Raw genomic sequence first — 113743 nt, forward strand, 5'->3', positions numbered from 1 at the left:
CGGCTTTCCATCTGGCAGGGCCCGGCGATCAGCGATAGCCTGGCCGTGTTGGAAAAGGTCACGGCGCCCTCGCCGCTTCCGGCAACGACGGTGGTATTGGCGGAAAGACTCATGAACTCACTCCTCGAATGCGAAGACAACGCCCTGTCCCGGAGCGGGCCGGACGAGAATGCGGTGATGACGATGTTCGTAGATGATGTCGTTGCGGCGAAACAGCGCTTCGACGGCCTCCAGCTTCTGCGTGCGGAAAACGACCGCCGCGCCGCGCAGGCCGCGCTCCGCCCCGGCCTGAAGGCCGAACCAGGCATCGAGGCCTGCCGGCGTCAGCACCGAGATGACGCTGTTTCCGGTGTCGATATCGACCCCGAACGAATGCGCCGTCGCCTCGCGCTGCTCGATGACGTCCTGAAGGAAGATCTGGAAGTCGGACGGATTGTCCTCGACCAGCACGACGCGGGCGATGCCGGTAACGCCGTTCGCGTGGCTGAGAAGATCCGGCGCGATGGCCGGGCGCTCGCTGGTGCGCTCGCAGCAGAACAGGAAGAAATCCGGCGCGCGCATGTCGGCGGCGAAGGCCAGCCGGAAGCTCGCCTCGGCGCTGGAACCGTCGGGGAGCCTGAAGGGCCGGGAAAACTCCAGCGGATCGCCGCCCGAACAGCCGGCCTTGCGGAAACGGGCATGGTCGGCGCCGGCATCGTTCGTGCCCAGCACGATGGCCGACAGCCCGTCCTCGCCGCGGCGGAAGCGAAAGGCGCGGTCGCGTGCCACGAACACGTTTCCGGCGGCCACGCTCGCCTCGAAGGCTTCGCGGGAGGCGACGCCGAGCGGCTCCAGATAGGTCCCGTCCGAAAAAAAGACGCAGGCATTTTCCGTACCGAACGGATGGCGCGCATCCGAGGCGACCGTGAAGCCGAGCGAACCCAGGCGGGCACGGGCGGCGGCCAGAGACCCCACGGGAAGAACGAGGTGGTCGAGAGCCCGGGGCGACGAAAGCGATTTCTGTTTGGACATGTCCCGCTCCTCTTGACGGATGAAGCCGGTTTGCCCGTTTTCCGCCTTTGATGCAAGCGCCAGCATAAGCCGGGCCTCTCCGGGTTGCGCGCACTTTCGATCAAACAATGCGGAACCGGGGCCTTTTGCCGCAAAACGCCTTCATTTCCGCGCCGGATTGTTCTAAGGAGCGATTTCGATCCCGGGAACGGAACCGCCCGTTACGGGTCCACCGTTCAGCCAAGAGGTTTGCGTACCGATGCTCGACACACTGCGAAAGGCCTCCAAGACCTTTGTCGCCAAGCTGCTGCTCATTCTCCTCGTCGCCTCGTTCGGCATCTGGGGCGTGTCCAGCTCGATCGTCAACGACAACAGCAGCGCCGTGGTGACGGTCGGCGATCAGGAAGTGAGCGCCCAGGAATTCCAGCTCGCCTACCAGCGCCAGATTTCCGATCTGAGCCGCCAGTTCGGCATGCGGATTTCCGCGGAACAGGCCCGCGCCTTCGGAATCGACCAGCAGATCTACGCGCAGCTTGCCGCGGGCGCCGCGCTCGACCAGCTTGCGGACGACATGAAGCTCGGTCTTTCCAAGGACCGGCTCGCCTCGCTGATCGCGGAAGACCCGGCCTTCCGCGCCGTGAACGGCCAGTTCGACCGCCAGCTCTTCACCCAGCGCCTGCGCAATGCGGGCCTGCGCGAGGACGACTATATTCTCGAACGCTCCAAGGTCGCCGTCCGCAGCCAGATCGTCGACGCCATTTCGGACGGCTTCACGCCGCCGCAGGTCCTGACCGACGCGCTGAAGCACTATCGCGACGAGGCGCGCAGCGTCGATTATCTGCTGCTGACCTATGCCAATATCGATCCGGTCAAGGCCCCGACGGACGACGTGCTGGCCGAATGGTTCGAGGGGCGCAAGAACCGCTACCGCGCGCCCGAATACCGCACCTTCTCCTATGTCAAGCTCGAACCCTCCGACATCGCCGATGCGTCCGGCATTTCCGAAGACGACATGCGGGCCGAATTCGAACGCCGCAAGGACAGCTATCGCAAGGCGGAAACCCGCACCATCGAGCAGCTCACCTTCCCCAACAAGGAAATGGCAGATGCGGCCGCGCTCGAACTGCGCAAGGGCGACGTGACCTTCGACCGGCTGGTCAGCGACCAGGGCAAGACCTCCGCCGACGTGCTGCTCGGCGACTTCACCCGCGACGGCATGCCCGACCCGACCATCGCCGAAGCGGCCTTTGCCGTATCGACCGACGGCGGCACCACCCCGGTCGTCGAGGGCATATTCGGCCCCGCCATCATCCGCGTGACGAATATCCGCCCGGAAAGCGCGCGCAGCTTCGAGGAAGCGCAGGAGGAAATCCGCAAGGATCTCGCCGAAACCGCGGCGGTCGAGGAAGTCCACAGCATTCACGACCGCTATGAAGACCTGCGCGGTGGCGGCTCCACGCTGGAGGAAGCGGCCCAGCAGCTTAACCTGACGGCCGTGACGGTCAACGGCATCGACGCCGCCGGCAAGGACGAAGAGGGCGAGGAGGTGAAATCCCTGCCCGCCGCCCAGGCGCTCGTCGCGGAAGTGTTCAAGACCGAGGTCGGCCAGGAAGCCCTGCCCGTGAACGTCGGACAGGCCGGCTATGTCTGGTTCGACGTCAAGGATGTGACGCCGGAGCGCGATCGCACGCTCGATGAAGCCCGCGAAGCCGTCCTCGCCGACTGGACCGCCGAACAGCAACGCGAGACGCTGGCGGCACTGGCCGCCACGCTGGAGGATCGCATCCAGAAGGGCGCAACGATTGCCGATATCGCCGGGGAACTCGGCATTGCCGTCGAAACCAAGGCGGGCGTTCGCCGTCTGGCCGACGACCCCGTTCTGGGGCCGAATGGCGTTGCCGCCGCCTTCTCCGGTCCGCTCGGAACCGTGGCCGAGGCCGAGGGCGCCGACCGCCAGAGCCGCATCCTGCTCGTCGTGACCGATGTCAGCGACCAGCCCACCTTCGACGCGCTGGAGGACCAGAACCAGCAGATCGCGGCGATCGCCGCCGCTGCCGGAGACGATATCCTCGACCAGATGGTCGGACGCCTCCAGGCCGAATACGGCGTGACGATCAATCGCACGCTCGCCGAGCAGGCAATGGTTCTGCAATAAGGGAGAAAACCGTCATGGCTGACCTCAAGCCGTTCATCGCCAGGATCGCCAACCGCGAACCGCTGACGCGGGACGATGCGCGCGCGGCATTCGACATCCTGATGTCCGGCGAAGCGACGCCCTCGCAGATCGGCGGCTTCCTGATGGCGTTGCGCGTGCGCGGCGAGACCGTGCCGGAAATCGTCGGCGCCGTCGAAACCATGCGCGCCAAGATGCTGCGCATCGAAGCCCCGGCCAATGCCGTCGATATCGTCGGCACGGGCGGCGACGGCATGAACACCTACAATATTTCCACGCTGGCGGCGCTGATCACCGCCGGTGCGGGTGTGCCGGTCGCCAAGCACGGCAACAGGGCGCAAAGCTCCAAATCGGGCGTGGCGGACACGCTCTCGGTGCTCGGCGTCAATCTGGACGCCTCCCCGGACGTCATTTCCCGCTGCATTTCGGAAGCGGGCATCGGCTTCATGTTCGCGCAGGTCCACCACTCGGCCATGCGCCATGTGGGGCCCACCCGCGTCGAACTGGGCACCCGCACCATCTTCAACATTCTCGGGCCACTGTCCAATCCGGCAGGCGCGAAACGCCAGCTTCTCGGCGTCTATTCCCCGGTCTGGTGCCAGCCGATAGCCGAAGTGCTGCGCGACCTCGGCTCCGAATGCGTCTGGGTCGTGCATGGGCAGGGCATGGACGAGATCGCCACCACCGGCACCACGGAAGTAACCGCGCTCGAAGACGGCAGGATCCGCTCGTTCCAGCTCTCGCCCGCCGATTTCGGCCTGCCGACCGTGACGCCGGACGATCTCCGGGGCGGCGACGGCCAGGCCAATGCGGCCGCGCTGCGCGCCGTTCTCGGCGGCGCCCGCAACGCCTATCGCGACGTTTCGCTGGCCAACGCCGCAGCGGCGCTGGTGATTGCCGGCAAGGCCGAGACCATCGCCGACGGCATGAGGCGCGCCACCCAATCGCTGGAAGACGGCAGCGCCGCCGTCGCTCTGGAACAGCTGGTCGCCGTTTCCAACGCCGTTCAGGAAAAAGCCCGATGACCGACATCCTGAAGAAGATCGGGGCCTACAAGCGCGAGGAGATCGCCGCCGCCAAAAGCGCGGTCCCGCTGGCCGACCTCAAGGCCCGCATCGCCGGCCAGAGCGCGCCGCGCGGCTTTCTGAAGGCGTTGCAGGCCAAGAAGGCCGAAGGCCGCTTCGGCCTGATCGCCGAGATCAAGAAGGCGAGCCCGTCGAAGGGCCTCATCCGCCCGGATTTCGACCCGCCGGCGCTGGCCGAAGCCTATGAGCGCGGCGGCGCGGCCTGCCTGTCCGTGCTGACCGACAGGCCGAGCTTCCAGGGCGCGCCGGAATTCCTGACGGCGGCCCGCACGGCCTGCGCCCTTCCCGCGCTGCGCAAGGATTTCCTGTTCGACACCTATCAGGTCAGCGAGGCGCGCGCCTGGGGTGCGGATTGCATCCTCGTCATCATGGCCTCGCTGTCCGACGACGATGCGAGGCGGCTCGAGGACGAGGCCTTCGCGCTCGGCATGGACGTTCTGGTCGAGGTGCATGACGAGGCCGAAATGGAACGGGCGTTGACGCTGTCCTCCCCGCTCATCGGCATCAACAACCGCAATCTGCGCACCTTCGACGTGGATCTGGCCACGAGCGAACGCCTCGCCTCTATGGTGCCCTCCGACCGGATTCTCGTGGGCGAAAGCGGCATCTTCACCCATGCGGACTGCGAGCGGCTGGCGAAAGCCGGCATCTCCACCTTCCTCGTCGGCGAAAGCCTGATGCGCAAGGACGACGTGACGGCGGCGACCCGGTTGCTGCTCGACGGCACGGTCGCAGCCTGATGGGCGGGCCCGGCGACCTGACGCATCTCAACGCCACCGGCGAGGCGAACATGGTCGATGTCGGCGGCAAGGCCGAAACGATCCGCGAGGCGACCGCCGAGGGGCACGTCCGCATGAAGCCGCAAACGCTGGGGGTCATCCTCGCCGGCGACGCCAAAAAGGGTGACGTCATCGGCACGGCGCGGCTGGCCGGGATCATGGCCGCCAAGAAGACCTCCGATCTCATTCCGCTCTGTCACCCGTTGCCGGTCAGCAAGGTGTCCGTCGAAATCGTGGAGGATGCCGCATTGCCCGGCCTGCGCGTTTCCGCCACGGTGAAGCTCACCGGCCGCACCGGCGTCGAGATGGAAGCCCTGACCGCCGTTTCCGTCGCCTGCCTCACCGTCTACGACATGGCCAAGGCCATCGAAAAGGACATGGAGATCGGCGGCATCCGCCTTCTGGCCAAAAGCGGCGGCAAGTCCGGCGAATACCGCCGCCCGGAGAACTGACGTGGCACCGCTGATCCCCGTCGACGAGGCGCTGGCGCGCATCCTCGGACACGCCCGTCCCGTAACGCAAGACGAAACGGTTCCCCTTACGGAAGCCGACGGACGCGTCCTTGCCCGCGACCTCGCCGCCCGGCTGACCCAACCGCCGTTCGACGCATCGGCTATGGACGGCTATGCCGTGCGCGCCGCCGACGCCCCGGATGGCGCGGAGCTGGCGGTCGTCGGCGTTTCCGCCGCCGGCGCATCGTGGCCGCGCACGCTCGAAGCCGGCCAGGCCGTACGCATTTTCACCGGGGCGCCCGTGCCCGCAGGCGCCGACAGCGTCGTCATTCAGGAAAACACCGCAACGCTCCGGAACGGCCTCATCCGCGTGACCGCGGCAGCCGCACCGGGCGCCAATATCCGCAGGCGCGGTCAGGATTTCGCCGAGGGCGAGGTGCTGTTCACGGCCGGCACCGTCATGGATTTCACCCGCCTGACGCTGGCGGCGGCAATGGACCACGGCGTGCTTGCCGTGCGGCGCAGGCCGCTGGTTGCCGTCCTGGCAACCGGCGACGAACTCGTCCGGCCCGGCGAGCCGCGCAGCCCGGACCAGATCGTCGCCTCCAGCATCTACGGCATGGCCGCCTTCGTAAAGGCGGCGGGCGCCGATGTCCTCGATCTTGGCATCGCGCGCGACACGGAGGCCGATATCGCCGCCGCCGCCCGCCGCGCCGCCGACGCCGGCGCGGATGTCCTCGTGACGATGGGCGGCGCCTCGGTGGGCGACCATGACCTCGTTCAGCCGGTTCTGAAAAAGATAGGCATGGAACTGGATTTCTGGCGGATCGCCATGCGGCCCGGCAAACCGCTGATGGTCGGCAGGCTGGGCGGCATGCAGGTGCTTGGCCTGCCCGGCAATCCGGTCTCGACGCTCGTCTGCTCGCTGCTGTTTCTGGAGCCGCTGATCCGCAAGCTCGCCGGTCTGCCCCCCGTCCCCCGCCTTGCGACGGCCGTCGCCGGCGCGGATCTCCCCGCCAACGACCATCGTCAGGATTACATGCGCGCCCGGCTTGAAACCGGCAGCGGCGGCGAGCGGGTCGTCTTCGCCGCACCGCGGCAGGATTCGTCGCAGATGAAGGTTCTCGCCCGTTCGGACTGCCTCGTCATCCGGCCTCCGCACGCGCCGGCCCTTGCCGCCGGCAGTCCCTGCCCGGTCCTGCTGATACGGCCTTGAACCCGCCGGCGCGTGTGCCTGGAGCATTTCCGCTTTTCTCCGAATCGTGAAAACGCTCCAGCTCTTCGTTTTCACGCATTTCCGGGCGCAAAACCGCTTCACACTTTTGCTGGAAATGCTCTAAGGGAAAACGGACTTCCCGAGAGACACTGCCATGATCGTCCATCCCCGCCCGACCCTTCTCAAGCTTTTCTTCATCCGGCGCGGAACGATGCTGCGAAAGATCTGGCCGCAACTTCTGGCGGTCGCGCTCATGTCCGCCGCCATCGTCTATGTGCATGACATAGAACCGAATTACCTGCCCTTCTATAACAATTCGGGGCCGTTCACGCTTCTCGGCATCGCGCTTTCGATCTTTCTCAGCTTTCGAAACAATGCCTGCTACGACCGCTGGTGGGAGGCGCGCAAGCAATGGGGCGACATGATCCATGTCAGCCGGGCAGTCATCCGCCAGACCATGCTGCTCAGTGGAACGGCGGAAGGCGAGCGGATTCGCGAACGCGTCCTGAAGCTGATCATGGCCCATATCCAGGCGATGGTGCCGCATCTGCGTCCGAGCGCGGAGAACAAGGCTCTGCCGATGCTGGAGGGCAACGTGCTGGAGCGCTACCGCACCAGCCGCAATCCGCCCGCGGTCATCCTCGAAGCGGCCTCGGCGGACCTGGCGGAAGCCGTGCGCAAGGGGCTGATCAGCGACATCTCGTTCCAGACGATCGACAACACGATCACCCAGCTCGCCCACACGCAGGTGGCCTGCGAACGCATCCTGCTGACGCCCGTTCCGTTCGGCTATTCGCTGCTGTTGCACCGCACGGCCTATATCTTCTGCTTCCTGCTGCCGTTCGGCTTCGCCGACCTGCTGTCCTGGTCGACGCCGATCGCGTCGGCCCTCATCGCCTACACCTTCTTCGGCCTCGATGCCCTGGGCGACGAGCTGGAGGAGCCCTTCGGCACGGAGGAGAACGACCTGCCGCTCGCCGCGATGGCCGACACCGCCGGCCTGTCGATCCGCGAGGCGCTCGGCGAGAAGGACCTGCCACCCTTGCCCCAGCCGAAAGACTTCCTGCTGCTTTAGAAGCAATTCCAGCAAAAGTGGAAACCGGTTTTGCGTCCGGAATTGCGTGAAAACAAAGACGTAGAGCATTGAAGGTGATCCCGTTTTCAACGGCAATGCTCTGGGTGTAGTCTCGGGCCGTTCAACACGGGAGAACGCGCCATGCTGGAACCGATGCCGCTTTCCGAGGTCTACCGGCACATCGAGCCGGGCCCGGTCGTTCTGATGACGACGCGCTACCGGGGCAGGCCCAACGTCATGACCATGTCCTGGCACATGATGATGGAATTCACCCCGCCGACCATCGCCTGCCTCGTCTCGTCGGGCGATTACAGTTTCAAGGGGCTGAAGCGCAGCCGCGAATGCGTGATCGCCATTCCGGGCGCCGAAATGGCGCGCACAACGGTCGGCATCGGCAATTGCACCGGCGCGGATGAGGACAAGTTCGACCGTTTCGGGCTGACGGCCATCGCCGCATCGGCGGTCTCCCCGCCGCTGATCGGGGAATGCTTCGTCAACATCGAATGCAAGGTGGTCGATACGACGCTGGTCAACCGCTATAATCTGTTCGTGCTGGAGGCGGTCGCGGCATGGCGGACGGAGGACGCCGACGACCGCAAGACCATCCACCATCGCGGCTACGGGCGCTTCGCCGTCGATGGCGAGATCGTCAAGCTGCCCTCCGCCATGCCCTGACGGGAACGGAAACGCGGCCTTCGCCGTTTCCCCCGAAAGCACGGAGGACAGACCGATGCCCGCAAAATCCAAAGCCCAGCAGAAAGCCGCCGGCATGGCGCTCGCGGCCAAGCGCGGAGAAATTCCGAAATCGGAACTGAAAGGCGCGGCTCTCGACATGCTGGAAAGCATGACGGAAAAGGAGCTGGAAGACTTCGCCTCCACGTCCCACGACGATCTGCCCGAACACGTCGAGGACAAGGATTAAAGCGTCTCCGAAAAACGCGTGAAGCGGTTTTGCGATACGCGGCAACGCTCCCCGCGCGCTGGGGAAAATCGCGGCTTCGCACTTTGCCTCTTGCCAAGCCACCCTCAGGCCGGATAATGGCGGCGAAGTCTGTTGGGAGAAACCGGTTCTTTCCGGTGCCGAAGGAGCAACCGCCCCGGAAACTCTCAGGCAAAAGGACCAGCAGGCGGTCAGACGACTCTGGAGAGTAGCCTCGTCTTCACCGACGGGCTCGCCGAAGGGATAACAATCTCAGGCGACAAGGACAGAGGGGGCTCGAAATCCGGATGCACCCTGCGTGCATGCGACTGTTGCGAGCCGGCGCGGAATTTCGCGCAACCCTGGAGGCGTTCTTGACCGAGACGGCAGACCTTAAGAAGACCCCGCTTCATTCCCTTCACGTTGCGCTCGGCGCGCGCATGGTGCCGTTCGCCGGCTACGACATGCCGGTGCAATATCCCGCAGGCGTGCTGAAGGAACATCTGCACACCCGTGCCGCCGCCGGCCTCTTCGACGTCTCCCACATGGGACAGGTGATCGTGCGCGCGAAATCCGGCGACAATGCCGATGCGGCGCTGGCGCTCGAAAGCCTCGTGCCCGTGGACGTTCTCGGCCTCAAGGAAGGCCGCCAGCGCTACGCGCTGTTCACCGATGACAATGGCGGCATTCTCGATGACCTGATGATCGTCAACCTCGGCAATCATTTCTACATCGTCGTCAACGCCGCCTGCAAGGAGGCCGACCTCGCCCATATGCAGGACAGGCTCGGCCCGTCCTGCGAGGTGACGGCCCGTTTCGACCGAGGCCTGCTGGCGCTCCAGGGACCGAAGGCCGAAACGGCGCTTGCCCGCCTCGCACCCGAGGTCGCCGAAATGAAGTTCATGGATGCCCGCGCCGTTTCCCTTCTCGGCGCCGAATGCGTGGTCTCGCGCACCGGTTATTCCGGCGAGGACGGCTACGAGATTTCCGTGCCGGCCGAAAAGGCGGTGGAACTGGCCGAAGCGCTGCTGGCGATGGAGGAAGTCCAGCCCATCGGGCTTGGCGCGCGCGACTCGCTGCGCCTCGAAGCCGGCCTTTGCCTCTACGGCAGCGATATCGACACCACGACCACGCCGGTCGAGGCGGCGCTGGAATGGGCCATGCAGAAGGCCCGCCGCAAGGGCGGCGCCCGCGAAGGCGGCTTTCCCGGTGCGGCAATCATCCTTTCCCAGCTTGAAACCGGCGCGCAACGCCGCCGCGTCGGACTGAAGCCCGAGGGCAAGGCCCCGGTGCGCGGCCATTCGAAGCTCTTTGCCGATGCCGAAGGCAAGACGGAAATCGGTGAAGTCACCTCCGGCGGCTTTGGCCCGTCCGTGGAAGGCCCCGTAGCGATGGGCTATGTGCCCGCCGCCCTCGCAGCGCCCGGAACCACCCTTTTCGCCGAGGTGCGCGGCAAGTATCTGCCCGTTACCGTCACCGCCCTTCCCTTCGTCACGCCCACCTACAAACGCTGAAAACACGTAAAATCTTCCGGAGAGAGAACATGCTGAAATTCACCGAAGAACATGAATGGCTGAAGCTCGAGGGCGACGTCGCGACCGTCGGCATCACCGCCCACGCGACGGAGCAGCTCGGCGATCTCGTCTTCGTGGAACTGCCCGAGGTCGGCGCGACGTTCGAGAAGAACGGCGAGGCCGCGACCGTGGAGAGCGTCAAGGCCGCCTCGGACGTCTACTGCCCGCTGGCCGGCGAAATCGTCGAGATCAACCAGGCCATCGTCGACGATCCTTCGGTGGTCAATTCCGATCCGCAGGGGGCCGGCTGGTTTTTCAAGCTGAAGCTGGCCGACGTCGCCGACATCGAGGGCCTTCTCGACGAGGCCGCCTACAAGGACCTGATCGCCTGATGACGACACCGACCGAATTCCATTTCACCGATTATCAGCCCTACGATTTCGCCAACCGGCGCCACATCGGCCCGTCGCCGGCGGAAATGGAGGAGATGCTGAAAATCATCGGCTATCCGTCCCTCGATGCAATGATCGACGACACGGTGCCCGCCTCGATCCGCCAGCAGGTGCCGCTTGCCTTCGGCGAACCGATGACGGAGCGCGAGGCGCTCGACAAGCTGCGCGAGACGGCCAACCGGAACAAGGTCCTGACCTCGCTGATCGGTCAGGGCTATTATGGCACGATCACCCCGCCGGTCATCCAGCGCAACATTCTGGAAAACCCCGCCTGGTACACGGCCTATACGCCCTATCAGCCGGAAATCTCGCAGGGGCGCCTCGAAGCGCTTCTGAATTTCCAGACGATGATCACCGATCTCACCGGCCTCGACGTCGCCAATGCGTCGCTGCTCGACGAGGCAACCGCCGCGGCGGAAGCGATGGCCATGTGCCAGCGCGTCGCCAAGTCGAAGGCAACAGCCTTCTTCGTGGACGCCGATTGCCATCCGCAGGTGATCGCGCTGATCTGCACCCGCGCCGAACCGCTGGGCTGGAAGGTCGTCGTCGGCAATCCCTTCACGGATCTCGATCCGGTCGACGTCTTCGGCGCGCTGTTCCAGTATCCGGGCACCCACGGCCACGTCCACGACTTCTCCGGTCTCATCGCCCGCCTGCACCAGACCGGCGCGATCGCCGCCGTCTCCGCCGATCCGCTGGCGCTGACGCTGCTGAAATCCCCGGGCGAAATGGGCGCGGATATCGCCATCGGCTCCACCCAGCGCTTCGGCGTGCCGGTCGGCTACGGCGGCCCGCATGCGGCCTACATGGCCGTAAAGGACGCCTACAAGCGCTCCATGCCGGGCCGGCTCGTCGGCGTCTCTGTCGATGCGCGCGGCAATCGCGCCTACCGCCTGTCGCTCCAGACCCGCGAGCAGCATATCCGTCGCGAGAAGGCGACCTCGAACATCTGCACGGCGCAGGTTCTGCTCGCCGTCATGGCGTCGATGTATGCCGTGTTCCACGGGCCGAACGGCCTGAAGGCGATCGCCCAGCAGGTCCACCAGAAGGCCGTGCTGACGGCCAAGGGGCTGGAAAAGCTCGGCTACGCCATCGAGCCGGCGACCTTCTTCGACACGATCACGGTGGAAGCCGGCCACATGCAGGGCCTCATCCTGCGCGCCGCCGTCGCCGAAGGTGTGAACCTGCGCAAGGTCGGCACGACGAAGATTGGCATCAGCCTCGACGAACGCACCCGGCCCGCGACGGTCGAAGCGGTATGGCGGGCCTTCGGCGGCAATTTCGAGGTGGGGGAATTCGAAGCGGAATACCGTCTCCCGAAGGATCTGCTGCGCACCAGCGATTACCTGACGCACCCGATCTTCCACATGAACCGCGCCGAAAGCGAAATGACGCGCTATATCCGCCGCCTGTCCGACCGCGACCTGGCGCTCGACCGGTCGATGATCCCGCTCGGCTCCTGCACCATGAAGTTGAACGCCACGGCGGAAATGCTGCCGATCACCTGGCCGGAATTTTCCGACATCCATCCCTTCGTGCCCGCCGACCAGGCGCTCGGCTACCGCGAGATGATCACGGACCTGACGGAAAAGCTCTGCGCCATCACCGGCTACGACGCCTTCTCCATGCAGCCGAACTCCGGCGCGCAGGGCGAGTATGCGGGTCTTCTGACGATCCGCAACTATCACATCGCCCGCGGCGACGGCCACCGCGACGTCTGCCTCATCCCCACCTCCGCCCACGGCACCAATCCCGCCTCGGCGCAGATGGCCGGCATGAAGGTCGTGCCGGTGAAGGTTCTGGAAAACGGCGATATCGACATTGCCGATTTTCGCGCCAAGGCGGACGCCCACGCGGCCAGCCTCTCCTGCTGCATGATCACCTATCCCTCGACGCACGGCGTGTTCGAGGAGACGGTGCGCGAGATCTGCGAGATCACCCACGCGCATGGCGGCCAGGTCTATCTCGACGGCGCCAACATGAACGCGATGGTCGGCCTTGCCCGCCCGGGCGACATCGGCTCCGACGTCTCGCATCTCAACCTGCACAAGACCTTCTGCATTCCGCATGGCGGCGGCGGCCCCGGCATGGGCCCGATCGGCGTCAAGGCGCATCTCGCGCCGCACCTGCCCGGCCATCCGGTCACGGACGGCAAGCCGGGCGCGGTGTCGGCGGCTCCCTTCGGTTCGCCGTCGATCCTGCCGATCTCGTGGTCCTACGTGCTGATGATGGGCGGCGCGGGGCTGACGCAGGCGACCAAGGTCGCCATCCTCAACGCCAACTATATCGCCGCGCGGCTGAAGGGCGCCTACGACGTGCTCTACAAGTCGAAGACGGGCCGGGTGGCGCATGAGTGCATCCTCGACACCCGCCCGCTGGCCGAAAGCGCCCATGTGACCGTCGACGACATCGCCAAGCGCCTGATCGACTGCGGTTTCCACGCGCCGACCATGAGCTGGCCGGTGGCCGGCACGCTGATGATCGAGCCGACCGAGTCGGAAACCAAGGCCGAACTCGACCGCTTCTGCGACGCCATGCTGGCGATCCGCGAGGAAGCCCGCGATATCGAGGAAGGCCGCGCCGACAAGGACAACAACCCGCTGAAGAACGCCCCGCACACGGTGGAGGACCTCGTCGGCGAATGGGACCGTCCCTATTCGCGCGAACAGGCCTGCTTCCCGCCCGGCGCCTTCCGCATCGACAAGTACTGGGCGCCGGTCAACCGCATCGACAACGTCTATGGCGATCGCAACCTGATCTGCACCTGCCCGCCGGTGGACGCCTACGGCGAGGCCGCGGAGTAAGGATAGGGGGCGGCCCAGGCCGCCCCTCCTCTCCGTCACCTTGACCTTGAGCCGAGAGTTCTGCCGCACCCGTGCATGACGAAACGCGGCTGAGGCCGTTCCTTCCGTTTCATTCCGGCACATCAGGGCACGAAATGGCGCGCCTTGCGTTCAGCGTTCCCTAAAACGTTGTGCGTAGGATGATGGTCGAAAAGAACGGGAATTTGCCATGACCATTTCGTCGATGACCGCGATCGCCATTACCGGCATGCAGGCCGCCGCGACGCAGTTCACAGCCTCCGCCAGCAACATCGCGCATGTCGATACCGTCGAATACCAGAAGAAGGCGGCGAGCTTCGCCACGTTGCAGCCGGGCGGTGTCGAGGCGAAGGTTACGGCGACGGATGCCGGCGTCAGTCTCGACCGGGAACTCTACGACATGATCGGCGCAAAGATCGCCTACGAGGCCAATGCCACGGTTTTCGAAACCGGCGCCGATCTCTGGCAGGTTCTTTCCACGATCAAGCGCGACTGAGCGGCGCCTTTCACGCCATGAGTCATGACCTCCACCAGAGGTGGAGGTTTGAAACGCTGTGCTTGAACCGCTAGAAGCGGTCTTGCTATAGGTTAGTAGCTACGATTAAACAGGTCGGCAAAGTCGGAAGCTTTGTCGACCTTCTCCTGATTACGGATATAACGTCTGACGACCTGCTCATTGTAGCCCGTCGTCGATACGAAGTACCCTCGCGCCCAAAAGTGATACCCCTTGTAGCGCCTCTTGCCGGCATATTTGTTGGCAACGTAAAGCGCCGTCTTGCCCTTCAGAAAGCCGACAATGTGCGACACCGAATATTTCGGCGGGATCGATATCAGCATATGCACATGGTCCGGCATCAGGTGACCTTCCTCAATCTTGCAGCCCTTCTGGCTGGCAAGACGATGGAATAGCTCACCCAACTCCCTACGAACGTCACCGTAAAGACGCTTCGTTCGGTACTTGCTGCCAAATACAACGTGGTACTTACAATCCCACGTCGCGTGTGATTGTGATTGCTCATCCATAAAACCTCCGTTTCACGTCCCGTAAACCTAACGGTCCAAGCGCGGAGGTCTCTCAAACACAATGTAGAACTCGTCCAGTCCTCCACCGTAGGTGGAGGTTTACAGATGGTATAAAAAGCCGCCCGGAGGGCGGCCTTGCAGGCGACGGTCGGGAAAAGGGTTCAGTGCGCTTCGCCGGCCAATTCCCGCTGGCGGGCAAGCTCGGCAAGATCGGCGGCCTTCAGCTCCACCGATTCGCCGCAGCCGCAGGCGGACGTCTGGTTGGGGTTGTTGAATGTGAAGCCGGAGCGCAGTTTCGTCGTTTCGAAATCCATCTGCGTGCCGAGCAGGTAAAGCACCGCCGCCGGGTCGATCCACACATGCGCGCCGTCCCGCTCGATATGATCGTCTTTGGCGTTCGGCTCCGTCACCAGGTCGATCGTATATTCCATTCCCGCGCAGCCGCCCTTCTTGATGCCAACGCGAACGCCTTTGGCATCCGGGCCGGAATTCTCGACGATTGCCTTGACGCGGGCCGAAGCGGCGTCTGTCATGGTCATGACGGTGAAAGCCATAGGGTTTCTCCTTGCCTGCCGGATCGCGCCGGCCTTCGGCATAAGGTAAGTCGCGCCGCCGGCCGGATCAATACCAGCCGACAGCCACTTTCGCTTCCTCGGACATGCGATCCGGCGTCCACGGCGGATCGAAGGTCATCGACACATCGACGCCGGAAACGCCCTCGACCGCGCCAACGGCATTTTCCACCCAGCCCGGCATTTCGCCGGCCACCGGGCAGCCGGGCGCCGTCAGAGTCATGGCGATCTTGACCATGCGGTCGTCCTCGATGTCGATCTTGTAGATCAGGCCGAGTTCGAAGATATCCGCCGGAATCTCCGGATCGTAGACGGTTTTCAACGCGGAAATGATATCGTCGGACAGGCGTGCGATCTCTTCTGCCGGAATGGCGGAGTTCACGATCCCGTCGCGAGCGTCGAACGTTCCATCAGGCTGTTCTGCCTCAGCACTCATCGGTCTTTCCTCGGACAATCGGGGCGATGCGAACCATGCGCCCCGCCTGATGTAGTAAACTTGACACTCATCATCAAGCGAAGAACGTGCGCGCGTAGTCCAGCGCCTCTACCAGCGCATCCACCTCGGCGTGCGTATTGTAGAGGCCGAACGAGGCGCGGCAGGTGGACGTGACGCCGAAACGGTTCAGAAGGGGCTGGGCGCAATGGGTGCCGGCCCGCACCGCGATCCCGCGCCGGTCTATGACCATCGAGACGTCATGCGCGTGGATTCCGGCCAGTTCGAAGGAGAAGATGCCGCCCTTGCCGGGCGCATTGCCGATGATGCGCAGCGAATTCACCTCACGCAGCCTTTCGGCGGCATAGGCCGCAAGCCCGGCCTCATGTTCGGCAATCGCCGCGCGGCCGATCTTTTCCATGTAGTCCAGCGCCACGCCGAGACCGATGGCCTGCACGATGGGCGGCGTGCCGGCCTCGAACCGGTGCGGCGGCTCCGCATAGGTCACGCCCTCCTCGGTCACGTCGGCGATCATCTCGCCGCCGCCCATGAAGGGACGCATGTCGCGCAGCCGGTCCATGCGCCCGTAAAGAACGCCGATGCCCGAGGGGCCGTAAAGCTTGTGGCCGGTCATGGCATACCAGTCGCAGCCGATATCCTGCACGTCGACCGGCATGTGGACCGCGCCCTGCGATCCGTCGACCAGAACCGGAATGCCGCGCTCATGGGCGATGCGCGTGACCTCCTTCACCGGCACCACCGTGCCCAGCGCATTCGACATCTGCGTGATGGCGACGAGCTTCGTGCGTTCCGTCAGGCACTTCTCGAAATCCTCGATATGAAAAGCGCCCTCATCGTCCACCGGCGCCCAGACCAGCTTCACACCCTTGCGCTCGCGCAGGAAATGCCAGGGCACGATGTTGGAATGGTGCTCCATGATCGAGATGACGATTTCGTCGCCCTCGCCGAGATTCTCCATCGCCCAGCCATAGGCGACCGTATTGATCGCCTCGGTGGAGGATTTGGTGAAGACGATTTCGTCGGCCGAACCGGCATTCAGGAAGCGCCGCACGCTCTCCCGCGCCGCCTCGAAGGCCTCCGTCGCCTTGTTGGAGAGATAGTGCAGGCCGCGATGCACATTGGCGTATTCGTGCGCATAGGTATTGGCAACGGCGTCGATCACCACCTGCGGCTTCTGCGCCGAGGCGCCGTTGTCGAGATAGACCAGCGGCTTGCCGTAGACCTCGCGGGACAGAATGGGGAAGTCGCGGCGGATCGCTTCAACATCATAGGCCATGTCAGGCCGTCCTTTCAAAAGACCGGAACCAGCGATTTGCGCGATTCGATCCGGTTTATCCACGAGCATCACCCCGCCGGCACCCGTCACCCTCGGGCTTGACCCGAGGGTCCACGCAACGGGCGCCGCTGGATGCTCGGGTCAAGCCCGAGCATGACGATCAAAACGTTTGAGGAGCGGCACGCAAGAGCGCGATAGCCCCCCACAACCGCATTTCATCAGGCGTGCTTTTCAAGCCAGGCAGAAATGATCTGCTCCAGCGCCTCGACGAGCGGCTCCTCCTCCAGCTCCTCGACCACTTCGGCGACGAAGGCATTGACGAGCATGGCCCGCGCCTTGTTTTCCGGAATGCCGCGCGCCTTGAGGTAGTAGAGGTGATTGTCGTCGATGTCGGCAACCGTCGCGCCGTGACCGCAGACCACGTCGTCGGCGAAGATTTCCAGCTCCGGCTTAGCGGCGAAATCCGCGTCGTCGGACAGAAGAAGCGTGTTGCACGACATCTTCGCATCGGTTTTCTGCGCGTCCTGGGCCACCTTGATCATGCCCTGGAACACGCCGCGTCCGCGGTCGAACACGACGTTGCGGAAAATATCCGTCGAGGAGGTATTCGGCACGTTGTGACCGAGAACCAGCGTCACGTCGTTGTGCTGCTCGCCGCCGATGAGGTTCACGCCGCGCAGCGTCAGCTCCGCGCCCTCGCCCGTGGTGTCGATGCGCAGTTCCTGGCGCACGAGCTTGCCGCCGGCATTGATGTCGAACAGCTTCAGCTTTGCATCCGCGCCGAGATCGACACGTATCTGGCCGAAGAACGTGTCGGCCGCGCCCTGTTGCTGGAGCACGACCCACGTCACCTCGGCCCCCTCGCCAATCGTCACGTCGCTGACGGACGAAACGAAAGCCGCATCCTCCTCGCCGGCGGCGATATGGCGCTCGATGACCGTCACCTTCGCGCCGGCGCCGATCGTGACGGGAATGCGCGTATGCACCTGTCCGCCGGCATGGACGGACTGGATTTCGATCGGCGTCTCGATTTCGGCTTCCGCCGGAATATCCAGCACGAAACCGTCGCGGACGAAGGAGGCGTTGATACGGCCGATGGCGTCGTCGAAGGAGGCGGCATTCAGCCGCTCCGCGGCGGAGCCGTCCGTCAGGCTTTCGGCGTAGCTCGTCACGGCGAAGTCGTCGGCCTTCACGGCGGCAGCCTTGCCCTGAAGCAGCGGCAGAACCGTCGAACCGCCGACCAGCGGCAGAAGGGTCTTGGCGCTCTTCGTCGCCTCGAAGGCCGGAATGCCCTTCAAGAGCGCCTTCAGGTCCGTGTAGTGCCAGCTTTCGATGCGCCGCGTCGGCAGGCCGCCGGTCTTCAGGTCGTCCAGAAGACGGTCGCGCACGCCGAGAACGTCCGGATCGCCCGGAAGGTCGCTCAACTGGGTCGTATAGGCCTCGACCAGCGCCGTTTCGGCAGCGGTGAGGCGTGTGTTGCTCTGGATGGTCATGGGATGATCCCTCGCCTTATTCGGCAGCTTCGCCGATGACATCGGCGTAACCGTTGGCTTCCAGCTCGAGCGCCAGTTCCTTGCCGCCGGTGCGGATGATCTGTCCCTTGTAGAGAACATGGACCGTATCCGGCACGATGTGCTCCAGAAGGCGTTGGTAGTGGGTGATGACCACGAAGGCGCGGTCGGGCGAACGCAGCGCGTTGACGCCATCGGAGACGATCTTCAGGGCGTCGATATCGAGGCCCGAATCGGTTTCATCGAGCACGCACAGCTTCGGTTCCAGAAGGGCCATCTGAAGGATTTCCGCACGCTTCTTCTCGCCGCCGGAAAAGCCGACGTTGAGCGGGCGCTTCAGCATATCCGGATCGATCTTGAGCTTCGCCGCCGCTTCCTTGACGAGACGGATGAAATCCGGCGTCGTCAGTTCGGCCTCGCCGCGCGCCTTGCGCTGCTCGTTCATCGCCACCTTGAGGAACTGCATGGTGGCGACGCCGGGAATTTCCACCGGATACTGGAAGGCGAGGAAGATGCCCTTGGCCGCGCGCTCGGAAGCGTCGAGTTCCAGGATGCTTTCGCCGTTGTAGCGGATGTCGCCGGAGGTGACTTCGTAGTCCTCGCGGCCCGACAGGATGTAGGAGAGGGTCGACTTGCCCGAACCGTTCGGGCCCATGATGGCGGCGACTTCGCCGGCCTTCACGGTGAGGTTCAGGCCACGGATGATTTCCGTGTCGGTATCGGCGATCTTGGCGTGCAGGTCGATGATTTCAAGCATGGGACAATCTTTCTCGGATGTAACAGGGGTCAGGCGCGCGAAAGCCGCGCGCACCGGTTCGATCGGGTAACGGCCTCAGCCCACGGAGCCTTCGAGCGAGATGCCGATGAGCTTCTGCGCCTCCACGGCGAACTCCATCGGCAGTTCCTGAATGACTTCCTTGACGAAGCCGTTCACGATGAGCGCGATGGCCGCCTCTTCCGGAATGCCGCGCTGGAGGCAGTAGAAAAGCTGGTCCTCGGAAATCTTCGAGGTGGTCGCCTCATGCTCGAACTGGCAGGTGGAGTTCTTGGCCTCGATGTAGGGCACGGTGTGCGCGCCACACCGGTCGCCGATCAGAAGCGAGTCGCACTGGGTGAAGTTGCGGGCGTTCGCCGCCTTGCGGTGGGCGGAGACCAGGCCACGATAGGTGTTGTTCGACTGGCCGGCCGAAATGCCCTTGGAGATGATGCGGCTCGACGTGTTCTTGCCCAGATGGATCATCTTGGTGCCGGAATCGATCTGCTGGTGGCCGTTCGACACGGCGATCGAGTAGAACTCGCCACGCGAATTGTCGCCGCGCAGGATGCAGGACGGATATTTCCAGGTGATCGCCGAGCCGGTCTCGACCTGCGTCCACGAGATCTTCGAACTATTGCCGCGGCAATCGCCGCGCTTGGTCACGAAGTTGTAGATGCCGCCCTTGCCTTCCACGTCGCCCGGATACCAGTTCTGCACCGTCGAATACTTGATCTCGGCATCGTCGAGCGCGACGAGTTCGACCACGGCGGCGTGAAGCTGGTTCTCGTCGCGCTGCGGGGCCGTGCAGCCTTCCAGATAGGAGACGTAGGCCCCCTCCTCGGCGATGATCAGCGTGCGCTCGAACTGGCCGGTGTTCTTTTCGTTGATGCGGAAGTAGGTCGAAAGCTCCATCGGGCAGCGCACGCCCTTCGGCACGTAGACGAACGAGCCGTCAGTAAAGACCGCGCAGTTGAGCGTCGCGTAGAAATTGTCGGTCGGCGGAACGACCGAGCCGAGATATTTCTTCACGAGATCGGGATGCTCGCGGATGGCTTCCGAGATCGACATGAAGATCACGCCGGCCTTCTTCAGCTCTTCCTTGAAGGTGGTGACGACCGAGACCGAATCGAACACGGCGTCGACCGCGACCCTCGACTGCTGCACGCCGGCGAGGATTTCCTGCTCGCGCAGCGGAATGCCGAGCTTTTCATAGGTTCTCAGAAGTTCCGGGTCGACGTCGTCGATGGTCTGAGGGCCGGTCACGTTCTTCGGCGCGGCGTAGTAATAGAGGTCGTTGAAGTCGATCTTCGGATAATCGACGCGCGCCCAGGTGGGCTCCTCCATCGTCAGCCAGCGGCGGTAGGCGTCGAGACGCCATTCCAGCATCCAGTCCGGCTCCTGCTTCTTGGCGGAAATGAAACGGATGATGTCTTCGTTCAGGCCCTTGGGAGCCTTGTCGACTTCGATCTGCGTCTCGAATCCGTATTTGTACTGGTCGATATCGATCTGTTTGACCTGATCGATCGTCTCCTGAACGGCAACCATTTCACGTCTCCAATCTCGCCGGGGCAAAGGCCCGGTGGCTTGTCGATTTCCCGAACGGACGGTTCGGGAGCATTTCTTTATTTTGAAGCGGGGTTCCGCTTCTATTTAGTGTGGAACCCGGCCGATTGCACCGGGCTCCTTGCTGAAAACCGCCGGAATTCCCGCGGTTTTCAGGATTATGCCGCCTCCGTGCCCTTGCGGCGGGAGGCAATCTTTCCAAACGCGGCCAGAGCGCGGTCGATATCGGCCTCGTTCGTGGTGGCGCCGAGCGAAATCCGGAGCGCGCCGAGCTTCGGATCGCAGCCCATCGCCGCAAGGACATGGCTTTCGCCGACCTTCCCGGACGAGCAGGCGGACCCCGCCGAAAGCGCCACGCCTTCGAGATCGAAGGCGATCTGTCCCGTTTCCGATTTCAGCCCGGGCAGGCTGAAGAAGCTGGTATTGGCCACCCGCGGCGCACTCGCCCCGTGTATGATGACGTCCGGCGCGGCAGCGCGCATGCCCTGCTCCAGACGGTCACGCAGCGCGCCGATCCGGGCCATGCGCTCATCGAGACCCGCGCAGGCAGCCTCGGCGGCAGTGCCGAACCCCATGATGGCGGCCAGATTTTCGGTACCGGAGCGGTGCCCCTTCTCCTGGCCGCCGCCGCGGATGAGCGGCGCCGGCATCAGGATCTCGCCGCGCGAGATCAACGCGCCGACACCCTTCGGACCGCCGATCTTGTGCGACGACACGATCATGAAATCCGCGCCGGGCGCGGCAATGTCGAGCGGCACGCGGCCGGCGGCCTGAACGGCGTCGACCATCAGAAGCCCGCCCCGGGCATGGACCAGCGCCGCAATCTCAGCGATCGGCTGGATCACGCCGGTTTCGTTGTTCACGGCCATGACGGCTATCATCGGCAGGCCCGAGGCATCGTCATGGGCCTCGAGCAACGCCTTCAGCACTACCGGATCGGTAAGGCCCTCGCGCGTCGCCGGAATTTCCGTGATCCGCTCCGCCGGAAAACGTCCGCCTTCACGCACGGCCGGATGTTCTATGGCCGACACATACAGGTGGCCGACGGCGATCGGGCGGCGTCCCATCCGGAAATCCGGCGAAAGCACCATATTGGCCGCCTCGGTCGCGCCAGATGTGAAGACCACATGCGCCGGTTCCGGCGTGCCCGCCAGCGCCGCGACCTGCCGGCGGGCCTTTTCCAGCGCCGCGCGCGCCGCCCGGCCCTCCGCGTGAACGGAAGAGGGATTCATCATGTCCAGACCGGCCAGAACCGCCGCCCGCGCCTCGTCCAGAAGCGGCGCAGTCGCGTTCCAGTCCAGATAAACACGCGGGCCCTTGACCATGCGTTTGGAAACCCTCAAAAACAAACCCGGCACCCAACGGTGCATTTTTGTTGAAATTTCCGGGCGGCTTATCATATGAACACGTCAAATCCCACGGCTGACTGCCCCAAGATTTTTGAACGGTTCTAAACTGCGTTCTAGAAAAGATGATATCGGGAGTCAAGTCACTTGAAAGCCTGACCCCTGCCTTTTCAAGAACGAAACCGACACCGGAGTAACAATGCCCGAAGTCATTTTCAACGGCCCTGCCGGCCGTCTCGAAGGCCGCTACCAGCCGTCGAAGGAAAAAAGCGCCCCGATCGCCATCATTCTGCACCCGCACCCGCAGTTCGGCGGCACGATGAACAACCAGATCGTCTATCAGCTATTCTACATGTTCCAGAAGCGCGGCTTCACGACGCTCCGCTTCAATTTCCGTGGCATCGGCCGCAGCCAGGGCGAATTCGACCACGGCGCCGGCGAGCTTTCGGATGCCGCTTCGGCGCTCGACTGGGTGCAGTCGCTGCATCCCGATTCGAAGAGCTGCTGGGTCGCCGGCTATTCCTTCGGGGCGTGGATCGGCATGCAGCTTCTCATGCGCCGGCCGGAAATCGAGGGCTTCCTGTCGATTGCGCCGCAGCCGAACATCTACGACTTCTCCTTCCTCGCCCCCTGTCCCTCGTCCGGCCTGATCATCCACGGCGACGCCGACAAGGTGGCGCCGGAAAAGGACGTCCAGGGTCTGGTCGACAAGCTCCAGACGCAGAAGGGCATTCTCATCACCCACCGCACCGTGCCGGGCGCCAACCACTTCTTCAACGGCCAGGTGGAAACGCTGATGAGCGAATGCGAGGACTATCTCGACCGCCGCCTGAACGGCGAACTGGTGCCGGAACCCGCTGCGAAGCGGATTCGCTGACGAGCACACCCGGCTCTTTCGACCTTGCGAAAAAAACGCCCGTCCGGTTTGACTTTATGCCGGGCGGGCGCCATTTTTTTGCCTCACGACATGGAGAGGAGGTCGATAATGATCGGACGTTCGGTAATCGCTGTTCTGGCATCCACGATGGCTCTCTCGGGCTGCATGACCGAAACGCGCTACAATCAGGCGCAGGAACTGGTGCGCGGCAGCCCGGCGCTGAAGCGGGACGCAATCGAAAGATGCTATGCGGGGTCCAACAGGAGCACGCCGGCCCGCAAGGCCGAGATGGCCAGGATCATGAATGTCAGCCCGCGAAGCGACGTGGCGCGCATCTACTGCACCCGGGCATTCAACGCCATCGCCAGCGGCCGGATTTCCTATCAGGATTTCCGCGACCGCAGCCCCCGGTTCATCCGCGCCATTCAGGGCCGGTAAGTACGGCAGGCGGATAACAGTCGCCAGGGCGTTTCCGGCCCGGACCCGGTTGCGGAAACGCCCTATCGACTCGCTGCCGCCAACACCCCGCCCGTCACCGGTTCCCGCACCCCGGTCGTGCCGGGAAAGGTGAGCGGCAGGCCTTCCAGCGAGCGCACCGCGAGATAGGCCCAGGCTTCCGCTTCCATCGCGCCACCGTCGAAGCCGGCGGCTTCCGCCGCGATCACCTTCGCGCCGGCCTGTTCCGCCAGAGCCGCAAATTCGGCCATGATGACAGGGTTGAGCCGGCCGCCGCCGCAGACGATCCATGTCTTTGCCTTTTCCGGCAGGTAGCCGCCGCTTTTCAGGATCGCCGCCGCCGTGACATGGGCGAGCGTCCGCGCACCGTCCTCCAGCGAGACCGCGCCCTTTTTCGGGGGCAAGAAATCGCCACGATCCAGAGAACGGCGGATATTGCCGGAAAAGAACGGGCTTTCGAGATAGCGCGCTACCAGCGCCGGCACCACCCGGCCCCGCGCTGCCGTCTTTCCGCCCTTGTCGAAGGCCTTTCCCGTATGCGCCTCGATCCACTGGTCGATCAGCATGTTGCCGGGGCCGCTGTCGAAGGCGGACAGTTCTTCCGCCCGGCCGGCCTGCCCGGTATAGGTGAGGTTCGAAATGCCGCCGATATTGACGAAGACGGCGGGCCGTTCCAGCCCCTCCGGCAGATTGGCGGCAAGGGCCGCGTGATAGACGGGAATGAGCGGCGCGCCCTGCCCGCCATGCGCCATGTCGTTGGCGCGCATGTCGTAGACCACGTCGATGCCGGTTTCCTCCGCCAGCAGCGGCCCGTCGCCGATCTGCACGGTCAGCGCCTCGTCCGGGCGGTGCAACACCGTCTGACCGTGGAAGCCGATGACGTCGACCGCCTCCGGGCCGAGCCCGAGACGATACAGGAAGGACTTGACCGCCGCGGCATGGGCCAGCGTCAGGATGCGTTCGGATTCGGCAAGGTCTCCGGGCCGCTGCCGGCGTTCGGTGATCTTCCGCGCCGTCGCCAGCGCGCGCTTCCAGCGGGCGCGCAGGCCTTCGTCATAGGGCACGTAATGGCTCGGGCCGCGCTCCACCCGGTCCCTGCCGTCCGTTCTCACAAAAGCGAGGTCGATGCCGTCCATCGACGTGCCGCTCATCAGGCCGATTGCCGTTCTCATTCCTGTCATGCCGTCGATCCAGACTCACTTTTGGGGTGATTATGCGCCGGAACAATGCTAGATGCGCGGCCGTACACCCCCTTTTCACAGAGAAACAGGTCATGTCCAGGTTCAAGTCCGATTTCCTCCGCACGCTCGACGAACGCGGCTTCATTCACCAGATCTCCGACGAGACTGGTCTCGATGAACTCTTCGCCCGGGAAACCGTGACGGCCTATATCGGCTTCGACCCGACGGCGCCTTCGCTGCACGCCGGCGGCCTGATCCAGATCATGATGCTGCACTGGATGCAGAAGACGGGCCACCGGCCCATTTCGCTGATGGGCGGCGGCACCGGCATGGTCGGCGATCCCTCGTTCAAGGAGGAAGCCCGCAAGCTGATGACGGTCGACATGATCGAGGAAAACATCTCCTCGATCAAGCGGGTCTTCTCGAACTACCTCGACTACGACCGGACGGAAAATCCGGCGCTGATGATCAACAATGCCGAGTGGCTGCGCCCGCTGAACTACCTCGAATTCCTGCGCGACGTCGGCCGCCACTTCTCGGTCAACCGCATGCTGTCCTTCGACAGCGTGAAGACGCGCCTCGACCGCGAGCAGTCGCTGTCCTTCCTCGAATTCAACTACATGATCCTCCAGGCCTACGATTTCGTGGAACTGGCGAAGCGTTACGATTGCCGCCTCCAGATGGGCGGCTCCGACCAGTGGGGCAACATCGTCAACGGCATCGACCTCGGCCACCGCATGGGCACGAAGCAGCTTTACGCCCTGACCTCGCCGCTGCTCACCACCGCCTCCGGCGCGAAGATGGGCAAGTCGGTGAACGGCGCCGTGTGGCTGAACCCCGACATGCTTTCGGCCTACGATTTCTGGCAGTATTGGCGCAACACGGAGGATGCGGACGTGACGCGCTTCCTGAAGCTCTACACCACGCTGCCGATGGATGAGATCGAGCGCCTCGCAAAGCTCGGCGGTTCGGAGATCAACGAGGTGAAGAAGATCCTTGCCACAGAGATCACCGCCATGCTGCACGGCCGCGCGGCAGCCGAGGAAGCCGCCGAAACGGCCCGCAAGACCTTCGAGGAAGGCGCACTGGCTGAAAACCTGCCGTCCATCGAGGTGCCGGCGGCTGAACTCGAAGCCGGCATCGGCGTGCTCGTGCTGTTCGTCCGCGCCGGCCTTGCCGAGTCGAACGGCGAGGCGCGCCGCCATGTGAGGGGCGGCGCGGTGAAGGTCAACGACAGGACCGTTTCCGACGACCGCCAGATCGTCGGCACCGGCGACGTCACCGCCGATGGCGTCGTCAAGCTCTCGCTCGGCAAGAAGAAGCACGTTCTGGTGCGCCCTGCCTGACACGGGCGACCGCGCAATGGCCGGATCGCGATCCGGCCATTGACGCCATCTCAATATTCGAAGATCTGCCGGAAGACGCCCGGCGCAATGATCGACAGCGGATTGACGCTCAGATTGGGCTGGGTGAACTTGCCCGTCATCCTGAAAGTGATGCCGATCAGGCCGCGGTCGCGGCCGTTGCCGAGGATGGTGCCGATGATCGGCAGTTCGGCGAACAGGCGGTTCAGGCCGTAGGCCGGCATGAAGGTGCCCGTCAGGTCCATGTTGCCGCGCCCGTCGCGCACCGTGCCCTGGAACGTCGCACCGACCTGCTCACCGCGAAGAACGCCGTTTTCCACAGCAAGCACGCCGTTGCGGGCGATGATGCGGGCGAAAGCCCGCTGGAATCCGGCGGAACTGACGTCGATGTCCCGTTTCACCGCGCTGTTCAGGCTCTGTCCGCTCTGGCCGGCCGGAGTCGACACGATGGATTGCAGGCGCTGTTCGTTGGACAGGCGGAAGCTGCGCAGGTCGATGGAGCCGCTCCACGACTGCGCGTCCATCGCCGCCAGCCTCAGGTTCAGCAGGCCGCCGTTCATGTTCTTGTAAAGGTCGATGAAACGCGCGAAGGCTCCGGCATCGCCGCTGGTGACGGAGATCGTACCGCGCCCGTCATTCAGCATTTCGCTGACGATCGCCTGGCCGCTGCCCGTCACCCCCTTGAAGTCGATGGCGCTCGGCGTCCCCGCCTTCATGGCATAGCGGGCAGAAACGCCGGTCAGTTCCTCGTCGTTGAAGCCCGCAAGACGGTCGACATTCAAAGTCACCGCGAAGGACCCGGTGTCCCCGTCCCCTCCGGCCGATTTCTCACCCTCGTAATCCGTCTTCAGCTTGTTGATCACATGGCGCGCATCGATACGCCTGCCGTTCACCGACAGTTCGTGGCCACCCCGGACGGCGCGCAGCGTGGCGCTGAAGTCGTCGCCCGGCGAAAGCTGCACGCGCGACAGGTCGGCAGCGACGAGCCCGCCCTTGTTGAAGGTCATGCCGCCCTCGGCGCCGAAACCGTCCCCGCCGATCTGGAAGTTGCGGATCAGGTTCTCCGCGCCGTTGACGGTCAGGTCGAAGCTGCCTTTGGCAGGCACGCCCGCCCCCTTCGACCATCCGATCCACGGCAGCGAAAGGCTCGCCGCGCTCAGGTCGACCGCCACCGTCTGCTTCTTCTCGTCGACACGCGACAGTTCGAAGGAGAGCGGCCCCTCGACAAGCCCGCCAAGCTGCGGGGCGAGCTTCAGCCAGTCCCGCTTTTCGAGCCGCCCGCGTACCGCAAGCGCCGGCTGGGCGCCCGCTTTACCGAGCGGCTGGGCATAGGATATGTCGAGCGGTGCGCCATCGACATCGGCCTTCGCCTCCACCTTGAAGGCCTGAGGCGTCACGTCGATCGTGCCCTTGGCGCCCGCCAGCCTGCGCCCGGCGATGTCGCGATGGACGTCGACCGATTGCAGGTCGATCCGTGCCGACCATTCCGGCGGCGGCGGCGACTGGCTTTGCAGCAGGCCGAACCGCGCCGAGACGCCGGCCCTGACCGGCCCGGAAAAGTCCTCGGGGCGGAAATCGGTGTCCTTGAGGCTGTTCATCGGCTTGAAGCTGGAAAGCTCCAGGACGGCCGCGGCATCGCCGGCGACATTGAGCGAAATCTCCGCGCTCAGGGGTCTGAGATAGGCATCGGCGATGTGGAAGCGGCTATTCTCCACCTTCACGGAACGGCCCGAGCCGAAATAGGAGACCCCGTTCGCGACCGTGACCTCGGTCTTCTCGCCGCGGATATCCACATGCCCGTCCATATCCCGCACCGGCGGAATATCCGGCGGCAGGTCGAGGCGCATGTGCTCCACGTCGAAAGCGATATGCAGTTCGTTCTCGTCCAGCTGGACGGGCACGGGAGGAAAGCGCATGCGCCCGGCGGGAATGAACACCGAAACGACGCCGTTGCGGATCTTGCCGCCGAAGAGATTGGCGACGGCCCATTCCCGCGGCTTGCGCGCCACCCAGAAGGGCCAGAGCTGCTTCACCGCCTCGCCCGTCATTTCCGGCACCTGGCCGCCGAAGCTGATCTCCGGCGACATGCCCTGCCTGAAACGGACGAGGAAGGAGCCGGCCATATTGCCCTGCGGGCTGGTGACGAACAGCTGGTCGGCCCTCAGTTCCCTGAGCACCGGGTCGAAGGAACCCGTCGCCTTGGCGTTGAAGGGAAGCGGACGGGCCTCCGTCGCACCCGACACGGCTCCGTCGAACAGGAAGTCGAGCGCGAAGCCCGCCTTGCCGGGTCCCTCGATCTGGTCGCGGTCGATGATCGCGCCCGTGAACGGGAGAACGGTATCGCCGAAGACCGCGCGCGACGGCACGAATTCGAGCGAGCGCTTGGTGAAGTCGTAGGCGAGATTGATCTCCGCGCCGCCGAACTCCTGGGTGTCGCCGTCCATGTAGAACTGGCCGGGCTGGCCCCTGACGGTCGCGCTCAGGACCGGGGCGCTGTCTTCTTCGCCCCTGCGGGCTGTGATGGTCGCCTCCACTTCGCTTGCAAGCCCGTCATGGATCGTGCCGTCGGGCAAGGTGCGCACCGTCAGCTGACCGAGGTCGAGCCCCTCGAGTTTCGCCTCGAGCACGGCGACCCGGCCTTCGAAGGCATGGCCCTGAACAGTGAAGTCGATATCGTCGCCGCCGTAGGAGGCGACGCCGGAAAGCTGCACGATGCCCTGTCCCCGCCGGGCGGCAAGCAGATCGTTGACCTCCACCTCGACAGGCTTGCCGTCGCCGGGAAAGCGCAGCGTCAGCTTGGAAAGCGAGATATCGCCGGTCTGGGTGCGTTCGAGGAAATGAAAGGCCCCGTCAAGACGCAGGAAGACGGATTCGAGAATCGCGGGCAGCTCGTCGACCCGCAATGCGGCGAGATCGGAACCGCCGCGTTGCAGCAATGCCGTATCGACTTCCACCCCGTCGGCCTCCAGCCCGCCGATGCTCAGCCTGCCGCCGAGCAGGGCGAGCGGATCGATGACCAGCCGTACCGATTGCGTGTGGGTGACGTGCTCGCCGCTTGCCGCTTCCACCAGCTCGACATCCCGCGCCTCGATGGCAAGCGACATGCGGGAGGAGAATCGCAGCGCGGCACCGCCGACCTTGGCCCGGAACGTGCCGTCCATGACCCCGTTCAGCGCAAGTTCCGCGCGACGGGCCAGTTCCCGGTCGAAGACGCCGCTTTCGATTGAGGCGAAAAGCCCGACCAGTCCGAGTCCGGCGACGGCGACGAACACGACCAGTCCCTTGAGCAGAAGCATGTGACGGCGCCGCGGCGGCGGGCAATGAACGATCAGCGCATCCTCGGCCCGGCAGGAAGGCATGTCGTCAAGCGAGGCAATCTCCTCCTTGCGAAACACCACCTTGTCGCCCCGGATTTCCGCCATCGGTCCCTGTATCGCTTCCTTCTCCGCAAGCCATACCCGACCTGCCGCCCCGCATGTGCCCCGAACGAGGCTCCAAGATGTTAAACCATGTTTGAGGAAACATCATGAACGAGGATTAAAAAAATCCGGTCTTCGGCCGCTTATTTCCGCTTTTGCAGGCGGCGGCCCTCGATGGGCCTGCCCTCTCCCGTCCGCCTGGAGCGCCTCCTTCCCCGTCCGGCCGGACCAAACGGCGCCTTGCGCATTCCTTGCGGAAAAGCCTGGCGCGCGATTGCAATGGGAAGCGGAAGTCGGCCATCCTGCCGCGGGAATCGCCGGCAGGGCGAAGATGCAGGCAGCGTTCGAAGGAGCAAAAGATGAGCATACTGACCACGGGTGCCGAGGCCCCGCAATTCACCCTTCCGCGTGACGGCGGCGCAAGCGTGTCGCTGGCCGACTTCAAGGGCAAGAAAGTCGTGCTTTATTTCTATCCGAAGGACGACACCAGCGGCTGCACGGTGGAAGCGATCGCGTTCACGGCCCTGCTGCCGGAATTCCAGAAGGCGGACACGGTGGTGATCGGCATCTCGCCCGACAGCCCGGCAAGCCATGACAAATTCTGCCGCAAGCACGGTCTCGGCGTGATTCTCGCTTCCGACGAGGAAAAGACCGTGCTGACCGCCTATGGCGTCTGGACGGAAAAGAGCATGTACGGCCGGAAATACATGGGCGTCGAGCGGACCACCGTCCTCGTCGACCGCGACGGAAAAATCGCCGGCGTCTGGCCGAAGGTGAAGGTCAAGGGCCACGCGGAAGCGGTTCTCGAGGCGGCGAAAAAGCTTGCCTGACCGGGGCTCCGGCGCATTCGTCGGGGTCCGCGTCAAGGAAATATTAACCTTAAGAATGTGTAATCCCCGCAACGCATGAGAGTCGGGCGGGGTGCATGACGTGACGAAAAAAACGCAGGACCGGGTCTTCGGCAGGCGGTCGCAGCAGCATATTCTGATCCTCGCCAGCGGCGACAAGGTGCGCCACATGACGGTGCGCCCGTGGATGACCGTGGCCGCCGCCGGTTTCGCGGGCCTCTTCACCGTCGGTTACATCGCCGCGACCTCCTATCTCGTCCTGCGCGACAATCTGATCGGCGCGACGATGGCCCGGCAGGCGCGCATGCAGCACGATTACGAGGACCGCATCTCCGCGCTGCGCTCACAGCTCGACCGCGTCACCTCGCGCCAGCTTCTCGACCAGCAGGTCGTGGAGGAAAAGGTCGACAAGCTGCTCGAGCAGCAGATGGCGCTGTCGCTGCGGCAGGGCAAGATCGGCAGCCTTCTCGAAAAACCCGGCGATTCGCAGCTGACCACCGGAGCCATCCCCGTGCCGGAGGCAAAGCCGCTCGCCTTCGGCAAGCAGGCTTCCCTCGCGCCGAAACAGGATAGCCTGAAGGCGCTCGAGGCGCTTCTGGCCAGCCCGTCCGCAAAGCCCTCCCCCAAGACGTCGCGCCCCGCCGCATCCGGCGTCGCCGCCTATGCGCCGACGCACGAGAGCGCCTCCGACCGCGCCGACCGGGTGTTCGGCACCGTCACCCGCTCCCTCAAGAGCATCGAGGTCGAGCAACTCGCCCACATCCAGGGGCTCGCCAAGGACGCAAGCGGCCAGGCCGACGCCATCGCCGGCATCCTGCGTGGCACCGGCGTCGATGTGCCAGACACGCGGCTTGCCGCCAATTCCGCGGTTGGCGGCCCGTTCATCGCAGCCGACAGCGCGGAGGCCTTCGACGTGTCGCTCAATGTTCTCGACACGGCGCTGTCGCAGCTCGAGGCCGTTCGCGAGACGGCGCGCAAGCTGCCCTACGGCAACCCGGCGCCGGGGCGGGAGATCACCTCCCGATTCGGCACGCGCATCGATCCCTTCTTCAATCGGCCGGCGCTTCATGCCGGCATCGATTTCCGTTCCGAGATCGGTGCGGCGGTGCGGGCCAGCGGCACGGGACGCGTAATCACCGCCGGCTATTCCGGCGGCTACGGCAACATGGTGGAAATCGACCACGGCCAGGGAATCACCAGCCGCTACGGCCACCTGTCGCGGATTTCCGTTTCGGAAGGCCAGACGGTTTCCACCGGCCAGAAGATCGGCGAAGCCGGCAATACCGGCCGCTCGACCGGCCCGCATCTGCACTACGAGGTGCGGCGTAATGGCACAGCCGTGGACCCCATGAGGTTCGTCAACGCCGGCATCAAGCTCAATACAATCATGAACTGACAGTAAACTTATCCGGCATCACCGTATTTTGTAGCGGTATACCGGGCGGTTTTCTTGACTTTCCGGTCATTTGGGACTATTCGGGCGCTCAATTGTCATGCCCCTTCACCAGAGTTCGCTAGAACCGGAACGGAAGCAGTTTCCCCTTTGACGACATTCGCTGATCTTGGCCTGAGCCAGAAAGTCAATTCCGCCGTTGCCGACGCCGGCTACACCGTCCCCACGCCCATCCAGGCCGGTGCCATTCCGCCTGCCCTTCAGCGCCGCGACATTCTCGGGATCGCGCAGACGGGCACGGGCAAGACGGCATCCTTCGTCCTGCCGATGCTGACGCTTCTCGAAACCGGACGCGCCCGGGCGCGCATGCCGCGCACGCTCATTCTGGAGCCGACGCGCGAACTCGCCGCGCAGGTTGCGGAGAACTTCGAGAAATACGGCAAGAATCATCGCCTCAACATCGCGCTCCTGATCGGCGGCGTCTCGTTCGACGAGCAGGACCGCAAGCTGGAACGCGGCGCCGACGTGCTGATCTGCACGCCCGGCCGCCTGCTCGACCATTGCGAGCGCGGCAAGCTCCTGATGACCGGCGTCGAGATCCTCGTCATCGACGAGGCCGACCGCATGCTCGACATGGGCTTCATCCCCGACATCGAGCGCATCGCCAAGCTCATCCCCTTCACGCGCCAGACGCTGTTCTTCTCGGCAACCATGCCGCCGGAAATCCAGAAGCTCGCCGACCGCTTCCTGCAAAACCCGGTCCGGATCGAAGTGGCTCCGCCCTCGTCCACGGCCAAGACCGTGACGCAGCGTCTCATCGCCTCCAACGGCAAGGATTATGAGAAGCGCGCGGTCCTGCGCGATCTCATCAAGGCTCAGGACGATCTGGGCTACCTGAAGAACGCCATCATCTTCTGCAACCGCAAGAAGGATGTCGCCGACCTGTTCCGCTCGCTGGAACGCCACGGTTTTTCCGCAGGCGCGCTGCATGGCGACATGGACCAGCGTTCGCGCACGACGATGCTGCACAATTTCAAGGAAGGCAATCTCCAGCTTCTCGTCGCCTCGGACGTCGCCGCACGCGGCCTCGACATTCCGGACGTGAGCCATGTCTTCAATTTCGACGTGCCGATCCACGCGGAGGACTACGTCCACCGCATTGGCCGCACGGGCCGCGCCGGCCGTTCCGGCCGCTCCTTCACCATCGTCACCCGGCATGACACGAAGTACCTCGACGCCATCGAAAAGCTGATCGGCGAAAAGATCGAATGGCAGGATGGCGATCTCACCGCCCTGCCCGCCGAATCCGAGGGAAGCGACAATGGCCGCGACCGTCGCGGCAAGGGCCGAGGCAGGGAGCGTGACCGGGATCGCAAGCGCGACCGTCAGCCCGCTCCGGCCGTCACCGAGGCCGTCACGGCGCCGGCGAACGAGGACAATGGCGAAGAAGTAGTCGCCGCAGAAGCAAGGAGCACCAGCGTGAAGGCAGAACGCAAGACGGAACGCAAGTCCCGCGACGAGGCGCGCCCGTCCCGCCAGAACGCCCCGGCCAACGACGACCATCGCGAGCGCCGCCGCTATCGCGACCACGACGATGGTCCGACGCCGGTCGGCTTCGGTGACGACATTCCGGCTTTCATGCTGATCGTCGCCAACGCCAAGAGCTGATCCCGCATGGGGTCTCCGGGCGTCGATTTTCCGGGCGTCGGCGTCGGAGTGTTCCTCGTCCGCGAGGGCCGGATTCTGCTCTGTCGCCGGCTAAAGGCTCCCGAAGCGGGCTTCTGGAACATACCCGGCGGCAAGATCGACTTCATGGAGAAAGCCGAGGACGCCGCACGGCGCGAGACAAGCGAGGAAACCGGCCTGACGGTCGGCGCCCTGCGGCCGCTATGCGTCGACGAACAGCTCTTCCCCAACGAGAAGCAGCACTGGATTTCATTGCTCTACGTTACGGAAGATTTCTCGGGCGAGGCCCGCATCATGGAACCGGAAAAGCATGACGGCATGGCCTGGTTCGCGCTCGACGCGCTGCCGGACAGGCTGTCGGAATTCGTCAAAAGCGCGCTCGTTCCCCTTCAGGCGGCTCTCGACGCGGCCTCGAACGCCAGCCTCACCCAACGCGCCATGACGTCTGGATCGTCCCAGGCATCGTCCGGGATCGACCAGTAGGGCATCGCCGCCGACCGCCCGCCCTTGCGGGTATAGGTCCATTGCCGCGCGCCGGCCGCCTCGAAGGCGGGTGCGCGTTGCCCGTCCGCCTTCAGCACGATTTCGCCACCGACCTCCAGCGCCAGAATGCGGCCGTCGCAATAGATGCCCTTGCCGCCGAACATGCGCCGGATCGTGACGGGCCCGAGCGACTGGAAGATGTCCTCGATCTCCGCCCTGTCCATGTTCACAATGCCTTGAAGGCGCGTTCGAAATAGATGAGAGCGGGATTGAGCGGGCCGAAATGCAGGGCCTCGACCCGGCCGATCAGGATCGTATGGGTCGCGACGACCTTCGCCTCCACCAGCGAACAGTCGAAGACGGCAAGGGCATCGGCAAGAACGGGCGCGCCGGTCGCAAGCGCGATCCACTCGGCCCTGGCGAAGCGTTCCTCGACCGGCAGCTTGCCGATGCCGGCAAACGCTTCCGCCAACGGCTTGTGATGAGCGGCAAGCGTGTTCAGCGCGAAACGGCCGCTTTCCTCGAAAAGCGCGTTCGAGGGGTTGCCGGCGTTGACGCAGACAAGCACGCTCGCCGGATGGTCGGAGATCGAGCACGCCGCCGTCACCGTCACCCCGCGCCGTTCCGGCCCGTGCGCCGTCGTCACGATCTGCACATGGCCGGCGTAACGGCTCATGGCGTTGCGGTAAAGGACGGGATCGATCGAATCGGCGTTCGTCATGCTGGGATCCTGCACCGGCATCCGCCGCCGGTCGATAAAAAACAAAAGAAAACTACGGTCAGGACGCTAGAAGAGAAGAATTACCAAACTCATGCCATAGAGTTCATTTGCCCGCATGCAAACGGAAAACCTTTCAACCACCGGCGGGCTTCGATAATATGCGCTCAAACGCCAATAACCGGTATTCCATGTTCCGCTTCCTGTTCCCGACCACCTGCTGTTTCGCTCTGGCCGCCTCGACATTCGCCGCGCAGGCAGAGGTGCTTGCGGTCGTCGCGCCCGAGACGGGTCCTTTCGCCCGGCTGGGGCAACAGGTCTTCGTGGGCGCGCAGCGGCTGGCCGACGAGAAGCAACTGGACCTCGTACGCATTCCCGAAAGCTGCGAAGCCGGCAGCGGCGACGCGATCTCGGCGGAAATCGTCTCGGCCGGAGCGGTCGCCGCCATCGGCTTTCTGTGCGGCGAGAGCTTCGACGGCGGCGGAGGCCGGTTGAAGGCCGCAGGCATTCCGGCAATCTCGGTTTCCGTCCGCTCGAAAATCCTGTTCGAGGACGTCGCGAAGGAGGATTGGCCGATCTTCACGCTGGCCCCGCATTTCGAGGACGAGGCCGAAAAGCTGACCGAAATCATCGCCGGGGACTGGCAGAGCGTGCCCTTCGCGCTGATCGACGACGGCACCCTGCCCGCGCGCGAACTGGTCGAGGCGGTGCGCAACCGGCTGGAGGAACGCGGCCTGAGGCCGCAATTCGTCGATACGTTCAGGCCCGGCATGGAAAACCAGATCGCGCTGGTGCGCCGCTTGCAGAATACCGGCGCGACGCATGTCCTGTTCGGCGGAGACCACAACGACGCGGCCGTGATCATGCGCGATGCGGCCAGCGAAAACATTGCCTTGCGCCTTCTCGGTGGGGAAGCCCTGAACGCCGCCGACCAGCCCGTGCCGCTTGCCGATGGCGTCCAGGCCGTTCTGCCGCCGCAGACGCCGCTCGCCGCCCAACCGGTGATCGACGCACTGGGCGCGGAAGGCATCGTCGCCGAAGGGTATGTCCTGCCGGCCTATGCCGCCGCGACGATCGCCGCGCAGGCGGCCGAAGCCGCCCAGCGGGCCGGCATACCCGTCGCCAGCGTCGTGCAGGAAGGCCGCTTCGAAACCGTGCTCGGTCCCTTCGCATTCGGGCCCGAAGCGCCGCATCGCAACCCGTACCTGCTCATGGAGTGGCGCGACGGCGCCTTCGTGCCGGTCGGGGAGACACCATAAAGCCTGCGGGCGCGGTTGTTCGCCCGCCTTGCGGGTGATAAAGCAGCCAGCAACACGAAGCCTTCGCGCCGCTGGCGCCGCCGACATGAAGAGACATCCGATGACCGATTCTCCCGTCCTGATCGCCCCCTCCATACTCGCCGCCAATTTCGCCCGGCTCGGCGAGGAAGTGCGCGATGTGACCGAGGCCGGGGCGGACTGGATTCACCTCGACGTCATGGACGGTCATTTCGTTCCCAACATCTCCTTCGGCCCGGCCGTCATCCAGTCGCTTCGCCCCCATACCGAAGCCGTTTTCGACTGCCATCTCATGATTGCCCCGGCCGATCCCTATCTGGAAGCCTTCGCCAAGGCTGGCTGCGACTACATCACCGTCCACGCGGAAGCCGGTCCGCATCTGCACCGCTCGCTCCAGACCATCCGCGCGCTCGGCAAGAAGGCCGGGGTTTCTCTGAACCCGGCAACGCCGCTTTCGGCCATCGAGCAGGTGATCGGCGATGTGGACCTCATCCTGATCATGAGCGTCAATCCGGGCTTCGGCGGCCAGAAGTTCATTCATTCTCAGGTCGACAAGATCGCCCAGACCCGCGCCCTGATCGGCGAGCGCCCGATCCGGCTGGAAGTGGACGGCGGCGTGACGGTGGAAACGGCGCCGCTGTGCGTCGCAGCCGGCGCCGATGTCCTCGTGGCCGGCTCCGCCGTCTTCAAGGGCGAAGGTGTCGATGCCTACCGCGAAACGGTGTCCGCGCTGCGCCGCGCGGCCGCCCGCGGCCAGATTTAGATAATGCCGATCGAACACGGATCCCGGGCGTGCGGGCGCGGCTGAAGGCAAGCCTGCCCGGCAAGACGGAGCTTCTCGCCGGAGCGCCGGTCTGGGGCATGCTCATGGCCCTTTCCGCCGCGGCTTCGCTCCATCTGGGGAAGCGGCTCGATTTTCCCACCGACACCGTGCTGCTCGCGCTCTATTTCGCCGGCGGCGCGCTCGGCTGGTCGGCCGCGCTGCCTCTGGCGCGCTTCTGCGCCGCCGGCCGTCGCCCGGACACGCGGCTTGCCTCCTGCCTGTTCTGGCTGAGCGTCGCCACGGTGGGCATCACCGCCCTGCTCTTCGCGCTTCAATACCGGTCGTTCTATGCGCAGTGGCATGCCCCGTTCATGACGCGAATCTGGCTCAACCAGTTCGTCTTCACCTCCGCTTCGGCCGTCTATCAGTTCGCCGTCATGGGACTGAGATTGTATCTGCCGCTCGGATTCGTGTTTCTGCTCGCGGCAAGTGCGATAATGGCGCGCCGCATCCGTTGAGATTGCCGGCTCGTTTTGCTAAAGCGGCCCATGTCTTCCGATTGAAAAGGACCAGTCCATGATCCCCCGCTATTCCCGGCCCGAAATGGTCGCCATCTGGTCGCCCGAAACCCGCTTCCGCATCTGGTTCGAGATCGAATCCCACGCCTGCGATGCGCTGGCCGAGATCGGCGTCATTCCGCAATCGGCCGCCGACACGATCCGGGAAAAAGGCTCCGCCGCCGTGTTCGACACCGCCCGCATCGACGAGATCGAGGCCGTCACCAAGCACGACGTCATCGCCTTCCTGACCCATCTTGCCGAATTCGTCGGCCCTGACAGCCGTTTCGTGCATCAGGGCATGACCTCGTCGGACGTGCTCGACACCTGCCTCAACGTGCAGCTCACCCGCGCCGCCGATATCCTGCTTGCCGATATCGACAAGCTACTCGCCGCGCTGAAGCGCCGCGCCTTCGAGCACAAGGACACCGTGACCATCGGTCGCTCGCACGGCATCCATGCCGAGCCGACGACCTTCGGCGTCAAGCTGGCGCTGGCCTATGCCGAGTTCGACCGGTGCAGGACGCGCCTGCTCGCCGCCCGCGAGGAAATCGCCACCTGTGCCATTTCCGGCGCCGTCGGCACTTTCGCCAATATCGACCCGCGCGTCGAGGAACATGTCGCCAAGGCGATGGGCCTGAAGCCGGAACCGGTCTCGACGCAGGTCATCCCGCGCGACCGCCACGCCATGTTCTTCGCCACGCTCGCCGTCATCGCCTCGTCCATCGAGCGGCTGGCAACGGAAATCCGCCACCTGCAACGCACCGAGGTTCTGGAAGCCGAGGAATACTTCTCGCCGGGCCAGAAGGGCTCGTCGGCCATGCCGCACAAGCGCAACCCGGTGCTGACCGAAAACCTCACGGGCCTTGCCCGCATGGTGCGCTCCTATTCGATCCCGGCGATGGAAAACGTCGCGCTGTGGCACGAGCGCGATATCTCGCACTCGTCCGTGGAGCGCATGATCGGCCCCGATGCGACGATCACGCTCGACTTCGCGCTCGCCCGCCTGACCGGCGTCGTCGACAAGCTGCTGGTCTATCCCGAGAACATGCTGAAGAACCTGAACAAGTTCCGCGGCCTCGTCCACTCGCAGCGCGTTCTGCTGGCGCTGACGCAGGCCGGCGTCTCACGCGAGGATTCCTATCGCCTCGTGCAGCGCAACGCCATGAAGGTGTGGGAACAGGGCAAGGACTTCCTCGAGGAACTGCTGGCCGACCCGGAAGTGCGCGCCGCCCTGCCCGAAGAGGAAATCCGCGAGAAGTTCGACCTCGGCTACCACACCAAGCACGTCGACACGATCTTCCGCCGCGTGTTCGGCGAAGCCTGAAACGGGACCGGGCGGCATAGCGCCGCCCGTTTCCTTGAGAATCGAGAAAGCGGCAGGGAGCAGCCATGAAGGTAGCGGAAGCGGATATCCTGATCGTGCCGGGCTATGGCGATTCCGGCGACGGCCACTGGCAGACCCGCTGGGAGCAGCGGCTGTCCACCGCGCGCCGGGTCGAGCAGGCCGACTGGAACAATCCCGTGCTCGACCACTGGACGGCGCGGATCGTCCGCGAAGTCTCCGTCGCCACGCGCCCGGTCGTCTTCATCGCCCATTCGCTCGGCGTGCCGAGCGTTCTGCACGCGTTGCCGAGGCTCGGCCCGAATATCGCCGGCGCCTTCTTCGTCGCCCCGCCGGATCTCTCAGACGCGTCGCGCATGCCGGAAGGGCTGACCGCCTTCGGCCCCTACCCGACCGAGCGCCTTCCCTTCCCGGCGATCACCATCGCCAGCCGCAACGATCCCTACTGCGCCTTCGAAACAGCCGAGCGCCTGACCGAAAGCTGGGGCTCGCTGCTGATCGATGCCGGCGAATCCGGTCATCTCAACACCGAATCCGGGCACGGCCCCTGGCCCGAAGGCACGATGGTCTTCGCCGAATTTCTCAGCCGCCTCCAGGCTCCCCTGCTCCATTGAGCCTTTCTTCGCCGGTCCCGTTCACTTAAGGCGAAATTAAGTCCATTCCTGTATTCGTCGTCCGATCTGCGCCGATGACGGCGCGCGTGGCATGATGCCTGCACATCGACGAATGAACCATTGCCTCTCACCGGATTACGGGCATGGAAGCAGGATTGCACACGACGACAATTTTCGCCGCTCTCGAAAACACTTCATCCGAAAGCCGCATGCCGGCGCAGGCGGACGATCTCGCCTGCCTGCCGTTCGCTGCCGCCCTGCTGGCTTCGGACGGAAATATTGTCGCATCGAACGCGCTTTTCAGGCAGGAGTGGTGCGCCGCCGCACCGGGCGCGGCCAATATCGCGGAAATCGTGGCTGACGAGGACCTGTCCCTGTTCGCCGCCGCCATCGTCGCCTTCATGCGGAACGAAGCATCCGGGCCGGCAACGCTCGAATTGCGTTTCTCCACCGCCCCTGCCGGCCTCCGCAAGGGCCTTGCGGCGCTCGTCCCCCATGCGGAAACCGGCGTCGGCCGGCCCTTGTTCCTGCTGCAAATCGCGGCACTCGACGTCCAATCCGCCCGGGAGGAAGCTCTCGCCGCGCTCGAGGAACGCTGGCGCAACGCTCTGACGGCATCCAAGCTCGGCGTCTGGGATCACGATCTCAGGAGCAATGTCTTCAACTTCTCCGATCTCTGGTTGCAGATACGCGGCGTGACGTCCCCGGACGAAGTGATCCACAACCACAGCAGCTGGATCGAGCAGATTCACCCGGACGACCGCGAGGCGACGCGTCATGCCGTCGAGCGCCAGAACCGCGGCGATCCCGATTATTCCGTGGTCCGCTACCGCGTCCGCCACAAGGACGGGCACTGGATCTGGATCGAATGCCGCGGCATGTGCGTCGAGTGGGACGAAAACGGCAATCCCGCCCGGACCACCGGCACCGATGCGGACGTCACCAGCCGCAAGGACTGGGAAGACAACATGACCGCGATGTCGCAACGGCTGCACCTTGCGCTGGAAGTGTCGCGCATTGGCGTGTTCGAGGCCAATTTCGCCAACGGCGAAACGACCTGGGACGACCGGATGTATTCGATCTACGGGGTGCCGCCCGGCACCGAAATCCGCGTCGGCACCGTGTGGGAAAGCATGCTGCACCCGCAGGACCGCGAGCGGGTGTTCAGGAAGGTGAATCAGCACCTTGACAGCCTGCTGCCTTTCTTCGACGAATTCCGCATCGTCCGCAAGGACGGCAGCATCGGCCACATCCGGTCAAGGGCGCTGCCGTTCGTCGATCCCGTGACCGGCCGCGGCAAGATCATCGGCGCCAACTGGGACGTCTCCGAAGACGTGGAAATGCAGAAACAGCTTCGCCAGGCACGCGACCTCGCCGAAGCGCGCAACGCCGAACTCGAGGCGGCCCGCGCCAGCATCGAATACAACGCCCTTCACGATCACCTGACCGGCCTGCCGAACCGCCGCTATCTCGACCGGATACTCGACGACGCGGGCGAGAACGGCGACCTCTCCATCCTCCACATCGATCTCGACCGGTTCAAGCAGATCAACGATACGCAGGGGCACAGCGTCGGCGACGCGATGTTGCGGCACGTCGCAGGCGTTCTGGCCCGCTGCGTCGACACGGACGACTTCATCGCCCGGATCGGCGGCGACGAGTTCGTCGTCATTGCCCAGACCGCGAACCGGCACCGGAACCTCGTATCGCTGGCCAGCCGCATCATCGACGAACTGCGCAAGCCCGTGACCGTCGACGGCCATACCTGCCGCATCGGCGCAAGCATCGGCATCGCCAGCCGCCGCGAAACCGGCCAGGATGCCCACGCGCTTCTCCAGAACGCGGACATCGCGCTCTACCACGCCAAGAATCGCGGTCGAAACCGCTATGAGGTCTTCTCCTCCTGCATGCAGGAGGAGATCGTCAATGCCAAGAAGCTGTCGGACGAAATCCTCCGGGCGCTCGATCACAACGAGTTCGTGCCGTATTACCAGTTCCAGTTCGACGCCAGGACGCTGGACATTTGCGGCGCCGAAACGCTGGCGCGCTGGCAGCACCCGGAACACGGCATCCTGACGCCGGACCGCTTCCTGTCCATCGCCGAGGATCTGGACGCCGTTTCCACCATCGACGCACGGATCCTCGAACGGGCGCTGGCCGACTTCCGCGACTGGGAGCGGGCCGGGCTCGGCATTCCCAAGGTCTCCGTCAACGTTTCGGCCCGGCGCCTGCACGACCCCGCCCTGCACCACACGGTGCGCCAGCTCGGCATCAAGCCGGCAACGGTCGCGTTCGAGCTGCTGGAATCGGTCTTCCTCGACAATTTCGACACGGTCGTCGCTGACAACCTGCGCAATCTCAAGGAACTGGGCATCGATATCGAAATCGACGATTTCGGCTCGGGCCATGCCTCGATCGTCAGCCTTGTGAAGCTTTCGCCCGCGACCCTGAAGATCGACCGCGAACTGATCATGCCGTTGCAGGATTCGCCGGAACAGCGCAGGCTCGTCGGCTCGATCATCGACATCGGACGCTCGCTGAACATCAGGGTCGTGGCGGAGGGCGTGGAAACGGCCCGGCATATCCGCATCCTGCGCGATCTCGGCTGCGATGCGTTGCAGGGTTACGCTCTGGCGCGCCCCATGCCCGCCACCGCCATTGCCGGCTTCATCGGCTCGGCCCGCTGGCGCACCGCCGACCGGGACTGAGGACACGGGCAACGAAAAAGGCCGTGCGACATGCGCACGGCCTTCACGATTTCAGGAGCGTTCCGCGAACACCCCGGGGGCGGCAGATCAGCTCTGGCTGAGCTGATCGACGGCTTCGCCCAGGAAGTCGATCATCCTGGCGCGCAGTTCCTCGTCGCTGATCTTCACGCCGGCGGCGTCGAGATCGGCGCGAACCTTGCGGAACACGTCGTTGTCGCCGGCTTCGGCAAAATCGGCGACAACGACCTCCTTGGCATAGGCCTCCGCGTCCTCCTTGCCGATCAGGCCCGCGACCCACAGGCCCAGAAGCTTGTTGCGGCGAGCTTCCGCCTTGAACTTCAGTTCCTGATCGTGGGCGAACTTGTTCTCAAAGGCCTTCTCGCGATCGTTCAAACCGCTCATCTGGCGTCTCCCTGTTCGGTCGGTTTCGAATTTCTGAGCCACCATTAATCAAAAGCATGCTGAAAGTGCAATGCGCAGTTTGGCTATTCCGTCCTCAAATTCCGGTCAACCGCACCGTTACCGCGGCAAATGAAAGCCTCTGGAACCGCTCGGTCACAGAGGCTCGTCCGGAAGCTTGTCATGACCGAAGACGTCAGGCCCTGCGCAATTCCGCAAGCACCTCGAGCAGCATGGCGCTCATCCTGGCATGAATGTCTTCATCGCTGACCTTGATACCAGCAGCATCGAAATCGCGGCGCACATGGGCGAATTCGCCATTGCGGCGCTCGAGGCCACTCAGCACCACCGCATCGGCATAGGCTTCCACATCCGCCTTGCCGAGAACCTCGCCGGCCCATTGGCCAAAGCGCTTGTTGCGGCGCGCACTGGCGAGAAATTCCTGTTTTTCGTCCAGCGCATAGCCCATCTCATGCGCGTCGGCGCGAAGTTTCAAAGCGTTCATGTGTCGTCCCTGCCTGTTCCATCGTTACCGGCCGTGCGTTGCGAACCGTGATCGGATTGATAGCGGGAAAAATTTGAAATTCGGTGTAGTGTGTGAGTGAACGATTCCTCAATGGCAAAAGGCAGGAATTCGGACCGCACGCGCAGGCAGATGGCCTCATCACGGGACAGGGCGATTGTGAAATCCGTTCTTTTCCGTTAAGGGGACCGCAAAGACTATCCGATCTGCGCCGGCCCGCCGGCGCCAAACACGAGAACGAACGATATGAACCGTCGCCGCCGCATTTACGAAGGCAAGGCCAAGATCCTCTATGAAGGACCGGAGCCGGGCACGCTGATCCAGTTCTTCAAGGACGATGCGACCGCCTTCAACAAGAAGAAGCACGCCGTCATCGACGGCAAGGGCGTGCTGAACAACCGCATTTCCGAATATATCTTCACCCATCTGAACAAGATCGGCATCCCGACGCATTTCATCCGCCGGCTGAACATGCGCGAGCAGCTGATTCGCGAAGTCGAGATGATCCCGCTGGAGATCGTGGTGCGCAACGTCGCCGCCGGCTCGCTGTCCGAACGCCTCGGCATCGAGGAGGGTGTCGTCCTTCCCCGCTCGATCATCGAGTTCTACTACAAGTCGGACGCGCTCAGCGACCCGATGGTCTCGGAAGAGCATATCACCGCCTTCGGCTGGGCGAACCCAGCCGAACTCGACGACATGATGGCGCTCGCCATCCGCGTCAACGACTTCCTGTCCGGCCTCTTCCTCGGCGTCGGCATCCAGCTCGTCGACTTCAAGATCGAGTGCGGCCGCCTCTACGAGGGCGACATGATGCGCATCATCCTCGCCGACGAGATTTCGCCCGACAGTTGCCGCCTGTGGGATATCGAAACCCACGAGAAGATGGACAAGGACCGTTTCCGCCGCGACATGGGCGGCCTGCTCGAAGCCTATTCGGAAGTGGCCCGCCGCCTCGGCATCATCAATGAGAACGAACCGATCCGCGGCACGGGTCCGGTTCTCGTCAAGTAATTCGAAGAGGCTTGAAGACAGTGATCAAGGCACGCGTCACCGTAACGCTCAAGAACGGCGTTCTCGACCCGCAGGGCAAGGCCATCGAGGGTGCGCTCGGCGCGCTCGGCTTCGATGGCGTCGGCCATGTGCGTCAGGGCAAGGTCTTCGACCTCGAACTGGAAGGCGCGGACAAGGCCAAGGCCGAATCCGACCTGAAGGCCATGTGCGAAAAGCTGCTCGCCAACACCGTCATCGAGAACTACTCGATCGCCATCCTCTGACCGCAGGGAACCGCCGCCATGAAATCCGCCGTCGTCCAGCTTCCCGGCCTCAATCGCGACCGCGACATGATCGCGGCGCTCACCAAGATTTCCGGCACGGCGCCGATCACCGTCTGGCAGACGGAAACGGATTTGCCGGATGTCGACCTGATCGTCATTCCGGGCGGCTTTTCCTACGGCGATTACCTGCGGTGCGGCGCCATCGCCGCCCGCATGCCCGTCATGCAGGCCGTGAAACAGGCGGCGGACAAGGGCGTCAAGGTTCTGGGCGTCTGCAACGGCTTCCAGATCCTGCTCGAGGCAGGTCTCCTGCCCGGCGCGCTGATGCGCAATGCCTCGCTCAAGTTCGTCTGCCGCGAGATCAAGCTGTCGGTCGCCAATGCCGCGACGGATTTCACCCGCGCCTATGCCGAGGGCCAGATCATCCGCTGCCCGGTCGCCCATCACGACGGCAATTTCTTCGCCGACGCCGATACGCTCGCCCGGATCGAGGGCAACGGCCAGGTCGTCTTCCGCTATGCCGAAGGCACCAATCCGAACGGTTCGATCAACGACATTGCCGGTGTCCTCAACGAGAAGGGCAATGTGCTCGGCATGATGCCGCATCCGGAAAACCTCATCGAAGCCGCCCACGGCGGCAATGACGGCCGCGGCATCTTCGCATCCGCGCTCGACGTGATCGCCGCCTGATCGTCGGGCGGCACGCGCACTCCCGCTTCACCGGATACGCCCCCATGCGCCTCGACCGCACATCCTTCATCCTGTCGGCCGCCGCCATCGCCGCTGCCGCGCTGCTTTTGTCCGGCTGTCAATCCAAACGCCCGTCACCTCAGCCCGCCGCCGGCCGGGCAGCGCTGCCGACGATGGAGCGTGTGGCGCTCGGCGCCAATGCCTGCTGGTTCAAGTCGGGCGACGCCGCCTTCCGCCCCTACAAGCTGGCGCCGGAACTCAATTCCTTCTCCGGCCGGCCGCGCATTCTCGTCGTCCCGGCCCGCAGCCCGGAAGCGCGCCCGCTCCTGGTCGTCGAAGCCGAAGGCAATCCGGCGCGCGTGTCGACCTACGGCCCGCTGATGAACGAGGCATCCGCAGGCCGCATCACGGCGGACGTCAACCGCTGGGCCGGCGGCGCCAGGGGCTGCTGAAAAGGAAAAATCCCGCCTCAGCCGGTTGGGATGGCCGGGCGGGACGTGCCGGCACGCATGTCCGGCGAAAGGCTGAAAGCGGCAATCCGCATCGCATCCGCAGAAAGTGGGGGCCCTGCGAAAGCGATCCGGATTGCCGCTTCCGCACCCTATCTCAATTCCTGAAAGACGGTCCGCCGGACGTGGCCGCCCACTTTTTCCCGGGTCAGTCCCACGTCTCGAAGCTGCTCGTCCGAAAGCTCGCGCAGCACCGCCCGGCCATGACGCTTGAACGCCCATGCCCGCCATGCGGCATAAAGCCGCGACAGCAGCGTCCGGTTGTGCTCGAACCGCAAGGGCCGCGGATCGAGCATGTCGCCCGACTGGCGCGAGAAACTCTCCCGCGCATAACCGTCCGGATAAATTGTATCGATTGTCGAGAGATATTGATCTATTTTCCGCATAACCACACCAATTTGTACCAATTGAACCTGATATTGTCTCTATCATTGACATATTGATTTGGGCAATTTACAAATTGTCGCCATGACAAATTGGCTTCCGAACATTTCCGAGGGCAATGGCCCGCTTTATCTCCGTCTTGCCAATGCGATCGAGACAGCCATTTCCGGCGGCGACCTGCCGGCGGGCGCGAAACTGCCGCCGCAACGCAATCTGGCCTACGATCTCGGCGTGACGATCGGCACCATCAGCCGCGCCTATGCGGCCGTCCACGAACGTGGCCTCGTCAGCGGCGAGGTCGGGCGCGGCACCTATGTCAACGACCGCAAGACGCCCGTTCCGGCGGAAAACTACGATCCGGTGGTCGCCTCCCTCGGCGGCACACGGGCGGCCTCCGTTTCCGACGGCCAGCACCGCTTCGACACGACGGCGGCGCCGGATGTCGGCCAGAGCGTCGTTCTGGAACGCTTCATCTCTGAAATCGCCCGCGAACGGCCGCTCGACATCGTCAATTATTCCCGCGTCTTTCCCGATCACTGGTTCGAGGCGGGCGTCGCCTGGCTTTCGAGCAACCGCTGGTCGCCCGAGGCGGAAAGCATCGTGCCGACGCTCGGGGCCCATGCCGCGATCATGAGCGTGATCACCGCGATGACGGCGCCCGGCGACAAGATCGTTTTCGAGAACATCACCTATTCGCAGGTCAGCCGGAGCGTGACGCTGGCGGGTCGTCGGATCGCCATTGCCGATACGGACGCGAACGGCATCGTGCCGGAGGATTTCGAGAAGGTCTGCGCGCAACAGCATCCGAAAATCGTGTTCCTGATGCCCTCGGCGCAGAATCCCACCTGCTCCATCCTCCCGCTCGAGCGCCGCCGCGCGATTGCCGACATCGCCCGGCGCTACAATGTCCACATCATCGAGGACAATCTTTACGGAGCGATGCGCAACGACGATCTTCCCATGATCGCCGAACTGGCGCCGGATATCACCTTCGTCATCGGCGGGCTGTCGAAATCCGTGGCGGCGGGCATTCGCGGCGGCTGGGTCGCCTGCCCGCCCCATTTCGCGTCGCGGGTCCGCATCGCCCACCGCCTGATCACCGGCGGGCAGCCGTTCCTTCTGGCCGAACTTTGCGCGCGGCTGGTCGTGAGCGGCGAGGCGATGCGGATCAGGAACCGCTGCATCGCCGAGATCACTGCACGAGAGGCGATGATCCGGCAGATTTTGGCGGGATACGAATTCGAATCGCGTCCGTCGATTCCGTTCCTGTGGCTAAAACTGCCCGAGCCCTGGCTGTCCGGCACGTTCCGCATCGCGGCATTGCAGGAAGGCGTGCTCGTGGACGACGAGGACGAGTTCAAGCCGGGCCGCACCGACAAGGTGTTCCACCGCATCAGGATCGGCTTCTCGACGCCCGCGACGCGCGAGGAGCTTTCCGACGGACTTGCGATCCTGCGCCGGCTTCTGGATAACGGCGAAACGTGCTATGATAGCATGGCATGAGCCGCATTTTCCTGTCGCGCTGACGCATCACTTGGGGTAAAGAGAGCGCAAACTTTTTCCCCTTGTGCCACGGATACGCCAAGCCCCATGACCATTCCCAACGACATCCAGATCACCCCGGACCTCGTCGCCGCGCATGGCCTGAAGCCGGACGAATACCAGCGTATTCTGGATCTCATCGGGCGGGTGCCGACCTTCACGGAACTCGGTATCTTCTCGGCCATGTGGAACGAGCATTGCTCGTACAAGTCGTCGAAGAAGTGGCTGAAGACGCTTCCGACCACGGGAGCCGTGGTCATCCAGGGGCCGGGCGAGAATGCCGGCGTGGTCGATATCGGCGACGGCGAGGCCGTGGTCTTCAAGATGGAAAGCCACAACCACCCCTCCTATATCGAGCCCTATCAGGGTGCGGCGACCGGGGTCGGCGGCATTCTGCGCGACGTCTTCACGATGGGCGCGCGGCCGGTGGCCGCCATGAACGCCCTGCGCTTCGGCGCGCCGGATCATCCGCGCACGCGCCACCTCGTGGCCGGCGTCGTCGCCGGCGTCGGCGGCTACGGCAATTCCTTCGGCGTTCCGACCGTCGGCGGTGAAGTCGAGTTCGACGCGCGCTACAACGGCAACATCCTCGTCAACGCCTTTGCCGCCGGTCTCGCCAGGACCGATGCGATCTTCCTTTCGCAAGCCAAGGGCGTCGGCCTGCCGGTCGTCTATCTCGGCGCGAAGACCGGCCGCGACGGCGTCGGCGGCGCGACGATGGCATCTGCGGAATTCGACGAAAGCATCGAGGAAAAGCGCCCGACCGTTCAGGTCGGCGATCCCTTCACCGAAAAGTGCCTGCTGGAAGCCTGCCTCGAACTGATGGCCACCGGCGCGGTCATCGCCATTCAGGACATGGGTGCTGCCGGCCTCACCTGCTCCGCCGTCGAAATGGGTGCCAAGGGCGACCTCGGCATCGAGCTCGACCTCGACAGGGTGCCGGTGCGCGAAGACCACATGACGGCCTATGAAATGATGCTTTCGGAAAGCCAGGAGCGCATGCTCATGGTTCTGAAGCCGGAGAAGGAAGAGGAAGCCAAGGCGATCTTCGTGAAGTGGGGCCTCGACTTCGCCATCGTCGGCAAGACCACCGACGACCTGCGCTTCCGCGTCCTCCATCAAGGCGAGGAAGTCGCCAACCTGCCGATCAAGGATCTGGGCGACGAGGCTCCGGAATACGACCGTCCGTGGATCGAGTCGACGCCGCCCGCGGCCCTCGACCTTGCGACCGTTCCGACGGCAGACGTCTCCGAAGGCCTGCTGAAACTGATCGGCTCCGCCAACAATTCCTCGCGCCGCTGGGTCTACGAGCAGTACGACACGCTCATCCAGGGCAATTCGCTTCAGCTTCCCGGCGGCGATGCGGGCGTGGTGCGCGTCGATACGCATCCGCTGAAGGCGCTCGCCTTCTCCTCCGACGTGACGCCGCGCTATGTCGAGGCCGATCCGTTCGAGGGCGGCAAGCAGGCCGTCGCCGAATGCTGGCGCAACATCACCGCGACCGGCGCGCTGCCGCTGGCGGCCACCGACAACCTGAACTTCGGCAATCCCGAACGCCCGGAAATCATGGGCCAGCTGGTCTTCGCCATCAAGGGCATCGGCGAGGCCTGCCGCGAACTCGACTTCCCGATCGTCTCGGGCAACGTCTCTCTCTATAACGAAACCAACGGTCAGGGCATCCTGCCGACCCCGACCATCGGCGGCGTCGGCCTTCTGAAGGACTGGTCGAAGATGGCCCGCATCCGTTTCGCCGCGCAGGGCGAGGCGATCCTGCTCGCCGGCGCGCCGGAAGACTGGGGTTCGCATCTCGGCCAGTCGGTCTATCTGCGCGACGTTCTCGGCCGCACCGAAGGCCCTGCCCCGCATGTCGATCTGGCGCACGAGAAGAAGGTCGGCACCTTCGTCCGGGCGCTGATCGAAGACGGTCTGGCGACCGCCGTCCACGATGTCTCCTCCGGCGGCCTCGGCCTTGCCGTCGCGGAAATGGCCATCGCCTCCGGCATCGGCGCGAAAATCGCGCAGCGTGACGGGGTGAACCCGATCGCCACGTTCTTCGGTGAGGACCAGGGCCGCTACGTCGTGACCGTGGCGGAGGAAAATCGCGACGCCGTCGACCGGCGCGCCCGGGAAGCGGGTGTTTCCGCGCCGTTTATCGGCCGCACCGGCGGTAACACTGTCGTGCTTGGCGAGGCCCGGCCGGTCGCAATTGAGGAATTGCGCTCGGCCCATGAATCGTGGTTCCCTGATTTCATGGAGCGCGGCAAGCTCTAATTGCCGCGTTCCTCGCAATGAAGGAGGACCGACCATGCCCATGAAGCCCGGCGAAATAGAAGACCTGATCAAAACCGGCATTCCCGGAGCGAAGGTGGTCATCCGCGACCTTGCCGGTGACGGCGATCACTACGCGGCGGAAGTCGTGGCCGAAGCGTTCCGGGGAAAAAGCCGCGTGCAGCAGCACCAGATGGTCTATGAGGCCCTGAAGGGCAACATGGGCGGCGTGCTGCATGCGCTGGCCCTGCAAACCTCGGCGCCGGAATAAGGACGGTAGCGGGATGGCCGGCCCGATCGGAGAATCCTGTCCGGCGGCGCCGGGAGCATCGCCAGGCGGTAAAATTTGCCATTCGTGAAAACTGACGACTGGTAAATACCAATTTCGATGTTAAGTATGCAAACGAGTGTAACCCGTGCGGTCCTTGAAACCGCAAAGGAAGAAAGTTCAGCCATGAGCGCCATTCACGATTTTATCGACAGCGAAATCAGGAACAACGACGTCGTTCTGTTCATGAAGGGCACGCCGCAGTTTCCCCAGTGTGGTTTCTCCGGTCAGGTGGTGCAGATTCTCGACTACCTCGGCGTGAACTACAAGGGCATCAACGTGCTCGCCGATGGCGAGATCCGCCAGGGCATCAAGGACTATTCCAGCTGGCCGACGATCCCGCAACTCTACGTCAAGGGCGAATTCATCGGTGGCTGCGATATCGTCCGCGAGATGTTCCAGAATGGCGAGCTTCAGGCCCAGTTCGAAGAACAGGGTATCGCTGTCCGCGCCGCCTGATATCCTGACGATGCGCCTCTCCGGCGCGCGTTCCCATATTTTCTACTGAAAGGCGTTGCGTCACAGCAACGCCTTCTCGTCGTTTATGAGATTGTTTCCGTGACCGTTTCCTCCCAGACATCTTCCCGCCTCGGCCGCATGGGCCGGCCGGAGTTCATCGCCCTGATCGCCATGCTGATGGCTCTGAACGCTCTCGCCATCGACATCATGTTGCCCGGACTGCAACAGATCGGCGCGACGCTCGGCGTCGAGAACGAAAACCACAGGCAATACATCGTCTCGTCCTACCTGATCGGTTTCGGTATCGCGCAGCTCGTCTACGGCCCTCTGGCCGATCGTTTCGGCCGCCGCATCCCGCTGCTCACAGGATTGGGGATCTACATCGTCGCCGCCATCTTCAGCGCCTTCATTCCGTCCTTCACCGGCCTTCTCGTCCTGCGCTTCGTTCAGGGTCTCGGCGCCGCCTCCATGCGCGTCGTCACCGTCTCCATCGTGCGCGACGTCTATGGCGGCCGGCAGATGGCGGAAGCCATGTCGATGATCATGATGGTCTTCATGATCATTCCGGTCATCGCGCCGGGGATCGGGCAAAGTATCCTCTTCGTCGCCGACTGGCACATGATCTTCGTCTTCATGGCCGTGGCCGGCCTCATCGTCGGTGGCTGGACCTTCACCCGCCTGCCGGAAACGCTGGCGCCGACGGATATGCGGCCGTTTACCGCCAGTTCCATCGCCTCCGCGTTCAAGATCGTCCTGACGGATCGCGTCGCCCTGAACTATACGCTGGCCAGCACCTTCATCTTCGGCGCCCTGTTCGGCTTCATCAATTCGGCCCAGCAGATCTACATGGGCGTCTACGATCTCGGCGCATGGTTCCCCGTCGCCTTCGCGGCAGTGGCGCTCTTCATGTCGCTCTCGTCCTTCATCAATGCACGGCTGGTCGGACGGATCGGCATGCGCCGCCTGTCGCACGGCGCGCTCCTCGGTTTCCTCGGGATCAACCTCGTCTGGCTTGTCATCCAGATTCTGGGGCCTCAGCCGATGCCGTTCGCGCTGTTCCTCTGCCTGTTCGCGGCATCCATGTTCATGTTCGGCTGGATCGGCGCCAACTTCAATTCGCTGGCGATGGAACCGCTCGGCCATGTCGCCGGAACGGCCTCGTCGGTCCTCGGTTTTCTCAGCACGGTCGGCGGCGCGCTGATCGGCGCCGCCATCGGGCAGGCCTTCGACGGAACGGCGCTGCCGCTCGTCGCGGGCTTCTTCGCGGTGTCGCTGGTCGGCTCCGTCTTCGTGCTGATCGCCGAAAAAGGAAAGCTCTTCCAGCCGCACAACCAGCGCCATTGAACCTCATGAAAAAGGGGCGCCTCCGGGCGCCCCTGTCCGTCTCAAAGCGTGAAAACCTCGCGCCGCAGCGCTTCCCAGCTTTCGCAGTCGGGTGTCACGAGCAGTCCGCCGTCGGTATGGCTCGGCAGATAGGCCGAACCGTCCAGACGGGCCACATAGGCCCCCGCCTCCGCCGCGATCAGCGTTCCCGGCAGGTGGTCCCACGGCATCAGCTTGTTGTACATGAGGTAATGCGCGAAACCGCCGACGAAGGCGCGGTACTCCACGGCCGCGCAACGATAGCTCGACGCATAGCGCACCTTGGCCAGGTTGGCGAGAATCCCGGGCTTCTTCTCCTTCGGCAGGAAGCCTGTCGACGCCATGCCGACCATGTCGGCCAGCGGCACCGGGTCGGCCACGGCAAGCCGAACGGAAGAACCGTCCGGGCGCTTCAGGAAAGCACCGCTTCCCTTTTCCGCGATCAGCCAGTCGTCGCCGAGCGGATCGTAGATGATGCCGGCGACGGTTTCCCCTTTGTCCACTACGGCGGCCATGACGCCGAAGGCGCCGATGCCGGAGGCGAAATTGTAGGTTCCGTCCACCGGATCGACGATGACGGCTTTTTGCGTGCCTGCCAGCCGTTCGAGAAGCGCGGGGTCGGCGGCGACCGATTCCTCGCCGACGAACAGGCTGTCGGGCGCGATCCGCGCCACCTCGTCCCTGATCATCCGCTCGGCGGCCTCGTCCGCCTCCGTCACCAGATCGGTCGCCTCCGTCTTGGCGCGAATGTCGCCCTCGCCCAGCCGGCGGAAGCGCGGCAATATCTCGGCCCTGGCGGCCTCGCGCAACAGGTTGGCAAGGGTGTCGATATCGATGCCGGTCATGCTGACTCCTTCCGGATTTGCGATTGTCTTCAAGACGCGGGAACGATCCCGGCGGCACGGCCAGTCTCATTCCCAACAAACAGGGACGCCTCACTGCGAAGCGATGCGGATCTCGCGCGTCGGATGCACTATTCCCGTGACAGGGGCGTGACCGGCAGGCCCGCAAAATCGAAAAGCGTCGGGTCGAGCAGATGCGACGGGTTCACATGGCCGAGCGCCCGGAGCATCCGCTCCTTGCGGCCCGGCATGCGCCGTTCCATCTCGGCCAGCATTTCCTTCATGGCATTGCGCTGCAAGCCGTCCTGCGAGCCGCAGAGATCGCAGGGAATGATCGGGAAACGCATGGCCTCGGCGAATTTGGCAAGATCATCCTCCGCAGCGTAGGCCAGCGGCCGCAGCACGGCAAGATCGCCCTCGTCGTTCAGAAGCTTCGGCGGCATGGCGGCAAGCCGTCCGCCGTGGAAGAGGTTCATGAAGAAGGTTTCGAGAATATCCTCGCGGTGATGGCCGAGCACCAGCGCGTCGCAGCCTTCCTCGCGGGCGATGCGATAGAGATTGCCGCGCCTCAGCCGCGAACAGAGCGAGCAATAGGTCGCCCCTTCCGGCACCTTCTCCTTCACGATGGAATAGGTGTCGCGATACTCGATCCGGTGCTTCACGCCGATGGAGGCGAGGTATTCCGGCAGGATGTGTTTCGGAAAATTCGGCTGGCCCTGATCGAGATTGCAGGCGATCAGCTCGACCGGCAGCAGGCCGCGCCACTGAAGATCGAGCAGCAGGGCCAGAAGCCCATAGCTGTCCTTGCCGCCGGAGACCGCGACCAGCCAGCGGCCCTGCCCCTTCAGCATGGAGAAATCCTCCATGACCTGCCGCACCTGCCGCAGCAGGCGCTTGCGCAGCTTGTTGAAGGAGACCGAACGCGGCGCATCCGCGAACAGCGGATGAACGGGCGCACCGTCATCCGTCTCGGCACTCATGTCTTGCGGATCGGTCACAACGTTCAAAAGCCATTCTCCTCGCGCGGGCGCTCCTGCATGCCCGTCCGGCATGAAAACATCAAGCCCCGAACACCGACCAGCCGGTTTTCTGCGCGATCAGTTCCAGCGCCGCCGAACCGAGCGCGGAATTGCCGACCTTGTTCAGCCCCGGCGACCAGACCGCAATCGCCGCATCGCCCGGCGCGATGGCCAGGATGCCGCCGCCGACGCCGCTCTTGCCGGGCAGGCCGACATGATAGGCGAAATCGCCCGAGCCGTCATAGTGGCCGCAGGTCAGCATCAGCGCGCTGATACGCCGCGCCCGCTTGGGCGAGACGACCGAATGACCCGTCAGCGGGTTGACGCCGCGATTGGCGAGATAAAGTCCGGCGCGGGCCAGTTGCCGGCAGGTCATCGACAGCGCGCACTGGTGGAAATAGACGCCGAGAACCTCTTCCACCGGATGATCGAGATTGCCGAAGGCCCGCATGAAATTGGCAAGCGCGAAATTGCGGTAGCCGGTCCGGGTCTCGGATTTCGCCACCTTCTTGTCGATGGAAATGCTGTCGTCGTCGGCAACATAATGGATGAAGCGCAGAAGCTCGCCGATCGCCTCCTTCGGCTGGTGGCCGGCCAGCACCACATCGGCCACGGCGATGGCGCCTGCATTGATGAAGGGATTGCGCGGAATGCCGCTTTCGTGCTCGAGCTGGACGATGGAGTTGAAGGCCGAGCCGGACGGCTCGCGCCCGACGCGCTTCCATATCCCCTCGCCCACCTTGCCGAGCGCCAGCGTCAGCATGAAGACCTTGGAAATGCTCTGGATGGAAAACGGCGTTCCGGCATCGCCCACGGCGAAGATATCGCCCTTGACCGTCGCAATCGCCATGCCGAACTGGTTGGGCGATACCTTGGCCAGTTCCGGAATATAGTCCGCCACCTTGCCTTCGCCGATGCGCGGCGTCAGCTCCGCATAGACCTGATCGAGAATTGCCTGCATATCCATATGCGCGACTCGCCCCTGCCAACTCCTGTTCTTCATAACAAAAAAGCCGCCCCGAGAGGCGGCTTTCGATAAGAAAATCCCGCAGGATCAGCGCGAATAGAATTCGACGACCAGATGCGGTTCCATGACGACCGCATAGGGCACGTCGGAAAGGGTCGGAACGCGAACGAAGGTGGCGACCATCTTGTTGTGATCGACTTCGATGTATTCCGGAACGTCGCGCTCGGCGAGCGACACCGCTTCCAGAACGGAAACGAGCTGCTTGGACTTTTCACGCACTTCGATGACGTCGCCCGGCTTGCAACGGTAGGAGCCGATGTTCACGCGAACGCCGTTGACCTTGACGTGGCCGTGGTTGACGAACTGGCGGGCGGCAAAGACCGTCGGAACGAACTTGGCGCGGTAGACGATGGCGTCCAGACGCGATTCCAGCAGGCCGATCAGGTTCTCGGAGGTGTCGCCCTTGCGGCGGTTGGCTTCTTCATAGGTGGCGCGGAACTGCTTTTCACGCAGGTCGCCGTAGTAGCCCTTCAGCTTCTGCTTGGCGCGGAGCTGGATGCCGAAGTCGGACAGCTTGCCCTTGCGGCGCTGGCCGTGCTGGCCCGGGCCGTATTCACGGCGGTTCACCGGGGACTTCGGACGGCCCCAGATGTTTTCGCCCATGCGGCGGTCGATCTTGTATTTGGACGAAGAACGCTTGCTCATCGTATTTCCTCTAATAAACGTTGAACCGGCCCGCATCCGCGAACCGGCGAAGGAAACACGCCCTCCTCTGAACCCTGCCGGGCTCTGACAGGTTTCTCACGTAAAGCGAACGGAGAAGCCACGGGACATGTCAGGAACACGCCGGGCGTTTCCGTCCGGCGCTAGCGGGTCTTTAGGGGCTTGTCATGGAAATGTCAACACGGGAAGCGGGGCCGAAGTCCCCATCCTGCGGGAAAATGGCCTTCGCGGGGCCGCGAGGCGGCGTTATAGCTTGTCTTCCCCCTCTTGTGAATCGGATACAGCCATGACCGAAACCGTTCTCGACCGCTTTCTCCGCTACGTCGTCATCGATACGCAGTCGGACCCGTCCTCATCCGCCCAGCCCTCGACCGAAAAGCAGAAGGACCTCGGACGCCTGCTGGAGAAGGAATTGCGGGCGCTCGGCCTTGAGGATGCGCATCTCGACGAGCACGGCAATGTCTATGCGACCATTCCCGCGACTGTCGACAAGCCGGTTCCCGTCATCTGCTTCTGCGCGCATGTGGACACGGCGCCGGACTTCACCGGCACGAACGTCAGGCCGCAAATCGTGAGGAATTACCAAGGCGGCGATATCCGGCTTGCCGGCGATCCGTCGCGGGTCATCCGCGTTTCGGAACATCCCGATCTCGCCGACCAGATCGGCCATGACATCGTGACCTCCGACGGCACCACCCTGCTCGGCGCCGACGACAAGGCGGGCATTGCCGAGATCATGACGGCGGCGGCGACCCTCATCGCCGATCCGTCCATCCCGCACGGGCCGGTCAAGATTCTCTTCACCACGGACGAGGAAATCGGCCGTGGCGCCGACAAGGTGGACCTTGCCAAGCTGGGCGCCGCCTTCGGCTACACGATGGACGGCGGCAAGATCGGCGAGATCGAGAACGAAACCTTCTCGGCGGACCTCGTGGAGATCGACATCACCGGGCTTGCGATGCATCCGGGCTTCGCCAAAGGCAGGATGGAGAACGCCATCAAGATCGCCGGCGATATCGTCAGCCGCCTGCCTAGGGACATTGCGCCGGAAACGACCGAGGACCGCGAGGGCTTCATCCATCCGATCGATATTTCGGGGGCGATGGAAAGCGCGAAGCTCACCTTCATCATCCGCGATTTCACCGAGGAGGGGCTCAAGGACAAAGAAGCGCTGCTGAAAGGCATCGCCGACGCGGTGATGAGGGATTACCCGCGCTCGACGCTGGCCTTCACCGTCAGGGAGCAGTACCGCAACATGAAGGTGGTACTCGACCGGCACCCGGAGGTGACGGACAACCTGACGGAAGCCGTGCGCCGCGTCGGCCTGACGCCGGAAACCCGCAGCATCCGCGGCGGCACGGACGGCTCCCGCCTCTCCTTCATGGGCCTGCCCTGCCCCAACATCTATACGGGCGGCCATGCCTATCACTCGCCGCTGGAATGGATCAGCGTTCAGGACATGGAGATTTCGGTGAGGACCATCGTCGAGCTGTCGAAGGTGTGGGAAGAGCGGACGGCGGGGTGAAATGACGGTGCGGCGGGCGGGGCTCCCCCTCCGGCCTGCCGGCCATCTCACTCCGCAAGGCAGAGCAGTTGCATATCACGCCAAAGCTCGGGGGTCTTGCCCCTTCTCCCCTCGGGGGCCGTTGCAAAACTCCGCCCCATCCGTTGAGGAGAGATCAAGCATTCAATGCTCTGCTCCTGCTTGGTCTCTTAAGCAGGTTTGGGATCGGCTTGGGGGTGGATTTGCAGATTTGCGGGCGCAGTGCGGCCCTGGTCATGCGGCCATTGTGACCCAGCGACGCATGTTGAAGGCAATCACCGCCATCAGCACCTGGGCCTGCGCCTTGGCAAGGCCGCGGTAGCGGATCATGCCGAGACCCATGCGATGTTTGAGCGTCGCGAATGTCGTTTCGACCGCTGCCCGCCGCCGTGATATCAGCCTGTTCAGCTGCGCAAGTCTGGGCGGCAGTGTGCGGTGGTGACGGTTGGGCCGGCGCATCAGCCGCGGCTTGATGCCGCTGTCCTTCAGGGTCTGTTCGCGTGCATGGGTATGATAGGCGCTGTCGGCCAGCACGCAGGCCTCGTCGCCGATGATCAGCCGATCGGCGACGACGGAGTCGTTGACATTGGCCGGCGTGATGACAACTCTTCGGATCAGGCCGGAGCCTTCATCGACACCGACATGGGCCTTGTAGCCATAGACCGAACCGGCCTTGCCCTTGCGCCTTGTGAAACGGGCATCCGGATCGCTCGATACCTCACGCCCCACCCTGTCGGTGGGATCATCGCGATCCGCGCGAGCGGCTTCGGCATCAAGATCGCCATTGCGGCCTTCGGGCGGCCTTGCTGCCGTCGTTTCGATGATGGTCGCATCCAGCATCGTGCCGCGCCGCAGGATCAAGCCGGCGGCATCGAGCTGCCGGTCGAGTTCGCCAAACAGCGTGTCGAGCAGTGCTTCGCCGACCAAAAGATTGCGGAAGCGGCAGAGCGTCGAGTGATCGGGAACCGTCTCATCCAGCGCAAGGCCGACGAACCGCTTGAACGACAGCCGGTCGCACAGCGCCTCCTCAAGCTCCATATCCGACAATCCGTAAAGCGACTGCAGCAGCAGCGCCTTGAACATCACCAGTGGCTTGTACGACGGGCGGCCAACACTCCTGTCGTCGCGCAGGCGGTTGAGATGCTTCTCGAAGCGATGCCACTTCACCACGCACGACAACCGGTCCAGACGCCCGGCCCCCTTGCCCTTGGGCATCAACGCATCCACGAAACTGAACTGGCCACCGTCCCGAACCGACATCTCACCATCTCCGCTGCTCGTAACGATAGAGAATCATAATGGCCGCGTTTTGCAACGGTCCCCCAAGGGGAGAAGGTGGCCGCAGCCGGTTGAGGGGCTGTTCGCAGGCGGAACCTTTGCGCTTCGCGCCCCCCTCATCCGCCCTTTGGGCACCTTCTCCCCGCTGGGGAGAAGGGGAAGCAGCACCGTCTCATTCCATATGCAACTGCTCTGCCTTGTGGGGGAGATGGCGGCAATCAAAGTGTCTTCCATCCCCTCAGCCGGCAATCCTCACTCCGCCGCGTTCTGCGACACGCCATCCTCATCCGGGCCGTCGGCGTCGCCGGGCGCGGTTTCAGCCTCCAGATCGGGGAAGGCGACGATGCGCTTGCCGGCGAAATCTGTATGCGCCACCGCCAGCCCCTGTTCCTCGAAATAGCCGATCAGGCGGCGGGCCCGGCGGGCGGAATGTGTGCCGTAGGCGCGGGCGATGCGGGCGTCGGAGGGACAGGGCTCCTTGCAAAGCGCCGCCTTGGCGAGCAGCAGGAAGACGCCCTGAAGATCGTCGGACACGCGTCTCGAAAGATCGAGCGCCCTGTTCCAGCCCTCGCTTGCCGCCGTTTCCTCGTCCACGCCGGCGCGGGCGACCGCGACGCGGCGGCGGAAATCGGAAAGCGAGAGCGGTGGCCCCGGCAGACGGCGCATGCGGGCGCGCACGAGAAAGTCTTGATAAAGCACTGAATCCGTTCGGAAAGAAGCCTGCGGGTCATCGATGATTTCGGACAGGACGGCGCCAAGCCGCGCCTCGCGCTCTTCCGGTGAAAGCTCGGGCTGAGCCGGCCCACGCGCCGTTTCGGCTTGCGGCGCGGAGGCCGCCGGCGTCGAGCGCGACAGTTCGGCGAGAATATCGACGGTCGGGCGCGGCGCGGGCGTAGCGCGGCGCGGCGTCAGGGGCCGGGTGAACTCCTCCGGGTCGGGCGTGAAGATCAGGTCTTCCACATCCTCGCGACTTTCCGGCAGCGGCATCAGCTTGGGGCTGGACGAGCGCGCCGAGGTTTCCACCGGGCCGATGACGATCGGCAAAGGCCGGCGCGAAAGTGCCGGGCCGAGCGCGACGAAATTGCCGCGCTTCAGGTCGCGGAACATCTCCGCCTGCCTGCGATCGAGGCCGAGCAGATCGGCTGCGCGGGCCATGTCGATATCGAGGAAGGTGCGCCCCATCAGAAAGTTCGAGGCTTCCGCCGCCACGTTCTTGGCAAGCTTCGCGAGGCGCTGCGTGGCAATCACCCCCGCCAGCCCGCGCTTTCGTCCGCGGCACATCAGGTTGGTCATGGCCGAAAGCGAAACCTTGCGGGCATCCTCCGAAACGTCGCCGGCAGCGGCAGGCGCGAACATCTGCGCCTCGTCCACCACCACGAGAACCGGGAACCAGTATTCGCGGTCGGCGTCGAACATGCCGTTGAGGAAGGCGCCGGCCGCGCGCATCTGGTCCTCGACTTCCAGCCCTTCCAGCGTCAGCACGCAGGACACGCGGTGCTGGCGGATGCGGTTGGCGATGCCCACCAGTTCGGCTTCGGTGCGTTCGCCGTCGACGACCAGATGGCCGTATTTATCGGCCAGCGTGACGAAATCGCCTTCCGGATCGATGATGACCTGCTGGACCCATTCCGCCGACTGTTCCAGCAGACGGCGCAAAAGGTGGGATTTGCCGGAACCGGAATTGCCCTGAACCAGAAGACGGGTCGCCAGAAGCTCCTCGATGTCGAGCTTGGCCGGCTGGCCGCCCGAAACCGTTCCCATGTCGATTCCGACCTGCAATCCCGAACACTCCCTCGTGAAAACCGCCGCGCGCGCCGAAGCGGGAATCGCTTCCGGAAAAGATTATACGCGACGGAAAGGCTGCAAGCGGGGTTTTATCAGGAATAGCGCGTTCCTCACCCAAGATCGGCGGCAATTCACAGATCATTTCGCCCTGAGAACGGCGACGAGCCGCGTGCCGAAGACATTCAGCACCAGCCCGGCGATGACGAGCGCGCCACCCGCAGCCTCGATGCCGGTGATCCGCTCGCCGAGGAAGAACGCAGCGCTCGAAAGCCCGAACACCGGCACCAGCAGGGAAAAGGGTGCGACCTGCCCCGCCGGATAGCGCGTCAGCAGAAAGCTCCAGATCCCCGTGCCGATCAGCGTGGCGCACACGACCAGATAGACGAGGGAACCGATGGCGGGCCAGCTCGGCGCCGTCGCGGCCGCCCAGATCGCCTGCGGCCCCTCGACCACCGCCGACAATGCCAGCAGCGGCAGCACCGGCACGAGGCTGGTCCAGGCAATGAAGGCGATGGGGTCGACCTTGCCGGTGCCCCGGTTGACGATATTGGCCGTGGCCCAGCACAGGGCGGCGGCAATGCACATCAACAGCGGCACGAGCGCCGTCGCCGCCTGCATGCGCTCGATGGCGATGACGCCGAGGCCGCAAAAGGCGACGAGCGCCCCGGCGATGCGGACCGGGCCGATCCGTTCGCCAATGAAAATCGCGGCAAGCCCCATCGTGAAGAAGGCCTGCATCTGGAGAACGAGCGAGGCGAGGCCGGCGGGAAGCCCGAGTCGGATGGCTGGAAACAGGAAGCCGAACTGGCCGGCGCCCATCGCCAGCCCGTAGAAGATCATCACCTTCCACGGCACATCCGGCTTTCGCAGAAAGAAGACCAGCGGCAGCGCGGAAAAGAGATAGCGCATGGATGTCAGGAAAAGCGGCGGCACTGCCGCCACGCCGATCTTGATGACAACGAAATTGTATCCCCACAGAACCACCGTGGTCAGGGCGAGCAGAATGTGAGGCAGGCGCATGAATATCTCCGGAACGGCCGGGACACTATCCGAAGCGCGGACCGGTCAGAAATGAATAATTCTGTTCAGAGGCATCAATGCCGCTGATGTTCGAAGCCGAAATCAGGCCGACGTCCGGCCGAGCCCGGTGGAGAGCAGCCCTGCCCCGATCATCAGCGAACCGCCGGTGCGGTTGACCGCCCTTTGCACCTTCGGCTTGCGGATGGTGTTGCGCGCCATCGTCGCCAGAAGCCCGTAAAGCGCGGCATTCAGCGTGGCGAGCGTCAGGAACGTGATCTCGAAGATCACCATCTGCTGCACGAGCGGCCGGGAAAGATCGAGAAACTGCGGCAGGAAGGCCACGAAGAAGACGACACTCTTGGGATTGAGCGACGTCACCAGCCAGGTATGGGCAAAGATGCGCAACGGCCTCGCGCCTGCGCCTTCCTGCGCTACGTCTTCGCCATCAGCGTCCCGGACCGGCGCGCGCCACAGTTTGAGACCGAGATAGACGAGATAGGCGGCCCCCACCCATTTCAGCACCGTGAAGAGCGTGGCGGAGGCTGCAAGCAGCGCGCCGAGGCCGAGCATGGAGGCTGTCATCGCCGTGAAATCGCCGAGCGCCACGCCCGCCACCGTCGCCGTTGCCGCCTTTCGCCCGTGGCTCATCGCATAGGAAATGACGAGCAGGATCGTCGGGCCGGGAATGGCGAGAAGAACGGAGGATGCGGCCACGAATGCAAGCCAGTGTTCGAGCGACATGCGGGTCTCCTTCAGTCGGAAGGAAGCAAGCCACCGATTTTTCCGTCTGGCAAGAGGGTCTTGCCGCTCAGGCCCGCAGTCCGAAGCCCTGCATCAGCCGGCGTGTGGCGAAATCCGGATTTCCAGAGGTGAAGACCGCGAAATCCTGATCTTCCGGGTGCTGGAGCGCATCGCGGGAAAACGGCGTCAGGCGCCGCGTCTGTCTGGCAATCGCCTCCGCCGGATCGAGCCAGTCCACCGGCCAGGGGGCGTATTTGCGAAACAGATTGGCCATGAACGGATAATGCGTGCAGGCCAGCACGACGATATCGGTGCGCCGCCCGTCCTTCTCGATGAAGCACGGGGTAATTTCCGCCTTCACCGCCTCCTCCGACACGGGCTCGCCGCGGATGTAGGCCTCGGCCATGCCCGCCAGGTTTTCCGAACCGACCAGACGGACATGGCACTGGCTGGCGAAGGACTGGATGAGTTCGCGCGTATAGGCGCGCTTCACCGTTCCCGGCGTGGCGAGAACCGACACGAGGCCGGACCGGGTGCGCTCCGCCGCTGGCTTGATGGCCGGTACCGTGCCGACGAAGGTCATGTCCGGGAAGGCCCTGCGCAATGCAGAGCCCGCCAGCGTGAAGGCGGTGTTGCAGGCGATGACACACAACTCCGGCCGGTAGTCGGACAAGAGCCGCCTGAAGAGCGTGATGATGCGGGTCTCGAGCGCCCCTTCCTCCCAGTCTCCGTAAGGGAAGCCGGCATCGTCCGCTACGTAAATGAAGCCGCGCTCCGGCATCAGGACGCGGGCCTCGCGCAAGACGGTGAGACCGCCGATGCCCGAATCGAAAACCAGAACGGGCTTCAGCTCAGTCTTTTCCGACACCGGAGCCGTTTCCGCCGTCATGCTCGCTATCCTCGATGGGCGCGCCCGGAACCGGACTTGCCTTGCCGCGCGGGTTCTTGCGGGAAAAACGGTCGAGAGAGGAAATCACCCCGCGCAGAACGCTGATTTCCTGTTCGCTGAAGGAGGGCCTGGAGAGAACGGCGCGGAGGTTGTCCATCATTTTCGGCTTTTTTCCGGCCGGGCGGAAATAACCGCGGGCATCCAGCGCCTCCTCCAGTTGATCGACCATGCCGAAAAGCTGTTCCTTGGTGGCCGGCGTCTGTTCCATCGCCTGAAACGGCGTGGCGTTGACGTCCTCCATGCCGGATTTCATCCATTCATAGGACATGAGCAGCACCGCCTGGGCGATGTTGAGCGAGGCGAAAGCCGGATTGACCGGAAACGTCACGATCTCGTCGGCCAGCGCCACTTCCTCGTTGGAAAGCCCCCAGCGTTCGCGGCCGAACAGGATGCCGGTCGCCTCACCCGCACGGAACCGCGCCCGTAGAGCCAGCGTCGCCTCGACCGGCGAGGCGACCCGCTTGAAGCCGTCGCGCAGGCGGGCGGTGGTCGCGTAAACGAAATTGAGGTCGGCAATCGCCTCCTCCAGCGTGGCGAACACCCTGGCGGCGTCGACCACATGGTCGGCCTTGGATGCCGCGGCCCTCGCCTTCTCGCTCGGCCAGCCATCGCGCGGATTGACGAGACGCAGTTCCGCCAGACCGAAATTGGCCATAGCGCGCGCCACCATGCCGATGTTCTCGCCGAGCTGCGGCTCGACCAGAACGATGACCGGCCCCTCGCGGATGAGTTCAAGCTCGCTGTTCGTTCCTGCCATGATCCTGCCTTTTGCGTGCTTCCGCCGCGTTCCCTGACAAGAACGGGCGGAAAAATCAAGCAATCACCGGCAAAACGCTCACTCATCGTCCTCCTGGGCGATCATGGTCCTCAACTCCTCGACCACGGAATCGCGCTCGCCGTCGAGGATGTGGTAAATATCGCGAATGACGGCCCTGCCGTCTTCCTGGACGACCTCGAAGTGTGCTTCCGTCACCAGGTTCCGCGTGTCCTCATTTTCCTCGCAGGTCCACAGGCGGAATGTCGCCACCACATCGGAAACACCGTCCTTCTCGCCCGCCAGCGCGATCTTCACGTCCTGAAGCGGGCAGCCGTCCGGCGAACCGGTCACGACATCGTAATCGAACGGATCGACGGGATCGTCGCTGTCGAACAGCTTCGCCGCCTTTTCCGACGCTTGCCTGTAGAGCGCCACCAGGTCCCGGGCGTAGAGCCTGTCAAGCAGTTCGCTCTCGAAGATGCTCTTCCACTCATCCACGTCCTCGGACCAGTTGGAGATGGTGATGTCCATGACCTCCTTCACCGGCGCCACCGGATCGGGGCTCTGGGCCGAGGCGGGGACGGCAAACGAAACGAAACCGGCCACGAAAAAGGTAAAGGCCAAGCGCATGAACGAGACTCCCGGGAGGCGTGTTGGTTCGCGCACCATATCCACGGTTCGGCATTTGGCAACCGCAAAGCGGAAATGCGTCGCGCGTCGTTTCGTAACACGAAAAAGGTCCGCGCCGGTCTTGAACTTCCGTATGATATCGGCGGTCGGCGCAGCCTGAATCGTACTGATTCGCAGCCTTTTTCACGCCGGATTCCCGCAAAAGACGGCCCGAGGAGCCCTTCGCCGCTTTGCGATCCGCCTTCCCGATGCTATAGGCGCACGGGACTTTCTTTCATAGGCGCGGAACACTCCGTTCCGCTTCATTACGGTGAGGACTTCATGGCAAAGATCAAGGTTGCAAACCCGGTCGTCGATCTCGACGGCGACGAAATGACCCGTATCATCTGGCAGCTCATCAAGGACAAGCTGATCCTGCCCTATCTCGACCTTGAGATCGAATATTACGACCTCTCCGTCGAGAACCGTGACGCCACGAACGATCAGGTCACGGTCGATGCCGCCCATGCCATCAAGAAGCACGGCGTCGGCATCAAGTGCGCCACCATCACGCCGGACGAGGCCCGCGTGAAGGAATTCAACCTCAAGGAAATGTGGAAGTCGCCGAACGGCACGATCCGCAACATCCTCGGCGGCGTGATCTTCCGCGAGCCGATCATCTGCAAGAACGTTCCGCGTCTGGTTCCGGGCTGGACCAAGCCGATCGTCGTCGGCCGCCACGCCTTCGGCGACCAGTACCGCGCCACCGATTTCAAGTTCCCCGGCAAGGGCACGCTGACGATCAAGTTCGTCGGCGAGGACGGCCAGGTCATCGAGAAGGAAGTCTTCAAGGCTCCGGGCTCCGGCGTCGCGATGGCCATGTACAACCTCGACGAGTCGATCCGCGACTTCGCCCGCGCTTCGCTCAACTACGGCCTGATGCGCAAGTGGCCGGTCTACCTGTCCACCAAGAACACCATTCTCAAGGCCTATGACGGCCGCTTCAAGGACCTCTTCCAGGAAGTCTACGAGGCCGAATTCAAGGCGAAGTTCGACGAACTCGGTATCGTCTACGAACACCGCCTGATCGACGACATGGTCGCCTCCGCCCTCAAGTGGTCCGGCGGCTACGTCTGGGCGTGCAAGAACTACGACGGCGACGTGCAGTCCGACACGGTGGCGCAGGGCTTCGGCTCGCTCGGCCTGATGACCTCCGTCCTGCTGACGCCCGACGGCAAGATCGTCGAGGCCGAGGCCGCCCACGGCACGGTCACGCGCCACTACCGCCAGCACCAGAAGGGGCAGGAAACCTCCACGAACTCGATCGCCTCGATCTTCGCCTGGACCCGTGGCCTCGCCCACCGCGCCAAGCTGGACGACAATGCCGAACTCGCCAAATTCGCTTCCACGCTGGAGCAGGTCTGCGTCGATACCGTCGAATCCGGCTTCATGACCAAGGACCTGGCCCTGCTGATCGGCCCCGACCAGCCGTGGCTCTCCACCACCGCCTTCCTCGACAAGATCGACGAAAACCTCCAGAAAGCGATGGCCGCCTGAGGCTCGATCTCGGATCGAAACCGGATGCCGCCCGCGACCTGTGTCGCGGGCGGTTTTCTTTTGCCCGCGCATCCGCGCGTCCGGCGCGACGCATGAATATTTTGCATGGCTGAAACGCAATCGTTGCTTTTCATGCAAGACTCATGATCCAATAGCGTCATACTCATTCACAACGACGACGGAAGACGGTCCGCCCCGGGCCGCACTCTCCCATTCATGGAAAGCAATGCGCATGATCGATGTGCTTGTGCCGAAACTCTTCAGCGCATTTCGCGAAGGATATGACGTTCGCCGTCTCAAGGCGGACGCCATCGCGGGCCTGACCGTCGCCATCGTGGCGCTGCCGCTTTCGATGGCGATCGCAATCGCCTCGGGCGTCGGTCCCGACCGCGGCCTCTACACCGCGATCGTCGGCGGCTTCCTCGTCTCCCTCTTCGGCGGCAGCCGCTATCAGATCGGTGGCCCCGCCGGCGCCTTCATCGTTCTGGTTTCGGCCACCGTGACGCGGCATGGCATAGACGGCCTCATCCTCGCCGTCTTCATCTCCGGCTTCCTGCTGATCGCGGCGGGCTATCTGCGACTCGGGAAGTACATCAAGTTCATCCCCTATCCCGTCACCGTCGGCTTCACAGCCGGCATCGCGGTCATCATCTTCGCCAGCCAGCTTGCCGAACTGTTCGGCCTGACGCTTTCGGGAAAGGAACCCGGCCCGCTGGTCGAGAAGATCGAGGCGCTGGCGGCGGCATCCGGCACGTTCAACCTGCCCGCCTTCGGCGTCGCGCTGATCACGATCCTCATCATCGCGTTGATCAAGCGCTACAGGCCGAACTGGCCGAGCCTGCTGATCGCCGTCTGCGTGGCCTCGCTTTTCGCCACGGTCCTGTCCCTGCCGGTGGCCACCATCGGCAGCCGTTTCGGCGGCATACCGAGTAACCTGCCCTACCCCGCGCTTCCCGTGTTTTCGGCGGAAAAACTCATCGCCATCCTTCCCGATGCCGTGGCGTTCACCCTGCTCGGCGCCATTGAATCGCTTCTGTCGGCCGTCGTCGCCGATGGCATGACGGGCAACCGTCACCGCTCCAGCATGGAACTCGTCGGCCAGGGCATCGCCAATATCGGCTCCGCGATCTTCGGTGGCATCTGCGTCACCGGCACCATCGCCCGCACCGCCACGAATGTGCGCGCCGGCGGCACCAGCCCGGTCGCCGGCATGCTGCACGCCGTCTTCCTGCTGCTGTTCATGCTCGTTGCCGCTCCCCTCGCCAGCTACATCCCGCTGGCGGCGCTCGCCGGCGTGCTGACCATCGTCGCCTGGAACATGATCGAGCGGCCGGCGATCGCCTCCCTGCTCAAGGGAAGCCGCGGCGAAGCGGTCGTGCTGGTCGTGACCTTCCTTTTCGTCATCTTCCGCGATCTCACCGAAGGCATCATCGTCGGCTTCGCGCTGGGCGCTGTCCTCTTCATCGACCGCATGGGCAAGACGATCCGGGTCGACGTGGAGGACGACGAAGCCACCGAGGCCGACAGCGCACCGCTCGACAACAGCGACCACGATACGGTCATCTATCGCATCACCGGCGCCTTCTTCTTCGGCGCGGCGGCCACCGTCGGCTCTGTCCTCGACAGGATCGCCGCGCATTACCGCAACTTCATCCTCGATTGCTCGGGCATTTCGCTGATGGATTCGACCGGCGCCAACGTCATCGAAGGGCTGGTTCACAAGGCGGAAAAAAGCGGGATCACGGTGTTCATAGCCGGAACCACGCCGGAACAGCGCAAGCTTCTGGAAACCCACGACATCCACGAGCCGCATGTCATTTTCACGGACGACATCGAAACGGCCAGAACCCTGGCGCGCGCCAACCGCAGCAAAGCCCCGGCCACCTAGGACAATTCATCTTCTCATGGAGATGAATGCTGTAACTATTTGTTTTTACGGAGTTCAAAGCGGAAAACCGCTCCACACTTTTCCTGGAATTGCTCCGCGCCTCCTTGGAAACCAACAGAAAGGCCGACTGGACACACGTTCAGCCGGCCTTTTCCATGTCATTCGAAAACCGGCTTCAGCCGGCAATGGCCTTGGCAACGGCCTCAATGGCGTCGGCGGCCTTTTCGCCGTCCGGCCCGCCGGCCTGGGCCATGTCCGGCCGCCCGCCGCCGCCCTTGCCGCCCAGCGCCGCAGAAGCGACCCGCACGAGATCGACGGCGCTCAGCCTGTCGGTCAGATCCGGCGTCACCGCCACGACTACGCTTGCCTTGCCGTCTTCGGAAACGCCGATCAGCGTGACGACGCCGGAACCGAGGGAGGCCTTCGCCTCGTCGGCCAGCCCCTTGAGATCGCGCGGCTCGACGCCGGCGACCGAACGGCCGATGAAGCGAACGCCGCCGAGATTCCGGACCTCACTCGCCGTATCGCCGGCACCACCGCCCATCGCCAGCTTGCGCCGGGCGTCGGCCAGTTCCTTTTCAAGCTTCTTCCGTTCGTCGAGAAGCGCTTCGACGCGCGGCAGAACGTCGGTCGGCTGCACCTTGAGCGCGCCGGCCAGAGCCTTGACCCTTTCATCCTGCTCGGCAAGATAGGTCAGCGCCCCTTCGCCCGTGACCGCTTCCACGCGGCGCACACCCGCACCGACCGCGCTTTCCGACAAGATGCGGATCATGCCGATCTCACCCGTCGCGCGGACATGGGTGCCGCCGCAGAGTTCGATCGAATAGGGCTTGCCGACCTTCGGGCCTTCAATGGTGGTGCCCATCGACACGACCCGCACCTCGTCACCGTATTTTTCGCCGAAAAGCGCCATCGCCCCTTCGGCTATGGCGTCGTCGACGCTCATCAGACGGGTGGTCACGGGCGCATTTTGCAGAACGATGGCGTTCGCCATTTCCTCGACGCGCTTCAGTTCCTCCGCCGTCACCGGCTTGGGATGCGACACGTCGAAACGCAGGCGCTCCGGCGCGACCAGAGAGCCCTTCTGGGCGACATGCGAACCGAGAACGCAACGCAGCGCCTCATGCAGGAGATGCGTCGCGGAATGGTTGGAGCGCACGCGGAAGCGGCGGTCATGATCCACGGTCAGAACCACGGCATCGCCGGTTTTCAGGGTTCCTTCGGCGACCGTCGCACGATGCACGAACAGGCCTTCGCCCTTTTTCTGCGTGTCGGACACCTTGAGACGGGCGGTATCGGTTTCGATGACGCCTTCATCGCCCACCTGGCCGCCGGATTCACCGTAGAAAGGTGTCTGGTTGACGACGATCTGCACCTCATCGCCTTTCGAAGCCGTATCGACGACAGCACCGTCCCTGACGATGGCCTGAACGACGCCCTCGGCGGTCTCGGTGTCGTAGCCGAGGAACTCGGTCGCCCCGAGCTTTTCCTTCAGCTCGAACCAGATGGTCTCGGTGGCCTTCTCGCCGGAACCGGCCCAATGCGAACGGGCTTCGGCTTTCTGGCGCTCCATCGCATCGGTGAAGCTCGAAATATCGACACCGATGCCGCGGGTGCGCAGCGCATCCTGCGTCAGGTCGAGCGGGAAGCCATAGGTGTCATAAAGCTTGAAGGCCGTTTCGCCGTCGAGGCTGTCGCCCTTCTTCAGATCGGCCGTCGCGTCGTTGAGCAGCGAAAGGCCACGTTCCAGCGTCTTGCGGAACCGAGTTTCCTCAAGCCTGAGCGTCTCGGTAATCAGTGCCTCGGCCCGGACCAGTTCCGGATAGGCGCGGCCCATCTGCTGGATCAGCGCCGGCAGAAGCTTCCACAGCAGGGGCTCGCGGGCGCCGAGCAATTCGGCATGACGCATGGCCCGGCGCATGATGCGGCGCAGGACATAGCCACGGCCTTCGTTGGAAGGCAGCACGCCGTCGGCGATCAGGAAGGCGGACGAACGCAGGTGATCCGCGATGACCCGGTGGCTGGCGCGGCGTTCGCCCTCGGCCGGAACGCCGGTCGCCTCGACGGACGCCGCGATCAGCGCCCGGAACAGGTCGATGTCGTAATTGTCGTGCTTGCCTTGCAGGAGCGCGGCGATGCGCTCCAGCCCCATGCCGGTATCGATGGACGGGCGGGGCAGGTCGACACGCTCCTCCTTCGTCACCTGCTCGTACTGCATGAAGACGAGGTTCCATATCTCGATGAACCGGTCGCCGTCCTCTTCCGGCGAACCGGGCGGGCCGCCCCAGATGTGGTCGCCGTGGTCGTAGAAGATTTCCGAACACGGGCCGCAGGGACCGGTATCGCCCATCGCCCAGAAATTGTCGCTGGTCGGAATGCGGATGATGCGGTCGTCGGAAAAGCCGGCGATCTTCTTCCAGAGCGTGAAGGCTTCCTCGTCGGTGTGGTAGACCGTGACCAGCAGGCGTTTGGAATCGATGCCGAATTCCTTGGTGATCAGGTTCCAGGCCAGCTCGATGGCGCGTTCCTTGAAATAATCGCCGAACGAGAAATTGCCAAGCATCTCGAAGAAGGTGTGATGGCGGGCGGTGTAGCCGACATTGTCGAGGTCGTTGTGCTTGCCGCCGGCGCGCACGCATTTCTGCGCCGTCGCCGCCGTGGAATAGGGACGCTGCTCAAGCCCGGTAAAAACGTTCTTGAACTGCACCATGCCCGCATTCGTGAACATGAGCGTCGGGTCGTTGCGCGGAACGAGCGGGCTGGAAGGCACCACTTCGTGTCCGTTTCTCTTGAAATAGTCGAGGAAGGTCGACCGGATCTCGTTCACACCGCTCATGCTACGCCCTTCATTGGCCGCCCAGCGCGGCCGGAATATGGAAAACCAAAGGCTTTTATCGCCGGGGCTTTGCCCTGTCCAGCCGGGCAAGGAAAAACCGGCCCCATATCGCAGGATATGTGGCCGGCTTCATTGCGAAACGCGTTCGACGCTTCCGTTCCCGGAAGCCGGGCGGCCTCAAAGGCTGGAGGCATCGTCCATGTCGTCGGGGTCCGGACCGCCGTTCTCCAGGAAGCGGTCGGCGATGAGACCGGCATTCTGCCGGAGCGAAAGCTCGATCTCGTTCATCAGCTCGGGATGATCGCGCAGGAACTGCTTGGCGTTCTCGCGGCCCTGCCCCAGCCGCTGGCTGTTATAGGAGAACCAGGCACCCGACTTGTCGACGAGGCCGGCCTTGACGCCCAGGTCGATCAGTTCGCCGACCTTCGAAACGCCTTCGCCATACATGATGTCGAACTCGACCTGCTTGAAGGGCGGCGCCATCTTGTTCTTGACGACCTTGACGCGGGTCTGGTTGCCGGTGACTTCCTCGCGCTCCTTGATCGCGCCGATGCGGCGGATGTCGAGGCGAACGGAGGCATAGAACTTCAGGGCATTGCCACCCGTGGTCACTTCCGGCGAACCGTAGCTGATACCGATCTTCATGCGAATCTGGTTGATGAAGATCACCATGCAGTTCGAGCGGGAGATCGAAGCCGTCAGCTTGCGCAGCGCCTGGCTCATCAGGCGGGCCTGGAGCCCCGGCAGGCTCTCGCCCATCTCGCCCTCGATTTCGGCACGCGGCGTGAGTGCCGCAACCGAATCGATCACGAGAACGTCGACCGCGCCGGAGCGCACCAGCGTATCGGTGATTTCCAGCGCCTGCTCGCCGGTGTCAGGCTGCGAAATCAGGAGGTTTTGCAGATCGACGCCCAGCTTGCGCGCATAGACGGGATCAAGCGCATGTTCGGCGTCGACGAAGGCGCAGATGCCCCCCCTCTTCTGCGCTTCGGCAACGGTGTGCAGCGCCAGCGTCGTCTTGCCCGAGCTTTCCGGCCCGTAGATTTCAACGATGCGGCCCTTGGGCAGACCGCCGATGCCGAGCGCGATGTCGAGACCAAGAGAACCGGTCGAAACGGTCTCGATCTCCACGACGTTTTCATTGGAGCCGAGCTTCATGATCGACCCCTTGCCGAAAGCGCGCTCGATCTGGGAAAGTGCCGCTTCCAGTGCCTTGCTTTTATCCACCGCTTTGTCCTCTACAAGCCGCAAAGAATTCTGTGCCATTTTCCCACCTTTAGGTTATTGAGGGCGCGCAGGCAATCAATCCGCCAGCCAGGATTTTGTACCCTTTTTGTTCCAATCTTGCAACCCCCTATCAAACCGTTGAAAAACATTCGGAAACAGGAGAGCGTTCTTTTTTCGTTTTCAGGAGAATGATAGAAAGAAACGGCAACGAACGCCATGCAGAACACGAATCGGGGAACGCGGCGAGGCGCATGAGACCAAGACAGAACAACCACCGCATACTCGTGCTGGGGGGCGCCCATACCGATCGGCGCGGCCGCATTTCCGGCGAAACCGTGGCGGGTGCGAGCAATCCGGGTCGCTTCATCGTCGAGCCCGGCGGCGGCGCCTTCAACGCGGCGCGCAATCTCGGCCTGCTCGGCTTTTCCGTCCGGCTGATATCGCCGCGTGGCGGTGATGCCGACGGCGAGGCCGTGAGCGCCGCGGCGGCGGCCTGCGGCGTCGAGGACCACCCCTTCATTTTTCTCGACCGCCAGACGCCGAGCTATACCGCCATTCTCTCCGAAGACGGCAATCTGGTGATCGCGCTTGCGGATATGGAGCTTTACAGGCTGTTTTCGCCGCGGCGGCTGAAGATAAGTGCCGTCCGCCAGGCGTTCGAGGCCGCCGATCTCGTCGTGTGCGACGCCAACCTGCCGGAGGAAACGCTGTCCGCCATCGCGGCGAAGGCGCGCGGCCTGGGCACGACACTCGCCGCCATCGCCATTTCTCCAGCCAAGGCGGTGAAGCTGAAACCGGCGCTGGCGGCTTTCGATCTCGTCTTCATGAACGAGGCGGAAGCGCAGGTATTGTCCGGCGCGCGTGCCGCATCGCCCGAGGAATGGCCGGCCCTTCTGCGCCGGGCCGGCCTGCGCGGTGGCGCCGTCACCCGCGGCGCCGGGCAGATCGTCGCCTTCGACGACACCGGAACCTTTCTGCTGACGCCACCCGTGGCGGAAACCGTCATCGACGTGACCGGCGCCGGCGACGCCTTCGCATCCGGCACCCTTGCCGGACTGCTCGAAAATTTGCCGCTTTCGCAAGCCATACGGCGAGGGGCCGCAGCAGCGGCCATCACCATCGCCTCCCCTCATGCCGTTGCTCCCGACATCGGCCCGGAACTGCTTGAAACGATGGTCGGGCTTGTGCCTCCCGCCATCGTTCTGGCATGAAACGCAACTACGCCACGTAGCGGAAACAGGAACCATGACCCGAGCCCTTTCGCCCCTTCTGCCGCTTCACTATTCGAAGGAAGTCGCCGCCGCCAAAAGCCGCGGTGCGCCGCTCGTCGCCCTGGAGTCGACGATCATCACCCACGGCATGCCCTATCCCGGCAATCTCGACATGGCCGTCAGCGTCGAAAACATCATCCGCGACCAGGGCGCCGTGCCGGCTACCATCGCCGTCATCGACGGCAGCCTGCATATCGGGCTCGAAGAAGCCGAACTGAAAAGCCTCTCCCAGACGCAGGGCGCGATGAAACTTTCGCGCGCCGACCTGGCGTTTGCGATTGCCGAGCGCCGGACCGGGGCGACCACGGTCGCCGCGACGATGATCGCCGCCGCGCGCGCCGGCATCAAGGTCTTCGCCACCGGCGGCATCGGCGGCGTGCACCGCGGCGCGGAGGAGAGCTTCGACATTTCCGCCGACCTCGGCGAACTGGCCCGCACCGGTGTCGCCGTCGTCTGTGCCGGCGCCAAGGCCATTCTCGACATTCCGAAGACGCTGGAAGTGCTGGAAACCCAAGGCGTTCCGGTCGTGACCTACGGCAGCGGCGAGTTCCCCGCCTTCTGGTCGCGCTCGTCAGGCCTGCCGAGCCCGCTTTCGCTGGACAGCCCCGAAGCCATCGCCAACTTCCAGCGCGTGCGCGAGCAGCTCGGCCTTAACGGCGGCATACTGATCGCCAATCCCGTGCCGGAAGAAGACGAGATTCCGCGCGAGGAAATGGAAATCTACATCGGCCGCGCGCTCGCCAACGCCGAGCGGGAGGAGATCACCGGCAAGGCCGTGACGCCCTTCCTGCTCGATGCGATCTTCCACCTGACGCATGGCCGCAGCCTCAAGACCAATATCGCGCTGGTTCAGAACAATGCTCGGCTGGCCGCGTCCATCGCAGTCGCCATGCAGGAAGGCTGATACTCCGGGCCGCCGCGGCGGCCCTCGCCTTCGCTTCAGGCGCCGGCCGGCCCCGCATCGGCCGTCGCCACAGTCTGCCCGCGCACGCAGTTGCGCCCCTCGGCCTTGGCCCGGTAGAGCCGCCCGTCGGCGCTGGCGATCAGTTCGGAAAAACTCCCCCCGTCCTCGGGACCGGTGGCAACGCCCGAACTGATCGTGACGGGCGCGAGGTCGGGCGTCGCCATGATAGTCGCGACCTCGCGGCGCAGCCGTTCCGCAAGGGCCATCGCCTTTTCATGGTCGAGGCCCGGCAGAAGGATGATGAACTCCTCGCCGCCGAAACGGTAAAGCTTGTCCTCGTTGCGGACGGTCGCTTGCAGCAGACCGGCCAGTCCCTTCAGCACCACATCGCCCTGCAAATGGCCGAAATTGTCGTTGACCAGCTTGAAATGGTCGACGTCGAGCACGACCATGCTCACCGGGCGGCCGGCTTGCAGACAAGCGCGGATCGTGGCGGGCGCGTCGATCTCCATCCGGTTGCGGTCGAAAATCCCGGTCAGCGAATCGCGGCCGGATCGTTCCAGCAGGTCCTGGTAGCGTTCGCGGAAGGTCAGGTCGCCGAAGACGTCCGACAGCGCACGCGACGACGACGTGTAAGGCCCGGCTGCCTCGCAGAGACGGCGGTAGACCAGATAGAGGCCGGAATAAAGCACCAGGGAGAACATCTTCGCCTTCCAGCCTCCCCAGAACGCCTCCACCGGCACGCCGAGGAAGATGTGCAGCGCGCCGAAAAAGGCGATCTGGTCGAAGGTCAGCAGCACCGCGCCGGCGATCAGGAAACGCGGGATCGTCCGGCGCGGGAAGTATCGCCCCAGTTTCTCGTAAAGCAGGATGATGGCAATGGAATCGAGATAGAGCAGCGTCGTGCCCCACAGCATCAGCCATCCCATTTCCTCGACGAAAACCGTGTCGCCGGACATCGGCGCACCGGAAACATCGTGGAACTGGAGGATGAAGGCCAGGACAACCGTCAGCAAATTACCGAGAAACAGCCCGTAGATCGGCTGGCGCACCGTTTCGGCGTCCTCCTTGATGTAGAGCAGGAGGATGAGCATCAGCTTGCCGGCGAACAGAACCGACGAGCCGGGAGACACGGTGCCGAACGGCAGCGACACATAGAAGACGGCGGCGAGATAGGTTTCCAGAAAGTGCATGCCGCCCAGAGCGGTCAGGAAGACGCCCAGCCCCGTGCGCTTGCGGAAATGCAGCAGGGCAAGCATCACCGTGAAGTAAATCACGGCCTCGATGACGAACAACAGGAGATTGAAAGTCTGCACCGGCACCATTCCCGAACCGTTGGCTATACATATGCCGGCCGGGCCGCCCTGTCGACCGCCTCGTGGAAAATGCGTGACGGGCGCGTCATCATGCCCATGAGGCACTCGCAAGCACGGCGCTCTCGCTCTGCCCGCGGGCGGAGAGATTGCCGAGCGCGATCCTGTCGGCATCCGCCGCCACGATGCGGCCGCGCAGGTCCGCCATCAGCAGCGGATCGCACCAGCGCTGGACCCGGCCGACCGGCTGCGGCTCGCCGAAAAGAAAGCCCTGTATCTCGCTGCACCCCGAAGCCACGAGGAAGACGGCCTCGTCTATGGTCTCGACGCCTTCGGCGACGACCTTCATGCCGAGCCCGCGCCCGAGATCGATGATCGTGCGGACGATGACTTCGGCGCTGTCCACCACGCCGAGATTGGCGACGAAACGGCGGTCCAGCTTGATCGTGTCGAATGGATAGCGGCTCAGATAGCTGAGCGAGGAATAGCCCGTCCCGAAATCGTCCAGCGCGATGCCGAAACCCATGCGCTTCAGACCCTTGAGGATCTGCTGCGCCCGGCGGTCGTCGTCGATCAGCACGCTCTCCGTGATCTCAAGTTCGATCTGCTCGGGCCGCACACCGCTGCGGCGCACGTTCTCGCCCAGCATTTCGATGAAGCCGGGATGGCGGAACTGCACGGGACTGACATTGATGCTGATATGGTGGTCCGGCAATTCCTCCGCCAGCAGACGGCAGGCTTCGCGGATGACCCATGCGCCGATCTCGACGATATTGCCTGACGCTTCGGCGACCTGAATGAATTCCGCCGGGCCGATGAAGCCGCGCTCGGGATGCGGCCAGCGCAACAGCGCCTCGTAGCTCGTCACCTCGCCGGCGACGGTATCGACACGCGGCTGCAAATGAAGCTCGAACTCGCCGCGCTCTATGGCGAGCTTCAGCTCGACTTCCAGTTCGCGGCGGCGCTCGATCTCGGCATTCATGCCCGGACGGAACACGAACCAGGTATTGCGGCCCGAATTCTTCGCTTGGTAGAGCGCGACGTCCGCGCAGGCGAACAGATCCTCGCCTTCCGCCGCATGGATCGGGCACAGCGCCCCGCCGACGCTGACGCTGCCGGACACCTTCTGGCCGAAGCCGATATCGAACGGCTCGCCGAACGCCGCGACGATGCGGCGGCAGAAATCCTCGAGCTGGCTCTCGAACACGACATTGTTGAGGATCACCGCGAACTCGTCGCCGCCCAGCCGTGCCGCGACATCCTGGCGCCCGATCAGGTCGGACAGACGCCGCGCGGTTTCGCGGATGACGACGTCCCCGGCCGGATGGCCGTGAATGTCGTTGATATCCTTGAAACGATCGAGATCGACCAGAATGAGCGCCACGCTGCGGCGGCTGTCGGCAATATCGGCGGTCCGGGCGAGATACTCGTTGAACAGGCCGCGATTCGGCAGGCCGGTCAGCGGATCGTGCTGGGCGAGATGGCGGATGCGGCGCTCCGCCTCCTTGCGCTCCGTAAGATCGACGAGACAGCCGACACGGGCTTTCTCACCCCGGTAGACGATATCGCGGCCCCTCGCCTCCACGGCAACACGCCGCCCGCCCGGCAGGCGGATTTCGATCTCGTAGCCACCCTGTCGGTCCTCCCTGATCGCGGAGAAAACCGTCTCCCAGGATTCGTCGGACAGATAATCCGACATTCTGGAGCCGATGATCTGATCGACCGGCAGGCCCATCAGCTTCACAAGCTGCTCGTTGCAATCGAGAATCCAGCCGTCGCGATGGATGAGGATGGCCTCGAAGGTCGCGTTGGCCAGAGCGGTGACGCGCTCGGTCTCCTCGATCTCGCGTGTCATCTCCTCCAGCCTGTGCTTGTGGCACTCTTCCGCCTCGATGCTGTCCATCAGACGGTTGAAGAGTCCCGTCAGCTTTTCCGCCTCGTCGCCTGCAACCACCGGCAATCGCTGGGACAGGCCGACCGTGCCGTTGAGCAGGCCGGTGATGGCCTCCTCGACATGGCCGACGCCCATGCGCGAGGCATGTTCGACGACATTGAGGCCGATATCCTCGGCTTCGCGCGAAACGCGGATCTTCATCACCCGGTTGAGCAGATAGAAGAACGCGCAACCGAGGCCGAAGCACCAGACGAAATTGACCGCGACGCCGAGCGCCTGAACCTGAAGCTGGGCGAACGTGCCGCCGGCCGGCAGCAGTTCCGCCGGTGCGAGCACGGCAAGGCCGAGCGTGCCGACGACGCCCGCGAAGGCATGCACGCCGACCGCCCCCACCGCGTCATCGATGCGGAAGCGCGTTTCCAGAAGGTGATTGCCGTAAACGGCGGCGGCGGAACCGACAAACCCGATCGCCGCGGCTCCCGCGCCGCCGAGAACATGACAGCCTGCCGTAACCGCAACAAGACCGCCGAGCATGCCGCAAAGCGATTTTTCCGGAAGGACCACGCCGTCGCGCCAGTAACCGATCAGATAGCCGGTGCAGGTCCCGACGGCGCCGGCAAGCACCGTGTTGAGAATGATGCGGCCGACATCCGGCGTGACGGCCAGCGTCGAACCGCCGTTGAAACCGATCCAGCCGACGAACAGCAGCATGCCTCCGGCCATCGACAATATCGGATTGTGACCGGCGATCCGCACCGGCCTGCCGTTCTCGTCGAAACGCCCGACGCGCGGACCGATGATCAGGCAGGCCGCAAGCGATATCCAGCCGCCCGTGGCGTGGACGACGGTCGAACCGGCGAAATCGACGAAGCCGAGATTGCCGAGGAACACGCCGTCATTGCCGCCGAGCGCATTGCCCCAAGCCCAGTGGACGAAGAACGGATAGATCAGCGCGGACAGAACGATCGTGCCGATGACATAGGCCGTCAGCGCCATCCGCTCGGCCACGGCGCCGGAGACGATGGTGGCCGCGGTGCCGCAGAACATCACCTGGAACACGAAGAAGGTCGCCTGCCAGCCATCGAGGTCCGAAAGGAAAAAGAAGCGCCCGTCCAGCCCGAGAGGCAGAACCCAAGAACTGCCGAAGGCGAACATGAAGCCGATGGCGGCGAAGGAAACGATCGCGAAAACGAAGTCGAGCACGTTCTTCTGCGCGACGTTGATCGAATTGCGGGAGCGCACCATGCCGGCTTCGAGCAGCATGAAGCCGACCTGCATCATCATCACCAGCGCCGCCGAGATCAGGACCCAGGCGACGTCGAGCCTTTGGTCAGGCCGCCCCGGCCCCTCGGCCGACAGGACGACACCCGGCGACGCCAGCAAAAGCACTGCTCCCAGAAAAGTCGTCGCCAATCGCATCTGCCGAACCACCACGCCACAACAGCCGTTCCGACCATGAGGCTAGAGGCGCGAGCTTAAAGAAGTATGATAATTGCGAGGCAACTTTCATGCCATAATGTTCAGACATTTCCGGTTTTTACCGCATCTGCGAAGAGCGACGCGCGGTTCTGCTGGATGATCTGCTCCGCCTTCCGGAACGTGAACTCCACCGCGTCGTCCTCGCTGGTGAAGATGTCCGCACGGATGAAGTCCCGGCGCAGCGTCTCGCCATCGACATCCTTTTCGATGCGTCCGGCCAGACGGAATTGCGAGCCTTCGCGGATCGGCGTCGCGAAGACGCGCAGCCCTTCATGTTCGCGCGGCTCGCGCTCCTTGGCCGGCGCGGCAGGTGCCGAACCGCCGCTGAAAACCGACAGTAGCTTCGAGAAGATCGAGGGCATTTCGTTTCCTTTCGCCATGAGGCTTCGATGGTGCGGCCTGCGCCGCTCAGATGATCAGGTTGGCCAGGATATCGTTCTCGGTGATGTCCTCGAAACCGATACCGGCCTCTTCGAAGCGCTGCGTGAGCCCCGCGAAATTCGCCGGATCCCGGGTTTCGATGCCGATCAGGATCGATCCGAAATTGCGGGCCGACTTCTTCAGATATTCGAAACGGGCGATATCGTCGTCCGGACCGAGCAGGTTGAGGAAGTCGCGCAGCGCGCCGGGGCGCTGGGCAAGGCGGAGGATGAAGTATTTCTTCAGCCCCGCATGGCGCATCGCGCGTTCCTTGACGTCCGGCAGGCGCTCGAAATCGAAATTGCCGCCGGAGACGACGCAGACGATGTTCCTGTCCTTGATCAGCTCCGGGTCGAGCTGCTCCAGCGTGGCAATCGACAGGGCGCCAGCCGGCTCGAGAACGACACCCTCGACGTTCAGCATTTCGATCATCGTCACGCAGATCGCATTTTCCGCGATGAGAACGACCTGCTCGGCCGGAAAATGCTTCAGGGCGGCGAAGTTCAGGTCGCCGATCCGCGCCACCGCCGCCCCGTCGACGAAATTGTCGACCTTCGGCAGCGTCACGATCGAACCGCTTTCAAGGCTGCTTTTCAGGCTCGGCGCACCCGCCGGCTCGGCAAAGACGAAAGTGTCCAGGGGCAGGTCGCCCTCGAAATAGCCGGTGATGCCGGCCGCCAGGCCGCCGCCGCCGACCGGCAGCACGATCAGGTCCGGCGTCACGCCGTCCGGCAGTTCCGCGACGATCTCGGCCGCCACCGTCGCCTGCCCCTCAATGATGTCGGCATCGTCGAAGGGCGGCACCATGATGCCGCCGATAACCTCGACATGCTCGCGGGCGGCGGAATAGCACTGGTCGAAAATATCGCCGAAGAGGCGGATCGTGATGAACTCGGCCCCGAACATCCGCGTCTTGTCGATCTTCTGCTGCGGCGTCGTGACCGGCATGAAGACGATGCCGGGAACCTGGAAATGACGGCAGGCGAAGGCGAAGCCCTGGGCGTGGTTGCCGGCCGAAGCGCAGATGAAGGTCTGCCCGCTGCCGGACGCGATGGCCTTGCGCATGAAATTGAACGCGCCGCGCAGCTTGTAGGAGCGCACCGGCGTCAGGTCTTCCCGCTTCAGCCAGATGTTCGCGCCGTAGCGCCGGCTCAGATGCGCATTCAGTTGCAGCGGCGTTTCAGGGAAGATTTCGCGCACGGCTTCGGCTGCATTCTCGATGTCTTGTCTGTCCACGTGACTCGGGTCCATTGAAATTCGCGACTGCAATGGGTATTGCCATAAGCAGATGCGGAAACAAAGGTCGTTTGTGCCCGCAGCGGCAAAGCTACTCCCGCCACAGGAGCCCGGCGCGTTCGTCCGGCGCCCGCCATGTGCGGAAAACCGGGACACGATTTTCGTTGAACGCCAACCTGATACGGTCCGCCATCCATGTTGCAGCCGTATGCGGCATGTACCTCGCGACGGCGATGCTGCTCCCGGCTCTCGTGGACCTTTATTACCGTGACGACCATTGGCGGGTTTTCGCCGTCAGCGCCTTCATGACGGGCGGCATCTCGCTGCTCACCGCCACCGCCACCCGCGGCGCCCCCCCGCCCTTCAGCAAGCGTTTCGGCTTCATCCTCGTCAACGTGCTGTGGATCGTCTTTTCCATCGCCGGGGTGGTGCCGATCTATTTCTCCAGCCTCGGCCTCACCTTCGGACAGGCGATCTTCGAGGCCGTCTCGGCCGTCACCACGACCGGCTCGACCAGCATTTCCGGGCTCGACGCCATGCCGAAGGGCCTGTTGATGTGGCGCTCGCTGCTGCACTGGCTGGGCGGCATCGGCATCGTGGCACTCGGCCTTTTCATCCTGCCGTTCCTCAGGGTCGGCGGCATGTCCTTCTTCAGGATGGAATCGTCCGACAACACCAGCGACAGGCCGTTCGCACGTCTCGCCACCTTCACCCGCGCCTTCATCGCCATCTATGTGGGCGCCACCGCCCTGTGCGCCGTCGCCTACGACATCGGCGGCATGACCCGCTTCGACGCCATCAACCATGCGATGTCGACCATCTCGACCGGCGGCTTTTCCACGCACGATGCATCCTTCGGAAATTTCGGCGACAACCGCTTTCTCCTGTGGACGGCCACCTTCTTCATGCTGCTCGGCAGCCTGCCCTTCTCGATCATGATTCTTTTTGCCGTCCGCCGCCGCGTCGATACGCTGCGCGATCCGCAGATCGTCGTCTTTCTCGGCTATGTCTGCGTCTTTTCCATACTGGCGGCCGTCTACAACCACCTGAAGAACGGCGTCGACTTCGGCTACGCGCTGACGCATTCCTTCTTCAACTTCGCCTCGATCTTCTCCACCACCGGTTTCGCCAGCGAGGACTATACCCAATGGGGTGCCTTCGTCGTCGCCGCCTCCTTCATCGCCACCTTCATGGGCGGCTGCTCGGGCTCGACATCCGGCGGCATCAAGGCCTACCGCTTCGTCATCCTGTTCCAGACCGTCCATGTCGGGCTCAAGAAGCTCATCTATCCCGATGCCGTCTATTCGGTGCGCTACGGACGCCTAACCGTCGATGCCGAGACCCAGAAATCTGTTCTCGTCTTCTTCTTCGCATTCGTCTTCATCTGGGCGATGGGCAGCCTGGCGATGGGTGCGCTCGGCTACGACATCGCCACCTCGCTCTCGTCGGTCCTGACCGCGCTGGCCAATGTCGGCCCCGGTGTCGGAAATGTCATTGGACCGGCCGGCAACTTCTCTGCGATGAACGACCCCGCCTTTTATCTGCTGTCATTCCTTATGCTTCTGGGCCGTCTTGAGGTACTATCCGTGATGGTGCTTCTGCTCCCGACGTTCTGGCGCAACTGAACTCCCGACCCTAGCCGCTAAACCAAGGATCATTTTCGATGTCGCTCAACATCCAGTTCAAGGACACCTCCCGCAAGACTAGCGAAGTGCTGGAAGATATTCTGAACGAGATCAAGACGGACCGCATCACGCTTCGCGACCTGATGGCGATGATCGGCGAGCAGGGCCTGCTGCTGCTGTGCGCGCTGCTGTCGCTGCCGTTTCTCTTTCCGGTGTCGATTCCGGGCGTCTCGACGGTCTTTGGCGCCGGCATCGTCCTGATCGCCATCGCCATCACCATCAACCGCCTGCCCTGGCTTCCGAATTTCGTCGCCAACCGCCAGCTCGACACGGCAAAGCTCGTGCCGGTTCTGAACCGCGGCATCAACTTCCTGCGCCGGATCGACCGCTATCTGAAGCCGCGTTTCCTCTATTTCACCACCGGCATGGTCGCCAACCGGCTGAACGGTCTTGCCCTCACCTTCGCTGGCGCGCTGCTGATGCTGCCGCTCAGCTTCATCCCCTTTTCCAACACGCTGCCGGGCGTGGCCATCCTTCTGCTCTCGACCGGCATTTCCCAGCGCGACGGGCTTCTCGTGGCCTGCGGCTATGTCATGATCGGCCTGACGGTGATCTACTTCGGCGGCCTCGCATGGCTGATCTGGGCGACCGGCACCAGCTTCGAGATTCCGGGCTTCGGCTGACGGGAACGGCCGGGCGCAAATGAAGATGGTGCGCTTCTGCGGCGCATCGTCGAACCCACGGGGTTCGCAAGGCCGCATGGGCGCCGCCGCTGCTTCGGCGCCGCCTCTGGAGTGAAGCGGCCGAAGGTCTCGGCAGCGTGAAGAAAGGAAAATGGTGCGGGCGGCGGGGATCGAACCCGCATGACCAAAGGCCGAGAGATTTTAAGTCTCTTGCGTCTACCAGTTTCGCCACGCCCGCGCGCGCCTCTTTTCAGCAACTTGGATGCGCGCGTCAAGAGCATTTCCAGTAAAAGTGTGAAGCGGCTTTACGTCCGGAAATGCGTAAAAACAAAGGGTTGGAGCGTTTTCGCGATTCGGGGAAGAGCGCAAGCGCCCAAGGACCTGTTCTGCAATCCGTTTCCGGCATCGTGCAAATCCCGTTCGCGGCGTGTCGGCGAGGCGTTCATTATAGACAAGGCGCGGTTCGGGCGAACCGCGCCTTTTTCGATTTCGGCTGTCTTGCGGCGATCAGGCCGAAAGCTTGGCCGCCAGTTTGGCAACCGTTGCGCCCTGGAACTTCGCGCCCTCCAGTTCGATGGCCGAAGGCTGGCGCGAGCCGTCACCGCCGGCGATCGTGGATGCGCCGTAGGGCGAGCCACCCTTGACTTCCTCGACGCCCGTCTGGCCCTGGAACGAGTAAGGCAGGCCGGCAACGACCATGCCGTGGTGCAGGAAGGTGGGAATGAAGCCGAGGATCGTCGATTCCTGACCGCCGTGCTGCGTGCCGGAAGAGGTGAACACCGAACCGACCTTGCCGACCAGCTTGCCGTTGAACCACACGCCGCCGGTCTGGTCCCAGAAGGCGCGCATCTGAGAGGCGACCGTGCCGAAACGGGTGCCGGCGCCGACGATGATCGCGTCGTACTCTTCCAGTTCGGCAACGGTTGCCACGGGTGCGGCCTGATCGAGCTTGAAGTGGGCGCCCTTGGCGACCTCTTCCGGCACCGTTTCCGGCACGCGCTTGACGACGACCTCAGCGCCTTCGGCCTTGGCGCCTTCGGCAACGGCATAGGCCATCTGCTCGATGTGACCATAAGAAGAATAGTAGAGAACCAGTACCTTGGCCATTGTCTTCGCTTCCTTTTCCTGTTCTGGACCCTGTATGTCCGGGTCCGTCGTTTCGTCGCAAGCCGGCGGATGGGTTCGAGTATCATGCCCGGCAATGCCGTCGCCGCTGTGACAATCAACTTAGGGCGGTTGCGGCGGGCCGACCAGAGGGAACGCCGGGAACGGACTGTTCGACAATAGGATACGAACCTGCGGAATCTTCTCATAATTGCGACCACCCCGGCCAACGCCGGTTGCGCGTGAAACCCATTCCGCTTCGCCGCGCGTTGCGCTATTTTCCAGCGCCGCATTCGAGGGCCGTATTCGAGGGAAAGACAATCATGACCGCTCAGGACACCGTAACCGCCGCCATGCTCGCCATCGGCGACGAACTGCTTTCGGGCCGGACCCGAGACAAGAATATCGGCCATGCCGCCCACATGCTGACGCTTTCCGGCATCGACCTGAAGGAAGTGCGCATCGTGCCCGACGAAGAGGCGGAAATCGCCGCGGCCGTGAACGCCTTGCGAAGCCGCTACACCTATGTCCTCACCTCCGGCGGCATCGGCCCCACCCATGACGACATCACCGCGGATGCCGTTTCCGCCGCCTTCGGCCTGCCCTGCATCCACGATGCGAAGGCGCTGGAGCTTCTCGCCGCCATGTACGAGCGGCGCGGCATGGAGTTCACCGAAACGCGCAAGCGCATGGCCCGCATGCCGCAGGGCGCCGAGCACATTCCCAATCCGGTTTCCACCGCACCCGGCTTCCGGATCGGCAATGTCTACGTCATGGCCGGCGTTCCGCAGGTTTTCGAGGCCATGCTCGATCACGTCCTGCCAACACTCGCGCACGGCCGGAAGATGCTGTCGGTGGCCGTCACCAGCCCCTATGGCGAAGGCGAGATCGGCCTGAGGCTCGCAGCCATCCAGAAGGCGCATCCCGAAACCAGCATCGGCTCCTATCCGCGTTTCGGCGGCAACGGTGTCTTCACCACGGAACTGATCGTGCGCGCCCGGGACGAAACCGCTCTGGAAGCGGCAGCAGCGGACGTCCGGGCCATGATCGAGGCCATCCGGCAGGAAAAGGAAGCCTCTCCGGCCTGAAATCCGATCTTTTATCAAGCGGATGCAACCCGCTTGACTGAGGTCAAGGAAGGGCGTTTGCTGCGGCATCACTCTCGTCGTGTCAGGCGGCGCCCGCACCGGAGACAGCCTGCTCATCCCGACCCCGATGCCGGATGCGCGTGAACAGGGCGCGGCGCGCAGGGCCGCCAACCGCCAAAGGAGACCATGATGGGTTACAAGACAGTTCTTGCGGTTCTCGATAAACAGGACAAGGCCGGGCAGATCACCGATTTCGCGGTCCATCTGGCGGAAACCTTTTCCGGCCATGTCATCGGCCTGCATGTGGAGAACTACTCCGCCGTGCCGATCGTGGCGCCGATGGAGATTCCCGATCCCGTCGCCATCGAAGCGCTTCAGGAAGCCTCCAGAGCCGAAACGGGCGCCATCGAGGGCATTTTCACCCGGAAGGCCGACCAGAGCACCGCCACTTGGGAGTGGCGCCATTTCGTCTCGTCGATCGGCTTTTCCTCGACATCGGTGATCGACAGCGCGCGTGCCGCCGATCTCATCGTCGCGGCGCAGGGCGACGGTTCGCTTCTGTCCGATAACCGGTCCGACATCGAGAATTTCCTGTTCGAAAGCGGCCGGCCCGTTCTCCTCGTTCCCCAAATCCTGACCGAGCCGAAGCCGATCCGGCGCGTCCTGCTCGCCTGGAACGGTTCGCGGGAAGCCGCCCGCGCGACGTTCGACGCCCTGCCCTTCCTGAAACAGGCCGAATCCGTCGAAATCTTTTCGGTCAACCCGCAGGAAACGCCGACGCAGACCCCCGAAACCGCAGGAGCGGAAATCGCCGCCGCGCTCGCCCGTCACGGTGTCAATGCGGTCCTTTCCACGCACAGCGCCACCGATCTCGACGCCTCTTCCGTCATCGAGAACCGGCTTGCCGAAAGCAGTATCGACCTGCTCGTCATGGGCGCCTACGGCCATTCGCGCTGGCGCGAACTGCTGTTCGGCGGCGTGACCCGCACGCTGCTGGAATCCATGACGGCGCTCACGCTTCTGTCACGCTGATCCCCGGCAAGATGCCTGTGCGGAGCGGCCCTTGCGGTCGCTCCTGGCGTTTTCAGCGGAAAAGCCCGGATTTCCGGTATGGCGCGCATAAAACCGCTTCGCACTTCGCAGCGAATTGCTTTAAAAGCGCAGCCCATCTCAATCCCGTTTCCGCCCATCCGGAGTTCACACGCATGTCGCTACCCGAAAAAGCCTTTCCCGTTTCCTGGGACCAGTTCCATCGTGACGCCCGCGCGCTTGCCTGGCGGCTTGCCGGTCTCGGCCGGGAGTTCAGGGCCATCGTCTGCATCACCCGCGGCGGCCTCGTTCCGGCCGCGATCATCTCGCGCGAACTCAATATCCGCCTGATCGACACGGTCTGTATCGCCTCCTACCACGATTACCTGAACCAGGGCGAAACCAACCTGCTCAAGCCGATCTCCTCCGAGCTTCTTTCGGCGCAGGGCGAAGGCATTCTCGTCATCGACGACCTGACCGACACCGGCAAGACGGCGGCCGAGGTGCGGGCGATGATGCCCAAGGCCCATTTCGCCTGTGTCTATGCCAAGCCGAAAGGCGTGCCGATGGTCGATACCTTCATCACCGAAGTCAGCCAGGACACCTGGATCTATTTTCCCTGGGACCTGGGCTTCGCCTATCAGGAGCCGATCGCCAAGACCGGGCGCGACTGAGTCGCAGGCGGCGGGCTTTTTTTAACGAAGGCTGCGGTCCAGTCCGCCGCCTTCGCCCCGCCACGCGAATCACTCCGGCACATGCCGTAACGGAATGCGCCCGCGGGGCGTCCTATTCCGGTGAAACACACAACCTACTGGAAAACATGGGAAACTGTCTCAGACTGCGGTTTACGTCAGCCGCGTGACGGGGCGTGACTTTCCTGTCACGCCGCCACCACATCTCGTCTGCGACAAATCGTGTTCCCTCGCCCCGGCGGTCGAAAGTGCTGAAAGCAGTTCCGGCAAGCTGCTGAATTTTCGACGTTCTTCCACTTCCCCCAATTTCCACAGGTTCATCCACAACATCTTGTGGCCGTCACATCATAGTAAACCAGCCCTTGACGATGACGGGGGGAATGAACTTAATGGACACAGTTGCGGCGGCGACGGGTTCCGGAAGTAACGAGGCTGGAACTCCCTCTCGAAAACAGGCGCATGCACCCATTCGCGACCCGCTGGCCGGGCGCGGAAACGAGTCTTTGTGCCTGTTTTCCACCAACGCGGCAATGCGATGCGGGGGACTGGAAAAAATCAGCTGTGAATACTATATTTAGTGCTTGCAGCCGACCCGACCTCAACATACTGGGTGAGCATCAATCACCTGAAAGACAATGAGAACGGCTGCTCCGACAACCGGGACAGCTGCGGGGATTTGTTGCGCCCGCCATGACGGGCCGGAACAGAATATGAAGGAAGGGCAAAATGCGCATTGAACGCCGTTTCACCAAGCCGGGCCAGTCGGCCTATGCGGACATCGCGTTCCGCAAGGCGGTCAGCGAGATCAAGAATCCGGACGGTTCGATCGTCTTCCGGCTGGCGGATATCGATGTGCCGACCCAGTTCAGCCAGGTCGCGACCGACATTCTGGCCCAGAAATATTTCCGCAAGGCCGGCGTTCCGGCGCGCCTGAAGCGCGTCGAGGAAAACAGCGTCCCTTCCTTCCTGTGGCGCTCCGTCGCCGACGAGGAAGCCCTTGCCGAACTGCCCGAGAATGAACGCACCGGTTCCGAGACCGATGCGCGGCAGGTCTTCGACCGTCTGGCCGGCACCTGGACCTACTGGGGCTGGAAGGGCGGTTATTTTTCGTCCGAGGAAGACGCCCTTACCTTCCGCGACGAGCTCGCCTACATGCTCGCCACGCAGCGCGTCGCCCCGAATTCCCCGCAATGGTTCAACACCGGCCTGCACTGGGCCTACGGCATCGACGGCCCCGGCCAGGGCCATTTCTACGTCGATCCCTTCTCCGGCCACCTCGTCCAGTCCAATTCGGCCTATGAGCACCCGCAGCCGCATGCGTGTTTCATCCAGTCCGTCGGCGACGATCTGGTGAACGAGGGCGGCATCATGGACCTGTGGGTCCGCGAGGCGCGCCTCTTCAAGTACGGTTCCGGCACCGGCTCCAACTTCTCGCATCTGCGCGGCGAAGGCGAAAGACTGTCCGGCGGTGGCCGTTCCTCGGGCCTGATGAGCTTCCTGAAGATCGGCGACCGCGCGGCGGGCGCCATCAAGTCGGGCGGCACCACGCGCCGCGCCGCCAAGATGGTCGTGGTCGACATCGACCACCCGGATATCGAGGCCTATATCGACTGGAAGGTGAAGGAGGAGCAGAAGGTCGCCGCCCTCGTCACCGGCTCCAAGATCGTTTCCAGGCACCTGAAGGCCATCCTGAAGGCCTGCGTGAACTGCGAAGCCGGCTCCGAGGACACGCGCGGCGATTGCTTCGACCCGGCGAAGAACCCTGCCTTGAAGCGCGAGATCCGCGCCGCCAAGAAGGATCAGGTTCCGGAAAACTACATCAAGCGCGTCATCCAGTTCGCCCAGCAGGGCTACAAGGATATCGAGTTCAAGACCTACGACACGGACTGGGATTCCGAAGCCTATCTGACCGTCTCGGGCCAGAACTCGAACAATTCCGTCTCGCTCAGGGACGACTTCCTGCGCGCGGTCGAGAACGACGGCGAGTGGAACCTGACCGCCCGCACCGACGGCAAGGTCGTCAAGACCCTGAAGGCCCGCGACCTGTGGGAAAAGATTTCCCACGCCGCCTGGGCGTCGGCCGATCCGGGCCTGCACTTCAACACGACGATGAACGACTGGCACACCTGCCCGGCCGCCGGCCCGATCCGCGCGTCCAACCCGTGCTCGGAATACATGTTCCTCGACGACACGGCCTGCAACCTCGCCTCTCTGAACCTGCTTCAGTTCAAGGATGCTGCCACCAAGCGCATCAATATCGGCGATTACGAGCATGCCGTGCGCCTGTGGACCGTGGTCCTGGAAATCTCGGTGATGATGGCGCAGTTCCCCTCGCGCCAGATCGCGGAGCTTTCCTACAAGTATCGCACGCTCGGCCTCGGCTACGCCAATATCGGCGGCCTGCTGATGTCCTCGGGCATCCCCTACGATTCCGACGAGGGCCGCGCCATCGCCGGTGCGCTCACCGCGATCATGACCGGCATCGCCTATGCGACCTCGGCCGAAATCGCCTCCGAACTCGGTCCGTTCCCGGAATTTGAGCCGAACCGCGAGCACATGCTGCGGGTCATCCGCAACCATGCCCGCGCCGCCCGCGGCGACGCCGCCGGCTATGAGGGCCTGTCCGTCAACCCGGTGCCGCTGGTCCACAAGGATTGCTCCGACGCCGACCTCATCACCCATGCCGTTATCGCCTGGGATCTGGCGCTGGAACTCGGCGAGAAGCATGGCTACCGCAACGCCCAGACGACGGTGATCGCCCCGACCGGCACGATCGGCCTCGTCATGGATTGCGACACGACCGGCATCGAGCCCGATTTCGCGCTGGTGAAATTCAAGAAGCTCGCCGGCGGCGGCTACTTCAAGATCATCAACCGCGCCGTACCGGAAGCCCTGCGCTCGCTCGGCTACACCGAAAGCCAGATCGCCGAGATCGAGGCCTATGCCGTCGGCCACGGCAACCTGAACCAGGCGCCGGGCATCAACCCCTCGGCGCTGAAGGCCCGGGGCTTCACCGACGAAAAGATCGAGGCCGTCAACGCCGCCCTGAAGAGCGCCTTCGACATCAAGTTCGTGTTCAACCAGTGGACGCTCGGCGCCGACTTCCTGAAGGACACGCTCAAGGTCACGGACGAGCAGCTCGCCGACATCAGCTTCAACCTGCTCGACCATCTCGGCTTCGCGAAGAAGGAGATCGAGGCGGCGAACGTCCATGTCTGCGGCGCGATGACGCTGGAAGGCGCGCCCTTCCTGAAGGACGAGCATCTGCCGGTCTTCGATTGCGCCAATCCGTGCGGCAAGATCGGCAAGCGCTACCTGTCGGTCGAAAGTCATATCCGCATGATGGCGGCGGCGCAGCCCTTCATCTCGGGTGCCATTTCCAAGACGATCAACATGCCGAACGAGGCGACCGTCGAGGATTGCGGCAGCGCCTACATGCTGTCCTGGAAGCTGGCGCTCAAGGCCAACGCGCTCTATCGCGACGGCTCGAAGCTGTCGCAGCCGCTCAATGCCTCGCTGATCGAGGACGAGGACGACGAGGACGCGCTGGAGGACTTCGTCCAGCAGCCGGTCGCGGCCCAGGCCGTGACGGTGACGGAACGCATCGTCGAGCGGATTGTCGAGCGCGTCGTGCGCGAGCGTGAAAAACTGCCGAACCGTCGCCAGGGCTACACCCAGAAGGCAGCCGTCGGCGGCCACAAGGTCTATCTGCGCACCGGCGAGTTCGGCGACGGCCGCCTCGGCGAGATCTTCATCGACATGCACAAGGAAGGCGCCGCCTTCCGCGCCATGATGAACAACTTCGCCATCGCCATCTCGCTCGGCCTGCAATACGGCGTGCCGCTGGAAGAATATGTGGAGGCCTTCACCTTCACCAAATTCGAGCCGGCCGGCATCGTCATCGGCAACGACGCGATCAAGAACGCCACGTCGATCCTCGACTACGTGTTCCGCGAACTCGCCGTCTCCTATCTCGGACGCCACGATCTGGCCCATGTCGATACGTCGGATTTCTCCAACACCGCCCTCGGCAAGGGCATCAAGGAAGGCAAGACCAACCTCGTTTCCACCGGATGGACCCGCGGCTACAAGCCGACGCTGGTTTCGGGAAACGTTGACCGCTCGCCCTCCGAGGCCAAGGGTTCGGCGACCGGCGCTCCGGCCAAGGCCGCCTCGACCGGCACTGTGACGGCGTTTTCGGGCAATGCCGCCCGCAAGATCGAGCCGGCGCTTGCCGTCTCCACCTCCGAAATCGTCGCCTTCAAGCGCGACTACGAGGAGCGGGCGAAGGAACTGGCGGAGGAAATCGCCGAGGAGGCGACCGACGAACCGCTGGCCGACGAAGCCGCGCAGGAACGCACCGCACTGTTCTCCGACAAAGCCGCGGCCGATGCCGCCGCCGCCAGGACGGAAGCCAAGCGGCTCGAAACCGAGCGCCGCGCCCGCGCGGTGATGCAGGGGTACACCGGCAACATGTGCTCCGAGTGCCAGAACTTCACGATGGTGCGCAACGGCACCTGCGAGAAGTGCGACACCTGCGGCGCGACGAGCGGTTGCAGCTAAGGGACGCGATACGCACAGACCGAATTTGTGCAGGGAACGCCGCGGCTGAAACCGCGGCGTTCCGTCATTCGGGAGCGAGCGCCCTTTGAGCAACGATCTTCTGGCCTATGCGGGCCTTTTCAGTGCAGCTTTTCTGGCGGCAACGATTCTGCCGGCCCAGTCGGAAGCGGCGCTCGTTCTGCTGATTCTGACGGAAAACTATCCGCTTGCCGCTCTCGTCGGGGTCGCAAGCCTCGGCAACGTGCTCGGCTCCGTCACCAACTGGCTGCTCGGCCTCGGCATCGAGCGTTTTCGCATCAAACGCTGGTTTCCCGTTTCCCCGCAAAAGCTGGCGACAGCGGAACGCTGGTATCTGCGTTACGGCAAGTGGTCCCTTCTGGCGAGCTGGCTGCCCATCGTCGGCGATCCCTTGACCGTGATCGCCGGTGTGTTGAAAGTGCCTTTTCTGACCTTTCTGCTTCTGGTCGCGGTTGCCAAGACCGGGCGTTATATCGTTCTGGCGGGCGCGACGAGCGGGTGGATGTGACGCTGCCGGCAACAATGACGGCAGCCGATACGAACGGGATGGAACGATGGGCTTTCGAAAGATCTGCATTTACGGCGCCGGGGCGCTGGGTGGCGGGATTGCGGCGAAACTCGCGGCGAGCTGCGCGGAGGAGACCGACATCAGCGCAGTGGCGCGTGGCGCTCATCTTAACCGCATCCGCCGGGACGGTCTGACCCTTCGCGAGGACGGCGCGGATGCGCCGCTCGTCGCGCGGCTGACCGCCACCGACGATCCGCGCAAACTCGGCGCGCAGGATCTCGTGATCACCGGCCTCAAGGGACACCAGCTCGCGGCCGCGGCGGAGGGCATCGCCGCGCTGCTGAAACCGGAAACGCGGGTCGTGATGATCCTGAACGGTATTCCGTGGTGGTATTTCCACGGCGAGCCGGACAATCCCTACAATGGCACGCAGTTGGAACAGCTCGACCCCGGCGGCGTGCTGTGGCGGCTGATCGGGCCCGAACGCGTGATCGGCTGCGTCGCCTATCAGGGCGGCGAGGTGGTCGAACCCGGCATCGTCCACCTCTATCACAAGAAGCGGCTCATCCTCGGCGAGCCGGCCAATACGGCCAGCGCCGACATCGAGGCCATTGCCGCGCTTCTCAACCGCAGCGGCCTCGTCGCCGAGACCACGACGCGGATTCGCGCCGAAATCTGGTCCAAGCTGATGAACAATGCCGCCTTCAACCCGTTGAGCGCCCTCACCCGCGCGACGATCGTTCCGCTGCTTTCCGATCCCGGCATCGTCGAAACGATGGAGCGGATCATGACGGAGGTGAAGGCACTGGCCGGTGCGGTCGGCGTGCCGCTGACCATCGACGTCGCGCAAAGGCTGGAGGAAGCGCGCGCGATCCCGGACGTGCGGACTTCCATGCTTCAGGACCTGCTGGCCGGGCGCCCGCTGGAGATCACTCCCTTGCTCGGCATCATCGTGGCGCTCGGCCGCACGACCGGCACGCCGACGCCGGTCTGCGAAACGGTGCTGCACCTCGTCAGCCGCCTCGATGAGGAGAATCGGCGGAGCCGATGACAATCAGCGGCGGTTGCGCTCCTTGCGCAGCTTGTCCCACCAGTCGAGGCGTTTCCTGATCTCGCGCTCGAAACCGCGTTCCGGCGGATCATAGAAGGTCTTCCGGCCCATCTTCTCCGGAAAGTAATCCTGGCCGGAAAAGGCGTCCGGTTCGTCGTGATCGTAGCGGTAGCCGTCGCCGTAACCTTCGGTTTTCATCAGCTTGGTCGGGGCGTTCAGAATGTGCTTGGGCGGCAGCAGGGAGCCGTTTTCCTTCGCGGCCCGCATCGCCGCCTTGTAGGCGACATAGACGCCGTTCGACTTCGGGGCGGTGGCGAGATAGACACAGGCCTGCGCCAGCGCCAGTTCGCCCTCGGGAGAGCCGAGATAGTCGTAGGCGTCCTTGGCGGCATTGGCGATCACCAGCGCCTGCGGATCGGCAAGGCCGATATCCTCGACGGCCATCCGCACCAGCCGGCGGCCGAGATAGAGCGGATCCTCACCCGCATCGAACATCCGGCACAGATAGTAGAGCGCCGCATCGGGATCGGAACCGCGCACCGACTTGTGCAGGGCGGAGATCAGGTTGTAGTGGCCGTCCTGCCCCTTGTCGTAGACGGGCGCGCGGCGCTGGACCACGCGGATCAGGCCATCCGTATCGAACACCTCGCCGGACCGGGCCGCGCGCCAGACCTCCTCCACCAGCGTCAGAACGGCGCGGCCGTCGCCGTCGGCCATGCGCACCATCGCCAGCCGGGCATCCTCATCGAGCGGCAGCGGCTTCTCTTCGGCCGCCTCGGCCCGCTTCAGCAATTCGCCAAGGCTCTCCTCGTCGTGCGGCTGGAACGTCAGCACCCGGGCGCGCGACAGAAGAGCGGCATTGAGTTCAAAAGAGGGATTTTCAGTCGTCGCGCCGACGAGAATCACCGTGCCGTCTTCCATGACCGGCAGGAAACTGTCCTGCTGGGCGCGGTTGAAACGATGGATTTCGTCGACGAACAGCAGCGTCTGGCGACCCGACATGCGGCGGGCACGGGCCGATTCGAAGACCTTCTTCAGATCGGCCACGCCGGAAAAGATCGCCGATATCTGCTCGAAGGCCAGCCCCGTCTCGCCGGCCAGAAGCCGAGCCACCGTGGTCTTGCCGGTTCCCGGTGGCCCCCAGAAGATCATCGAGCCGAGAGAACCCGCTTCGATCATCCGCGTCAGCGCGCCGTCGGGACCGGTCAGATGCGCCTGGCCGGAAACCTCGGCAAGGCTTTTCGGGCGCAGACGCTCCGCCAGCGGCCGCTTGCCGGTCATGGCTTCCGGCTCGTGACTGGAAAACAGGTCGCTCATGCATCCCTCCTGCCCCGCCCTTACAAGGGCGAAGGCGCTCGTCGCCGTTCGATGGTTCATTCTACGCCATTTGAGGCGTAAAACCGCTGCCCGGTTTCACGCAAATGCCGTTTCTCACCGGAAAAACTGCGTCATGCGCTGGCCTTCGCGCTCGATCTCGATGCGCCAGAAGCCCGGATCGTCGCCCAGCATCGCCTGAAGCGCCTTGACGTTCGCCACCGCCGTCCCGTTGATCGAGACAATGATGTCGCGCGGCTGGAAGCCGAGCCGCGCGGCAGGCGAACCGCGCTGGATGGCGGTGACGACGACGCCGGTCTTCTCGGCCGGAAGGCGGATCTCGCCGGCCAGACGCGGCGAAAGGTTGGCAATCCGCACACCGGTAAACGGCGTGCGGCCGGCGATTTCCGTCTCGTCGCGCGGCACGGTCTCCGGCGCGGTATCGAGCTTCAGCGTCAGTTCGCGCTCGCGTCCACCCTCGACGATCGAAAGACGCGCGGCACCGCCCAGTCCGGCCGTGGTCAGGCGGTAGCCGAGCGCATCGGGATGCTCGACGGGAATGCCGTTGACGGCGGTCACGATTTCGCCCGGCTTCAGGCCGGCCGCCGCCGCGGGGCCGCCCGGCACGACCTTGACCACCAGAGCGCCGCGCACCTTCTCGAGCCCCAGCGCATCGGCAACGTCAGACGTCACCGGCTCGAAGCTGGCGCCGATATAGGGGCGCTCGAACCGGCTGGCGCCGCTTTCGGCCGCCGAGAGGAACACCTTCACCAGATTGCCGGGAATGGCGAAGCCGACGCCGTTCGAGCCGCCGCCGCGGGAAAAGATGGCGGTGTTGATGCCGATCAGTTCACCCTTCATGTTCGTCAGCGCGCCGCCGGAATTGCCGGGGTTAATCGCGGCATCGGTCTGGATGAAGAAGCCGAAATCGCCCTGGGCAATCTGATTGCGGGCCAGCGCCGAAACGATACCGCTCGTCACCGTCTGGCCGACGCCGAAGGGATTTCCGATGGCCAGCACCAGGTCGCCGACTTCGAGCGCATCCGAATCGCCGATCGGCAGAGACGGAAACCGTTCCCGCGCATCGATCTTCAGGACGGCGAGATCGAGCCGCTCGTCCTTCAGAAGCACCTGGCTTTTGAACTCGCGGCCATCGGCCAGCGCGACCTTGATGTCGTCCGCCCCGTCGATGACGTGGTTGTTGGTGACGACGAGGCCGCCATCCGAAACGATGACGCCGGAGCCGAGCGACGACTGCCTCTCCGTGCGGTTCGGAAGCCGCTGGCCGAAGAACTGGTCGAAGAAGGGATCGCCGGTCAGAACGCGGCGCTGCACTGCCTTCTCGGCATAGACGTTGACCACGGCACCCGCCGTCCTCTTCACCAACGGTGCGAAACTGGCCTGGACTTCGGCCTGGCTTTCCGGCACGCGCCGTTCCTGCGCCTCGGCGCCGGCGGGCTGCATCAGCACGAGCGACAGCACCACGAGGGATGCGCATTTGAACCTGGGCAGCATGTGATTCCCTTCTCGCGTTCGACGATCCGGCACCGGTCCCGCACGCCTGGGCGCCCGGACGATGCAAAATTCTGAAAGATAGCCTTAGTTTCGTTGATGGTCGAAACGATTGTCCAACGATTCCGAAGGCTTCGCTTCCGGACGTAGATAGGGATTCAGGCGGAAGAGTGAAAGCCCCATTGCAACCGCATGAACTCTTCGTAAGGTTTCGATGAGGAAGAAACAGGGAGGTCTTTATCATGCGCGCCATCCTCGCCGTCGGCGACACGACCGTCCACAGCTTCACCGTGACCCGCGAGAAGACGGTGCCGTTTCTTTATCCCGAAAGTCCGGAATTTCAGGCAATCCCGGAGGTATTCGCCACCGGTTACATGGTGGGCCTGATGGAGTGGGCCTGCATCCTGTCGCTCAAGCCCGCGCTGGAGGAAGGCGAAGGCAGCCTCGGCACGCTGATCGAGGTGACGCACGAGGCACCCACCTTGCCCGGCCAGACCGTGACCGTCGAGGCGACCGTCGCGTCCGTCGACGGCCGCAAGGTGCTCTGGAACGTGATCGCCCGCGACGAACTCGACATCATCGGCCGGGGCCGCATCGGCCGCGCGGTCGTCGTCTGGGACCGGTTCAAAGCAGGGCTCGACAAGAAGGCGGAACGGCTCACGCCGTTGTCTGGATGATGGCTTCCGTCAGGCCGTGCAGGGCGTCGCGGTAGCCGGTTCTGGCCGAGGGCGCATCCTCGCGGGAGGTCATGGCGATCGTCAGACCGCGCGACGGTACGATATAGAGCATCTGGCCGCCGAAGCCCCAGGCATAGGCCGTTCTTTCGCCGGCCATGTTCCGCAGGAACCAGCTATAGCCGTAACCGTCGCCGTTGAAGACGGACGCCGTTCGCGGCGTCCACGACTGGTCGATCCATGCCTCGGAGATGAGCCGCTCGCCCTTGGCCGTGACGCCGCGGCGGCGGTAAAGCTCGCCGAAGGCCAGCAGCGAGGCCGGCGTCATCGCCATCTGGTTGCCGCCGAGATAGATGCCCTGCGGGTCGCGCTCCCATCCGCCGATGGAAAATCCGTCCAGCGGCCGGAACCATTCCCGCGCCAGAGCCAGCGTCGAGCGGCCGGATTGCTTCGTCAGGATGGCCGACAGGAGATGCGTGGAGGCCGTGGAATAGAGCATGCCGCCGCCCGGCTCGTCGACGAACGGAGCGGCAAGCGCCGTCCGCACCCAGTTTCGGCTGGAAACCCATCGCCCGTAATTGCCGCCGGACATGCGCTCCAGCCCCGCCTGCATCGACAGCAGATGGCCGATGGTGACGCGTTCCAGACGCGCGTCGGGATTGGCAGGCAGATCGGCCTTGAGAAGCGGTGCGATCGGCTCGTCCACCCCCTTCAGCACTCCCTTGTCGATGGCCATGCCGACAAGGGCGGAGATGACCGACTTCGATGCCGACTTGATATTGGTGCTGCGCCCCAGCGACGCGCCGTTGAAGGCGCGTTCCGAGACGATCTCGCCGTTGCGGGCGATGGAAAGGGTTCGAAGCCCTTCCAGCCGCGCGGCCCGGTCGAACACGGCGTCGACCCCGGCCAGTTCCGCCGCGCGGGCGGAACCGGTTCCCACAAAGGGCGCAAGGCCCATCAACCCAAGAATGGTGCGTCTTTTCATCAATTAGAGATAGGAAACGATCGCGCCCGAAAAAAGAAAAGGGCGCGAAACCGCGCCCCGTCTCACCGGATCGTGATGATGTGGCGGATTATTCCGGCAGGATACGCACCGCGCCCTTGTCGGCGCTCGAGGCGAAGGCGGCGTAGGCCTTCAGCGCCAACGTGACGTTGCGCTTGCGCGGCTGCGCAGGCTTCCAGCCCAGCGCGTCCTGCTCGACGCGGCGCCTCGCCAGTTCCTCACCCGAAACGGCCAGATTGATCGTGCGGTTGGGAATGTCGATCTCAATGATGTCGCCTTCGCGGACGAGGCCGATCGCGCCGCCATTCGCCGCCTCCGGCGAGGCGTGGCCGATAGAAAGACCGGACGTGCCACCGGAAAAGCGGCCGTCGGTGATGAGCGCGCAGGCTTTGCCGAGGCCCTTCGATTTCAGGTAGCTGGTCGGGTAGAGCATTTCCTGCATGCCCGGACCGCCCTTCGGCCCCTCGTAACGGATGACGACGACATCGCCGGCGACGACCTCGTTGGAGAGGATGGCCTTGACCGCCGCGTCCTGGCTTTCATAGACCTTGGCGGGGCCGGTGAACTTGAGGATGCTTTCATCGACGCCGGCCGTCTTCACGATACAGCCGTCGAGGGCGATGTTGCCCCTCAGAACCGCCAGACCGCCGTCCTTCGAGAAGGGATGCTCGACGGAGCGGATGACGCCCTTTTCGCTGTCCGTGTCCAGGTCCTCCCAGCGGGAATTCTGCGAGAACGCCACCTGCGTCGGCACACCGCCCGGAGCCGCCTTGAAGAACTCGCGCACGGTTTCGGAATTGGTGCGGGTGATGTCCCACCGGTCGATGGCATCGCCCAGCGTCGCGGCATGGACGGTCGGCGAATCGCGGTTGATCAGGCCGCCGCGCTCCAGTTCGCCGAGGATGCGCATGATGCCCCCGGCGCGGTGGACGTCTTCCATGTGAACGTCGTTCTTCGCCGGCGCCACCTTGGAAAGGCACGGCACCTTGCGCGACAGGCGGTCGATATCGTCCATCGTGAAATCGACCTCGGCCTCGTGGGCAGCGGCGAGGATGTGCAGAACCGTGTTGGTCGAGCCGCCCATCGCGATGTCGAGGGCCATCGCGTTCTCGAAAGCCGCCTTGTTGGCGACGGAACGCGGCAGCACCGACGTGTCGTCCTGCTCGTAGTAGCGGCGGGTAATATCCACGATCAGATGGCCGGCTTCCACGAACAGGCGCTTGCGGTCGCCATGCGTGGCGAGCGTCGAACCGTTGCCGGGCAGCGAAAGGCCGAGCGCTTCCGTCAGGCAATTCATGGAATTGGCCGTGAACATGCCCGAGCAGGAACCGCAGGTCGGACAGGCCGAGCGCTCGATGGCCTGCACGTCCTCGTCGGACACCTTGTCGTCGGCCGCCGCGACCATCGCATCGACGAGATCGAGCGCATGCTTCTTGCCGTGCAGGACGACCTTGCCGGCCTCCATCGGCCCGCCCGAGACGAAGATGGCCGGAATGTTGAGGCGCAGCGCCGCCATGAGCATGCCGGGGGTGATCTTGTCGCAGTTCGAGATGCAGACCATCGCATCGGCGCAATGGGCGTTGACCATGTATTCGACGGCATCGGCGATCAGCTCGCGCGAAGGCAGCGAATAGAGCATGCCGTCATGGCCCATTGCGATCCCGTCGTCGACCGCGATGGTATTGAACTCCTTGGCAACGCCGCCTGCGGCCTCGATTTCACGGGCGACCAGCTGTCCGAGATCCTTGAGGTGGACATGGCCCGGCACGAACTGGGTGAAGGAATTGACGACGGCGATGATCGGCTTGCCGAAATCGCCGTCCTTCATGCCGGTGGCGCGCCAAAGGCCGCGCGCACCGGCCATGTTGCGGCCATGAGTGGTAGTTCTCGAACGGTAATGCGGCATGGTGTTTTCCTCGATCTTATTGCGGGTCGCCCGCACTCCTCCCCGAGGCGGCGAAAGCCCGACATTTGCGGCGTTCCTACCGCAAACGGCCGGAGGTGTCACTATCATGTCGGGCCAAAGCGGTACGGCTCAAGGCCCACCTGCTTGGATTGTCGCATATCTTGCCGGCCCCGCATAGGCGTTCAGAAGATCGTGGGAAAGCTCAAGCTTGCGAAGCGAAACGGCTTCACCTCGGGAACAGCGGCGACCGTCTCCCCCGGCCGGACCGCATCGCGCTCGACGGCAAGGGAAAGGCCGCCGGGCGACATCGCCCGGCAGCCCTTTGCGTTACGCTTGCCGCCTTCATTTGGCGAGAAGCCAGTTGCCGACCCGTTCGGGCAGCATGCGGATCAGCACGGTGTCGTGACGGACGAAGTGATGATAGAAGGCCGCCGCGATGTGCAGGAGAACGACAAACCAGGCGATCCACTTGCCGACGAAGTGATGGATCACATCCACGATCGGCTCGAAAGTCGCCCAGTCGAGCTGGAGCCACTGGAACAGCGCCGTGTTCGGGAACTTCGTCATTTCGAACAGGTAGAAATTGATCGGCGGGCCGCTGGTGCCCAGATAGCCGGTGAGCGGCATCACGATCATAAGGGCGTAAAGTCCCCAATGCGCCAGTTTCGACAGGATATGCTCGACCCGGCTTCCCGGCGCCTCTTCCGGCTCGACGTTGAAAATCCGCCACAAAAGACGCGGAATGACCAGAAAGAGAACGATCATGCCGAGGACGAAGTGAAGATTGATGAGCGGGCGGAACAGCGGCGCCGTCCGGTCCGAATGCAACACCAGAACAATATAATAGGCAAGCGGGTAGGTCAGGATGAATGCAGTTGCTATGACCCAGTGAAAAGTCCCAGCCACCGCACCGAAGCGTTTTCTTGTATTTGCTATCTGCATGACACACTCCATAGCAAGATCCTCCTCCGGTCTCCCCGAGGGCCGGTTCAGGATCGTTGGTGCATGTCCACCCTACGGAATGACAACCGATTTAGTCTTGATATCGATCAATACCGCCGGCCGGATTCTCGCAATTGCGAACGAACCCCCCGCAACGCGAAAAGGCCGGATGGTTTCCCATCCGGCCTTTTCTGATTCAGCGTTCCCGAAAGGATCAGGCGGCTTCGACCGCTTCCGCTTCGGCAGCGACGCGAGCCTTGTCGGCGGCGCCCTTGGCATCGACGTCGCGCTCGACGAACTCGATGACGGCGACGGCGGCGTTATCGCCGTGACGGAAGCCGGCCTTCATGATGCGAAGGTAGCCGCCGTTGCGGGTGGCGTAGCGCGTCGCGATCGTGTCGAACAGCTTGCGGACGGCATCCTGGTCCTTGATCTGGGCGATGGCCTGACGGCGGGCGTGCAGGTCGCCGCGCTTGCCGAGCGTCACGAGCTTCTCGACGATCGGGCGGATTTCCTTCGCCTTCGGCAGGGTCGTAACGATCTGCTCATGGGTGATGAGCGAGGCAGCCATGTTGGCGAACATCGCCTTGCGATGGCTGGCGGTGCGGTTGAGCTTACGGCCGGAATTCTGGTGGCGCATGAGCTTGTCTCCTTATGAGTGCAGGCTTCCCTGCGTCTTTAACGGTTAATACTGGTCTTCGTAGCGCTTGGCGAGATCCTCGATGTTCTCGGGCGGCCATGCCGGCACTTCCATGCCGAGGTGCAGGCCCATAGAAGCGAGAACTTCCTTGATCTCGTTGAGCGACTTGCGGCCGAAATTCGGAGTCCGGAGCATTTCCGCTTCGGTCTTCTGAATGAGGTCGCCGATATAGACGATGTTGTCGTTCTTGAGGCAGTTGGCCGAACGGACGGAAAGTTCCAGTTCGTCCACCTTCTTGAGAAGCGCCGGGTTGAACGCCAGCTCCGTGACGGCTTCCTCTTCGGCTTCCTTCTGCGGTTCGTCGAAATTGACGAAGACCGAGAGCTGGTCCTGGAGGATGCGCGCAGCGAAAGCAACGGCATCTTCGCCCGAGACGGAACCATCGGTCTCGATGGTCATCGTCAGCTTGTCATAGTCAAGAACCTGTCCTTCGCGGGTGTTTTCCACCTTGTAGGACACCTTCTTGATCGGCGAATAAAGGCTATCGACCGGGATCAGACCGATGGGGGCGTCTTCGGCGCGATTGCGTTCCGCCGGGACATAGCCCTTGCCGTTATTGACCGTGAATTCCATGCGGATTTCCGCACCCTCATCGAGCGTGCAGATCACATGGTTCGGGTTGAGGATCTCGATATCGCCAACCGTCTGGATGTCGCCCGCATAGACCGGGCCGGGGCCCTGCTTGCGAACGACCATGCGCTTCGGATCGTCGCCATCCATCTTGATGGCGATTTCCTTGATGTTGAGCACGATGTCCGTCACATCCTCGCGAACGCCGGGGATGGAGGAGAATTCATGCAGCACGCCGTCGATCTGCACGGCTGTCACGGCCGCTCCGCGCAGAGAGGAGAGCAGAACGCGACGCAGCGCGTTGCCGAGGGTCAGGCCGAAGCCGCGTTCCAACGGCTCGGCAACCAGCGTTGCCTTGGTGCGGCCCGAAGAGGTGAATTCCACCTTGCTCGGCTTGATGAGTTCCTGCCAGTTCTTCTGAATCATATCGCTTTACCTTCCATTTGCCGCACCATCCAATCGTGACGGCTTTCGTGCGAAGCACCCGGAGGAGCGCCCTGCTCGCAACCGGGCAGGAAACGCTCGCGGGCGTTGAACAGTGAAAGGTTCAGACGCGACGCTTCTTGCGCGGACGGCAACCATTGTGCGGGATCGGCGTCACGTCGCGGATGGACGTGATCAGGAAACCCGCAGCCTGGAGCGCGCGCAGAGCCGACTCACGACCGGAACCCGGACCGCAGACTTCGACTTCCAGCGACTTCATGCCATGTTCCTGCGCCTTTTTCGCGCAATCCTCGGCAGCGATCTGCGCCGCGAACGGCGTGGACTTGCGCGAGCCCTTGAAACCCTTGGCACCGGCGGACGACCAGGCAATCGCATTGCCCTGGGCGTCCGTGATCGTGATCATCGTGTTGTTGAACGTGGAGTTGACGTGCGCAACACCCGACGTGATGTTCTTGCGTTCGCGACGGCGAATGCGGGTGGCTTCCTTGGCCATAGTCTTAACCTTTCACAGATCTCTTCACCGCCGTAATGCCAGCGGCTACACCGGTGAACGGCCGAAGGGCCACTCACCAAGTCTCAATTCATCGGCTTGCCTTGCGGGCCTGCCACGTAGATCGGGCATCCGGACATGCTGCCCGGAAACACCCAAGAGGCCGGCGAAAGCCAGCCTCCCGATCGAACTTCCGAAAACCGGAAATTACTTCTTCTTGCCGGCGATCGCCTTGGCCGGACCCTTGCGGGTGCGGGCGTTGGTGTGGGTGCGCTGGCCATGCACCGGCAGACCGCGACGATGACGCAGGCCGCGGTAGCAGCCGAGGTCCATCAGACGCTTGATGTTCATTGCGGTTTCGCGACGCAGATCGCCCTCAACGTGATAGTCGCGGTCGATCGCTTCACGGATCGCGAGAACTTCGGCGTCCGTCAGCTGATGAACGCGCTTGTCGGAAGGAATACCAACCTTCTCGACGATTTCCTGTGCAAATTTCGGACCGATCCCGTGGATATAACGAAGAGCGATAACGACGCGCTTCGCAGTCGGGATGTTGACGCCAGCGATACGTGCCACGCCTATTCTCCTTGCGTTCCGGTTGCCTTGCGGCAAAAGGTGCTTCTGTTCTGGCGGCCCTGAAGCCGCCCGGTTTACAAATCGGGTTCGTTCGCAACAAAAAGACCGAACCCGGAAATCCCTTGAGATATCCGCGCCGATCGATTGCAGACAACGAGTTGGCGCGGTCTTTAGCGGAATCAGGGCCAAAAAGCAACCGGCCCGCTTAAGATTCTTGAAAGCCGAACGGTATGTCGGCTAGCGCGGCGCCAGAAGCGCCGCGGTCTTCAGACCTTGGCCAGGATGGCCTCGATCGATGCGGTGACTTCGTCGATACTGGCCATGCCGTCCACGCCGTGGAGCAGTCCCTTGGCATAATAGTAGCCGATCAGCGGGGACGTGTCCTTGTAATAGGTCTGGAGACGGGCCACCACCGTATCCCGATTATCGTCGGGACGCCGCTTGAAGTGAGTCGAACCGCAACGGTCGCACACGCCTTCGACCTTCGGCTTCAGGTTGGTGTCGTGATAGCCCGCGCCGCACTGGGCACAGGTGTAGCGTCCGGCGATACGGTCCGTGAGAACCTCGTCGTCCACCTGGATCTCGATCACCGCCGAGAGTTCCAGCCCCTTCGCCTTCAGCATCGCCTCCGTTGCGTCGGCCTGAACCAGCGTGCGCGGAAAACCGTCGAGAATGAACCCCTTGGAACAGTCGGGCTGCTCGATGCGCTCCGCCACGATCCCGATGACGATATCGTCGGACACCAGTTTGCCGGCGTCCATGACGGCCTTCGCCTTCTTGCCGATGTCGGTGCCCGCCGCGATTGCGGCGCGCAGCATGTCGCCGGTCGAAAGCTGGGGAATGCCGTGACGCTCGACAATACGCTGGGCCTGCGTGCCCTTGCCGGCGCCCGGAGGCCCCAAAAGAATCAGTCTCATTTTCCCCTCTTGCCTCCACGCAACTTGGACTTCTTGATCAGGCCTTCATACTGCTGGGCAATCAGGTGCCCCTGGATCTGCGCAACCGTATCGAGGGTGACGCTCACCATGATCAGAAGCGAGGTGCCGCCGAGAGCCAGCGGAACGCCCGTGCGTGCTACCAGAATTTCGGGAAGAATGCAGACAAAGACAAGATAGACGGCGCCAACGACCGTGATGCGCGTGAGCACGTAATCGATATACTGCGCGGTACGCTCGCCCGGGCGAATGCCCGGAATGAAGCCGCCATGCTTTTTCAGGTTGTCGGCCGTGTCTTTCGGATTGAAGACGATGGCCGTGTAGAAGAAGGCGAAGAACGCGATCAGCGCGCCATAGAGCACCATGAACAGCGGCTGGCCGTGGCCGAGCGACGCGATGACCGTGGTCGCCCAGGGCGGCAGTTGCGCCGAGTCGGTGAAACCCGCCGCCGTCGCCGGCAGAAGCAGGAGCGACGAGGCGAAGATCGCCGGAATGACGCCCGCCGTGTTCAGCTTCAGAGGCAGATGGGACGTATCACCCTGGAACATGCGGTTGCCCACCTGCCGCTTGGGATACTGGATCACCAGGCGGCGCTGCGCGCGCTCGACGAACACGATCAGGGCGATGACGGCGATCGCGACGACGAGAACCGTCAGGATCAGCACGGTGGAGAGGGCACCGGTACGGCCGAGTTCGAGGGTCCCGGCCAGCGCACTGGGCAGACCGGCGGCGATGCCCGCATAGATGATCAGCGAAATGCCGTTGCCGATGCCGCGCGAGGTGATCTGCTCGCCGAGCCACATCAGGAACATCGTGCCGCCGAGCAGCGTCAGGACCGTGGAAAGGCGGAAGAACCAGCCCGGATCGTTGACAAGGCCGCTGCCGCTCTCAAGACCGACGGCAATGCCGTAGGCCTGAAGCGTGCCGAGAATCACCGTGCCGTAGCGGGTGTACTGGTTGATGATCTTGCGGCCCGCTTCGCCTTCCTTCTTCAACGCCTCGAGCGAGGGCACGACCGAGGTCATGAGCTGAACGATGATCGACGCGGAGATGTAGGGCATGATGCCGAGGGCGAAAATCGCCATGCGCTCGACGGCGCCGCCGGCGAACATGTTGAAAAGCCCCAATATGCCACCGGCCTGTGACTGGAACGCCTGCGCATAGGCTTCTGGATTGAGGCCCGGCAGGGGAATATGAGTGCCAAGACGATAAACGAGGAGAGCTGCCAGGGTAAACCAAAGGCGCTTCTTGAGATCCTCAGCCTTGGCGAAGGTGGCAAAATTCAGATTCGAGGCCAACTGTTCCGCTGCTGATGCCATGCGTATCTCCGCCTGTCCCGTTCCGGCGGCGCGACGAGGCCGGCCTTTCCGGAAGCGATATTCTGTTTTTTGAACGGAGCAAGGCATGTGGCGGAAAACGCCGACGCCTCACCCTTCAACGATCCGCGGCGGTCATTGCGACCTGCCGCCCTGCCCTGCGTATTGCTGCTCTCCTACGAGATCCGGGACGGAAAACCGCGTCACATCTTTTCTGGAACAGCGCATGCAAGGGCGTGAGGCCTCCCATATGGGAGCAGAACCGCCCGGATTGAAGAACCGGGCGGTTCGCATTCGCGATTTATTCGGCGACAGCCGCTGCTGCGAGCTGCTTGATCGAACCGCCGGCCTTTTCGATCTTCTCGACGGCAGCCTTGGAGGCGCCGGCGACTTCGATCGTCACCTTCGACTTCAGTTCGCCATCCGACAGAACGCGAACGCCGTCCTTGACGCGACGGACGACGCCGGCCGCCTTGAGCGCTTCGGCATCGATCGTCTTGGCGGCGTCGAGCTTGCCGGCCGTGATCGCATCCTGGATGCGGCCGAGCGAAACGACAACATATTCGGAAGCGAAGATGTTGTTGAAGCCACGCTTCGGCAGACGGCGGTAGATCGGCATCTGGCCGCCCTCGAAGCCGTTGATCGAAACGCCCGAACGAGCCTTCTGACCCTTCACGCCACGACCGCCGGTCTTGCCCTTGCCGGAGCCGATACCGCGACCGACGCGGGTGCGGCTCTTGCTGGCGCCTTCGTTGTCCTTGATTTCATTGAGCTTCATGACAGGTTCCTCCGTGTCACTTCTCGTCGACGACGCGAACGAGATGCTGAACAGCACGGATCATGCCGCGGACAGCCGGCGTATCTTCCAGCGTGCGGCGACGGTGCATCTTGTTGAGGCCCAGACCGATCAGCGTCTTGCGCTGGACTTCCGGACGGCGAATCGGGCTGCCGATCTGTTCGACAGTGATCGTCTTCTTGGTCATCCCTGCCTCCTCTTACTCTTCGGAGGACACGCCGGCATCCGCGCGACGAGCCTGAAGGGTGGCGTACTTGATGCCGCGCTGGGCAGCGATGTCCTTGGGATGGACCTGATGCTTCAGCGCATCGAACGTGGCGCGCACCATGTTGTAGGGGTTCGAAGAACCCGTCGACTTGGCGACGACGTCGTTGACGCCGAGCGTTTCGAAGACAGCGCGCATCGGACCGCCGGCGATGATGCCGGTACCAGCCTTGGCGGCGCGCAGCAGAACCTTGCCGGCGCCATGACGGCCGTTGACGTCGTGATGCAGCGTGCGACCGTCACGAAGCGGAACGAAAATCAGGTCGCGCTTGGCGGCTTCGGTGGCCTTGCGGATGGCTTCCGGCACTTCACGCGCCTTGCCATGACCGAAACCGACCCGGCCCTTCTGGTCGCCGACGACGACGAGAGCGGCAAAGCCGAAACGACGGCCGCCCTTCACCACCTTGGCGACGCGGTTGATAGCGACCAGCTTGTCGACGAACTCGCTGTCGCGCTCTTCACGGCTGCCGCGATCATCGCGCGGAGCCCTTTCCTTCTGTGCCATTGTCCTCTTCCTTTTTCTTTTCCGGATGCAATCGGCGGACACAATGATAACCGCGCCGCGCCCTGTTCACAGGGAGCGTGCGGCAGACGACGGGCTTTCACCCAAGACGACGGCCCGGATATCAGTCCGGGCCGACATTTTCAACCAAAGTTTTACGGAAACCCCGAATAAGGATTTCCAGGCAAACTCAGAAGCTCAGGCCACCTTCACGGGCAGCCTCGGCAAGAGCCTTGATGCGGCCGTGATAGATGAAGGCGCCACGGTCGAACACGACCTCCTTGACGCCCGCAGCGGTGGCACGCTCGGCGACGAGCTTGCCGACGGCGGCGGCGGCGGCCGTGTCGGCCCCGGTCTTCAGTTCGGTGCGCAGACCGGTGTCGAGCGTCGAAGCGGCGGCAAGCGTGCGGCCGGCGACGTCATCGATGATCTGGGCGTAGATGTTCTTCGACGAGCGATGAACCGACAGGCGCGGACGACCGTTCGCAACCGCCTTGAGCTGGCGGCGCACGCGGCTCGCGCGCTTGGCAAGTGCTTGTTTCCTGCTAGCCATTTCGCGTGATCCTTACTTCTTCTTGCCTTCCTTGCGGACAATCCGCTCTTCCGCATACTTGACGCCCTTGCCCTTGTAGGGCTCGGGGCCACGGAATTCGCGAATTTCGGCCGCAACCTGGCCAACCTGCTGCTTGCTGATGCCGGTGACGACGATTTCCGTCGGCTTCGGCACTGCAATGGTGATGCCCTGCGGCGGTTCGTAGATCACGTCGTGGCTGAAACCGAGCGCGAGCTGCAGGTTCTTGCCCTGCAGGGCGGCACGATAACCGACGCCGTTGATTTCAAGCTTGCGCTCGAAACCGTCCTTGACGCCCTTGAAGATGTTCTCGATCATCGTGCGGGACATGCCCCACTTCGAACGAGCATCCTTCGTTTCGTTCACCGGAGTGACCGAAATGGCGTTGTCTTCCAGCGCGAGAGCGATTTCGTCATTCGCGACGAAGAAAAGTTCACCCTTCGGGCCCTTGGCCGTGACCTTCTGTCCTTCGACAGAGGCCGTCACACCAGCAGGAACCGGAACGGGCTTTTTACCGATACGAGACATGTTTAAATCCTGTCTGTTCGTTATGGAGTTCCCCTGACCGGTCTTAGAAGACCGAGCAGAGAACCTCACCGCCAACATTCTGTTCGCGAGCCTGGTGATCGGCCATCACGCCCTTCGGAGTCGAAAGGATGGTGATGCCGAGGCCGTTCGCGACCTGCGGAATGGACTTCACCGAGACATAAACCCGGCGGCCCGGCTTGGACACGCGGCCGATCTCACGGATGACCGAAGCGCCTTCATAGTACTTGAGTTCGATCTGCAACTCGGCCTTGCCGCTGCCGGACTCGACCTGGCTGTAGCCACGAATGTAGCCCTCGGCCTGGAGAACGTCGAGAACGCGGACGCGAAGCTTGGAGGCCGGCGTGGACACCGTCGACTTGCGACGAGCGGCGCCATTGCGGATACGGGTGAGCATATCGCCCAACGGATCAGTCATGGTCATCTTCCCGTCTCCTTACCAGCTCGACTTCACAATGCCCGGCACCTTGCCGAGATTGCCCAGCTCGCGAAGCGCGATACGCGACATCCTGAGCTTGCGGTAGAACGCGCGCGGGCGACCGGTCACTTCGCAACGGTTGCGAATGCGGGTCTTGGAGCCGTCGCGCGGCAGTTCCGCCAGCTTGAGGGTTGCCTTGAACCGGTCTTCGATCGGAAGGGCCTGGTCCATGATGATCGCCTTCAGCTTGGCACGCTTGGCGGCCTGGCTGGCGACGGTCTTGCGGCGGCGCTTGTTCTTTTCAACTGCGCTTGTTTTCGCCATATTGAAGTTCCTTTTCTACGCTCGTCGTTACGGTTACTGACGGAACGGGAAGTTGAACTCTTTCAGAAGAGTCCGGGCTTCGTCGTCGGTCTTGGCCGTCGTGCAAACGATGATGTCCATGCCCCACATCTGATCAACCTTGTCGTAGTTGATCTCCGGGAACACAATGTGCTCCTTGATGCCCATAGCGAAGTTGCCACGGCCGTCAAAGGACTTCGGGTTCAGGCCGCGGAAGTCGCGAACGCGCGGGAGCGCGATGTTGACCAGGCGATCTAGGAATTCATACATGCGAACGCCGCGCAGCGTCACCTTGGCGCCGATCGGCATGCCCTCGCGAAGCTTGAAGCCCGCGATGGAATTGCGTGCACGGGTGATGACCGGCTTCTGGCCCGCGATCGCAGCCAGGTCGGCGGCGGCAACGGTGGGCTTCTTCGAGTCGGCCGTGGATTCGCCCACACCCATATTGATCACGATCTTCGACAGCTTCGGAATCTGCATCTCGTTGCTGTACGAATAGGTTTCCTGCAACTTGGCGCGAATACGCGAGGCGTATTCCGTCTTCAGCCGCGGCTCGTACTTTACCTCAGCCATCGATCACTTCTCCCGAACGCTTGGCCACACGGACCTTCTTGCCTTCAACAACCTTGAAACCGACGCGGGTCGGCTTGCCGTCCTTGTCGACGATCGAAAGGTTGGAAAGATGGACCGAGGCTTCCTTGGTGATGATGCCGGCTTCCTGGGTCTGCGTCTGGCGCTGGTGGCGCTTGACGACGTTGACACCGCGAACGACGGCCCGATCTTCCTTCGGGAGAACCTGAAGGACTTCGCCCTGACGGCCCTTGTCCTTGCCGGTGATTACGACGACCTTGTCGCCTTTACGAATCTTCTGCATCTCGATTGCTCCTTACAGCACTTCCGGAGCCAGCGAGATGATCTTCATATGGCTCTTGGCGCGGAGTTCGCGCGGAACCGGTCCGAAGATACGGGTGCCGATCGGCTCTTTCTTGTTGTCGATAAGAACGGCCGCGTTGTTATCGAAACGGATGACGCTGCCGTCCGGACGGCGGATGTCCTTGGCGGTACGAACCACCACGGCCTTCATCACGTCGCCCTTCTTGACGCGGCCACGCGGAATAGCTTCCTTGATCGAAACGACGATGATGTCGCCGACCGAAGCATACTTGCGCTTGGAGCCGCCCAGCACCTTGATGCACATGACACGACGTGCGCCGGAATTATCCGCCACGTCGAGGTTTGTTTGCATCTGAATCATGTCAGGTCGCCTTCTTGTTGTTACCAGGCCGGTTGGGTGAAGCACCCCCTGACCCGGCTTATTGACTAAGGTTCAATTTCATGCCGCCTGCCCCGCCTTCGGCGAAGCGTAAACAGCATGGAAGCGGCAGGAGGCCCGATTCCGGACTTCCTTCCGCTCCAGTCGCGTGCTTCATACAGCGTTTTCCAAAAAGTACAAGGCCCGCCCGAAGATTCTTGTCCTCCGGAGGGCCTTATCCTTCAACGAACGATCCCGAATGCCGCGAAGGCATCCGGGATGGATCCGCTACGGAAAATCCGTATTCGTCACGCCTGGGCGGCAATCACCGTCCAGCGCTTGTCCTTGGAGATCGGCGCGCATTCCTGGATGGAAACGACGTCACCGACCTTGTACTGGTTGCTCTCGTCATGGGCCTTGTACTTCTTGGACCGGCGAACGGTCTTCTGAAGCAGCGGGTGCGCAAAACGGCGCTCGACGCGGACCACGACAGTCTTTTCGTTCTTGTCGCTCACGACGACACCCTGAAGAATTCTTTTCGGCATCGATCTGGTCCTTAGGCCTTGGCTTCGGCCGCCTTCTGGCGGGCAATGGTCTTGATGCGGGCGATGTCCTTGCGGACTTCCGTGACCCGCGAGGTCTTTTCAAGCTGGCCGGTGGCCTTCTGGAAGCGCAGGTTGAACTGCTCCTTCTTCAGCTTGGCAAGCTCTTCCTTCAGCTGGTCTGCGCTCAGCGCGCGAACGTCTGCGGCTTTCATTGGCTCAATCCCTTACTCTGCGATGCGCTGTACGAAGCGCGTCTTGACCGAGAGCTTGGCTGCGCCGAGGCGCAGGGCCTCACGGGCGATTTCCTCGCTCACACCGTCGATCTCGAACATCATGCGGCCAGGCTTGACCTTGGCCGCCCAGTATTCGACCGAACCCTTGCCCTTACCCATACGAACTTCGGTCGGCTTGGCCGTGACCGGAACATCGGGGAAAACGCGGATCCAGACGCGACCGGCGCGCTTCATGTAGCGCGTGATCGCGCGGCGGGCCGCCTCGATCTCGCGCGCGTTGACGCGGTTGGGTTCCTGAGCCTTCAGACCGAATTCACCGAAGGCAAGGTCGAAGCCGCCCTTGGCCACACCCTTGATGCGACCCTTGAACTGCTTGCGATACTTTGTACGCTTTGGCTGCAACATTTTCTTACTTCTCCGAGCTTATCTTTCGCCAGCGTTGATCAAGCGTTCTCGCGGCGGCGGTCGCCACGGTCACGGTTGGAAGAGCCCTGCGAGTCGCCTTCGAGCGCCCGGCGCTCGGAAGCCATCGGATCGTGCTCAAGGATTTCACCCTTGAAGATCCAGACCTTGATACCGCAGATACCGTAGGCGGTTTCGGCTTCGGCCGTGCCGTAGTCGATGTCGGCGCGCAGCGTGTGAAGCGGAACGCGGCCTTCGCGATACCATTCGGTACGGGCGATTTCAGCGCCACCCAGACGGCCGGCGCAGGTGATCCTGATGCCTTCGGCGCCGAGACGCATCGCCGACTGCACGGCGCGCTTCATCGCACGGCGGAAAGCCACGCGACGCTCGAGCTGCTGGGCGATCGACTGGGCGACCAGCGTCGCATCGGTTTCCGGCTTGCGCACTTCGACGATGTTGAGGTGCGTTTCGGACTGCGTCATTTCGGAAAGCTTCTTGCGAAGCTTTTCGATGTCGGCGCCCTTCTTGCCGATGATGAGACCCGGGCGGGCCGAGTGGATCGTGACGCGGCACTTCTTGTGCGGACGCTCGATGACCACCTTGGCGATGCCGGCCTGCTTCAGTTCCTTCTGGACGAAGGCGCGGATCTTCAGGTCTTCGTGCAGGAGGTTGCCGTATTCCGCGTTATCGGCGAACCAGCGGCTGTCCCAGGTGCGGTTAATGCCGAGACGGAAACCGATCGGATTAATTTTCTGGCCCATTATGCAGCCTCCCCTTTTTCCTGGACTTCACGCACCACGATGGTCAGGTGCGCGAACGGCTTCTCGACACGCGATGCACGGCCACGGCCACGGGCGTGGAAACGCTTCATGACGATGGACTTGCCGACGTAGGCCTCGGCGACGATCAGGCTGTCGACGTCGAGGTCGTGGTTGTTTTCGGCGTTCGCGATGGCCGATTCCAGGGTCTTCCTGACCGTGCCGGCGATCCGCTTGCGGGAGAACTCCAGTTCGGCCAGCGCGCGGTCGACCTTCTTGCCGCGGATGAGCGCGGCAACCAGGTTGAGCTTCTGCGGGCTGACACGAAGCGTGCGGGCAATAGCCTGCGCTTCGTTTTCCTTGAGCCGGCGTTCGGTTTTTGCCTTGCCCATGATTATTTCCTCTTCGCCTTCTTGTCCGCACCGTGGCCGTAATAGGTACGGGTCGGAGCGAATTCGCCGAACTTGTGGCCGACCATGTCTTCGTTGACGCTGACCGGAACATGCTTGGAGCCATTGTAGACGCCGAACGTCAGGCCGACGAACTGCGGCAGGATCGTGGAGCGGCGGCTCCAGATCTTGATGACTTCACTACGCCCGCCTTCACGCACCTTCTCAGCCTTCTTGAGAAGATATCCGTCAACAAACGGGCCTTTCCATACTGAACGAGCCATTTCTGACTTCCTCTCTTACTTCTTGCGCTGATGGCGCGAACGCATGATGAACTTGTCGGTGGACTTGTTCGAGCGCGTGCGCTTGCCCTTCGTCGGCTTGCCCCACGGCGTCACCGGATGACGGCCACCGGACGTGCGGCCTTCGCCACCACCGTGCGGGTGGTCGACGGGGTTCATGACGACGCCGCGAACGTGCGGACGCTTGCCGCGCCAGCGCGAACGGCCGGCCTTGCCGTCGTTGATGTTCCCGTGGTCGGCGTTGGAAACGGCGCCGATGGTTGCCAGGCACGAGCCATGTACGAGACGCTGTTCACCGGAGTTGAGGCGCAGGATGGCCATCCCGGCGTCGCGGCCGACGAGCTGGACATAGGTGCCGGCGGAACGGGCGATCTGGCCGCCCTTGGCCGGCTTCAGCTCGACGTTATGAACGATCGAGCCGACCGGAATGGACTGCAACGGCATGGTGTTGCCCGGCTTGACGTCGACGGCCTTCTGCGAGGAGATGACCTTGTCGCCGGCGGCGAGGCGCTGCGGAGCCAGGATGTAGGCCTGTTCGCCATCAGCATAGGTGATGAGAGCGATGAAGGCAGTACGGTTCGGGTCGTATTCCAGACGCTCGACAGTGGCTTCAACGTCGAACTTGCGACGCTTGAAGTCGACCAGACGATAGGTGCGCTTGTGACCGCCGCCCTGGAAGCGGACGGTGATGCGACCGGCGTTGTTACGGCCGCCCTTGGAGGACAGACCTTCCGTCAGCGCCTTGACCGGCTTGCCCTTGTACAGACCGGAGCGGTCGACAATGACGAGCTGGCGCTGGCTCGGGGTCGTCGGATTGAAACTTTTCAATGCCATTTTTCTATTCCCTTCAGGCTAGCCGTCAAAGACCGGTGGAGACGTCGATCGACTGGCCTTCGGCAAGCGTCACGACGGCCTTCTTGACGTCCTTCTGCTTGCCAGCGAAGCCCTTGAAACGCTTGATCTTGCCCTTGCGGACGAGCGTGTTCACGGCCTTGACCTTGACACCGAAGAGAGCTTCGACGGCAGCCTTGATTTCCGGCTTGGAAGCGCCCTTGGCAACGTTGAACACCACCTGGTTCTGTTCGGATACCAGCGTGGACTTTTCCGTGATCGACGGAGAGACGATCACGTCGTAGTGGCGAAGATCAGTCATTTGAACCGCTCCTCCAGAGCTTCGACCGCAGCCTTGGAGAGCACCAGGGTGCCACGGCGCAGAATGTCGTAAACGTTGATGCCCTGAACCGGCAGAACATCGACATTCGGGATGTTCTTGGCAGCGAGCGCGAAGTTGGCGTCAACTTCAGAACCGCCGATGATCAGTGCGTTGGTCAGGCCGAGCGTCTCGAGGTTGCCGGCGAGCAGCTTCGTCCGGGCTTCGGCGGCGGCGAGGTCGTCGACGACGATCAGGCTTTCGGCGCGGAGCTTGGCGGACAGGGCATGACGCAAGCCGAGGGCGCGAACCTTCTTCGGCAGGTCGAAGGCATGGCTGCGAACGACCGGGCCGTGGGCCTTGCCGCCGCCGCGGAACTGCGGAGCACGTGCGGAATGGTGACGGGCGCGGCCCGTGCCCTTCTGCTTGTACATCTTGGAGCCGGTGCGGGAGACTTCCGAACGGCCCTTGGTCTTGTGGGTGCCCTGCTGCTTCTTGGCAAGCTGCCAACGAACGACGCGGGCGATGATGTCTTCACGGGGTTCGAGACCGAAAACGGTATCCGACAACGAGATCGTGCCGGCGTCCTTCCCCTCAAGCGTTTTGACGGTGAGATCCATTTTTCGGCTCCCTTACTTGGATGCTGCGCGCAGGCCGGCCGGGCGCGGAGCGCTTTCCGGAACAGCGGCCTTTACGGCGTCGCGAACGACGATCCAGGAACCCTTGGAACCAGGAACAGCGCCCTTGACGAGAATGAGACCACGATCCTCATCGGTCGAAACGACCTCGAGGTTCTGGGTCGTGACGCGGGTCTGGCCCATGTGGCCGGCCATGCGCTTGCCCTTCCAGACCTTGCCCGGATC

General features: G+C 63.6%; 113 protein-coding genes, 1 tRNA gene, 1 pseudogene and 1 riboswitch (2 of these 116 cut by a window edge). Of the genes and pseudogenes, 48 read left to right on the forward strand and 67 right to left on the reverse strand.

Annotated elements, in window-relative coordinates; translation table 11 throughout:
• Nucleotides 1–113, reverse strand: partial view of a 3-deoxy-8-phosphooctulonate synthase gene (kdsA, locus tag NOF55_RS11760; protein ID WP_306411550.1) — the 5' end (the start) only. The gene continues 736 nt to the left of window position 1, outside the view; 113 of the gene's 849 nt are visible here — the first part of the coding sequence; the start codon lies at nt 111–113; its stop codon lies beyond the left edge, outside the window.
• Between the two features lie 4 nt (nt 114–117).
• Nucleotides 118–1011 carry a VOC family protein gene (locus tag NOF55_RS11765; RefSeq protein WP_306411551.1) on the reverse strand — a complete coding sequence of 298 codons (894 nt, stop codon included), beginning with the start codon at nt 1009–1011 and terminating at the stop codon, nt 118–120.
• Nucleotides 1012–1249: 238 nt separating this feature from the next.
• Between NOF55_RS11765 and NOF55_RS11770 the strand changes: the two genes are divergently transcribed.
• The 12 genes from NOF55_RS11770 to NOF55_RS11825 all read left to right on the forward strand — a co-directional run bounded on the left by NOF55_RS11770 (nt 1250) and on the right by NOF55_RS11825 (nt 13973).
• Nucleotides 1250–3145: a peptidylprolyl isomerase gene (locus NOF55_RS11770; protein WP_306411552.1), complete on the forward strand. Its 1896-nt coding sequence runs from the start codon at nt 1250–1252 to the stop codon at nt 3143–3145.
• Nucleotides 3146–3159: 14 nt separating this feature from the next.
• Nucleotides 3160–4188: an anthranilate phosphoribosyltransferase gene (gene trpD, locus NOF55_RS11775; protein ID WP_306411553.1), complete on the forward strand. Its 1029-nt coding sequence runs from the start codon at nt 3160–3162 to the stop codon at nt 4186–4188.
• Complete coding sequence (gene trpC / locus NOF55_RS11780; RefSeq protein WP_306411554.1) at nt 4185–4988, forward strand: indole-3-glycerol phosphate synthase TrpC; 804 nt, start codon at nt 4185–4187, stop codon at nt 4986–4988. The genes trpD and trpC overlap by 4 nt, the downstream gene beginning before the upstream one ends.
• Nucleotides 4988–5479, forward strand: a complete 492-nt coding sequence (gene moaC, locus NOF55_RS11785) for a cyclic pyranopterin monophosphate synthase MoaC (protein WP_306411555.1) — start codon at nt 4988–4990, stop codon at nt 5477–5479. The genes trpC and moaC overlap by 1 nt, the downstream gene beginning before the upstream one ends.
• Before the next feature lies 1 nt (nt 5480).
• A complete protein-coding gene (locus NOF55_RS11790; RefSeq protein WP_306411556.1) occupies nt 5481–6695 on the forward strand; it encodes a molybdopterin molybdotransferase MoeA in 1215 nt (404 codons plus the stop codon).
• A gap of 154 nt (nt 6696–6849) precedes the next feature.
• Nucleotides 6850–7770: a bestrophin family protein gene (locus NOF55_RS11795; RefSeq protein WP_306411557.1), complete on the forward strand. Its 921-nt coding sequence runs from the start codon at nt 6850–6852 to the stop codon at nt 7768–7770.
• A gap of 144 nt (nt 7771–7914) precedes the next feature.
• Nucleotides 7915–8445 (forward strand): flavin reductase family protein, encoded by a 531-nt coding sequence (locus tag NOF55_RS11800; protein ID WP_306411695.1) that lies wholly within the window; start codon nt 7915–7917, stop codon nt 8443–8445.
• Between the two features lie 55 nt (nt 8446–8500).
• Nucleotides 8501–8692 carry a DUF3008 family protein gene (locus NOF55_RS11805; protein ID WP_306411558.1) on the forward strand — a complete coding sequence of 64 codons (192 nt, stop codon included), beginning with the start codon at nt 8501–8503 and terminating at the stop codon, nt 8690–8692.
• A gap of 123 nt (nt 8693–8815) precedes the next feature.
• Nucleotides 8816–8903: riboswitch (glycine riboswitch) on the forward strand.
• 160 nt (nt 8904–9063) lie between these two features.
• Nucleotides 9064–10203, forward strand: coding sequence for a glycine cleavage system aminomethyltransferase GcvT (gene gcvT, locus NOF55_RS11810; RefSeq protein ID WP_306411559.1), 1140 nt, complete (start codon nt 9064–9066; stop codon nt 10201–10203).
• 29 nt (nt 10204–10232) lie between these two features.
• A complete protein-coding gene (gene gcvH / locus NOF55_RS11815) occupies nt 10233–10595 on the forward strand; it encodes a glycine cleavage system protein GcvH (RefSeq protein ID WP_306411560.1) in 363 nt (120 codons plus the stop codon).
• On the forward strand, nt 10595–13459 hold the full coding sequence (gene gcvP, locus NOF55_RS11820; RefSeq protein ID WP_306411561.1) for an aminomethyl-transferring glycine dehydrogenase: 2865 nt from the start codon (nt 10595–10597) through the stop codon (nt 13457–13459). Before gcvH ends, gcvP begins: the two co-directional genes overlap by 1 nt.
• Nucleotides 13460–13667: 208 nt before the next feature.
• Complete coding sequence (locus tag NOF55_RS11825) at nt 13668–13973, forward strand: flagellar basal body rod C-terminal domain-containing protein (protein ID WP_306411562.1); 306 nt, start codon at nt 13668–13670, stop codon at nt 13971–13973.
• A gap of 92 nt (nt 13974–14065) precedes the next feature.
• On the opposite strand, the gene tnpA is transcribed toward NOF55_RS11825, so the two are convergent.
• From tnpA to NOF55_RS11865, 8 genes are all read right to left on the reverse strand, one after another.
• The gene (tnpA, locus tag NOF55_RS11830; protein WP_306411563.1) at nt 14066–14500 is read right to left on the reverse strand and encodes an IS200/IS605 family transposase; all 435 of its coding nucleotides are present in this window, start codon (nt 14498–14500) and stop codon (nt 14066–14068) included.
• Nucleotides 14501–14661: 161 nt separating this feature from the next.
• Complete coding sequence (sufA, locus tag NOF55_RS11835) at nt 14662–15054, reverse strand: Fe-S cluster assembly scaffold SufA (protein ID WP_306411564.1); 393 nt, start codon at nt 15052–15054, stop codon at nt 14662–14664.
• A 67-nt stretch (nt 15055–15121) separates the two neighbouring features.
• Nucleotides 15122–15508, reverse strand: a complete 387-nt coding sequence (locus NOF55_RS11840) for an SUF system Fe-S cluster assembly protein (protein WP_306411565.1) — start codon at nt 15506–15508, stop codon at nt 15122–15124.
• A 73-nt stretch (nt 15509–15581) separates the two neighbouring features.
• Nucleotides 15582–16802, reverse strand: a complete 1221-nt coding sequence (locus tag NOF55_RS11845; protein ID WP_306411566.1) for a cysteine desulfurase — start codon at nt 16800–16802, stop codon at nt 15582–15584.
• A 218-nt stretch (nt 16803–17020) separates the two neighbouring features.
• Nucleotides 17021–18295, reverse strand: a complete 1275-nt coding sequence (sufD, locus tag NOF55_RS11850) for a Fe-S cluster assembly protein SufD (RefSeq protein WP_306411567.1) — start codon at nt 18293–18295, stop codon at nt 17021–17023.
• A gap of 16 nt (nt 18296–18311) precedes the next feature.
• The gene (gene sufC / locus NOF55_RS11855) at nt 18312–19070 is read right to left on the reverse strand and encodes a Fe-S cluster assembly ATPase SufC (protein ID WP_306411568.1); all 759 of its coding nucleotides are present in this window, start codon (nt 19068–19070) and stop codon (nt 18312–18314) included.
• 75 nt (nt 19071–19145) lie between these two features.
• Nucleotides 19146–20615, reverse strand: a complete 1470-nt coding sequence (sufB, locus tag NOF55_RS11860; RefSeq protein ID WP_306411569.1) for a Fe-S cluster assembly protein SufB — start codon at nt 20613–20615, stop codon at nt 19146–19148.
• Between the two features lie 176 nt (nt 20616–20791).
• Entirely contained in the window at nt 20792–21958 is a 1167-nt protein-coding gene (locus tag NOF55_RS11865; RefSeq protein WP_306411570.1) for a cysteine desulfurase family protein, read from the reverse strand.
• A 220-nt stretch (nt 21959–22178) separates the two neighbouring features.
• Between NOF55_RS11865 and NOF55_RS11870 the strand changes: the two genes are divergently transcribed.
• The gene (locus NOF55_RS11870) at nt 22179–22856 is read left to right on the forward strand and encodes an alpha/beta hydrolase (RefSeq protein WP_306411571.1); all 678 of its coding nucleotides are present in this window, start codon (nt 22179–22181) and stop codon (nt 22854–22856) included.
• Between the two features lie 108 nt (nt 22857–22964).
• Nucleotides 22965–23294, forward strand: coding sequence for a hypothetical protein (locus NOF55_RS11875; RefSeq protein WP_306411572.1), 330 nt, complete (start codon nt 22965–22967; stop codon nt 23292–23294).
• 62 nt (nt 23295–23356) lie between these two features.
• Here the strand turns inward: NOF55_RS11875 and NOF55_RS11880 are convergent, their stop codons facing one another.
• The gene (locus NOF55_RS11880) at nt 23357–24493 is read right to left on the reverse strand and encodes an anhydro-N-acetylmuramic acid kinase (protein WP_306411573.1); all 1137 of its coding nucleotides are present in this window, start codon (nt 24491–24493) and stop codon (nt 23357–23359) included.
• A 92-nt stretch (nt 24494–24585) separates the two neighbouring features.
• Here NOF55_RS11880 and tyrS point away from each other — a divergent pair, with 92 nt between their 5' ends.
• On the forward strand, nt 24586–25839 hold the full coding sequence (tyrS, locus tag NOF55_RS11885) for a tyrosine--tRNA ligase (protein ID WP_306411574.1): 1254 nt from the start codon (nt 24586–24588) through the stop codon (nt 25837–25839).
• A 50-nt stretch (nt 25840–25889) separates the two neighbouring features.
• On the opposite strand, the gene NOF55_RS11890 is transcribed toward tyrS, so the two are convergent.
• A complete protein-coding gene (locus NOF55_RS11890; RefSeq protein WP_306411575.1) occupies nt 25890–29279 on the reverse strand; it encodes a YhdP family protein in 3390 nt (1129 codons plus the stop codon).
• Nucleotides 29280–29635: 356 nt separating this feature from the next.
• Between NOF55_RS11890 and bcp the strand changes: the two genes are divergently transcribed.
• The 4 genes and pseudogenes from bcp to NOF55_RS11910 all read left to right on the forward strand — a co-directional run.
• Nucleotides 29636–30106, forward strand: a complete 471-nt coding sequence (gene bcp / locus NOF55_RS11895; protein ID WP_306411576.1) for a thioredoxin-dependent thiol peroxidase — start codon at nt 29636–29638, stop codon at nt 30104–30106.
• A 100-nt stretch (nt 30107–30206) separates the two neighbouring features.
• A complete protein-coding gene (locus tag NOF55_RS11900; RefSeq protein ID WP_306411577.1) occupies nt 30207–31520 on the forward strand; it encodes a M23 family metallopeptidase in 1314 nt (437 codons plus the stop codon).
• Between the two features lie 147 nt (nt 31521–31667).
• Nucleotides 31668–33185, forward strand: coding sequence for a DEAD/DEAH box helicase (locus NOF55_RS11905; protein ID WP_306411578.1), 1518 nt, complete (start codon nt 31668–31670; stop codon nt 33183–33185).
• Between the two features lie 6 nt (nt 33186–33191).
• Nucleotides 33192–33584: pseudogene (locus tag NOF55_RS11910) on the forward strand (NUDIX domain-containing protein); the annotation flags it as partial.
• Nucleotides 33585–33592: 8 nt separating this feature from the next.
• Here NOF55_RS11910 and NOF55_RS11915 read toward each other — a convergent pair.
• On the reverse strand, nt 33593–33910 hold the full coding sequence (locus NOF55_RS11915) for a TfoX/Sxy family protein (protein WP_306411579.1): 318 nt from the start codon (nt 33908–33910) through the stop codon (nt 33593–33595).
• A 2-nt stretch (nt 33911–33912) separates the two neighbouring features.
• A complete protein-coding gene (locus tag NOF55_RS11920; RefSeq protein WP_306411580.1) occupies nt 33913–34407 on the reverse strand; it encodes a flavin reductase family protein in 495 nt (164 codons plus the stop codon).
• A 188-nt stretch (nt 34408–34595) separates the two neighbouring features.
• On the opposite strand from NOF55_RS11920, the gene NOF55_RS11925 reads away from it, so the two are divergent.
• The 6 genes from NOF55_RS11925 to NOF55_RS11950 all read left to right on the forward strand — a co-directional run bounded on the left by NOF55_RS11925 (nt 34596) and on the right by NOF55_RS11950 (nt 41668).
• Entirely contained in the window at nt 34596–35663 is a 1068-nt protein-coding gene (locus tag NOF55_RS11925; RefSeq protein WP_306411582.1) for an ABC transporter substrate-binding protein, read from the forward strand.
• Between the two features lie 100 nt (nt 35664–35763).
• Nucleotides 35764–36444, forward strand: a complete 681-nt coding sequence (gene rpe / locus NOF55_RS11930; protein WP_306411583.1) for a ribulose-phosphate 3-epimerase — start codon at nt 35764–35766, stop codon at nt 36442–36444.
• 29 nt (nt 36445–36473) lie between these two features.
• On the forward strand, nt 36474–36962 hold the full coding sequence (locus NOF55_RS11935) for a hypothetical protein (RefSeq protein WP_370868971.1): 489 nt from the start codon (nt 36474–36476) through the stop codon (nt 36960–36962).
• 58 nt (nt 36963–37020) lie between these two features.
• A complete protein-coding gene (purB, locus tag NOF55_RS11940; RefSeq protein WP_306411584.1) occupies nt 37021–38328 on the forward strand; it encodes an adenylosuccinate lyase in 1308 nt (435 codons plus the stop codon).
• A gap of 65 nt (nt 38329–38393) precedes the next feature.
• Nucleotides 38394–38960, forward strand: coding sequence for an RBBP9/YdeN family alpha/beta hydrolase (locus NOF55_RS11945; protein WP_306411585.1), 567 nt, complete (start codon nt 38394–38396; stop codon nt 38958–38960).
• Nucleotides 38961–39103: 143 nt separating this feature from the next.
• On the forward strand, nt 39104–41668 hold the full coding sequence (locus NOF55_RS11950; protein WP_306411586.1) for a putative bifunctional diguanylate cyclase/phosphodiesterase: 2565 nt from the start codon (nt 39104–39106) through the stop codon (nt 41666–41668).
• Between the two features lie 87 nt (nt 41669–41755).
• Here NOF55_RS11950 and NOF55_RS11955 read toward each other — a convergent pair whose 3' ends face one another.
• Nucleotides 41756–42070, reverse strand: coding sequence for a DUF1476 domain-containing protein (locus NOF55_RS11955; RefSeq protein ID WP_306411587.1), 315 nt, complete (start codon nt 42068–42070; stop codon nt 41756–41758).
• Between the two features lie 193 nt (nt 42071–42263).
• Nucleotides 42264–42572 (reverse strand): ATPase inhibitor subunit zeta, encoded by a 309-nt coding sequence (locus NOF55_RS11960; RefSeq protein WP_306411588.1) that lies wholly within the window; start codon nt 42570–42572, stop codon nt 42264–42266.
• 264 nt (nt 42573–42836) lie between these two features.
• On the opposite strand from NOF55_RS11960, the gene purC reads away from it, so the two are divergent.
• Genes purC through NOF55_RS11980 form a run of 4 tightly spaced genes read left to right on the forward strand, consistent with a single transcriptional unit; the run spans nt 42837 to nt 45006 of the window.
• Nucleotides 42837–43601, forward strand: a complete 765-nt coding sequence (gene purC, locus NOF55_RS11965) for a phosphoribosylaminoimidazolesuccinocarboxamide synthase (protein WP_306411589.1) — start codon at nt 42837–42839, stop codon at nt 43599–43601.
• A 20-nt stretch (nt 43602–43621) separates the two neighbouring features.
• Nucleotides 43622–43864: a phosphoribosylformylglycinamidine synthase subunit PurS gene (gene purS, locus NOF55_RS11970; RefSeq protein ID WP_306411590.1), complete on the forward strand. Its 243-nt coding sequence runs from the start codon at nt 43622–43624 to the stop codon at nt 43862–43864.
• 18 nt (nt 43865–43882) lie between these two features.
• Nucleotides 43883–44554 (forward strand): phosphoribosylformylglycinamidine synthase subunit PurQ, encoded by a 672-nt coding sequence (purQ, locus tag NOF55_RS11975; protein ID WP_306411591.1) that lies wholly within the window; start codon nt 43883–43885, stop codon nt 44552–44554.
• Nucleotides 44555–44598: 44 nt separating this feature from the next.
• Nucleotides 44599–45006: a hypothetical protein gene (locus NOF55_RS11980; RefSeq protein ID WP_306411592.1), complete on the forward strand. Its 408-nt coding sequence runs from the start codon at nt 44599–44601 to the stop codon at nt 45004–45006.
• Between the two features lie 149 nt (nt 45007–45155).
• Here NOF55_RS11980 and NOF55_RS11985 read toward each other — a convergent pair whose 3' ends face one another.
• Nucleotides 45156–45449, reverse strand: a complete 294-nt coding sequence (locus NOF55_RS11985) for a DUF1127 domain-containing protein (RefSeq protein WP_306411593.1) — start codon at nt 45447–45449, stop codon at nt 45156–45158.
• Between the two features lie 82 nt (nt 45450–45531).
• Between NOF55_RS11985 and NOF55_RS11990 the strand changes: the two genes are divergently transcribed.
• From NOF55_RS11990 to NOF55_RS12010, 5 genes are all read left to right on the forward strand, one after another.
• Nucleotides 45532–46950 (forward strand): aminotransferase-like domain-containing protein, encoded by a 1419-nt coding sequence (locus NOF55_RS11990; RefSeq protein ID WP_306411594.1) that lies wholly within the window; start codon nt 45532–45534, stop codon nt 46948–46950.
• Nucleotides 46951–47037: 87 nt separating this feature from the next.
• Entirely contained in the window at nt 47038–49260 is a 2223-nt protein-coding gene (purL, locus tag NOF55_RS11995) for a phosphoribosylformylglycinamidine synthase subunit PurL (RefSeq protein ID WP_306411595.1), read from the forward strand.
• A 34-nt stretch (nt 49261–49294) separates the two neighbouring features.
• Nucleotides 49295–49528, forward strand: coding sequence for a BolA/IbaG family iron-sulfur metabolism protein (locus NOF55_RS12000; protein WP_306411596.1), 234 nt, complete (start codon nt 49295–49297; stop codon nt 49526–49528).
• 183 nt (nt 49529–49711) lie between these two features.
• Nucleotides 49712–50044 carry a Grx4 family monothiol glutaredoxin gene (gene grxD / locus NOF55_RS12005; RefSeq protein WP_306411597.1) on the forward strand — a complete coding sequence of 111 codons (333 nt, stop codon included), beginning with the start codon at nt 49712–49714 and terminating at the stop codon, nt 50042–50044.
• 99 nt (nt 50045–50143) lie between these two features.
• Nucleotides 50144–51388, forward strand: coding sequence for a multidrug effflux MFS transporter (locus NOF55_RS12010; protein WP_306411598.1), 1245 nt, complete (start codon nt 50144–50146; stop codon nt 51386–51388).
• 41 nt (nt 51389–51429) lie between these two features.
• On the opposite strand, the gene NOF55_RS12015 is transcribed toward NOF55_RS12010, so the two are convergent.
• From NOF55_RS12015 to rpsD, 4 genes are all read right to left on the reverse strand, one after another.
• On the reverse strand, nt 51430–52251 hold the full coding sequence (locus NOF55_RS12015; protein ID WP_306411599.1) for an inositol monophosphatase family protein: 822 nt from the start codon (nt 52249–52251) through the stop codon (nt 51430–51432).
• Nucleotides 52252–52379: 128 nt separating this feature from the next.
• Nucleotides 52380–53228, reverse strand: coding sequence for a tRNA 2-thiocytidine(32) synthetase TtcA (gene ttcA, locus NOF55_RS12020; RefSeq protein ID WP_306411697.1), 849 nt, complete (start codon nt 53226–53228; stop codon nt 52380–52382).
• Between the two features lie 79 nt (nt 53229–53307).
• Nucleotides 53308–54234 (reverse strand): glutaminase, encoded by a 927-nt coding sequence (locus NOF55_RS12025; protein WP_306411600.1) that lies wholly within the window; start codon nt 54232–54234, stop codon nt 53308–53310.
• Between the two features lie 87 nt (nt 54235–54321).
• Nucleotides 54322–54939, reverse strand: coding sequence for a 30S ribosomal protein S4 (rpsD, locus tag NOF55_RS12030; protein ID WP_306411601.1), 618 nt, complete (start codon nt 54937–54939; stop codon nt 54322–54324).
• 304 nt (nt 54940–55243) lie between these two features.
• Between rpsD and pepT the strand changes: the two genes are divergently transcribed.
• On the forward strand, nt 55244–56482 hold the full coding sequence (pepT, locus tag NOF55_RS12035; protein ID WP_306411602.1) for a peptidase T: 1239 nt from the start codon (nt 55244–55246) through the stop codon (nt 56480–56482).
• Between the two features lie 252 nt (nt 56483–56734).
• Here pepT and NOF55_RS12040 read toward each other — a convergent pair whose 3' ends face one another.
• The 7 genes from NOF55_RS12040 to NOF55_RS12070 form a co-directional block, all read right to left on the reverse strand.
• On the reverse strand, nt 56735–57760 hold the full coding sequence (locus tag NOF55_RS12040) for an IS5 family transposase (RefSeq protein ID WP_306411603.1): 1026 nt from the start codon (nt 57758–57760) through the stop codon (nt 56735–56737).
• Nucleotides 57761–58030: 270 nt separating this feature from the next.
• Nucleotides 58031–59557 (reverse strand): helicase HerA domain-containing protein, encoded by a 1527-nt coding sequence (locus NOF55_RS12045; RefSeq protein WP_306411604.1) that lies wholly within the window; start codon nt 59555–59557, stop codon nt 58031–58033.
• Between the two features lie 144 nt (nt 59558–59701).
• Nucleotides 59702–60583 carry an EamA family transporter gene (locus NOF55_RS12050; protein ID WP_306411605.1) on the reverse strand — a complete coding sequence of 294 codons (882 nt, stop codon included), beginning with the start codon at nt 60581–60583 and terminating at the stop codon, nt 59702–59704.
• A gap of 102 nt (nt 60584–60685) precedes the next feature.
• Complete coding sequence (locus NOF55_RS12055) at nt 60686–61324, reverse strand: LysE family translocator (protein ID WP_306411606.1); 639 nt, start codon at nt 61322–61324, stop codon at nt 60686–60688.
• 67 nt (nt 61325–61391) lie between these two features.
• Nucleotides 61392–62213, reverse strand: coding sequence for a glutamate racemase (gene murI, locus NOF55_RS12060; RefSeq protein WP_370868972.1), 822 nt, complete (start codon nt 62211–62213; stop codon nt 61392–61394).
• Nucleotides 62176–63030 carry an RNA methyltransferase gene (locus tag NOF55_RS12065; protein ID WP_306411608.1) on the reverse strand — a complete coding sequence of 285 codons (855 nt, stop codon included), beginning with the start codon at nt 63028–63030 and terminating at the stop codon, nt 62176–62178. Before NOF55_RS12065 ends, murI begins: the two co-directional genes overlap by 38 nt.
• Before the next feature lie 78 nt (nt 63031–63108).
• Nucleotides 63109–63660: a hypothetical protein gene (locus NOF55_RS12070; protein WP_306411609.1), complete on the reverse strand. Its 552-nt coding sequence runs from the start codon at nt 63658–63660 to the stop codon at nt 63109–63111.
• A 321-nt stretch (nt 63661–63981) separates the two neighbouring features.
• On the opposite strand from NOF55_RS12070, the gene NOF55_RS12075 reads away from it, so the two are divergent.
• Both NOF55_RS12075 and NOF55_RS12080 read left to right on the forward strand, forming a co-directional pair.
• Complete coding sequence (locus tag NOF55_RS12075) at nt 63982–65196, forward strand: NADP-dependent isocitrate dehydrogenase (protein ID WP_306411610.1); 1215 nt, start codon at nt 63982–63984, stop codon at nt 65194–65196.
• 232 nt (nt 65197–65428) lie between these two features.
• The gene (locus tag NOF55_RS12080; RefSeq protein ID WP_306411611.1) at nt 65429–67084 is read left to right on the forward strand and encodes a SulP family inorganic anion transporter; all 1656 of its coding nucleotides are present in this window, start codon (nt 65429–65431) and stop codon (nt 67082–67084) included.
• A gap of 175 nt (nt 67085–67259) precedes the next feature.
• Here NOF55_RS12080 and alaS read toward each other — a convergent pair whose 3' ends face one another.
• Together alaS and recA are read right to left on the reverse strand one after the other, a co-directional pair.
• Nucleotides 67260–69920, reverse strand: coding sequence for an alanine--tRNA ligase (alaS, locus tag NOF55_RS12085; protein ID WP_306411612.1), 2661 nt, complete (start codon nt 69918–69920; stop codon nt 67260–67262).
• Nucleotides 69921–70097: 177 nt separating this feature from the next.
• Nucleotides 70098–71186 (reverse strand): recombinase RecA, encoded by a 1089-nt coding sequence (recA, locus tag NOF55_RS12090; RefSeq protein WP_306411613.1) that lies wholly within the window; start codon nt 71184–71186, stop codon nt 70098–70100.
• Between the two features lie 212 nt (nt 71187–71398).
• Between recA and NOF55_RS12095 the strand changes: the two genes are divergently transcribed.
• Nucleotides 71399–72358: a carbohydrate kinase family protein gene (locus tag NOF55_RS12095; protein ID WP_306411614.1), complete on the forward strand. Its 960-nt coding sequence runs from the start codon at nt 71399–71401 to the stop codon at nt 72356–72358.
• A gap of 34 nt (nt 72359–72392) precedes the next feature.
• Nucleotides 72393–73322, forward strand: a complete 930-nt coding sequence (locus tag NOF55_RS12100; RefSeq protein ID WP_306411615.1) for a pseudouridine-5'-phosphate glycosidase — start codon at nt 72393–72395, stop codon at nt 73320–73322.
• A gap of 35 nt (nt 73323–73357) precedes the next feature.
• Here NOF55_RS12100 and NOF55_RS12105 read toward each other — a convergent pair whose 3' ends face one another.
• The 4 genes from NOF55_RS12105 to ilvA form a co-directional block, all read right to left on the reverse strand.
• Nucleotides 73358–74647: a GGDEF domain-containing protein gene (locus NOF55_RS12105; RefSeq protein ID WP_306411616.1), complete on the reverse strand. Its 1290-nt coding sequence runs from the start codon at nt 74645–74647 to the stop codon at nt 73358–73360.
• A 79-nt stretch (nt 74648–74726) separates the two neighbouring features.
• Entirely contained in the window at nt 74727–77942 is a 3216-nt protein-coding gene (amt, locus tag NOF55_RS12110; protein ID WP_306411617.1) for an ammonium transporter, read from the reverse strand.
• Nucleotides 77943–78049: 107 nt separating this feature from the next.
• Entirely contained in the window at nt 78050–78370 is a 321-nt protein-coding gene (locus NOF55_RS12115) for an HlyU family transcriptional regulator (RefSeq protein WP_306411618.1), read from the reverse strand.
• A 46-nt stretch (nt 78371–78416) separates the two neighbouring features.
• Nucleotides 78417–79664, reverse strand: coding sequence for a threonine ammonia-lyase (ilvA, locus tag NOF55_RS12120; protein WP_306411619.1), 1248 nt, complete (start codon nt 79662–79664; stop codon nt 78417–78419).
• Nucleotides 79665–79828: 164 nt separating this feature from the next.
• On the opposite strand from ilvA, the gene NOF55_RS12125 reads away from it, so the two are divergent.
• Together NOF55_RS12125 and NOF55_RS12130 are read left to right on the forward strand one after the other, a co-directional pair.
• Nucleotides 79829–81289: a TrkH family potassium uptake protein gene (locus NOF55_RS12125; protein WP_306411620.1), complete on the forward strand. Its 1461-nt coding sequence runs from the start codon at nt 79829–79831 to the stop codon at nt 81287–81289.
• A 38-nt stretch (nt 81290–81327) separates the two neighbouring features.
• Nucleotides 81328–81972 (forward strand): exopolysaccharide biosynthesis protein, encoded by a 645-nt coding sequence (locus NOF55_RS12130; protein ID WP_306411621.1) that lies wholly within the window; start codon nt 81328–81330, stop codon nt 81970–81972.
• Between the two features lie 152 nt (nt 81973–82124).
• Here the strand turns inward: NOF55_RS12130 and NOF55_RS12135 are convergent.
• A tRNA-Leu gene (locus NOF55_RS12135) sits at nt 82125–82210 on the reverse strand.
• Nucleotides 82211–82479: 269 nt separating this feature from the next.
• Complete coding sequence (gene wrbA, locus NOF55_RS12140; RefSeq protein ID WP_306411622.1) at nt 82480–83079, reverse strand: NAD(P)H:quinone oxidoreductase type IV; 600 nt, start codon at nt 83077–83079, stop codon at nt 82480–82482.
• A gap of 320 nt (nt 83080–83399) precedes the next feature.
• Here wrbA and NOF55_RS12145 point away from each other — a divergent pair, with 320 nt between their 5' ends.
• The 6 genes from NOF55_RS12145 (at nt 83400) to NOF55_RS12170 (ending at nt 92025) form a co-directional block, all read left to right on the forward strand.
• Nucleotides 83400–84164 carry a competence/damage-inducible protein A gene (locus tag NOF55_RS12145; protein ID WP_306411623.1) on the forward strand — a complete coding sequence of 255 codons (765 nt, stop codon included), beginning with the start codon at nt 83400–83402 and terminating at the stop codon, nt 84162–84164.
• Nucleotides 84165–84353: 189 nt separating this feature from the next.
• Nucleotides 84354–85196 (forward strand): universal stress protein, encoded by an 843-nt coding sequence (locus NOF55_RS12150; protein ID WP_306411624.1) that lies wholly within the window; start codon nt 84354–84356, stop codon nt 85194–85196.
• A gap of 173 nt (nt 85197–85369) precedes the next feature.
• Nucleotides 85370–85867 (forward strand): xanthine phosphoribosyltransferase, encoded by a 498-nt coding sequence (gene gpt, locus NOF55_RS12155; protein WP_306411625.1) that lies wholly within the window; start codon nt 85370–85372, stop codon nt 85865–85867.
• A 744-nt stretch (nt 85868–86611) separates the two neighbouring features.
• Nucleotides 86612–90448 (forward strand): vitamin B12-dependent ribonucleotide reductase, encoded by a 3837-nt coding sequence (locus tag NOF55_RS12160; protein WP_306411626.1) that lies wholly within the window; start codon nt 86612–86614, stop codon nt 90446–90448.
• Between the two features lie 85 nt (nt 90449–90533).
• Entirely contained in the window at nt 90534–90974 is a 441-nt protein-coding gene (locus NOF55_RS12165) for a YqaA family protein (RefSeq protein ID WP_306411627.1), read from the forward strand.
• A 46-nt stretch (nt 90975–91020) separates the two neighbouring features.
• Complete coding sequence (locus NOF55_RS12170; protein ID WP_306411628.1) at nt 91021–92025, forward strand: ketopantoate reductase family protein; 1005 nt, start codon at nt 91021–91023, stop codon at nt 92023–92025.
• 3 nt (nt 92026–92028) lie between these two features.
• Here the strand turns inward: NOF55_RS12170 and NOF55_RS12175 are convergent, their stop codons facing one another.
• Both NOF55_RS12175 and NOF55_RS12180 read right to left on the reverse strand, forming a co-directional pair.
• Complete coding sequence (locus NOF55_RS12175) at nt 92029–93342, reverse strand: replication-associated recombination protein A (RefSeq protein ID WP_306411629.1); 1314 nt, start codon at nt 93340–93342, stop codon at nt 92029–92031.
• Between the two features lie 114 nt (nt 93343–93456).
• Entirely contained in the window at nt 93457–94854 is a 1398-nt protein-coding gene (locus NOF55_RS12180) for a DegQ family serine endoprotease (protein ID WP_306411630.1), read from the reverse strand.
• A 239-nt stretch (nt 94855–95093) separates the two neighbouring features.
• Here NOF55_RS12180 and NOF55_RS12185 point away from each other — a divergent pair, with 239 nt between their 5' ends.
• Complete coding sequence (locus NOF55_RS12185) at nt 95094–95528, forward strand: thioesterase family protein (protein ID WP_306411631.1); 435 nt, start codon at nt 95094–95096, stop codon at nt 95526–95528.
• Here the strand turns inward: NOF55_RS12185 and NOF55_RS12190 are convergent.
• The 29 genes from NOF55_RS12190 to rplC form a co-directional block, all read right to left on the reverse strand.
• The gene (locus NOF55_RS12190; RefSeq protein WP_306411632.1) at nt 95509–96510 is read right to left on the reverse strand and encodes a serine hydrolase domain-containing protein; all 1002 of its coding nucleotides are present in this window, start codon (nt 96508–96510) and stop codon (nt 95509–95511) included. The genes NOF55_RS12185 and NOF55_RS12190 overlap by 20 nt on opposite strands.
• Before the next feature lie 88 nt (nt 96511–96598).
• Nucleotides 96599–98434 (reverse strand): dihydroxy-acid dehydratase, encoded by a 1836-nt coding sequence (gene ilvD, locus NOF55_RS12195; RefSeq protein ID WP_306411633.1) that lies wholly within the window; start codon nt 98432–98434, stop codon nt 96599–96601.
• 342 nt (nt 98435–98776) lie between these two features.
• Nucleotides 98777–99376, reverse strand: coding sequence for a cytochrome b (locus NOF55_RS12200; RefSeq protein WP_306411634.1), 600 nt, complete (start codon nt 99374–99376; stop codon nt 98777–98779).
• A 214-nt stretch (nt 99377–99590) separates the two neighbouring features.
• Nucleotides 99591–100016 (reverse strand): 50S ribosomal protein L17, encoded by a 426-nt coding sequence (gene rplQ, locus NOF55_RS12205; RefSeq protein WP_306411635.1) that lies wholly within the window; start codon nt 100014–100016, stop codon nt 99591–99593.
• A 45-nt stretch (nt 100017–100061) separates the two neighbouring features.
• Complete coding sequence (locus NOF55_RS12210; RefSeq protein ID WP_306411636.1) at nt 100062–101072, reverse strand: DNA-directed RNA polymerase subunit alpha; 1011 nt, start codon at nt 101070–101072, stop codon at nt 100062–100064.
• Nucleotides 101073–101193: 121 nt separating this feature from the next.
• On the reverse strand, nt 101194–101583 hold the full coding sequence (gene rpsK, locus NOF55_RS12215) for a 30S ribosomal protein S11 (protein WP_306411637.1): 390 nt from the start codon (nt 101581–101583) through the stop codon (nt 101194–101196).
• 204 nt (nt 101584–101787) lie between these two features.
• Nucleotides 101788–102156, reverse strand: coding sequence for a 30S ribosomal protein S13 (gene rpsM / locus NOF55_RS12220; RefSeq protein ID WP_306411638.1), 369 nt, complete (start codon nt 102154–102156; stop codon nt 101788–101790).
• 266 nt (nt 102157–102422) lie between these two features.
• The gene (locus NOF55_RS12225; protein ID WP_306411639.1) at nt 102423–103073 is read right to left on the reverse strand and encodes an adenylate kinase; all 651 of its coding nucleotides are present in this window, start codon (nt 103071–103073) and stop codon (nt 102423–102425) included.
• The gene (gene secY, locus NOF55_RS12230) at nt 103070–104410 is read right to left on the reverse strand and encodes a preprotein translocase subunit SecY (protein WP_306411640.1); all 1341 of its coding nucleotides are present in this window, start codon (nt 104408–104410) and stop codon (nt 103070–103072) included. Before secY ends, NOF55_RS12225 begins: the two co-directional genes overlap by 4 nt.
• Before the next feature lie 298 nt (nt 104411–104708).
• Nucleotides 104709–105185 carry a 50S ribosomal protein L15 gene (gene rplO, locus NOF55_RS12235; RefSeq protein ID WP_306411641.1) on the reverse strand — a complete coding sequence of 159 codons (477 nt, stop codon included), beginning with the start codon at nt 105183–105185 and terminating at the stop codon, nt 104709–104711.
• A 16-nt stretch (nt 105186–105201) separates the two neighbouring features.
• Nucleotides 105202–105390, reverse strand: a complete 189-nt coding sequence (gene rpmD / locus NOF55_RS12240) for a 50S ribosomal protein L30 (protein WP_306411642.1) — start codon at nt 105388–105390, stop codon at nt 105202–105204.
• 12 nt (nt 105391–105402) lie between these two features.
• Nucleotides 105403–105972, reverse strand: coding sequence for a 30S ribosomal protein S5 (gene rpsE, locus NOF55_RS12245; protein ID WP_306411643.1), 570 nt, complete (start codon nt 105970–105972; stop codon nt 105403–105405).
• A 187-nt stretch (nt 105973–106159) separates the two neighbouring features.
• Nucleotides 106160–106522 (reverse strand): 50S ribosomal protein L18, encoded by a 363-nt coding sequence (gene rplR, locus NOF55_RS12250; RefSeq protein WP_306411644.1) that lies wholly within the window; start codon nt 106520–106522, stop codon nt 106160–106162.
• 12 nt (nt 106523–106534) lie between these two features.
• Complete coding sequence (gene rplF, locus NOF55_RS12255) at nt 106535–107068, reverse strand: 50S ribosomal protein L6 (protein ID WP_306411698.1); 534 nt, start codon at nt 107066–107068, stop codon at nt 106535–106537.
• 43 nt (nt 107069–107111) lie between these two features.
• Entirely contained in the window at nt 107112–107510 is a 399-nt protein-coding gene (gene rpsH / locus NOF55_RS12260; RefSeq protein ID WP_306411645.1) for a 30S ribosomal protein S8, read from the reverse strand.
• 12 nt (nt 107511–107522) lie between these two features.
• On the reverse strand, nt 107523–107828 hold the full coding sequence (rpsN, locus tag NOF55_RS12265; protein WP_306411646.1) for a 30S ribosomal protein S14: 306 nt from the start codon (nt 107826–107828) through the stop codon (nt 107523–107525).
• 33 nt (nt 107829–107861) lie between these two features.
• Nucleotides 107862–108419, reverse strand: coding sequence for a 50S ribosomal protein L5 (rplE, locus tag NOF55_RS12270; RefSeq protein ID WP_306411647.1), 558 nt, complete (start codon nt 108417–108419; stop codon nt 107862–107864).
• Complete coding sequence (gene rplX / locus NOF55_RS12275; RefSeq protein WP_306411648.1) at nt 108412–108720, reverse strand: 50S ribosomal protein L24; 309 nt, start codon at nt 108718–108720, stop codon at nt 108412–108414. Before rplX ends, rplE begins: the two co-directional genes overlap by 8 nt.
• 12 nt (nt 108721–108732) lie before the next feature.
• A complete protein-coding gene (rplN, locus tag NOF55_RS12280) occupies nt 108733–109101 on the reverse strand; it encodes a 50S ribosomal protein L14 (RefSeq protein WP_022710948.1) in 369 nt (122 codons plus the stop codon).
• Nucleotides 109102–109406: 305 nt separating this feature from the next.
• Complete coding sequence (gene rpsQ / locus NOF55_RS12285) at nt 109407–109643, reverse strand: 30S ribosomal protein S17 (protein ID WP_306411649.1); 237 nt, start codon at nt 109641–109643, stop codon at nt 109407–109409.
• Nucleotides 109644–109654: 11 nt separating this feature from the next.
• Nucleotides 109655–109855, reverse strand: coding sequence for a 50S ribosomal protein L29 (gene rpmC, locus NOF55_RS12290; RefSeq protein WP_306411650.1), 201 nt, complete (start codon nt 109853–109855; stop codon nt 109655–109657).
• A 12-nt stretch (nt 109856–109867) separates the two neighbouring features.
• Nucleotides 109868–110281: a 50S ribosomal protein L16 gene (gene rplP, locus NOF55_RS12295; RefSeq protein WP_306411651.1), complete on the reverse strand. Its 414-nt coding sequence runs from the start codon at nt 110279–110281 to the stop codon at nt 109868–109870.
• A 38-nt stretch (nt 110282–110319) separates the two neighbouring features.
• On the reverse strand, nt 110320–111042 hold the full coding sequence (gene rpsC, locus NOF55_RS12300; protein WP_306411652.1) for a 30S ribosomal protein S3: 723 nt from the start codon (nt 111040–111042) through the stop codon (nt 110320–110322).
• On the reverse strand, nt 111042–111431 hold the full coding sequence (gene rplV / locus NOF55_RS12305; protein ID WP_306411653.1) for a 50S ribosomal protein L22: 390 nt from the start codon (nt 111429–111431) through the stop codon (nt 111042–111044). The genes rpsC and rplV overlap by 1 nt, the downstream gene beginning before the upstream one ends.
• A gap of 2 nt (nt 111432–111433) precedes the next feature.
• Nucleotides 111434–111712 (reverse strand): 30S ribosomal protein S19, encoded by a 279-nt coding sequence (gene rpsS, locus NOF55_RS12310; protein WP_306411654.1) that lies wholly within the window; start codon nt 111710–111712, stop codon nt 111434–111436.
• Between the two features lie 15 nt (nt 111713–111727).
• Nucleotides 111728–112564 carry a 50S ribosomal protein L2 gene (gene rplB / locus NOF55_RS12315; protein ID WP_306411655.1) on the reverse strand — a complete coding sequence of 279 codons (837 nt, stop codon included), beginning with the start codon at nt 112562–112564 and terminating at the stop codon, nt 111728–111730.
• A gap of 25 nt (nt 112565–112589) precedes the next feature.
• Nucleotides 112590–112883, reverse strand: a complete 294-nt coding sequence (locus NOF55_RS12320; RefSeq protein WP_306411656.1) for a 50S ribosomal protein L23 — start codon at nt 112881–112883, stop codon at nt 112590–112592.
• Nucleotides 112880–113500 carry a 50S ribosomal protein L4 gene (gene rplD / locus NOF55_RS12325; RefSeq protein ID WP_306411657.1) on the reverse strand — a complete coding sequence of 207 codons (621 nt, stop codon included), beginning with the start codon at nt 113498–113500 and terminating at the stop codon, nt 112880–112882. The genes NOF55_RS12320 and rplD overlap by 4 nt, the downstream gene beginning before the upstream one ends.
• Before the next feature lie 12 nt (nt 113501–113512).
• On the reverse strand, nt 113513–113743 hold the final stretch of the coding sequence (gene rplC / locus NOF55_RS12330) for a 50S ribosomal protein L3 (protein ID WP_306411658.1). 453 nt of this gene lie beyond the right edge of the window; 231 of the gene's 684 nt are visible here — the last part of the coding sequence; its start codon lies off the right edge, out of view; the stop codon is at nt 113513–113515.

The sequence above is a fragment of the Ectorhizobium quercum genome (assembly GCF_026552795.1).
Taxonomy (GTDB): Bacteria; Pseudomonadota; Alphaproteobacteria; order Rhizobiales; family Rhizobiaceae; genus Ectorhizobium; species Ectorhizobium quercum.

Coding starts and splice junctions, on each gene's coding strand:
- NOF55_RS11765 (WP_306411551.1), bottom strand. CDS start 1,011: ATGTCCAAACAGAAATCGCTTTCGTCGCCCCGGGCTCTCGACCACCTC.
- NOF55_RS11770 (WP_306411552.1), top strand. CDS start 1,250: ATGCTCGACACACTGCGAAAGGCCTCCAAGACCTTTGTCGCCAAGCTG.
- trpD (WP_306411553.1), top strand. CDS start 3,160: ATGGCTGACCTCAAGCCGTTCATCGCCAGGATCGCCAACCGCGAACCG.
- trpC (WP_306411554.1), top strand. CDS start 4,185: ATGACCGACATCCTGAAGAAGATCGGGGCCTACAAGCGCGAGGAGATC.
- moaC (WP_306411555.1), top strand. CDS start 4,988: ATGGGCGGGCCCGGCGACCTGACGCATCTCAACGCCACCGGCGAGGCG.
- NOF55_RS11795 (WP_306411557.1), top strand. CDS start 6,850: ATGATCGTCCATCCCCGCCCGACCCTTCTCAAGCTTTTCTTCATCCGG.
- NOF55_RS11805 (WP_306411558.1), top strand. CDS start 8,501: ATGCCCGCAAAATCCAAAGCCCAGCAGAAAGCCGCCGGCATGGCGCTC.
- gcvH (WP_306411560.1), top strand. CDS start 10,233: ATGCTGAAATTCACCGAAGAACATGAATGGCTGAAGCTCGAGGGCGAC.
- gcvP (WP_306411561.1), top strand. CDS start 10,595: ATGACGACACCGACCGAATTCCATTTCACCGATTATCAGCCCTACGAT.
- NOF55_RS11825 (WP_306411562.1), top strand. CDS start 13,668: ATGACCATTTCGTCGATGACCGCGATCGCCATTACCGGCATGCAGGCC.
- tnpA (WP_306411563.1), bottom strand. CDS start 14,500: ATGGATGAGCAATCACAATCACACGCGACGTGGGATTGTAAGTACCAC.
- sufA (WP_306411564.1), bottom strand. CDS start 15,054: ATGGCTTTCACCGTCATGACCATGACAGACGCCGCTTCGGCCCGCGTC.
- NOF55_RS11840 (WP_306411565.1), bottom strand. CDS start 15,508: ATGAGTGCTGAGGCAGAACAGCCTGATGGAACGTTCGACGCTCGCGAC.
- NOF55_RS11845 (WP_306411566.1), bottom strand. CDS start 16,802: ATGGCCTATGATGTTGAAGCGATCCGCCGCGACTTCCCCATTCTGTCC.
- sufD (WP_306411567.1), bottom strand. CDS start 18,295: ATGACCATCCAGAGCAACACACGCCTCACCGCTGCCGAAACGGCGCTG.
- sufC (WP_306411568.1), bottom strand. CDS start 19,070: ATGCTTGAAATCATCGACCTGCACGCCAAGATCGCCGATACCGACACG.
- sufB (WP_306411569.1), bottom strand. CDS start 20,615: ATGGTTGCCGTTCAGGAGACGATCGATCAGGTCAAACAGATCGATATC.
- NOF55_RS11865 (WP_306411570.1), bottom strand. CDS start 21,958: ATGGTCAAGGGCCCGCGTGTTTATCTGGACTGGAACGCGACTGCGCCG.
- NOF55_RS11870 (WP_306411571.1), top strand. CDS start 22,179: ATGCCCGAAGTCATTTTCAACGGCCCTGCCGGCCGTCTCGAAGGCCGC.
- NOF55_RS11875 (WP_306411572.1), top strand. CDS start 22,965: ATGATCGGACGTTCGGTAATCGCTGTTCTGGCATCCACGATGGCTCTC.
- NOF55_RS11880 (WP_306411573.1), bottom strand. CDS start 24,493: ATGACAGGAATGAGAACGGCAATCGGCCTGATGAGCGGCACGTCGATG.
- tyrS (WP_306411574.1), top strand. CDS start 24,586: ATGTCCAGGTTCAAGTCCGATTTCCTCCGCACGCTCGACGAACGCGGC.
- NOF55_RS11890 (WP_306411575.1), bottom strand. CDS start 29,279: ATGGCGGAAATCCGGGGCGACAAGGTGGTGTTTCGCAAGGAGGAGATT.
- bcp (WP_306411576.1), top strand. CDS start 29,636: ATGAGCATACTGACCACGGGTGCCGAGGCCCCGCAATTCACCCTTCCG.
- NOF55_RS11915 (WP_306411579.1), bottom strand. CDS start 33,910: ATGGACAGGGCGGAGATCGAGGACATCTTCCAGTCGCTCGGGCCCGTC.
- NOF55_RS11920 (WP_306411580.1), bottom strand. CDS start 34,407: ATGACGAACGCCGATTCGATCGATCCCGTCCTTTACCGCAACGCCATG.
- NOF55_RS11925 (WP_306411582.1), top strand. CDS start 34,596: ATGTTCCGCTTCCTGTTCCCGACCACCTGCTGTTTCGCTCTGGCCGCC.
- rpe (WP_306411583.1), top strand. CDS start 35,764: ATGACCGATTCTCCCGTCCTGATCGCCCCCTCCATACTCGCCGCCAAT.
- purB (WP_306411584.1), top strand. CDS start 37,021: ATGATCCCCCGCTATTCCCGGCCCGAAATGGTCGCCATCTGGTCGCCC.
- NOF55_RS11945 (WP_306411585.1), top strand. CDS start 38,394: ATGAAGGTAGCGGAAGCGGATATCCTGATCGTGCCGGGCTATGGCGAT.
- NOF55_RS11950 (WP_306411586.1), top strand. CDS start 39,104: ATGGAAGCAGGATTGCACACGACGACAATTTTCGCCGCTCTCGAAAAC.
- NOF55_RS11955 (WP_306411587.1), bottom strand. CDS start 42,070: ATGAGCGGTTTGAACGATCGCGAGAAGGCCTTTGAGAACAAGTTCGCC.
- NOF55_RS11960 (WP_306411588.1), bottom strand. CDS start 42,572: ATGAACGCTTTGAAACTTCGCGCCGACGCGCATGAGATGGGCTATGCG.
- purC (WP_306411589.1), top strand. CDS start 42,837: ATGAACCGTCGCCGCCGCATTTACGAAGGCAAGGCCAAGATCCTCTAT.
- purQ (WP_306411591.1), top strand. CDS start 43,883: ATGAAATCCGCCGTCGTCCAGCTTCCCGGCCTCAATCGCGACCGCGAC.
- NOF55_RS11980 (WP_306411592.1), top strand. CDS start 44,599: ATGCGCCTCGACCGCACATCCTTCATCCTGTCGGCCGCCGCCATCGCC.
- NOF55_RS11985 (WP_306411593.1), bottom strand. CDS start 45,449: ATGCGGAAAATAGATCAATATCTCTCGACAATCGATACAATTTATCCG.
- NOF55_RS11990 (WP_306411594.1), top strand. CDS start 45,532: ATGACAAATTGGCTTCCGAACATTTCCGAGGGCAATGGCCCGCTTTAT.
- purL (WP_306411595.1), top strand. CDS start 47,038: ATGACCATTCCCAACGACATCCAGATCACCCCGGACCTCGTCGCCGCG.
- NOF55_RS12000 (WP_306411596.1), top strand. CDS start 49,295: ATGCCCATGAAGCCCGGCGAAATAGAAGACCTGATCAAAACCGGCATT.
- grxD (WP_306411597.1), top strand. CDS start 49,712: ATGAGCGCCATTCACGATTTTATCGACAGCGAAATCAGGAACAACGAC.
- NOF55_RS12015 (WP_306411599.1), bottom strand. CDS start 52,251: ATGACCGGCATCGATATCGACACCCTTGCCAACCTGTTGCGCGAGGCC.
- ttcA (WP_306411697.1), bottom strand. CDS start 53,228: ATGAGTGCCGAGACGGATGACGGTGCGCCCGTTCATCCGCTGTTCGCG.
- NOF55_RS12025 (WP_306411600.1), bottom strand. CDS start 54,234: ATGGATATGCAGGCAATTCTCGATCAGGTCTATGCGGAGCTGACGCCG.
- rpsD (WP_306411601.1), bottom strand. CDS start 54,939: ATGAGCAAGCGTTCTTCGTCCAAATACAAGATCGACCGCCGCATGGGC.
- pepT (WP_306411602.1), top strand. CDS start 55,244: ATGACCGAAACCGTTCTCGACCGCTTTCTCCGCTACGTCGTCATCGAT.
- NOF55_RS12040 (WP_306411603.1), bottom strand. CDS start 57,760: ATGTCGGTTCGGGACGGTGGCCAGTTCAGTTTCGTGGATGCGTTGATG.
- NOF55_RS12050 (WP_306411605.1), bottom strand. CDS start 60,583: ATGCGCCTGCCTCACATTCTGCTCGCCCTGACCACGGTGGTTCTGTGG.
- NOF55_RS12055 (WP_306411606.1), bottom strand. CDS start 61,324: ATGTCGCTCGAACACTGGCTTGCATTCGTGGCCGCATCCTCCGTTCTT.
- murI (WP_370868972.1), bottom strand. CDS start 62,213: ATGACGGCGGAAACGGCTCCGGTGTCGGAAAAGACTGAGCTGAAGCCC.
- NOF55_RS12065 (WP_306411608.1), bottom strand. CDS start 63,030: ATGGCAGGAACGAACAGCGAGCTTGAACTCATCCGCGAGGGGCCGGTC.
- NOF55_RS12070 (WP_306411609.1), bottom strand. CDS start 63,660: ATGCGCTTGGCCTTTACCTTTTTCGTGGCCGGTTTCGTTTCGTTTGCC.
- NOF55_RS12075 (WP_306411610.1), top strand. CDS start 63,982: ATGGCAAAGATCAAGGTTGCAAACCCGGTCGTCGATCTCGACGGCGAC.
- NOF55_RS12080 (WP_306411611.1), top strand. CDS start 65,429: ATGATCGATGTGCTTGTGCCGAAACTCTTCAGCGCATTTCGCGAAGGA.
- alaS (WP_306411612.1), bottom strand. CDS start 69,920: ATGAGCGGTGTGAACGAGATCCGGTCGACCTTCCTCGACTATTTCAAG.
- recA (WP_306411613.1), bottom strand. CDS start 71,186: ATGGCACAGAATTCTTTGCGGCTTGTAGAGGACAAAGCGGTGGATAAA.
- NOF55_RS12095 (WP_306411614.1), top strand. CDS start 71,399: ATGAGACCAAGACAGAACAACCACCGCATACTCGTGCTGGGGGGCGCC.
- NOF55_RS12100 (WP_306411615.1), top strand. CDS start 72,393: ATGACCCGAGCCCTTTCGCCCCTTCTGCCGCTTCACTATTCGAAGGAA.
- NOF55_RS12105 (WP_306411616.1), bottom strand. CDS start 74,647: ATGGTGCCGGTGCAGACTTTCAATCTCCTGTTGTTCGTCATCGAGGCC.
- NOF55_RS12115 (WP_306411618.1), bottom strand. CDS start 78,370: ATGCCCTCGATCTTCTCGAAGCTACTGTCGGTTTTCAGCGGCGGTTCG.
- NOF55_RS12130 (WP_306411621.1), top strand. CDS start 81,328: ATGTCGCTCAACATCCAGTTCAAGGACACCTCCCGCAAGACTAGCGAA.
- wrbA (WP_306411622.1), bottom strand. CDS start 83,079: ATGGCCAAGGTACTGGTTCTCTACTATTCTTCTTATGGTCACATCGAG.
- NOF55_RS12145 (WP_306411623.1), top strand. CDS start 83,400: ATGACCGCTCAGGACACCGTAACCGCCGCCATGCTCGCCATCGGCGAC.
- NOF55_RS12150 (WP_306411624.1), top strand. CDS start 84,354: ATGGGTTACAAGACAGTTCTTGCGGTTCTCGATAAACAGGACAAGGCC.
- gpt (WP_306411625.1), top strand. CDS start 85,370: ATGTCGCTACCCGAAAAAGCCTTTCCCGTTTCCTGGGACCAGTTCCAT.
- NOF55_RS12160 (WP_306411626.1), top strand. CDS start 86,612: ATGCGCATTGAACGCCGTTTCACCAAGCCGGGCCAGTCGGCCTATGCG.
- NOF55_RS12170 (WP_306411628.1), top strand. CDS start 91,021: ATGGGCTTTCGAAAGATCTGCATTTACGGCGCCGGGGCGCTGGGTGGC.
- NOF55_RS12175 (WP_306411629.1), bottom strand. CDS start 93,342: ATGAGCGACCTGTTTTCCAGTCACGAGCCGGAAGCCATGACCGGCAAG.
- NOF55_RS12180 (WP_306411630.1), bottom strand. CDS start 94,854: ATGCTGCCCAGGTTCAAATGCGCATCCCTCGTGGTGCTGTCGCTCGTG.
- NOF55_RS12185 (WP_306411631.1), top strand. CDS start 95,094: ATGCGCGCCATCCTCGCCGTCGGCGACACGACCGTCCACAGCTTCACC.
- NOF55_RS12190 (WP_306411632.1), bottom strand. CDS start 96,510: ATGAAAAGACGCACCATTCTTGGGTTGATGGGCCTTGCGCCCTTTGTG.
- ilvD (WP_306411633.1), bottom strand. CDS start 98,434: ATGCCGCATTACCGTTCGAGAACTACCACTCATGGCCGCAACATGGCC.
- NOF55_RS12200 (WP_306411634.1), bottom strand. CDS start 99,376: ATGCAGATAGCAAATACAAGAAAACGCTTCGGTGCGGTGGCTGGGACT.
- rplQ (WP_306411635.1), bottom strand. CDS start 100,016: ATGCGCCACCAGAATTCCGGCCGTAAGCTCAACCGCACCGCCAGCCAT.
- NOF55_RS12210 (WP_306411636.1), bottom strand. CDS start 101,072: ATGATTCAGAAGAACTGGCAGGAACTCATCAAGCCGAGCAAGGTGGAA.
- rpsK (WP_306411637.1), bottom strand. CDS start 101,583: ATGGCCAAGGAAGCCACCCGCATTCGCCGTCGCGAACGCAAGAACATC.
- NOF55_RS12225 (WP_306411639.1), bottom strand. CDS start 103,073: ATGAGACTGATTCTTTTGGGGCCTCCGGGCGCCGGCAAGGGCACGCAG.
- secY (WP_306411640.1), bottom strand. CDS start 104,410: ATGGCATCAGCAGCGGAACAGTTGGCCTCGAATCTGAATTTTGCCACC.
- rplO (WP_306411641.1), bottom strand. CDS start 105,185: ATGAAGCTCAATGAAATCAAGGACAACGAAGGCGCCAGCAAGAGCCGC.
- rpmD (WP_306411642.1), bottom strand. CDS start 105,390: ATGACCAAGAAGACGATCACTGTCGAACAGATCGGCAGCCCGATTCGC.
- rpsE (WP_306411643.1), bottom strand. CDS start 105,972: ATGGCACAGAAGGAAAGGGCTCCGCGCGATGATCGCGGCAGCCGTGAA.
- rplR (WP_306411644.1), bottom strand. CDS start 106,522: ATGGCTAGCAGGAAACAAGCACTTGCCAAGCGCGCGAGCCGCGTGCGC.
- rplF (WP_306411698.1), bottom strand. CDS start 107,068: ATGTCTCGTATCGGTAAAAAGCCCGTTCCGGTTCCTGCTGGTGTGACG.
- rpsH (WP_306411645.1), bottom strand. CDS start 107,510: ATGACCATGACTGATCCGTTGGGCGATATGCTCACCCGTATCCGCAAT.
- rpsN (WP_306411646.1), bottom strand. CDS start 107,828: ATGGCGAAAACAAGCGCAGTTGAAAAGAACAAGCGCCGCCGCAAGACC.
- rplE (WP_306411647.1), bottom strand. CDS start 108,419: ATGGCTGAGGTAAAGTACGAGCCGCGGCTGAAGACGGAATACGCCTCG.
- rplX (WP_306411648.1), bottom strand. CDS start 108,720: ATGCAGAAGATTCGTAAAGGCGACAAGGTCGTCGTAATCACCGGCAAG.
- rplN (WP_022710948.1), bottom strand. CDS start 109,101: ATGATTCAGATGCAAACAAACCTCGACGTGGCGGATAATTCCGGCGCA.
- rpsQ (WP_306411649.1), bottom strand. CDS start 109,643: ATGCCGAAAAGAATTCTTCAGGGTGTCGTCGTGAGCGACAAGAACGAA.
- rpmC (WP_306411650.1), bottom strand. CDS start 109,855: ATGAAAGCCGCAGACGTTCGCGCGCTGAGCGCAGACCAGCTGAAGGAA.
- rplP (WP_306411651.1), bottom strand. CDS start 110,281: ATGTTGCAGCCAAAGCGTACAAAGTATCGCAAGCAGTTCAAGGGTCGC.
- rpsC (WP_306411652.1), bottom strand. CDS start 111,042: ATGGGCCAGAAAATTAATCCGATCGGTTTCCGTCTCGGCATTAACCGC.
- rplV (WP_306411653.1), bottom strand. CDS start 111,431: ATGGGCAAGGCAAAAACCGAACGCCGGCTCAAGGAAAACGAAGCGCAG.
- rpsS (WP_306411654.1), bottom strand. CDS start 111,712: ATGGCTCGTTCAGTATGGAAAGGCCCGTTTGTTGACGGATATCTTCTC.
- rplB (WP_306411655.1), bottom strand. CDS start 112,564: ATGGCATTGAAAAGTTTCAATCCGACGACCCCGAGCCAGCGCCAGCTC.
- NOF55_RS12320 (WP_306411656.1), bottom strand. CDS start 112,883: ATGACTGATCTTCGCCACTACGACGTGATCGTCTCTCCGTCGATCACG.
- rplD (WP_306411657.1), bottom strand. CDS start 113,500: ATGGATCTCACCGTCAAAACGCTTGAGGGGAAGGACGCCGGCACGATC.